Origin of the sequence: Vibrio sp. 10N.247.310.24 (assembly GCF_041467175.1) — a bacterium.
GTDB lineage: Bacteria > Pseudomonadota > Gammaproteobacteria > Enterobacterales > Vibrionaceae > Vibrio > Vibrio tasmaniensis_A.
On record NZ_JBFSUD010000008.1, the window covers coordinates 1 to 107017 of the forward strand.

Genomic DNA, 107017 nt, shown 5'->3' on the forward strand with positions numbered 1-107017 from the left:
TGGTCTATCAGGTAAGTGAGAGGAAAGCCCTCCGCGAAGCGGCTTAGTTCAACAGTTCTTAGACAGAAAAATTCTGCATTTAAATATAGAATTTTTCTATCTAGTTTCTTATGCCATCAATTGTACTAAATTTAGTTCATCCATAACAGTGACTTATGATGTGTACATTGAAATTCAACAAGCAAATATAGAAACTTTCTATCTAGCATGATTCACATTAAAATCATCAGGTTATGTACATAGAAACAGTATCTAACACCATGCAAATCTAGCGTTCTTCCAGAGCAAATTAGCCCCTATAAATCCAATGCTTGACCCTATACGGTAAGGTGTTTATATTGTCGCCCGCCCAACGGGGCACATCCTAAAATGCACACCGGCCATCCTGCCATCATTCGTGTATTTATATTGATGTTGTGAACTTCCATGCTAACGAAACTTCGTCCTTTTACTCGTGAATCGGGTGCGCTTATGCATCTTTCGGTTCCTATCATTTTGACTCAAATAGCGACCCAAGCGATGGGATTTGTCGATACGACAATGGCTGGCCAAGTAAGCCCTGCCGATCTCGCCGCTATTGCACTGGGTACTAGCCTTTGGATTCCTGTGTTGCTGCTACTTCGTGGCGTGATTATGGCGCTAACGCCTGTAGTCGCTTACCACCGCGGCGCACGTGACTTTCAAAGTATCTCTGTTGAGTTCTTCCAAATGGTTTGGTTGGCATTAATTGCTAGCGTCTTGCTCATCGCTTACTTAGTGAGTGCGAAACCGATCTTAGAGTGGATTGGGGTTGCCTCTGAGATCATTCCAATTGGTAGCGACTATGCGTTTGCCCTAGCCTTCGGTGTGCCGGGTATTGCCCTGTTTTACACCTTGAATGGCTTTTGTGAGGGTATGAACAACACCAAAGTACCGATGATCATTTCGGTGGTTGGTTTGTTGGTGAATATTCCGGTCAACTACGTGCTTATCTACGGCAAGTTTGGCTTCCCTGAAATGGGCGCTGTAGGCTGTGGCTGGGCGACTAGCTTAGTGTATTGGCTAATGTCGGGAATGCTGTATTCCTACATTAAAGGTCATCACCACTACAAGACCATCATCAACTTTTCAGATGCGAAGCCAAAAGCAAAAGAGATGCTTCACCTTCTAAGATTAGGTTTACCTATCGGCATGAACATCGCGGTGTGCGGCAGTATCTTTGCGGTTATCGCGTTGATGATTGGTCGTATTGGTGCAGAGAACGTGGCAGCCGCGCAAATTGCACTTAACATTTCGAGCCTGACTTACGTGATTCCGATGAGTATCTCGTTTGGTATTACGATTCGTGTTGGTCACGCTTTGGGTGAGAAAGACGAACTAGGCGCAATTGAGCGCAGTAAAGTCGGTATCTTAGTTGCAGCGTTCATATCGTTGCTTTCGGTTGCGGTGTTCCTGTTATTCCCTGAGTGGATCATTAGGCTCTACACTAACGACCCTGCAATAAGTGCGACAGCAGCGGTATTGTTGACCTTTACTGCTATGTATCAATTCAGTGATGCTCTGCAAACCTCTGCTAACGGCGCACTGCGTGGCTATAAAGATACTAAGATCCCGATGATGTTAGCCATCGCTTCATACTGGGGCTTGGCACTGCCACTGGGCATGGTGCTCGGGCTAACAGACCACATTGTTCCAGCAATGGGTGAAGAAGGCTTTTGTATTGGTATTCTAACGGGCTTGAGCGTTTCAGCGACGCTGATGTTAATTCGCTTACGATACGTGATTAAGAAGCGCGATTTACTGCCTTCAATTAACGCAGTAATTCGATAATACTGGACTTGTAAGCCAATACCACACCGGAAAGTAAATACAAAAAAGCGCGTTACTGCCACTAGGCAATAACGCGCTTTTTCTTTTTAAATTGGACTGTATTTATCTGTTTATCGCCAAATATGAACCAGCCGCAATCATTATTCCACCAGCACTTTGATTTAGTCGTTTATGTGCGCGTGGCGTTTTAAGTAAACTCGCCATTCTGCCAGCCCCCATCGCAATCAGCATTAAACCGGACATCAGAGCAACCGCCGCTAAAACAGAAACCAAGACGATATCTTGTGAACGTAAAACCGTCAGGTCAATGAACGTCGGCAAGAATGAAATATAGAACAGAATCACTTTCGGGTTTGAGGCTGAAATCAAAAAGCCTTGCGCGAAACTAGCGAGTTCTGATTTCTGACTTTGTTTGGCAGCGAGCTCCGCTGAACCTTGCACTTCAGGTAGGCTCTTAAACATCTTGTAGCCCAAGTAAATCAGATAAGCAGCACCAAGGTAACGAATCACCTCAAAAGCAAACGACCAGTTCTCAGCAATCGTCGCTAGGCCAAAACAGGCAAGCGCAAGATAAATAAGGTCACTGCAAATCATACCTAACGATAGCGTGATGCACTTTCGCCAACCATTAACCATGCCTCGAGCTAAAATGGCAAATACGCCAGGCCCCGGAGTAATACCAAATATAAACATGGCAATAAAGAATGTAATCGCACCTTCTAGTGACATTAGACTGTCCTTATCTATAACCGAACATAATTGATCATGAACGTATCATGGAGTTTCGATTCGGGTAAAGAACATTTTTGACTAAGCGCGTTTAACACAACTCATGTTTTGAATAAGTGTGACACGTAATTTCCCCACCAGCCCCACCAGCCCCAAACATAAACTTAAACTTGAACTTGAACCAGTCACCAAAGTGTTTTTCGTTAAGACACAAAAAAGGCGAACCTAGAGGCTCGCCTTCGAAAACAATGATAGAAAATCAACGTGACAAGATTAGTTAGCGATTGGAGACAGTAACTCTGGGTTTACGACTATATTTCTTACACCGTGGGCGTGGTCTTCGTTAAAGTCATTACCTTCACACCAGCTACCCACTGTCGCGATATTTACTTTCGCGACTTGTGGTCTAACGCTCCATGTTACTTGGAAAGGTGAACCTTTCTCATTGTAACCAGGACCCGTTGTAGAACCTGCATATTGAATCGCTGAACCCGTATTTTGTGGAATGTTGGTTGCTTGGTGCAAACCATCCACTTTAGAGTGCTTAGTCAATGCTTCGAAATCGAGTGCTTTGTCATCATTTACTAATACATAAACTTGGGTTTCTACACGCAGTTGCGGGTTGGTAATTGCATCGTTAAAACAAGCGCCCAGTGTTTCACCCGGTTCAACTTGCGCCGTTGAATAAACATAGTGAACTTCAATGGTGTCGCCGGAATGCAAAGAGCCATGATCGCTCGGACAAACCTTGCCCTCAAATGGTTTCAGCTCAGCTGAACTCAACTTACCAGTGTACTTAAAGCCACTTTGGAAGCCCTTTCCATCACCATTACCAGCGTATTGGGTAAACTCACCACCTTTGTGCTCAGCGTTTTTATGGAAGTGAATATTACATAAATTCATGGCTGTTGAATCTGGTGCATCCGAAAACAGTCTGGTATTTGTTCCTTTCAATGAACCCAAATCTCGTGGGGCTTGCGGGCCAAAACCTTGCCCTTGGGTATTTTCAGAAAGCTTCGCTCTTTGTTTTGCGATAACACCATCTGAGACAGCTTCATGGATTACGTCAGATGCATTTGCTTGAGCAGATAACATCACCATCGCGACGCTTAAAAACACACTCTTGTTGTTCATATTTCTTCCCTAGAATATTGATAATAAAACCTAAACACCGGATGTAGCGGCAAATATATTACTATGCTCACAAGTGAGTATAAGAGTTGTCTTTGTAAGATTAGATTTCATTGCTTACTTTGGGATGAGTATTAGAACCCTCGATGTATAGAACAAGTCAAACACAGTAAATACGGCTACTCCCTTCCAGAACGAGTAATTTCCTACTTTGTTAACTGTCCCCTGACTCAGCGGCTTGATAAGCGATCAATGCATATAAAATGCAACAACGACAAGGTTTGTAAGATCAAAAAGGCGAACCACTTGGCTCGCCTTCACGTCTCATTCTATCTATTAGATTGGTGTTCTTGGTTAACGGTTTAACCATTACCGGTGGCAAATATCCCAAACGTCATGACGTTTAATGCATCTGTCACGCCCTCTAGTGATTTAATCACGGTCTTAGTCGGTTGGTTATGACGAATAAAATAGCTTCCGATGCCTTTTTCACCGCTACTGTTAGCATCGCTTTCAGTTGTTTCCGTCGCTGCTATTTGAGAGGGTTCCACAGATTCTGGCTCTGCATTGGCGCGAGTTATCATGTCTTTATTTGAATCAAGGTTTGAGTTTGATTCATGATCAGTTATTGGTTGATGATTAACGAACGATTCATGGGAAGGTTCAACGTTGGTCTCAGCACTTGTATCAATTGCGACATCGATATTACTCTCTTCTTCCAAGCTTTTCGACATTGCGTCTTCGTTGCTCAATGTATTGTCGTCTAGCTGATTATTACTCGTTGAAGAGCAAGCGGTTAAAAAAAACAGGCTAACGATGAATGTGAGTAAGTGTCTCACCATAATGATAAATATGACTTCAATAAAACATTGTTCGATTGTAGTTTATTTGAATTCCCATATCCAGTGCCAGAGATTAAGGATTAAGGATTAAGGCGATCGTAAGCGGAAGCAATTTAAGACTCAAATCTAGTAATTTGAAATCTCAATCAAGTTACCGTCAGGGTCTCGAATATAAATAGATTGAATCTTTCCCATCGCACCTGTTCTAGCTATTGGGCCTTCCTCTATTACAACGCCTTGGCTCTCAACGAGCTCAATAACTTCAACGAGAGGCGTGTTAGATATAAAACATAGATCCGCACCGCCGACTTGCACACATCTAGCCTTTGGTTCGAACTCATTACCGAATTGGTGAAGGTTTATCTTTTGATTGCCGAACGACAACGCCAAGCGGCCTTCACCGAATTGGATGGGTTTCATGCCTAACACGCGCTGATAAAAATCCACCGTCACGGTTAAGTCTTTAACGGTTAACACCAAGTGATCTAAATGACTGATTTCCAATTTAATCATCCTTGTTTCGTCGTTACTGAATATTGCATACTAAGTGCTAATTAACGCTAAGCCACATACTCTAATGTTGGACGTGCCAACACAAGATAAGCAAGCAGCCCTACTTCTCACTTTAGTGATTAAAGAGAGCACCGATTGCGCTCCCTTTTTAGATTAATCAGAAGGCTTACAAGATGTTCAGACCAAATAGCTCTTTAACATCAAACAATACGGTCTCTGTTCTTTCTCTCGATACCTGAGTTCCTTTGCGCAAAATATCAATGAGCTGTGCTTTATCATCTAACAATTCAGCTCTGCGCGATCTAATCGGTCGGATCATCTCTTGTAAGCACTCTTCCAACACTTTCTTAGTCTGACCGTCCCCTAACCCGCCTCTGCGGTAGTGATCTTTTAGTTCATTGACGTAGTGAGCGTCAGTGTGGAATGCATCGAGATAGGTGAAAACGATGTTCCCTTCTACTTTGCCAGGATCTTCAATTCTTAGATGGTTTGGGTCGGTATACATAGATTTGACTGCGGCTCTGATCTCTTTCTCTGTCGCACCTAAATTAATCGCATTTCCCATCGACTTTGACATTTTGTTTTTGCCATCCGTGCTTGGGAGACGAGAGGCATTGCTAAGCAGTGGTTTGCACTCATTCAGAATTGATTTGCCAGCTAGAGAGTTTATTTTTCTCACTATCTCATTGGTTTGTTCTAACATCGGCAGTTGGTCGTCACCGACAGGAATCAACGTTGCGTTGAAAGCGGTGATATCAGCCGCTTGTGAGATTGGATAAGTGAGAAAGCCTGCTGGAATTGAACGGCCAAACTCTTTGTTCTGAATCTCACTTTTAACGGTTGGGTTACGTTCCAAACGAGCGATAGACACAAGGTTGCTATAGAACATGGTGAGCTCAGCCAACACAGGTAACTGTGATTGTAGGCAAATCGTGGTCTTGGTCGGGTCAATACCCACCGCAAGATAATCAGCGACCACATTAAGAATGTTGGAAGAAACCTTCGAAGGATTATGGGCGTTGTCGGTAAGCCCTTGCATGTCAGCGACCAATATCGTTTGGTCGTGAATATGCTGCAAAGAGACTCTTTGTTTAAGTGAACCGACGTAATGACCCAAATGCAAAGGCCCAGTAGCTCTATCGCCAGTCAGAGTGATTTCAGGCTTGTTGGTATTGTTCTTACTGCCAATATTATTGTTGTCGGTATGGCTGTTTGAGTTGGTATTCATGGTGTATCTCCAAGTTAAAAAGGCTACTGGAGATAAAAAGAGGCGACATTTTTGATGACATTCTTAGCTACCGTCCAGCAGCTAAAGAATGTAAGTATTCCGTGCTGCTCTATTGAGAGCACCACCAAAAGAAAATTGAAGTTGAAGCAGAATTAAATTTCATGGTTAAAACCTATCAACAATACAGACGAGCGACAACTGTTATTTACGCGCACCAAGAAAATAGGTCTTAAGATTAACAGGTTATAGGCTTAATCTTTACTGGAACACAGTTCAGTGATTCGGTCACACATGGCTTGGTTAACTGTGAAGTGGGTGTTGAGGAACGCTAGTTGGGCAAGTGCCGATTCAGCCGTGCGCTCGTAACCTTGGGTAAAGGTTGGTAGCAATTGAGCAAACTTAGGAAAGCGTGCTTCTAGCCTTCTATCCGACATAAATTCATCAACGAATTCAGGCTCAGAATGCTCAGTTTGATCCACAAGATCGATCAAACGATCAAGTGCGTAAGATTGAACGAACCGACTGCCCGACAGCTTTTCGCCTCGATTATAACGAGACATGCCGACATAAAGATTGGTTAGAGCCTCACCAATGATCCACTCTTCGGAGTTAGTATCTGCCTCCCCTTTTACTGGTGGGATACAGCACTGAGTATCAAATTCAGGTTGCTGCCAAACAATGCGCCCTTCAGCAAATGGAATATGCGCTAACTCGTGGGATTCAAACACCGCAAATTCGCAAAAGATTCCGTCAGCGTACAGGACTTTATAGCCATCGACGGTATTTCTCACCGCGTAGTCGATTGGGTGAATGTCTGAGAGCCAATGCAAGCTGTCTAAGAAATACTGCTTATGCCCCGTTTGTACTATCGCGAAAAAATCGACATCTGAATACTGATCAAGTCGTTCTGTTTCAATACCTACCGAGCCCAATCCCAGTAAAGCATGAGCCTTACCCGATGCTTCCAAAGACTCCCCAATCGCATCTAAACGCTGTAGTAATTTTTCTGGTGTGTTTATATGTCTTGTCTGTATCACTTTGTCCGTCTGCATTGCTCAATCCCTATCAAGTTGAATGCCACTCAACCTAACTGATAGTTAGAACATCTAAGAAGCTTAATTTATAAAATGTGTGTTTTGGATAACGATCTGCGCAAATTATTGTTTGAATTACGGTGGGATTTAGAGGTGAGAAAGAGTGTGTTCAAGCTATAAACAACACTCTTCTATCATGACTTATCTTTTTAGCAGCTTATATTTGCAACAACTGATATTTACAAACAATTAAACGATAAAAGATTCAGGGTTAAGCCGATGACTTCGCTAAGTAGGCTGCCATTTCTTGTGGTGGCACCATGCCTCCGCCTGTCGCCCACACAAGGTGTGTTGCATTCGCTAGCGTCGACTCATCAATTTCTAGACGAGTAAGGTATTCACTATTTTGTTCAACATGAATCGCACCCGGCATACCTGCTAGTGCAGAAGGCTCCAATTGAATGCTCTCTGCTTGGTTCAGTTCGCCTAACAATTGGTACATGCGTTCATCGGTTAATGTGTAATAACCATCAAGTAAACGCTCCATCGCGCGCCCCACAAAACCTGAAGCCCGACCCACCGCCAAGCCGTCTGCTGCGGTTAGATTATCAATACCGAGATCTTGGACTGCGATTTCGTCATGCAAGCCGGTATGGACACCCAACAACATACAAGGCGAATGGGTCGGCTCAGCAAAAATACAGTGTACATGGTCACCAAAAGCCATCTTCAAGCCAAATGCCACACCACCGGTGCCGCCACCGACTCCACATGGCAAGTAAACGAACAGTGGGTGTTCTTTGTCGACGACAATCTGTTGCTGATCAAATTGCTGTTTGAGCCTTTGTCCTGCCACCGAGTAACCAAGAAATAGAGTTTGAGAGTTTTCATCATCAATGAAAAAGCATCGTGAATCTTGTTCTGCTTCTTTGCGCCCTTGCTCTACCGCAACACCATAATCTTGTTCATACTCAACGACGTTGACACCATGCTCACGCAGTTTGTTTTTCTTCCACGCTCTCGCATCAGCAGGCATGTGAACCGACACTGTAAAGCCTAACTTGGCACTCATGATGCCAATCGACATGCCTAAGTTACCCGTAGATCCTACCGCAATGCTGTATTGTTGGAAGAAGTTACGAAATTCAGGTTCGAGCAACTTACTGTAGTCATCGCTCTCACACAGTAACCCAGCTTTACTGGAAAGCTTCTCGGCATGCGTTAGTACTTCATAAATGCCACCACGGGCTTTGATTGAACCTGAAATCGGCAAGTGACTGTCTTTTTTCATCATCAAACGCCCTTTGATAGGCTGCTGATAATGCGCTTGCAATACTGATTTCATAGATGGAATGTCAACAAGCTCAGACTCGATGATGCCATTGGTCGCTTGTGTTTCAGGGAATGCCTTCGCCAGATAAGGGGCAAACCTTTGTAATCGGACGCTTGCATCTTGAATGTCCTCTTCACTTAATCCCACATAGGGCAAACCTTGCTCTAACGTCGTGATGTTTGGGTTAAACCAACTCACTTCTTCTAGCGCTATAAGTTGTCTTAACAACGGGAAATCGTTGGTGATCTTCTCTATATTTAATTCACTTTTTGGGTTCAAATCAGTCATGGGTGACCTTCTCTGGTATAGCGCCATCATCTCTGGTACTCAGCAATCTGCGCTCGTACAAACATTTGGTTTTGAACCTATTAAAACGGTATTTATACCATTATTCAATGACCTGTAATTAACTAGGCTTGCTTTGCTCGATACGCCTTGCGACTTAATTGCTCACCACTGTCTTGATGTATTCACTAGGCGATAAACCAAATTTTCCTTTAAAGCGCTGACTAAAACGTCCTTCCGATTGGTAACCGCAAGACTGAGCCAACATCGCCACATTCTGCTGTCCGTTTTGCATCAGATAAAGTGCGTGACTCAACCGAACTTCAGCCAACACCTCACGATATTGCATACCTTCCAGTTTGAGCTTTCGGATAAGCGTGGCGCGACTCATCGCAAAGCGCTCTGCTACCGACTCTAACGGATGTTTCTCGTCCGGTGAATGCGAAAGGTAGTGGCTAAGTTTCTGGCTAAACGAAACGTTTGAGCTAATAAACAATCGATGCAACACGCCCTTCTCGGCTAATTGCTGATACAAACCCTGCAACCAAAATTGTTGGGTTTGTTCACTCATGCTCTGACGATCAAACGAAAACAACGCATTGAGAGAATCTTGCAAACCTCGCTCTGCTTCCACGGTGGGTAAATCCAGTTCATTTGCTCGATCCTCACTGAGATCGAGCATTGCTTGCGTCGGTTGGAAATGAAAACTGAATACACGCGAAAGGAAACGTCCTTTGTGGGGCATGTTCTCAAAACTCAATGACGCTGATGCCTCACACAACAGCAGCTCAGAATGTGAGAGTTCTGCCGCTGAGTCTTTCCAAAACAGGCGCTTACTGCCTGTAATGATCTGAATAATACTAGGGGATAGTATCCTCACATTACGCAGTTTTTGTAACTGCTCTGCACGAAAGATCGTCACTTGATATTGATGATTCATCTCATCCCCTTATTTGCTTATTTGCTTATTTGCTTATTATGTAGGTGTATAAGCTTTTAACGTACATAAGCTATTAGCGTGTATAAGTTGCCGTCAGTTTCGCTTTGTCTAAAGCCATGCTGTTCAACGTGAATCCAACCACAGCCGATGGCGTGTTTTCGTCTAGGTTGAGCTTATCCGTTGGCAATGCCCAAACCGTGAATTGATAACGGTGCATACCATCTTTTTCTGGAGGACAAGCGCCACCGAAACCTACCGTTCCATAATCGATGCGGCCTTCTTTGCCACCCACTTTAGAGATATCGACACCGCGAGGTAGCTCGCTCACTGTTGCTGGAATATCAAACGCCACCCAGTGCCAGAAACCACTTTCAGTTGGTGCATCTGGATCATAAGCCGTGATTGCAAAGCTTTTGGTTCCTGCTGGAGCATCTTTCCACATCAACTGCGGTGACAAGTTCTCGCCATCACAGCCCCAACTTGAATATTCAAACGTCTTCGCCATTGGGTGACCTTCTTGAATATCATTACTCGTTAGTTCGAATGCCTGAGCCGAGCCAGCTGTTAAGATACTAAGTGCCAATACTGATTTAATGAGTGTTTTCATGGTGGTTCCTCTGATTAGGTATGAGCCCAGTATAGTCCCCTCCATCCGCCCAAAAATGACAATAAGTACACAATTATCTAGTTTAATTCATTCAAATGATACTTACTGTATTTTTAATTTATTATTTTAAAACATGACCCACTCGACAATTTGTTGTTAAAGGAACACTTGTTGACATTCAGGTTACAAATCACGTCCAAAACTCTTTAGACTCGCCCCACGACTTTTAACGAGAATGATTGGATGCGCAGGTTTACCTTAGCCCTTGGCTTGATCTTTTGGCTCCCAACTCTAGCCAATGCCCAAAGTTTGCAAGATAAGTGGCAAACCCTGTATCAACTGAGCTGGCAATCATCCCCAATCCTAGTATCTCAACAAGAGTTGGCTCAGTATCCGAAAGTTCTGCTTCATGAACGTAGCCGCTATCCTGATTTCAACCAATTCAGTTGGGACGACATCGCAGCGTTAGCGTCAATACAAGATCACTGCCGAGCGATTGAAAGCAATAACCCTTCATTAGATGACGCCATCGAGTTTGAGCTCGCTTTGTGTCAGCAACAAGCATTGGATTCCATTTGGTTTGCAGCACACTCCAAACGACACCCTGCAGGTGGCAGTTTTGCTGATCGTTATTTAGCCGCTTACCCAGATGTGACCGAGCAGATACGCCCATTTTTGAGTCTTACCAACCCTCAGCATCCTTTATATAGCAAGCTAGAAAACCTAAGTGCACAAGGCAGAGAAGCACTGCTCAGTGGATACCGAGCTTGGCAACAGGACGATGTGCTTTGGTTAAGTGGCGAGCAAGGCTGGAAAGCCATTCCCTTAGATGTTTGGCAACCTATTGCAGAGCGGCAAGAGGTATCTTTGACGGGTGAAACCTGTACTTTTCGTTACAGCAACGTGTGCTTAAGCGAGCCTAGCAATGACAATCTGATCATGAAAACCTTGATCTTTACATTGCTGTTAACGTTGCTTTCCGGACTCGGTAGAGTCTTATACCTAAGAACAAAACAACGAAAAGAGAGGCAGTTCGTTTTACAGCTTCTTACTCATGAACTGCGCACGCCCATTACTAGCCTAGGTCTAACCGTCGAAATGTTTAGAAATCGCTACGATGAGTTTTCTGATGAAACTCAAAGTGCGGTTTGGCGTTTAATCTCTGACTATCAAAGGCTCTCTCAACTCACCGAAAACAGCAAAGTGTATCTAAGTTCGGATCAGTCAGAGCCTTTGTTGAAGCAAAATGCATCATTAGAAGAGTGGCTCGATCATGTATGTGAAAAGCACAATATCGAGTATCAATGTGATTCAAGTGATGCTGAACTTAACCTACCGTATTACTGGCTAACCATCTGCTTAGATAACTTGATTAAGAACGCTAAACAGCACGGTATAGGTGAGGTTTTGGTCAAGGTAGAACTCGCTGATAAGCTCAGGATTGAGGTGCAAGACGAAGGTCACTTCCCTTCTTTTCTGCAACGGTTTGTATCTCGAGCAACACCGAATATCAATCACAGACAAGACAACATGGGCATTGGCCTGACTATTATCGAACACTTGATGAAACAAGCGAATGGCCGTCTCATTATTCTTCGTAACCCAACCCGATGTATTCTGGAAATTGCTTATGAACACCCTACTGCTGATTGAAGACGACCAACTGCTTGGACAAGGCCTCGTCAGCTTCTTTGAATCCAATGGTTACCAATGCCTTTGGGAGAAGGATTCAGAGAGTGCCAGTCAGCAATGGTTCCGCGCCGATCTAGTGATACTGGATCGACAACTCGAAGACGGTGACAGCTTGCGACACCTGCCGAACTGGCTACTCCTCAAAGCGCTTCCTGTGATTGTGTTAACCGCTAAAGTGGAAGTCCAGCAACGCGTAGAAGGCTTAATGGCGGGTGCGAAAGATTACGTGACTAAGCCATTTTCGAACGACGAATTGCTCGCTCGAGTCATTACCCAGCTTCGTCCGCTAGGTGTGAGCCTCTTAAATTACGCAAATATCCAGATCAACTTGTCGGAACGGATCGCTTATCTGGATGAAAATCCAATCACGTTGAAACCTAAAGAGTTTCAGCTATTGGTACTGTTTATTCAGAACCAAAGTCGTGTGTTTCACCGAGATGAGTTGCTCAACAAAATTTGGGGGTATCAAGCCTTCCCAAGCACAAGAACCGTTGATAACCACATACTGCGTTTACGTCAAAAACTACCAACGCTGAAACTAGAAACGCATCGTGGGGTTGGTTATCGTTTGGTTGGGGAATCACAATGAAAGTAAGCTCTCTAACAGCACTGTTCTGCACATTGCCCTTTGCGTGTAATGCGGCTTGGTTTACAGACACGCCATTGCAACACACCTATCAATCACTGCTCGATGATCAACCGCAAGTGGCATGGCAAGAGCTACAAATCGCACTCGATCAACAAACACTCGATAGTGAGCTTTGGTTGCCAGTTAAACAAGAGATACTGAGCCAAACTCAATGCGGAACTTCACTAAGACAAGACACTGAGACGAAACATCACATTCAAGTTAGCTTCATTCGACGCTACGGCCTTTCATCGCAAGGTTATCAAATCAAAGTCGCTGCAGAACAACTCAGTGAAGACATGAAAACCCAAACACAACCTATCTCTCTGGCCTCCCCTAAAGGTAAAGTCCTTCTCGATGGACAACTCGCTTCTAACAATGAGTATCAAGAGATTGAGACCGGTGAAATGTTTATCAAACCCGAATCTGGTGTTTATCAACTAAGGATAGGTTCGAACCACTATCCTATTGTTGTCGCTTTAGACAACAGCAAGCGATGGTTAACACTCGAAAGTAAACTCAGCGAACCACATATCGTGATCACGCCACCGAAGGTGATCGACAACTGCCCTAACGCCAATGTGAGTTGGCAATGGTTCGATGAGAACTACAACCTGTTAGGCTACAAAGTGCCAATCAAGACAGCGCAAGCACCCGTTCCCACAGAAAGCCCACTAGGGACTAATGCTAAACACTTGAGTGCTTCGGTTGAAATGTTTGAATACCAAGGTACGATTGAAGTCCAATATGTGCAGCGTGTCACGGTGCCTTTCTAATGGAATGCTTTCAGAAGAAGATTAGAAACTAGGTAATGCAGAAAATAGAGACATATAGGTGACAAAGCACTAGCGCTACTTGGGTGTAATAACCGTACTTACCCTTTACGGAATCTAGATATGCTCAGCGTACGTCACCCACTCAATCTTTCTACTTGTGCCATTGTAGCTTTAACAACAGCTTGTCTGTTTTCATCCAATGCACAAGCGAGCCAAATAACGCTCACCAGTAATAGCAGCGTTAGCGCTAACACCACTACCAGCAATACAGTCTCTATTTCATCGAATACTTTAGAGATAGATTGGAACGGCTTAAGCGTTAACAGCGGCGCTCTCACCGTTGATAACCAACCACAGAAAGTGACGAATCTAGTCATTGGTCTTTCCGATAAAACTAACTCAGCAAAGACCGCAACTTGGACCTTAGTACCTAGTGGGATAAACATTGAGGCAGAACTAAATCAAGATCAACTCACTTTTCAGTTCAGCTTCCCTTCAAATATACAGGTGAAACGTAACCAGCCCGTAGAGTTGGCGTGGTTTGATCTTGCAGAACAACAAACTCAGACCCTATTTCTTCCTTTTAGCGAAGGCATGCGTGTACCTACAAATAACAAGCTTTGGGGTAGTTATCTAGTCGACAACCATTCAGGAAGTAACACCACTCAAGACTTAAAAATGCCATTTTGGACGGTACAACAGAATGATCAATTCATCAGTTATCAGTTGATTAACCCGACAAACAACCAATTGTTCTTTTCTGATGTATCGTCGGATACGTCCTCTGATGAGAAAACCAAGATTGATATGAGCGCTTCACACCAATTTACAACGCTGAATCAATCACAGCCTTTTACGGTTCGGATAACACTTGGAGGTTCTTGGTTAGATGGCGCTAAACTATACCGTGATTGGCGTATTGAGAATGGTCTCTCTGAATCGCTTGTCGAAAAGCAAAAGCGTAACCCAGATGTGAATAAGCTAATCGGCGCAAGCCACGTCTACTTGTTTGGTAAAGACCCTTTGAGTATCCAAGATGTGAGCGACTGGTGGGGATTAAACGCTTGGTATCTAGAGGACTCACAATTAAACATTTCAAGTGAAGCGAAGCGTGAGTTATCCCCTCTGTCTAAAGGCAAAGATTGGTTTAGCCAGTATCACAAACAACTGTTGTTGGACTCTATTAACCAGTCATTACAAAGCTTGTATCCTGTTGCAACGCCAACACTGTCTGATAACACCATAAAAGCTCAACACACCGCTGCTCAGAGCAAGAAAAGCTGGTTGATTAAGCATGCCTCTTCTTATCTCAATGCACCGGATACTTGGGGACAAGCCTTGTCATCAGGCATGGTCAACAATCTAAACAAAGCGGGCTTGAATAAGCTTTGGTTAGGTTTTGATAACTGGATGCCAGCATTCTATCAACCGAATGCAGTAGAACTGGCTAAGCAATCTGGTTATCTGGTTGGAACCTATGACTCCTACAACACAGCCATCCCTGCGAAGCTCAATGACAACTGGCTAACCGCCCAATTACCAAAACCGATGCGTGAAAGTTGTGCGATTGAAATGGCGGATGGCAGCCTAAAAAAAGGGTTTCGAGGAAACGGTTTTTACTTGAACCCGAATTGCCATTTGGATTATGTAAAACAGCGCGCCGTAGACATCATGCGTTTTGGTCACTTCAATAGCCTGTTCCTAGATGTTGATGCGACTGCGATGGCGCGTGAGGACTACAGCGATAATAGCAGTGAGACGGATATGCTTTCTGCCTTCAATAACCGAATGCAGTGGTTAAGCGATCAACCCGATTTGGTGCTTGGTTCTGAAGATGGTAATAGCCTGACGACAAAAGGCATCGCTTTTGCACACGGCTTAGAAACGGTCGGCTTTGGTTGGTCAGACAAAGAGATGAAAGAAGACCTACAATCACCTTATTACTTGGGTCGTTGGTATCCAGACCATAAACCTGACTTTTTCTTCAAGTCAGCTAAGGTCAAAGAACCCTACAAGTCATTGCTGTTTTCGCCTCAATACCGAATTCCACTATACCAAACCGTATTTCACGACGAAGTGATTAACACACACCACTGGCATTCAGACAGCTTGAAATTCACCAATGTGAAAGCCCATCGTGATTTGACTGCCATGCTTTACAACACGCCAGCCATGGTTCACTTAACACGAGATGAAGCGTTATCGAGCTCAAGTCCAAGGCTTAAGGCTTTGAAGCACTATCAAGATGGATTTGAGCCAATACATGAGCAGCTATGGGATAAACAATTAGTCGATTTCATATGGTTAGACAAAAGCGGCGAAGTTCAACAAACCGAGTTCAGTGACGGGAGTAAGATCATTGCCAACTTCTCTAACAAGGCATTTCGTTACAACGGTATCGATATTGCTGCCCTATCGGTCAAAGCTATATTGGCGAATGGGCAAGTCGTCGACTGGCAGCCCAATCATAGTTAGCTTCGATACGGTTTAGACAAAAACGAATAATAGGAAGCTTAAGCACTTATTTAACCGCTAATGTTCAGCCCGTTACTTGTGCTTCCTATTTTGAAAAGCAGTCAGTAGATAGTCGATAAAGACCTTCTTACGTTTCGGCATCAACTGTCTGTCTGCATACACTAGGCTTACTGAAACTTCTGGCATCTCATATTCAGGTAACAAGCGAATCAGCTTACCTGTCTTGAAGTGTTCCCGACAAATGAATTCAGGAAGCACCGCCAAGCCGAGCCCATCCACACACGCTGTTAGGCATGCCGTGATGGTATTCACCCGCAACTGACACGGTAGATCGATCAAAATCGACTCACCGCCTTCTAATTGCAAATGCCACTTAGGTAGACGTGCCGCCTTGTTCACGACCTCAATCATCCTAAATGGAGGCTTAAGGTCATCGGGTGAAGAGATTTCACCGAACTGTTCTAAATACTCAGGGCTGGCTACCAATACACGCTTCGATGTTGTGAGGTAACGAGAAACCAAGCTCGAGTCCACTAGCTCACCAATTTGTGCGTAAAGATCGATCCCCTCCGCAATGATGTCGACTTCTCGATTCGATAGTTCTAAGTTCAAAGTCACGTTTGGGTGCTCTTTTAGGAAACTGTGGATGTATGTGGCTAATACTTGATGCCCCAATTCGACAGGCAACACAACATTCAACTGCCCTCGGATCAAATCCTGATTGGCAGAAACCTCTAACTCAGCTTGGTTCATGATCTCTTGCATCTGCATGCTCGACTGATAAAAGCGCTCACCCTCTGGCGTTAAAACTAAACTTCGTGTCGAACGAGTGATCAACCTCACACCTAGGTGCTGTTCCAGCTCGTCTAGCTTTCGGCTGACGGTCGACTTGGTCATGTTCAATGCTTCAGCTGCGTGCGTGAAACTCCCACAATCAACAACTTGTGTAAAAACAGTCACAGCATTTAAGTCCATCGTACTTCTCCCAAAGCCCTATTAGTAAGATTCACGCAACAGTGTTTCCCTTTTTTCCTATCTTATCAATCAATCGAATTCATTTACAATTCGTTACATCTAAATAAAAACAAAATGAGAAATAAAAAATGACAGAGAACAACAACGCTTCGCAATCAGTAAGCACAAAAAAACGTAAAAAAGCCCCGCTTATTGCTACTGCGATCATGCTGTCATTAGGCTTAGCTGGCGCTGGATATTGGTATGGCTATGGCCAGTACTTCGAGTCAACCGACAATGCCTACCTGCAAGGCGACATCACTAATATAAGCCCGAAGGTGTCGGGTTATATTGTTAAGTCTTACGTGAGTGATAACCAATCGGTTAAACAAGGTGACTTGTTGGTTCAAATTGATGATCGTGATTACCAATCTGCACTTGCTCAGGCGAATGCGCATTTAAGCGTCGTTCAATCAAGCGTACACAACCTTATCGCTCAACAAACGTTACAACGTAGCCAAATAAATCAAGCTGAGAGCCGTGTTGATTCCGCACAAGCTGAATACGAGCGTGCAATCCAACAAGTCGTGCGTTCTCGTAGCTTATTAAAGCGTAACTATGCTTCGCAAGATGAAGTCGACAGCATGGTCGCACAACAAAAAGTCACCCAAGCAGAACTTGAAGAAGCAAAAGCAAACCTTGTCGCAAGTAATGATCAACTAATCGTGATTGCGAGTGAAATCGAACAAGCAAACGCATCCGTGACTGAAGCTCAAGCACAAAGAGATCAAGCACAACTTAACCTTGATTACACCAAGGTCTACGCGCCAGCGGATGGCGTGATTGGTAAACGTAGCGTCCGTGAAGGCTTGCTGATTCAAGCAGGCGCGCCATTGATGAGTTTGGTACCAAACAACCAAGTGTGGATTGAAGCTAACTTCAAAGAAACTCAATTAAGCGGTATTCATAAAGGCCAAACCGTAGAAGTCGAACTGGATGCCTTTCCGGGTCAACCACTTGAAGGCGTGGTAGACAGCTTCTCCCCTGCGACTGGCGCTAAGTTTGCGCTCCTACCACCAGAAAACGCGACCGGTAACTTCACTAAAATCGTTCAGCGTGTACCGGTGAAAATTACGATTCCAGATCAGCAAGAGTTGAAAGGTCGACTGCTCCCTGGTTTGTCTGTGGTAGCGACCATCGATAAACGAGGCTAGACCATGAGTAACACTGGTGTTGTCACCCAAACAAATGATGATGACGAGGTTTCGAGACGCCATTGGATCGCCCTTTTTGGCGGCTTAATCGGCGCGTTTATGGCGATCTTGGATATTCAGATCACCAACTCGTCTCTCAAAGACATTCAAGGTGCGCTGTCTGCCACCTTGGATGAAAGCTCGTGGATCTCTACGTCTTACCTAGTCGCAGAGATGATCGCTATCCCACTCAGTGGTTGGCTTTCTAAAGCGCTCGGTAAACGCCGTTATATCACGTGGACGACGGCCATCTTCACCATTTCATCTTTGTTGTGTTCGTTTTCTTGGAACATGACCTCGATGATTGTATTCCGCGCGATGCAAGGCTTCAGTGGTGGTGCTTTAATCCCGCTTGCTTTCTCGTTAGTGATTCAGTTATTACCTGTTAACAAACGTGCTGTGGGTATGGCACTGTTTGGCGTAACCGCGACCTTTGCTCCATCGATCGGCCCAACATTTGGTGGTTGGCTGACGGAGAACTTCTCGTGGCACTATATTTTCTATATCAATATTCCGCCGGCTTTGCTTGTGATCACCATGATCCGATATGGCTTGGATGATGAAAAGCTCGACCTTGGCACACTGAAAAAAGCCGACTGGTTTGGTATCGCGACCATGGCGTTAGGGCTAGGTTGTTTAGAAGTGGTGCTAGAAGAAGGTAACCGTGAAGAGTGGTTCAGTTCGAGCTTCATCATAGGCTTGAGTATTGTGTCTGCAGTGACTTTGGTTTACTTCGTGATAAACGAACTCCAACACAAAAAGCCATTGGTGAATTTGCGGCTATTGCGGGATGGGCAGTTTGCTATGTCTTGTATCGCCTATTTGATTCTAGGGATGGCATTGCTCGGCTCTATCTATGTACTGCCAATGTACCTCACTCAAATTCAGCAATACAATGCGATGGAGATTGGTGAAGTCTTGATGTGGATGGGTTTCCCACAGTTGTTGATATTCCCAATCGTTCCTAAGCTGACGCAAATCATTAAGCCTAAGTACTTAGTGACCTTTGGTTTCGCGATGTTTGGCTTCAGTTGTTACGTGAATACACATATGACGATTGATTTTGGTGGCCAACAGTTGATCTTGTCCATGGTTCTGCGCGCTATCGGTAGCCCGTTTATTATGGTTCCGCTGTCTTTGGTTGCGATGAAAAACATCAGCAAAATGGACACGCCTGACGCTTCAACCTTAACCAACGTAATGCGCAACCTAGGGGGCGCATTTAGTATCGCGATTATTGCTACGTTGCTAGATAACAAGACGCGCGAGCATTTGGCTCATATCAAAGAGTCGCTGCCTTCAGTTAGCCAATTGGGTTGGCAAACGCTCAAAGATCAACAAGCGTTCTTTATTCAATCTGGCAGTGATGCCGCAACGGCGATGCAACAAGCGCAAGCTAGCCTACTTGGCACAATGCAACGTGACGCCGCTATCATGGCTTACAACGATGTGTTCTTAATGATGACGGCGTTCTTGGCTTTAGCTGCAGTATTGATTCTAAATATGCGTGATTAGCGCTAGAGTTTTGTTTAATAAAGCTTCAAGAAAAGAACAACATTTCGAATAAAAAATCGAACAATTAAACTGAGAGGTAAGCTTATCGGCTTGCCTCTTTTTTATTTCTAAAACACGTATAGCCCAACGAAAATCAGGTAAAAGTAACCTGCGTTTGAAGTCTTTCACAAATGCTATCGAATACTCCTTAATTACCAATAGTTTATTGAGTGTTTGTCTGTGATATTGGCACCTTGACAATGTGCAACTTGACGCCTAAATTAAAAATAACATTTGGTATTGAGGAAAATGGATTTGACCTTACCACCTGACCTACGAGTTTTAATTGTCGACGACTCCAAGAGTGCAACTATTCTTATAAAGCAGCAACTCTCGAGCTTGGGCATTGCGCATGATTGCATCTTTATTGCGACCGACTATCGACAAGCAATTAAAGCGGTCGAGACTCACTCTTTTCATGTACTCCTCATCGATTACCACTTAGAGCAATTCTTCACGGGCTTTGAACTATTAGGAATTCTGTATCGAAATAGGCTCATCGACCATACGGTTGCGACAATTTTACTCTCCGGAGATATGCGGCAAGAAACGGTATTAACTGCCCTTTCAGGTGAGGCACACCATTTCGTTTCTAAACCGATTCATACTCAGAGGTTAGGTAAAAAGATCCAAAGTGCTGTGTCCATCTCGAAGAAGCTGACACAACTGAACGAGTTATATCCAATCACCAGTCAGGATAAATTGGCTCAAGCATTAGCGCTCTCGCCTAATGGCACTAGCGTTCAATTCGAAGCGACACTGATTGAACATTTAATTTCTGGTAAGAAATGGCAATTACTCTCTAGCGTCATTAGCCACTCGAAAACCAACATGCACCCGACGAAACTGGTTGCTGAAGCTCTGATTCTCGACAGTTTAGGCAAACAGGAGCTAGCCATAGATAAGCTCCACAACTTTCTGATCGCGCAGCCACTCTCATTGAGCGTCATTGATTGCTTAAGCTGTATCTACGAAAAACATAAGATGCTGCTTCCTGCTCTGAAATTAGCGATTCGTGCATTTGAGATGACACCAAGTATCAGCCATCGTGCAATCAGGGCGATTGACTTAGCTGAGAACGCAGACAACACACGTATGATCATAAAGTTAGGTGAGATGTATGCGACCCATATTTCAGCTGCTGACATTGATGTCATTCACTCCATTTGTGCGCACTTTAATTCGTTAAAAGCGACTTATCAGCGCGAGACGCAACTAAAGTACAAACGTATTTTGCTTGAGCACGCCAACCAATTCACCGAGTTAGTAAACCTGAAACTTCCGGTAAAACAACAGCAGCAGGTTTTAGCCAGCCTTGCCCTGTTTCAGAGCAGTATCTTGCTCATCGAAAATAGCCCTCAGGTTGCCCACAAAAAAGTGATTAGAGCTTCAACGCTGTTAGCGAATAATTTCCACAGCCAACCAACTTACTTGCTCGATCAACTATTACCACTGCTCGTCCATTTTGGGGAGTACTCTCTTTATCACTTAGCAGTGGAATGCCTAAAATCTCGTGGAGAAGCAGTAAACCACAAACTTGAGTCCAAAAATGTCGACCCTTCAACTTGTATAAACATTGATAACTTTGGGTCAATACAGGAATTAAAAGACTATATTCACAGTTACCCATATTCAGTTGCCGCCAAACTTGACTATATATATGCCGTTCATAAAGCTCATATAGATGAAAAACTTAGCGACGACTATTTAAGAGAAATTTTACAGTTAGAACTTCCTCCAAAATGGAATCAATGGATTAGTGATTCATTAAGATCTGGTTTTTCGAGTAAGCCGCCTAGCCCATTTTCAACATACAGCCAACAGGAGTCTATATGCTAGATATCGATGCCTTAAATGCCTACTTAGATAATGACAGAGAAATAATCTTCGCTGTATTGTCTGTGTATCAAGAAGACCATGGCAATTCATTAGAAGAGATACAAGAACTGGTACAGCAACAAGATTGGGGCAAGCTTCATTTTATCGTACATACATTAAAAGGCATATTAGCCAGCTTCGGCGAAGAAACAGCTACAGCGGCCTTAGAAAGAGTCGAGCAAAACACATCCAATAAACTAGCACCTCAAACGGATGACCTTTCGGTTATCTACAGCGAAGTAAAAATCATCAATCAACAAATCGATGATGTGCTCAGCACTTATTAGTCGATAGAACTAAGAGTTACGTGGTGAAACTTAGTAGCCAAAGGAGTTGAGGTATTTGGAAACATTGAACCTCGACTCTTGTCATTTTCCTTATCATTTTCTCTCTCAATGATATAGCTAATCCACGCCTATAAATTCATGGTATTTATCTAGATAAGCTCAAACATAGCAACACTTTATAGACCTCCTACATACATGTCTTGAACAAAAAACCGTCACACTCGATGGGATGCAAAATAGTTAAATATTTGTAGATTTTTTTGTGACATAAACATACGAAATTGCATTTTATTTATTGGTAAAGAAGAAACTGTTACCTACACTTCAATGAAACCAAGTGTTATTCACCTGGTGACATAATAATAAAATAAATAAAACGTTCAGTCGGCTAGATAAGGACAAGGAAATGAACAATGACAATTTTGCTGCGTTTCAGGGGCTCACGAATGAAACTCCCATTAAAGAATCATTTTCAACTGCTACAGAACCTTATGCTCACTATCTAAAGGATATCGTGGGCATTGATCTGTTATCGCGTGAAGATGAATTGTATTACGCAAAGTTGAATCGTACGGGTGACAAACATGCACGTGACATCATGATCGAATCGAATCTACGCCTCGTTGTAAAAATCGCAAAAAGTTATCTAAAACGCAAAGGCAACAACTTCACACTGCTCGACCTTATCGAAGAAGGGAATATTGGCTTAATCAAGGCCATCGATAAGTACGATCCAGAACCCGGCTATCGTTTTTCCACTTATGCTGTGTGGTGGATTCGCGAAAATATTGAAGCGGCCTTAATGAATAAAGGTCGTACCGTTCGCTTACCTGCTCATGTGTGTAAAGAAATTAATAGCCTTGCATCAAAGAAGCTCGATGTAAGCAAAAAAATGCGCAAAGAAATCTCGATCTCAGAATTATCGAATAGCTCAGGCGTAAAAGCTGAACGTGTCGATCAACTGGTTGCGTTAAGCGGGTTTATTGACGTAACAACGACGGTTGGTATCAGCCACGCACCACTTGTACTTGAACAGTGCGAAAGTGAATACATCCCCGATCCTCAACAAGACTGTGAAGACCAATCATTTACACATGCGCTAGAGCAGATCATAAACACACTGCCACCTAAATTGCAGAAGGTTCTTATTCACCGTTTTGGTTTCTTCGACAACAAGGTGAAAACACTGTCTGAGGTTGGACAAATGTTGGATGTGAATGTCTCTAATGAGCGAGTTAGACAGATGCAGAAAGAAGCGGTCGAGAGGATTCAAAAACGACTGAAATTTGATGGTTGGGTCTAAATAGCTAAATAGACATTTAAAGAACAATCACAAGGGTGAGCCTCAAAAGCTTGCCCTTTTTGTTTGCCTGCTTCTTAGCAAACTTGAGTCATCATAGCTCTCAAAACAAGCAATCATGGTCAGCGAATCCAGGCTGCGTTTAATCACCTTAACGAAGTACCTCTTTCGCTGCGTAGAATGAGGTAATTAACATAGGTGGTTTCAAGGCAATCTTGCTCCCACAAAGATAGGATACGCTTAGTGGCAAAGTAATAGTCTTTGTTCCTCAATAACATGCCAACCGTGCGGCTAAGTTTTTCAAATCGCACTTGGTCGCTTGCCGAAATGTAATCGCCATCACTTTGAATAATCGGAGCCAAACCATCGGCAAACCAATTATTTAGAATTTCTCGCATCTCCAATTCAGACTCAGGAACATCCACACTCGACAACTCACGATGTTGAGGTGGTGGCACGATGTATTTCGACGCTTGTGGCGAACTGACATATCGATACATGTCGTCCCTCCTTTTAATTAACTCTTCTAATAATTAAGGACATTTTTATCTGTTCTCAAGTCTATTTAGCGAGACAAAAACAAATAAAAAAGCCACGCAAAGGCGACTCTGCATGGCTTTAACGAGGGCAACATCACGCTGCCCTGCCTACTTGTCGGTTTAGACTAAATGTCGGTTCAGACTAAAACCAAGCCCTCTCGATTAAATCGAGCTTTGGTCGAAGTCGTTGCCTTGATCGGTTCCAGTTTGAGAATCTGAATCGAAGCTTCCAGAGTCGTCCGTGAAGTCAACACCTTGATCTTGACCACCAGAACTTGTCCAATCGCTACCGCCGGATTCCATACCCGCCATGTCTGGTTGCTGCTCTTGAGTAGAACCTTGCATGGTGTATTGATCATCGACTTCAACGTCCACAGAGCCGCTTGCACCGTCTATTGAGCTACCCAATTCGTCATAACCTTGGAATTGGATCTCGCTAGTACCTTCGTAACCCTCAGGAAGTTCAACCGATACAGACTGCTCTAAGTTGCCGCTGATTGTGAAACTACCATCACCGTTATCCAATGCGTTACTCACAGTAGATCCCTCAGGTAAGCCCGACATTTCAGCATAATCAACCGATTCGTTACCACTCACCTCATCTGGAATCGAGATAGAGATAGTATCGCCCGGAGCCGCCGTTACATCAGCCACGCTGTCTTCGGTTTCAGCATCCTGAGCTTGGTCATCAGCTTGTAGTGCGACTTCCACTTGCTGCTCTTCCGTTGCTTGAGCGGCTTGTGCTTGTGGTTCATCACTCTGTGCTGAGTCATCGGCTACTTGGATACTTAAGCTATGGCTCGACACCTCACCACCATCGTTAACGTCGACATTCATCGCTAAGTTGCCGTCAAAGTCTTCGTTTGGCCAGTAAGTCCACTCACCTTCGCCAGATTCAGCAAAGAAGCCTGCATCGTTCGCGTCTGCAACATCAACAACTTGTGCAGAATCACTCACGCCTAACTCATCCACCAGCTGTGACTCGGTGATAGTTAGTGAACCATCATCCGCTAAGACATAACCTTCACTCGCCGCTGCTTCATCGCCACCTTGAATATCCACATTGAAGAAGCTTTCGATGCGATTTTCGCCATCAGTCGCAATAAACCCAACTTGAACATCGCCGGTGTAGTCTTCAGCAGGTGTGAATTGATAGTTACCTTGGTTATCGCTCTCAATTACGCCTTGACCTTCCATCAAGCTCACTGACTCAATGCTCAAGCTATCGCCCTCTGCATCGGTCAGGTTCGCTAACATGTCTTCATCAGTAAACGACAAGGTTGCATCGGCTGCGATTTCCGTCGTTGTGATGCTGTTAACTTCTGGTGCTGCATTCTCTTGTGAATCGCCCTCTTTCACGACCACGCCAGTTTGCTCATCGTGAAGCACGCCATCTTTATCAACCACGTAAGCAATGTCTGCTTCGCCAGTAAAGCCTGGTGCAGGTGTGAACGTCCAAGTGCCATCGCCATTATCGACAATCTCACCTTGGCTGCGGTCTGCTAGATGAACCAGTTTCACTTCATCGTCGCTGTCTGCATCGACATTCTCAGCCAATCCGATTAGATCATCAGCGGTTAGGATGATGGAATCACCCGCCACGGTCTCGAAGTCACCTGAATCGATGCCATCTTCAAACGCTTCTGGCTCATCTCCGTAATCAACCGTTGTTGCACTTACGGTTACGAAGAACTCACCATGGAAGTCTTCAGGCGGCGTCATTTGAATGTTTGAGATATCCCAGTCGAACAGGTCGATGTATTGACCCGGCTCAGTGATCATCACGGTATTCACACCATCGGTTACCTCGAATCCAACAGGGAAACCTGTCATCACTAGGTTACTTAGCGTTTCTGAATCATCGACTAGTCCAACATTCAGTCCTAAGTGACCGGTTTCATCTTCACCGAACACTAATGGACCGTCATGGTCAGTTGAAATAACTGCGCCATCTGCGACAGGACGGACGTACACCGGAACATCGAGAACCGTTTCAAACTCACCGTCACTCACGACCACTTGTAGGTCAGAAACACCCGCAAAGTCGCCCGTTGGTGTGAATGTCCAAGTTCCATCACCGTTGTCCGTTACTTCACCACCATCTTCACCATCTGCGGTAATAATGCGAGAAACAACAAGGTCCGCCGTATCAATGTCACCGAACAAGTTCATCAAGTCGCCAGCATCGAAGGTGAACGCGCCATCTTCGTCTGTGGTCATCATCGCGTTACCGACGTTAAACGGTGCGTCGTTAACAGGAATGATATCCACATTCAACGAGCCATCAACCACTTCTTCCCCGTCAGTTGCTTGATAACCGAGTTCTACTAAGCCATTAAAGTCTTGAGTAGTCACTAAGTGATACATGCCGTCTGGTTGCTGCGTTAAGGTCGCATTCGCTGGAGCTCGAACTGTGATGCTCTCGATGCTGATCTCGTCGCCATCAAGGTCTGTGACTTGATCCGCGATGTAAGCTGGGTCAATCACCATGACCACATCTTCTTCGCCTTGCATCTCAATCATTGGCGCTTCAGGTGCATCGTTCACTGGCGTGACATCGATGTTACCGTCGACTGAGATTGTCTCTTGGCCATCGCTAACGTTAAACGTCATTGGCACATCGCCATTGAAGTTTTCGTTTGGTGTAAATGACCAAGTACCATCTTCGTTGTCTAGCAACTCACCCAAGCTAGGGTCGATTTGTAGACCAGAAGCTGACAGCTCATCTACGGTGTTATCAATATCCGTCGCCTGAGCCAATAACATGTCTTGTGTGATAAGAATGGTGCTGTCTTCGGCTGTCGTAAGTTTCACATCCTCGGATTCAGGCTCATCGTTCACGGCTAGAACTTCGATGCCTGCCGTTGTTGTAGCAGTCGCACCGTCATCGTCGGTTACAACCACATCTAGGCTGATATCACCGTTAAAGTTCTCACTTGGCGTGAAGGTCACAGAACCATTATCGTTTTGAACCAAGGTGCCGTCAGAGCCTGAGTAAGTCACGCTTTCAAGCGACACTTCACCATCAACGTCCGAGCTATTAGCAATTAACTGCTCAGGGCTGATTGTAATGGTGCCATCTTCGTTCATTTGATAAGACGTAGAACCCGCTACTGGTGCATCGTTAACATCCGTTACCGTCACACCAATATTGGCATCGACTGTCTCAGTGCCATCAGTCACTGTGAAGCCTAGGTTGACATCGCCATTGAAGTTCTCGTTCGGAGCAAAACTATAAGTGCCATCACCGTTATCCGTGAACACACCTTCTGCACCCGTGTAAGACACGTCAACGATAGACAAGTCATCGCCGTCAATGTCTGCAGCACCTGCTAATAGGTCTGCATCCGTGAAGATTAGCGTTCCATCTTCCTCAACAGTAAAGTTTTGGTCTTCTGCTGTTGGTAGGTCATTGACTGGGTTAACCGTTAGGTCGACGCCAGCTTGAACAGTTTCAAGGCCATCTGACACATCGAAGCTCAAATCAATGTCACCGTTGAAATCAGCATCCGGAGTGATAGTAAATGAACCATCTTCGTTCGCTGTTACAGTCGCATTGTCACCTGCAGATAGGTTGCTTGCGGTTAGTGCATCACCATCAACATCAGATGCGTTAGCCAGCAGCTGCTCTTGAGATAGCGTAATTGAACCGTCTTCATCAACCGAGTAAGCGACGTTTCCGGCCACTGGTGCGTCGTTAACTGCAATAACTTCAATACCAGCGGTAGTCTGAGCCGTTGCACCGTCGTCATCAATAACCGTCACATCAAGGTTGATGTCGCCGTTAAAGTTTTCGTTTGGTGCGAACGTTACCGAACCATCTTCATTTTGAACCAAGATACCGTCTGCACCTGAGTAGCTCACGCTATCAAGCGACACTTCACCGTCCACATCGGAGCTATTAGCAATCAACTGCTCAGGGCTCAATGTGATGGTGCCATCTTCGTTCATTTGGTAAGACGTTGCGCCTGCCACTGGTGCATCGTTAACGTCTGTTACAGTTACGTCGATATTTGCATCAACCGTCTCTGTACCGTCAGATACTGAGAAGTCCAGACTTACGTCACCATTGAAGTTCTCGTTCGGTGCAAAGGTGTAAGTGCCATCGCCATTGTCGGTGAACACACCCTCTGCGCCAGTGTAAGACACATCGGCAACTGAAAGCTCATCACCATCAATATCAGAAGCACCCGCTAGCAGTTGCTCATCAGTAAAGGTAAGCGAACCGTCTTCTTCAATGGTGTAAGCGACATTTTCTACAACTGCGATGTCATTCACTGGATTCACAGTAAGGTCGGCCGTTGCAACAACCGTTTCAGTACCATCAGAAAGGTCGAAGCTTAGGTCAATATCGCCATTGAAGTCAGCATCTGGGGTAATGGTAAATGAACCATCATCGTTTGCCGTAACTGTAGCGTTATCACCCGCGGTTAGGTTGGCAGCGGTAAGATCATCACCGTCCACATCCGATGCTTGAGCAAGCAGTTGCTCTTGGCTTAGCGTGATTGAACCATCTTCATCCACTGAGTAAGCCAAGTCACCCGATACTGGTGCATCGTTGACCGCGATAACATCAATACCCGCAGTCGTTTGAGCGGTTGCACCGTCTTCATCTGCAACGGTGACATCTAGGCTGACATTGCCGTTGAAGTTTTCATTTGGTGCGAAGCTGTAAGTACCATCGCCATTGTCAGTGAAGATACCGTCTGCGCCTGAGTAGGAAACGTCGCTAACGGATACATCACCTTCAATGTCTGAGCTGTTCGCAAGAAGCTGTGCTTCAGAGACGGTAATCACGTTATCTTCGTCAACGCCGTAGGTCGTTGAACCTGCAACTGGCAAGTCATTAACAGCAATGACGTCGATACCAGCGGTTGTTTCAGCGGTTGCGCCATCTTCATCCATAACAGATACATCAAGACTGATGTCACCGTTAAAGTTTTCGTTTGGAGCAAAGGTGTAAGTACCATCACCATTATCAGTGAATACACCATCAGTGCCGCTGTAGCTTACATCGCTGACAAACACTTCCCCTTCAACATCCGAGCTGTTCGCCAGAAGTTGTGCATCGCTTAGGGTAATACTGCCGTCTTCTTCAACGCTGTAAGAGGTTGTGCCTGCAACTGGTACGTCATTGATTGGAACCACTTGAACATCAATGTTCGCCGATACAACATCTGTACCATCGCTCACATCGTAAGTGAGGTCGACATTACCATTGAAGTTCTCGTTTGGAGCGAAGGTGTAAGTGCCATCACCGTTATCCGTGAACACACCGTCGGTGCCTTCGTAATTAACCGACTCGACAGAAAGGTCATCGCCATCAATATCCGTTGCACCAGCCAATAGCTGTTCATCGGTAAAGATCAGCGAGCCATCTTCATTAATGGTGTAGTCGTGGTCGTAAATAACCGAAAGGTCATTAACTGCTGTTACGGTAACGTCAAGTTCCGCAGGCGTAACTCCACCGTTGCCATCGTCCACGTTGTAGCTAATGGAGAATTCACCGTTGAAGTTCTCTTCCGGTGTAATGGTGTAAGTGCCGTCACCATTGTCAGTGATAAGAGCGTTCTCAATTGAAACATCTCCAACACTTGGTTCGTTACCACCCGTTTCACCAGAATCATCACCTTCCTCGCCGGTTAGCAATTCAGAGATATCAATGCCGTTTTCATTCGCGAGCGCTTCTTCTGCCGTTGGCAAGTCGAATGCATTTTGAGTGCCTACATCTTGGCTTGGAACTATAACGCCGTTCACGATATCGAATACATGCCAGTGGTCGCCCGATGGGTTTTCCGATAGATCAGGGCTAAAGGTTTCAACCAATGTATCGCCAACAAATACCTGAACCTGTACATCTTCAACACCATCTACATCCCAACTTCTGCTTGTGTAGTTGTGTACTGAATAGTGCATGTCCGCATCTTGGTAGTTTGGAATGGTGATGGTTTCAGGGCCGCCACCATTTGTGTCATCTACATCTTGTTGAACAACGTTACCTTCACCAAGATCATGGCTCATGTCGCGATAGTAAATATGGTCTAGCTCATTGCCATTCTCTGTATCGTAGAGCCATAAGTGGTTGTCCATATCACGTGGACTGTCGCCCCATGTGACCACGATACGCATATCTGTTTCTTCAAGTACTTCGGATATAGCGGTTACGCCACCGTTGGTATCTTCGCCTGCTGGAACTAAGAAGCTGCTAGTAATAGAGCCTTCTTGTTCAATAGTGACGGTACCTTGGTCAACAACAGGACCGCTCACAGAGTAGTTACCGGATTGATCCGTCTCCGCCGTGTAAGAATGACCTGCGTTGTCGGTTAGCGTAACATCCGCACCTGCGATTGGATTACCAGTTTCAGCATCCAACACAGTACCGGTGACGGTCGTTTCATCGCCTTGCTCTCCGATAATTGCGGTCATGTCATCGTCTTCGATGTCAGTCGCGAATTGTAGGAGCTCTTCTTGAGTAATGGTGTATGAACCATCTTCTTCAATGGTTATCGCCACATCAGCAGAAACAATTGGCGCGTCGTTAACTGGGTCAACGGTCAAGCCTAAGTTAGCGGCAATTGGTGTGTCGCCATCGCTGATGCTGTAGGCAACATCGATGTAGCCATTGAAGTTTTCGCTTGGAGTGATTGAGAACGTGCCATCGCCGTTATCGACAATCGTTGCATCGTCACCCACTAAGGTTAAGTCGGAAGCGACAAGGTCATCACCTTCAATATCTGCGGCATTCGCAAGTAGCTGCTCCTGCGTGATAGTGATGGTGTTGTCTTCATCAACATTGGCATAAACATCGTCGTTAGTTGGCAGGTCATTAACAGGGTTAACCGTCAGATCGGCATTCGCCACAATCGACTCAGTACCGTCCGAAATATCAAAGCTTAGGTCGATATCGCCATTGAAGTTAGCATCTGGCGTTACCGTAAAGGTGCCATCGCCATTATCAACAACGGTTGCATTATCACCTGCGCTTAAGTTGCTTGCGGTCAGATCATCACCATCCACATCCGAGGCTTGAGATAGCAATTGCTCTTGAGTCAGAGTAATCGAACCATCTTCATCAATGCTGTATGACAAGTCACCCGATACTGGTGGATCGTTAATTGGAAGCACATCAATGCTTGCCGTTGTAGCTGTCGTTGCGCCATCCTCATCGGTCACCACGACATCGAGGCTAACATCTCCGTCGAAGTTTGCGTTCGGCGCGAAGCTGAATGTTCCATCGCCATTATCAGTAAAGATGCCGTCAGCGCCTGTGTAGTTAACGCTATCAATCGCCACTTCACCTTCAATATCAGAAGAGTTCGCCAACAGTTGCTCTGCACTGATGGTGATAACTTCATCTTCGTTCACTGAGTAGCTGGTAGAACCTGCGATTGGCGGATCGTTAACCTCAAGTACGGTGATTCCCGCGGTGGTCGCTTCTGTTGCCCCTTCTTCATCGGTAACAACAACCGCTAAACTCACATCACCATTGAAGTTCTCGTTTGGAGAGAAGGTGTAAGTGCCGTCACCGTTGTCTTCGAACACACCATCACTGCCAGTGTAAGTCACGCTATCAATCGCAACCTCACCTTCAACATCTGAAGAGTTGGCTAATAGCTGTTCGTTACTGATCGTGATTGAGTTGTCTTCATGCACAGTGTAAGACGTGCTGCCCGCCACTGGTGGATCGTTCTCAGGCGTCACGCTCACATCGATGTTCGCTTGAACCGTATCCGTGCCATCTGACACATCAAAGCTGAAGTTCACATCACCATTGAAGTTCTCGTTTGGCGCAAAGCTGTAGCTTCCGTCGCCATTATCAGTAAGAACGCCATCAGGACCCGTGTATGTCACACCTTCTACCGTTAAGTCATCACCTTCAACATCCGTTGCACCCGTTAACAGGTCAGCGTCAGAGAAGTTAAGAACCCCATCTTCACCAATAGTGAATGCTTGGTCTTGTGGCTCTGGCGCATCATTGACAGGTGTTACTGTCAAATCTAGGCCTGCAGCGACCATGTCTTCCCCATCGGTTACATCGTAACTAAATTCGATATTACCGTTGAAGTTTTCGCTCGGTGTAATGGTGAAACTGCCATCGTCGTTCATTTGAACGGTCGCATTTTCATCATTGGTGGTTAGATTGATTGCTGATAGGTCATCGCCATCAATGTCGACAGCGTGCTCTAGCAACTGTTCTTGAGTTAGCGTGATGCTGTTATCTTCGGCTGTAACGGCACTAATATCACCGTCAACTTCTGGAGCATCGTTCGCTGGCGAGATATGAATCGTCACATCTTGTGTTGCCGTTGCGGTAGTGCCCGTATCAACATCAGTCGATGTCGCATTCACGGTTAGAACCACATCACCATTGAAGTCACCTGAAGGAATAAACTCTAGCCCTTCTAGCTCGCCTGGTTGCAATGACCAAGTGCCATCACCGTTATCGATACCTGCAGAAAGCGAGCTGCCTTCTGGCACGTCTTCAATCAAGATAGCAAGGTTTTCTGAGCCATCGGTATCGGTTAGAGCGGCATCAATATCGAGTGGTACAGGTGTATCTTCGGTACCAATGATTTGGTATTCCGCGTCAGACACTGTGATTTCGATGTTGTCGATACCAAACGATTCGTCATTAACGCTTTGATTCAGGGTTGAACCGAAGCCAAGTTCAAGTTGGCCGTCTTCTACTGGTACCGTTAGGTTGATTTGGTGTGCTTGGTCATTCCAACCACTGAAGCCCTCACCTTGCGACACGCCGTGAACCACTTCGCCGACTTCATTACCCTCTGAGTCGTAAAGCGTTGTAGTGCCATCTTGAGTTTGGAACGCCGAGTTGTCTAACGAAGTAAGCTCTTCACCGCCGACAAAGATTTGGAATGACTCACCATCCCAAGAATCAATTTCGTAGAAACTGAACGAGATATTAACTTCGCTCACATCTCTTGGAATGTCGTAAGTTTTGCTGACAGCTTCATCGCCACCAGTGCCACCAATACGACCTAGCATGTCACCTGATTCGAAGCCTTGTGAGCTTTCAGTACCGGTATTCCAACCGTTTGAGCCAGACTCGAAGTTGTCTGAAGCAATGACCAAGTCAGACGCAATCGACAGCTCTGGCATATCAACCACAGATTGAACATCAATCGTCGCTTCTGCTGGTACTGTCGCTGTACCGTCATTCACGTCGAACGTCACATTCACATTGCCGTCGAAGTTTTCATTCGGTGCGAATGTATAAGTACCGTCGCCGTTATCAACCAAAGTACCGCTATCTGAAGCCACATTTTCAACCGATAGGTTATCGCCATCAATGTCGCCCGCATTTTGCAGCAGTTGCTCTTCTGTAAAGGTAAAGCTCGTGTCTTCTTGAGTCACAAACTGTGGCTCACCGACAGTTGGCAAGTCATTGACAGGGTTAACGGTAAGATCAGCCGTTGCTTGAAGCGTCGCATCACCATCGGTAATGTCGAAGTTCAAATCAATGTCGCCATTGAAGTTAGCATCTGGCGTGATAGTAAAGCTACCGTCATCGTTTGCAGTGACGGTCGCATCACCACCAACAGTTAGATTAGCCGCTGTTAAGTCATCGCCGTCAACATCGCTCGCTTGAGCAAGTAATTGCTCTTGGCTCAAGGTAATTGAACCATCTTCGTCCATGCTGTACGCCAAGTCGCCCGATACCGGAGCATCGTTAACAGGCAGAACATCAATGCTTGCAGTGGTAGTTGCGGTTGCGCCTTCTTCATCAGTAACGACAACATCAAGGCTTACATCGCCATCGAAGTTAGCGTTAGGTGCGAAGCTGAATGTTCCGTCACCATTGTCGCTAAAGATACCGTCTGAACCTGTGTAGTTAACGCTATCAATCGCCACTTCACCTTCGATATCAGAAGCGTTCGCCAACAGTTGCTCTGAACTGATGGTGATAACTTCGTCTTCGTTGACTGAGTAGCTCGTTGAACCTGCGATTGGTGGATCGTTCACCTCAAGTACAGTAATACCCGCGGTGGTCGCTTCAGTTGCACCCTCTTCATCGGTAACGACAACATCAAGGCTAACTTCGCCGTTGAAGTTTTCGTTTGGTGAGAAGGTGTAAGTACCGTCACCGTTGTCTTCAAAGACACCATCAGCGCCAGTGTAAGTCACGCTGTCAACGGCCACATCACCTTCAATGTCCGAAGAGTTAGCAAGTAACTGTTCGTCGCTGATGGTAATTGAGTTGTCTTCATGAACGGTGTAAGACGTGCTACCTGCAACCGGTGGATCATTCTCTGGTGTCACGCTGACATCAATGTTGGCTTGAACCGTATCCGTGCCATCTGAAACATCAAAACTGAAGTTCACATCACCATTGAAGTTCTCGTTTGGCGCAAAGCTGTAGCTTCCGTCGCCATTGTCAGTAAGAACACCGTCGGCACCTGTGTAAGTAACGCCTTCAACCGATAGGTCATCCCCATCGATATCGGTAGCACCTGTTAGCAAGTCTTCATCTGTGAAGTTCAAGATGCCGTCTTCGCCAATGCTGAACGTTTGATCTTGTGGTTGTGGAAGGTCATTAACTGGATTAACGGTGAGGTCAGCCGTCGCAACCAGCGTATCGGTACCGTCGCTAATGTCGAACGTTAGGTCAATGTCACCATTGAAGTTCGCATCTGGCGTAATGGTAAAGCTGCCGTCATCGTTAGCAACAACCGTCGCGTCTCCATCAACAATCAAGTTAGAAGCAGTAAGGTCGTCTCCGTCTACATCACTCGCTTGAGAAAGAAGCTGCTCTTGGCTCAAGGTAATCGAACCGTCTTCCTCAACACTGTATGCCAGGTCGCCTGATACTGGTACGTCGTTGATTGGTAATACATCAACCGTAATAAACGTATCAACTTGAGCGCCATCTTCATCTTGAATGGTTACATCCAATTGCACTTGGCCGTTGAAGTTTTCATTCGGAGCGAAGATACATGTACCGTCACCATTGATTGAGAAGATACCGTCTGGGCCATCGTAGTTGATCTCAACAAGCTCAACATCACCTTCAATATCAGAAGCGTTCAGCAGAACTTGAGACTCATTGAAAGTCAGTACTGAATCTTCATCGATGGTGTATGACGTTGGGCCAGCAACTGGCGGATCGTTCACCTCAAGGACAGTTATACCCGCCGTTGTTGCTTCAGTCGCTCCATCTTCATCCGTCACGACAACATCTAGGCTAACTTCGCCATTAAAGTTCTCGTTTGGCGAGAAGGTGTATGTACCGTCACCGTTGATTTCCAGAACACCGTCGCTACCACTGTAAGTCACGTTATCAATTGCGACTTCGCCTTCGATATCCGAAGAGTTCGCTAGCAATTGTTCGTTACTGATCGTAATAGAGTTGTCTTCATGAACCGTGTAAGACGTGCTACCCGCAACCGGTGGATCGTTCTCTGGCGTCACGTTCACATCAATGTTAGCGGTTACCGTATCGGTACCATCTGATACATTGAACGAGAAGTTCACATCGCCATTGAAGTTTTCGTTTGGCGCGAAGCTGTATGTGCCATCGCCATTATCGGTTAGGACACCGTCAGTGCCAGTGTAAGTTACACCTTCAACACTTAGGTCATCTCCTTCAATGTCCGTCGCACCTGTTAATAGGTCTTGGTCATTGAACGTTAACACGCCATCTTCGCCGACTGTGAATGTCTGGTCTTGTGCTTCTGGACCATCGTTCACAGGTGAAACCGTTAGCTCTAGGTTGGTAGAGACAACATCATCACCATCAGATACATCAAACGTAAAGCTAACATTGCCATTGAAATCAGCATCTGGCGTTAATGTGTACGTACCATCACCGTTATCGGTAATCGTAACGCTCTCATCATCGGTTGCTAAATTCAGAGCCGTCAGCTGGTCGCCATCGAGATCACGAGCATTGGCTAACAAGTCTTCTTGCGTAATGGTGATAGAACCATCTTCTTCTACTGTTGCAGAAACCGGAAGTGCTTCAGGTACGTGCTCAATGTGCGCGCCTGTCGCGTTAATGTAGATGGTTTGAGAGACCGTTTCAGAATCATCATTCGATAGCTCTGTTGCGGTTGCCGTTACATGAACTTCAAGCTGTTCGTTGAAGTCTTCTGGTAACTGGATTTGTAGTGAATTTTCGATAGCCGTTGTCGGTAAGTTCACCGTACCATCAGGGCCAACGGTCACTTCACCGCTGTAGATTTGGCTGTTCACTTCACCCACATCGATTGTGAAGTTGAAATCTGTGTAGTCAGCGTCACCGCCGCCATACAAATCTTCAAAACCATAAACCAGCTCGCCGTCTTCATTAACCGTAGTACGAGTATGTTCGATACCATCTTGGTTTAGCTGAGAGCTTGAACCACCATGGAAGATCGCGTCACCATTCTGGCTTTGAACCACGGTTTCGGTTCCATCAGCAGCCACAAACACAAGTTGAGGATCAACCGTATCCATGTTCGCAGGCGAACCGTCCTCAGCACGGAACTCATACTGACCGTCTTGCATCGCATCAAAGTCGTTGTGCTGATGTCCGTTTGGAATTAAGAATAGGTTAAAGCTCTCACCTTCCTCTACTTGGAAGCTGAACTGATCTTGCCCAGGGACAAGGTCACCGCCGCCACCCACTTGTGATGCATTCTCGTAGACAACTTCAACACCTGTGATGTTGCCGTCTTCATCGACTTTGTAGTAACCCGCTGCGTTTTGGTATCCCGCGGTTTCGCCTTCAAACGTTACTGTGATTTCAGTATCGTTGTAACTGGTGATACCGTTTTCTTGGTCATTCAGAACGCCTTCATTATCGTATTGAATAACCGAACCTTCAGGCACACCATCTACAGTTACGGTCAGTGTTTCAGATAGATCTTGGTCTACTAGCGCAGCCGCAATATTAAGCTCAACAATGCCGCCTGGCTCAACCAAAATAGCTTGGTCATCAACATTAACGCCGTCGCCATCGGTTATCACAAGATCCGGCGCATCCGCAACTGCTTCAATATGGACGTTGAGGTCTTGTTCAACCTCATCCGTACCGTCCGTCACAGTAAAGCTGAACTGCAGATCACCACTGAAATGCTCTTCAGGAACGAAGCTGAACGTGCCATCGCCGTTATCGGTGACTGTACCTTCATCGCCAGAATAATTGATGCTAGTAACACTGAGGTCACCGCCATCAATATCAATCGCGCCGCTCAATAGATCTTCTTGAGTGAACAGGATGCTGCCATCCTCTTCGATGTGGTACATGCCTGGGGCAACAATTGGAATGTCATTCACCGGATTCACGGTCAATGTCATGTCATTGGCGGTACTGAGTTCACCATCACTTACTTCATACGTGAATGCGATATCACCATTGAAGTTTTCCGAAGGTGTCACTGTGTAAGTACCATCGCCATTGTCTACAATGCTGGCGTTCGGATCGTTGGTTTCTAGCGCGCTCGCAAACAGTTCATCGCCATCTTGGTCACTCGCGTTCTCCAGCAACATCGCTTGTGTAACGAGAATTGAACCGTCTTCGTCGACATCCGCAACCATCGGCGTTGCTTCTGGCGCATCATTAACGAACTCAACTTTTAGGTCGATGTTTGCAGCCACCACGTCGGTGCCGTCACTCACATCAAACGTTAAGTCAACATTGCCGAAGAAGCCCTGCTCTGGCGTTAATGTGTATGTACCATCACCATTGTCTGTCACATCTACCGTATCACTCGCACTTGTCACGTTCAGTACGGAAAGCTCATCACCTTCAACATCTGTCGCTTGTGCTAATAGTTCAGCTTCTGTAATGGTGATCGCTTGACCATCTTCCGTTGTGAAAGACATGTCTGGAACGTCTGGTGCATCATTGATAGGGTTTACGGTTAGGTTAAGGTCAGCTGCAACAGTTTCGATCGCGTCAGTGACATCGTAAGTAAATTCAATCTCACCAAAGAAATCAGCACTTGGTGTAATCGTGAAGCTACCGTCTGGGTTTTCTACAACAACCGCATTTGGATCGTTGGTCGCAAAGTTAACCGCTTCAAGGTTATCGCCATCGACATCCGTTGCATTCGCTAACAGATCCTCTTGAGTGATAGTGATTGAACCATCTTCATCAACAGCGGCTTCAATTGGGCCGCTCACTTCAGGGCCTTCGTTGACAATTTCAACGTCTACTCTTGCAGTACTTGGTGCACTGGCTTGACCGTCACTGATATCGAAGGTCAGATTCACTTCACCGTAGAAGTCCTCTGCAGGTTCGAATGTGAAAGTATTGTCTCCATTGTCTGTTAATGTACCTTGTGATTGGTCAACAAGCAGTAGATTCTCAACATGCAGGATATCGCCATCAACATCGGTCGCGCCAGACAATAGGTCTTTCGCTTCGATGATCATAGAGCCGTTTTCAAGCATTTGGGTGTGCAATGGCTCGCCCGGAACCGGCACATCATTAACAGGTACAACGGTCAGATCTAGATGGGTTGCAACTTCATCGGTGCCATCGAATACCTTGTAATCAATGTCGATTTCACCATTGAAGTTTTCATTCGGCATGAAGGTAAATGTACCATCACCATTGTCGACTAAATCACCGTCATCACCACCGTAAGTGATGTCAGAAATAGACAGCGCATCACCTTCTACATCTGTGGTGTTCGCCAGTAAATCATCAGCACTGAACGCAATACCTTGGTCTTCGTCTGTCGATAGAACCATTGGACCAGAAACGATTGGCGCATCATTCACTGACTCAAAGTTGATGTTAATTATGTTGTCATCAGTCAGTTCACCATCAGAAACTTGGTAACCCAGCTCAATTTCACCGTAGAAGTTTTCATCTGGTGTCACCGTCCAAGTACCATCACCGTTGTCAATCAGTGTTGCATGCTCTGAGTTTTCACCCACTAGCTCGAGATTTTCAATATCAAGGTCGTCGCCATCAATATCAGATGCTTGCGCCAGTAGTTGCTCTTCGGTAATCACAACCGAAGCAAACTGGGCAGAACCATCGGTATCGACAGTAATATTCGGAAGATCAGCCGTTAGTTCGATTTCGTTGTCACCCGCATGGATATTCAACTCAACCGTTTCGGTAATCTCTGAGCCATCTACACCAATCGATGTAAACACAGCTTCATCATGACAAGTTTGTGATACGGTCATATTTTGAACAACATAAGTACCATTTCCTTGAACTGTACCGAGTTCAAAGTAAGACACTGGTTGGTCAACCGTTAACGTGTAGTCTGTCTCGAAAGTACCACGGTCTTCTTTGTGGTAAGTCATCGAGTCAATTAGGTCACCGTCCTCATTGAACGCTTTGATTTCTACTTCCGTAAAGTGACGAGACTCTTCCATGAACCAACCACCTAAACCATCTAGGTGGAAACTGATTTCATTGATGTCTTGACCTTCAACTGAAATAGTCAGTTTTTCATCACCACTCAACCCTTGGCGATCGGTATCACCAAGGCCGTGACCTATGTGGGTGTTACCATTCCATGCACCAAGAGGATCATCGTTACTTTGAACCGTAACCGTTAAGTCACCATCTGAGAACTCACGAGTGTAAGGGTCAACTTCTGTACCCCAATCGTCTACGCTCGCGTTATCGTCGAAAGTACCAATTTGTGTGGTATGCGTGCCTTCAGCTAAAGCGTCTTCACTTGGTACAAAGCGTACTTCTGTGTCGGCAGGAACTTCTTGCCCTACTTCCAGCACCACCCATTCATCATTAACATTCGCTTCAATGATGCCGTTTTCTGGCGCTTGGTCTAAACGTAGTGCAGGTTCTTCACGAAGCGTCACACCAACCGTTTGATCTTCTTGCGCTTGGATGAAGATCTCTTCGCCCGCTTCTGGCGCATCATTAACTGGATTAACCGTTAGATCGAGTGTGGTCAGGACTTCATTGTCACCATCACTGATGCTGTATGTGAAGTCTAACTCGCCATTGAAGTTTTCAGTGTGCGTGATGGTGAAAGAACCATCGTCATTAGCAACAATCGTCGCGTCAGGGTCGTTGGTTTGCAGGTTAGACGCCGTTAACTCATCACCCTCCACGTCGGTCGCATTCGCAAGCAGCTGTTCTTGAGTGATAGTGATTGAATTATCTTCGTCGACTTCGGCTTCAATACCGGACGTTTCAGGCCCGTCATTCACAGCAATGACATCAATGCCCGCTGTCGTTGTCGCCGTTGCGCCGTCTTCGTCAACGACGACAACATCTAGAGAGATGTCTCCGTCGAAGTTTTCATTTGGCGTGAAGGTGTAGGTGCCATTACCGTTATCAACGAACGAACCATCGTCACCAGCGTAAGTAACGCTCGATAGAGCAACATCACCCTCTACATCTGAAGAGTTCGCTAATAACTGTTCATCACTGATCGTGATTTGGCCATCTTCCTGAACTGTATAAGCTGTCGAGCCCGCTACAGGAGGATCGTTCTCCGGCGTTACACTTACATCAATATGGGCGGCTGTTGAACCCGTGCCATCAGAAACATCAAATGAGAATTGAACATCACCATTGAAGTTCTCGTTTGGTGCAAAGCTGTAAGTGCCGTCACCGTTATCACTAAGAACACCATCAGCGCCCGTGTAGAGCACGTTTTCAATCGACAGCTCATCACCATCAATATCTGACGCACCAGCAAGTAGGTCAGTATCGGTAAATAGTAACGTACCGTCTTCTTCAATCGTGAACTGTTGATCTTGCGCTTGTGGCAAGTCATTCAACGGGTTCACTGTGATATCAAGACCAACTTGAACCTCACCACCATCGTTATCGATGATATCGAAACTCAAGTCTAGGTCGCCGTTGTAATCAGCGTCTGGTGTAATGGTGTAGCTACCATCGTCGTTTTCTTGGATGGTTGCGTTTTCATCGGTCGAAAGGTTAATAGCTTCTAGGTTTTCGCTATCAATATCACCAGCTCGCGCCAATAACTGATCTTGGCTTAGTGTGATTGAGCTGTCTTCGTTGATGGTGTAAGCCAAATCGCCCGATACTGGTGGATCGTTAATTGGTAGTACATCGACATTAATCTGTGTCTCTACCGTCGCACCATCTTCATCTTGAATGGTCACACCCAGTTGAACCTGACCATTGAAGTTTTCGTTTGGTGCAAAGCTACATGTACCATCACCATTTACAGTGAAGATACCGTCTTCCCCATCGTAATTGATGCCGACTAGTTCTACATCACCTTCAACATCAGAGGCATTCACTAGAATCTGAGATTCGCTGAACGTCAGTACCGAATCTTCGTCAATGGTGTATGACGTTGGACCTGCGACCGGTGGATCATTCACTTCTAGAACGGTAATACCCGCGGTGGTCTCATCAATCGAACCGTCTTCATCAGCAACAATAACGTCAAGACTGATATCGCCACTGAAGTTTTCATTAGGAAGGAAGGTATAACTGCCGTCACCATTGTCTTGGAACACGCCATCGGTGCCACTGTAGGTCACGCTATCAACCGATACCGCGCTTTCAACGTCAGAAGAGTTTGCTAACAATTGCTCATCAGAAATTGTTATGGCGTTGTCTTCATTGACCATGTACGAGGTAGAGCCCGCAACGGGTGGATCGTTCTCTGGTGTCACGCTCACATCAATATTTGCACTAACCGTTTCTGTACCATCAGACACATCGAAACTGAAGTTGACATCACCATTGAAGTTTTCGTTTGGTGCAAAGGTATAAGTACCATCACCGTGGTCTGTTAATACACCGTCACCGCCTGTGTAGCTGATGCCTTCTACGGTGAGGTCATCGCCATCAATATCGGTGGCACCAGCAAGCAGGTCAGCGTCGGTAAATTGCAGCGTACCGTCTTCTGCAATACTGAATTGTTGATCTTGAGGAACCGGCAAGTCATTAACTGGATTAACCGTAAGATCGGCGGTTGCTTGCACCGTGTCAGTACCATCCGTGATGTTGAATTGAATATCAACGTCACCATTGAAGTTCGCATCTGGAACAATGGTAAAACTGCCATCATCATTAGCGGTTACCGTTTCGTTTCCATCAACCGTTAGGTCGCTCGCAGTTAGGTCTTCGCCTTCAACATCGGACGCTTGAGACAGCAACTGATCTTGGCTCAATGTGATTGAACCGTCTTCGTTTACGTTATAAGCCAAATCACCCGAGACTGGTGCATCGTTAATTGGCAGAACATCCACGTTGATGACGGTATCAACTTCTGCACCATCTTCATCACGAATGGTCACATCGAGTTGAACTTGGCCATTAAAGTTCTCATTCGGTGCAAAGCTGCAAGTGCCGTCACCATTTACCGAGAAGATACCGTCAGGGCCGTTGTAGTTAATACCAACAAGCTCAACATCCCCTTCTACATCAGAAGCATTCAGTAGCACTTGTGACTCACTGAAGGTCAGTACTGAGTCTTCATCAATGGTGTAAGACGTTGGACCTGCGACTGGCAGATCATTCACTTCAAGTACGCTGATACCCGCAGTTGTCGCATCGGTTGCACCTTCTTCATCGGCAACCACGACATCTAGAGCAATTTCACCATTGAAGTTCTCGTTTGGCGAGAAGGTGTAAGTACCGTTACCGTTGATTTCAAGGACACCATCACTACCCGAGTAAGTCACGCTGTCTATCGATACATCACCTTCAATATCTGAAGATGTTGCCAATAGTTGTGCATCAGAAATGGTAATCGAATTGTCTTCATTTACGGTGTAAGACGTTGATCCCGCAACTGGCGGATCGTTCTCAGGAGTCACGCTAACATCAATGTTTGCAGACACCGTATCGGTACCGTCTGACAAATCGAAGCTAAAGCTCACATCACCATTGAAGTTTTCGTTTGGCGCAAAGCTATATGAGCCCTCACCTAAGTCAGTCAGTACGCCATCAGTGCCTTCATAAGTGATACCTTCAACCGTTAAATCATCACCCTCAATATCGGTTGCGCCTGTAAGCAGGTCTGCATCAGTAAATTGAAGCGTGCCGTCTTCTTCAACACTGAATTGTTGATCTTGAGGCACTGGTAGGTCGTTTACTGGGTTAACGGTTAGGTCAGCTGAGGCTTGAACGGTATTAGTGCCATCTGAGATATCAAAGCTGATATCGATGTCACCATTGAAGTTCTCATCTGGCGTGATGGTGAAGCTGCCATCATCGTTTTGAGTAACGGTTGCATCACCGCCGACGGTTAAGTCGCTTGCTGTTAGATCATCGCCCTCCACATCAGAGGCTTGAGCAAGCAACTGCTCTTGGCTTAGGCGAATCGAACCGTCTTCATCGATTGAGTATGCTAAGTCACCCGATACTGGCGCATCATCAACCGCAGTCACACTCACATCGATGTTCGCTGACACCGTATCTGTACCGTCAGACACATCAAAACCGAAGTTTACGTCGCCATTGAAGTTTTCATTCGGAGCGAAGGTATACGTGCCGTTACCGTTGTCAGTAAGGATACCGTCGCCACCGTCGTAGGTCACACCTTCAACCGTAAGGTTGTCACCTTCAATGTCTGTCGCACCTGTTAATAGGTCAGCGTCAGTGAAGATAAGTGTGCCGTCTTCTTCAATTTCAAAGGTTTTATCTTCTGGTACAGGCGCGTCATTGATAGGACGAACTGTTAGATCAATGGCGCTGCTTATGGTTTCTTGGCCGTCACTGATATCAAAAGTAAGGTCTAGCTCGCCATTAAAGTCAGCGGAAGGTACAACTGTGAATGTACCGTCACCATTATCTTGAACCGTTGCATCTGCGCCGACTTGAACGTTTGAAGCAACAAGCTCATCACCATCAACATCACTTGCGTATTCGAGTAATTGTTCTTGAGTAAATGTTATGGATCCATCTTCATCCATGATGTAAGCCAGATCTTGTTCTGCTTCTGGCGCATCATTTTCACTTTCTACTTGGATTTTGAACGTTTCGCTTACTGTCTCAGAATCAAAGTCATCCTCTACTTCACTGATGGTCTCTTCATCTGAAGCTTGAACATCAACGGCAAATGTCTCTTCGACTGTCTGTGAATCGAGATCATCATCGACTTGTTGGCCATCCGATTCAGAAGATGTAGCACTCGGCGCTGCAGATGTACGTGCTGCTTGGCCTTGTTCTTCATTACCCTCAGCGTCGGCTCCACCTGTCGCAGCCTCTGCGTTATCGCCACCTACGGCTTGAGCGCCAGCACCTGCTCCGCCACCACTGCCAGCAGCATTATCCGAGTCAGCTTCCGAAGCCGCACCACCGACTACATTAGATTGAGCTGCATCTGAATCTCCATCGCTTTCTGGCGTCTCTTCTTGAACAGCAGCACCAGAAGCCGCTGCTTCTTCTGAATTACCAGCACCACTTGGATTGTCTTCCAACGCTTGGTTCACTTCGTCTGCCGCGTCGGTATTTTCAGCACCCGTCGCTACCGTAGACGCAATCGTGTTCTGTTGATTTTGTTGATTCTGCTGTTGGGAGGGTGTACCCGCGTCGTTCGTGTCCGTCTGTTCTACCGCGTCATTGAGATCTTCATTTTGGTTGTTTTGGTTATTTTCACCTGCCATTACAGCCTCCGTTGCTACTAGCTTACTGATCGTATTTAGAGGCATTAAAGGACACCATTTTGAAAAACCAAGTTTTTATACAACTTTTTTCATATTTTCTTTTTATGCATAAAGAAGTAAAAAAAATTTGAAAACTACCTTTAAAGATCCTTAGTTATTGTGATTAAAGCAATTAAGGCAATTAAGGCAGTGGAATGATGATAGACATGACGAATTTATTGCGTTCAATCGACAACAACCACAAAGGGCTGCAATTGCTGCTAGGCGACTTTTATAAGGACTTTTCGGACGCACCGATGAACATAGAGATGCTTCATAAAGGTAATCGTTTTGATGAACTCAACAACTACTCTAAAAAATTGAAAACCATCTTAACTTTGTTATGCGACCAAGACCTGCCGCCCAAAATGGCCAAGTTGGAACATTTGAGTAAACACGAATTCCCTGCGCCGGAAGCGCTTTTAGAGGATGTAAAAACTGAACTACAAAACGTCAATAGACAAATCCATCACTTGTTGGATATTAAGGAAGTTGTAGATGACGAGTCATCGAGGTAGGTCATGAGCAATAACCAAATAGAGCATCACCTAAGAAAAGCGCTTGTTTCTAACAACGAGGCTTCCAAGGTCACAGCAGATGACACCATCGTGCTTGCAAGTGCGATGACTAGCGTTCACAAGACGTTACTCATCATTTTTCTACTTGCTTTGGTGGCTATCGCCGTAGCGTCACAAGCACGCATCGACATTGTCGTTTCTGTGCGTGGCGAGCTGTTACTAGAGTCTGATGTTGAGAAAGTTCAACATCTAGAAGGCGGTATTTTAGAAGAGCTGTTAGTGAGAAAAGGGGAAGTTGTGTATGAAGGCCAACCTATTGCTCGAATCCGCTCACTCGACCGTAACACCCAACTCGATACAGTGAACACCGAAATCATTCAGCTGGAACTCGATAAAATCCGTTATGAAAGCTTGCGTGACATGGTCGAACCAAACTTTGCTTCTTACATCGAAAAGTACCCAGAACAAGTTCAAGTCAACATGAATACGTGGCAGCAAGAGTTCTCGAAGAACCGCTCTAACGAAGAGCTGATCACTCACGATATTAAACACAAAAACTCTCTAATTGGATCAATGCTAAAGCGTCGCAAAAGCTCAGAGAACCAACTCTCACTCATTCGCAAACAACTCAACATCAAAAACACGCTTTATAAAGAAGAGATGGCGTCATATGTCGACGTTCTAAATATGAAAGTACAAGAATCCAATATGGTTCGTGAGATTGAAAACCTTGATGAGTCCGTCATGAATGAACGTTTCCAGCTCGACAAACTCGAGAAACAACATCGAGACTTGGTTGAGAACCGAAACTCTGAGTACCAAGCACAAATCATCCAGGCCAATAAAGACCTCAAACTAAAACGGATCTTACAACCACAGCACTCCGATAAGGTAGACCGACTCATAGTCTACTCACCAGTGGATGGTGTGGTCGACAAATTACACTTCAACTTCCGTTCTGCGGTAATACCACCCGGCGAGAGTATCGCTGATATTGCTCCAATCAATAACTCCCTACACGGTGAAGCGAAAATTCCGCGTAAAGACATGGGGTTTGTTGAAATTGGCCAGGCGGTAAAAGTAAAAATGGATACTTATAACTTCGCAAAATATGGATTTGTTGAGGGAACCATCGCCTCAATTAGCCGTTCATCATACGAAGAAGAAGATGCCGAATTCTATTTGGCAGAGATTGAGATTGATCGAAACTTTCTTGAACGAGGAGGCACTCAATACAAATTATCACCTTATATGGAATTTACCGCCGACGTAAAAACAGGCTCGCGTCGCGTGATCGAATACGCTGCAAAACCTGTGATGTCAGCCATCGAAGATGCATTCGATGAGAGGTAATCAATGAGCGGAAAACCTTCTTATAACATTTCCGTACCAGCTCTACGTCTGAGCATATTGTTCAGCGTAGTACTAGCGGCGCTCGCTTTCTATTTATACTTTTCTTGGTCAAAAGTAGATTCGGTTGCTCAAGTGCAAAGTGCCCCACTGCTCATACAAGCTCAGAAGCTTAATCAGACCATCGAACAAGATATTCAAACTCTACAGCAGTGCTTAAGTACCGACACTTGTGGTACTAACGAATTCAATCTAGTTAACTTGAAGCGTGAAATAGATGAATTTAGATCGCTAGCCTCTTTGAACAAAACTGAGTTCAGCTTGGTTGGCGCGACTGAATACACCCAACTTGAATTAGCTATCAATCGCTTTTCCGACAGCACTAAAACACGCAACGACGTACTCGACTTATACCTGTCACTGACCAACAACTACCTACAGATGGACGACAACTACCGCACCATGTTCAACAACCATGCGAGCGACTTGATGTCAGAGAAAAATGAGTTCTTTATCTGGTTGTTTATGGTGGTCGTGATACTGGCAGTAATCACGGTCCTATCGAACTCAGTTGCTATGTTGAAGCTGAAGAAATCCAGCTCTAATGAACGAGAAATCGACTATGAGTTCGATGCTCTCTATCAAGAGCTGAAACAACTCGACTTACAAAGACTCGAAGAGCTTCTGAATGAAGTGAGCATCAATCCGAAACAACGCCAGATCTACTCTCACCTCAAACTGATTTTCAGTAAATTGGAAGACCAAAAGCGCAATAACGATCTCTACAAACAGCTGTATGCGCTAATCGGCTATGAGATTCGCGGAATCACCAACACCATCAACGGTGGTGTCCAATATCTGGTTCAAGAAACCGATGAAAACGGCGTATTGATGGCGAAGGATATTACCTCAGCATGTAGTACGTTATCTGAGTTAGCAGAAAACTATAACCGTTTGATTTCACAGGGTACGGAAAGTAAGTCGAAGGAATTCTCTTTACTGAGCGTGTTGTCTGAATTGATGATTCATATCAGCGCCAAAGTTCAGAGGAACGAAGGTCAACTCGACTGCTTTATCTCTGATAATTTGCCGAACCGTGTGGAAGGCCAATCCACCAGCTTGTTCTGGATCTTGTTCCTGCAGCTTTCTAACGCCATCCAACTTAAATCAAACAAGAAGTTGTTCGTGACAATAGAGTCTGGCGCAGCTTCGGATATGGAAAATACACGTGTCACCATCAATCTGAATTTCCTTTCAACACTGGATGTCTCTGTCGCCAAGCTCAATAAGCTCCATTGGAGCGATCATAAACACCATACTGCTAACACAGACGACTTAGCGAAAAGCGTATTAAAAGATTACGGGTATTACGAAAGTCACTGGTTCCAATCGGGTACACAGGAACGTTTTCAGATCGAGCTTGATCTCAAGGCGAAGAATTTCCATACAGAGAAAACTCGCTTCGACGGCAAGCGTTTACTGCTTTGCGCCAATACACAAGTTCGTATAGATGTAATGAAGAAAATGCTCAGTAACTTGGGGCTTGATATCACTGAAATCCGCACTGCAAATGAGTTGTTTTCAGCGGCGAAGACCTTTGGTGAGTACGATGCCATCATGCTGACCGATACCTTTGAACCTAACAAGCTGCCATCACTGAGCAAAACGGTGAAATCTCAACTTAAGAATCATCCAAATACCAAGCTGTTGCTGTCAGTAACCAATACTCAGCATGCACAAGAGTGTCACAGCTTCGTCGATAAGATCATCAACTCCCCTGCGATTCCTTATGAGTTTATTCCGAACTTACTCACCATTATGGAAGCAGAAGCATCAGAAGAGCAGATGGAAAACAGTTCATTCCTTATCGTAGAGGATGACCGAGTTCAACAGATCTTACTTAAACGAATTTTAACCAAACAAGAGTATGAACCAGACACGGTTGGCGATGGTGCCGACGCAGTAGAGCACTTCATGAATAAACGTTCTGACATCATTTTCATGGACTGCATCATGCCAGGTATGGGCGGCATTGAAGCGACCAAACGCATTCGCCAGTTTGAACAAGAGAACGAGAAAAACCCTTGTACCATCATAGGGGCAACCGCATTGACCAGCAGTAACGAACACCAGGCTTGTATTGAAGCCGGAATGGATTACGTGATCAGCAAACCTTACAAAAGCGACCAAATCATCAAGGTGATCAACAAGTATGTGGCGGTACAGAAACTTAACTAGCAGCATTATGGCTGCGCTTGCATTCAGCACAACACCTTCAGTATCGGCGACGACCCTGCTTGAGGCGGTAGAACTCGGCCTGCAAAACAGCCTATCCCTTCGCGCCAGTGATAAAGGTGTGGAAGAGAACGAATACAACATTGGGATCAGCCGCTCTAAGTTTCTTCCTTCACTCAATGGTGCAGCTGATACTACATGGAATGAGAATGAAACCTTGTTATCGAGCGTGCCCGATGAAACCTCCAGCTATAACTCAAACAGCTACAGCCTTTCCCTTACCCAATCGATATTCAATCTTGGTGATATTTTTAAATATGGAACGGCAAAACTCGACTTCAATATTGAAGAAATTAAACACGAGAACAAAATCCAGAGCACTATCTCTGAAATCGGCTCTCAATACTTCGAGTATTTGAAAAACAATGCGCAAATAAAAGCGACCAAGGTAGAGCTTAAGTCGTCTGAGACTCGTGAACATCAGATGCGACGCAACGTAGAGTTGGGGAACACAGCCGCCAGCGAGCTGTACGAAGTTATCGCTCAGAAAGAAGGTGTGTCGAATCGATTAAGAACCTTGCAGAAAGATCGCCGTGTCATTCTCAACGGGCTATCCATTCAGATTCAGTACCCTATCACTCCATCACAGGATATATACGAAAGTGTGCCATTAAAAGAGATAAACGAAAGCGAACAACACTCAATCATGGATCAAGCGTTAAAGCTCAACAACGACTTACTAGTAGCCAAGAAAAACGTCGAGAGAAGCCGTAGAAGCTTAAAAGAGAGCGGTACAAACTTCTTACCTACCGTGTCACTCTCAGCCAGCTATCGTCACGATGACGCCAATAACTACGATAAAACCGACATCACAGCGACAGGCGAAAGCAACTCAACTAGCGTTGGCTTGAACCTAGCCTTGCCTATTTTGTCTGGTGGTTCTGATTACTATGGATATCAAAAATCATCGACGGCAATTGAACGTACTGAACTGCTTTATCAAGACTCGCTTTACACCACGCGCAACAGCGTGAACACCTCTGTACTCAACATCAACGATTTTTCGCAATCTATAAGCAGTTACGAGAACATCATTCGCGCCAACTATGCCTCTTATAAAGGGATCCAAAGAGCCTACCAATTAGGCACGCGTACCATCACCGACTTGCTGGCGGCGGAAAGTAAACTGTTCAGCGCTTTGAGAGACTATGAAAGCGCACGATACGACTACATCATCGAGACCATCAAGCTTGAGCAAATTAAAGGCATACTCTCAATTCAATCGATAGAGAGCATCATGCAATTGATGAGCGATATTGAGGGACGAGACAATCAAGATTTGGTGCCGAAACACCTTCTCTCAACGGAGTCATTGAGAAAAGGAGGTCGTAATGCAAACTGAGCAATTTTCGCAAAAGATCAATATGGCAGATAAGTGTTATCTGACTTTCTCAACGATAATATCGACCCTGTTTGGCTTGGTACTGCCCTTCTCTATTCTGATCATTTTTGACCGAGTGTTACCCAACCAAGCACAAGATACTCTGTTCTTACTGTTTACGATTATCTTGATTTCCATCTTCCTTGACTACCACCTGAAAAATCAGGAAGAGAAGATTTCCTCTGTCATCATGAGGCAGTTTGAGACCAACTTAACCAATAAGGTATTTCAATCCATCTGTTTGGCTGAGATCTCTAAATTCCGCCGTTTAGAGCCCGGTGAATATTTGGAGCGTATTTCGACCATTCCAGAACTGAAAACCTTTTTTGGTGGAGAATCGGTTCGAGCACTGATCAACCTTGCTGTCAGTTTGATTACCATCCTTATCATAGGACTCATCAACATATGGGCTGGTATTACACTTCTGATTGCCTCTGTCATCTTGGCTATTTTCGCGTGGAGCCTTTCCAAACAAAAGATTGGTAGTTTGCAGAATAAGTCAGACATCGAAGGGTTAACCACCTCCAAAATCATCGAGATCATCTCTAGCCCGCTTGATATCAAAGCTCGAAATATGGAATACCGCGTTGAAAGCCTGATGACACAAATGGTCGAGGAACGTGAAGTTGAAAACATCAAATACGAACAGATTGAATCGAATTTTGGCTTAATCTTAGCGCTCATCCAACAACTCTCGATTGCTTGTGTTGTTGTGGTATTGGCAACAGCCGTGATCAATATGGAGTCAAGCCAAGGCATTATGGCCGCGATAATCATGCTTACCAATCGTTACTTCGCGCCCTACCAACAAGTGATGCGTACCGCGAGCCGCTGGGAACTAAACAAGCTCCATATACAACGTATCGCCGAACTTCTTGAACTGGCCGCGTCGGTTGAACATCAACATGAGACGACCGAAGTAGAACGTATTTCTGTTAAATATTCTGAAAAGCAGCGTATCGAATTCGAACTCGGACAAACTTATTTGCTTACCGGGAAAAGTGGCTCCGGCAAGACCCACCTTGCTAACTGTATTACACGTCAGAACAATGATAACAAACTGGACATCATGATTAATGACACGCCTCTGAGTGACGTAAACTACAACGTTTGGCGTAACAGCGTGCTGATGGTCGATAAAACAAGTTCATTCGTGGAAGGGACCATTATTGATAACCTAACCTGTTTCCGTCCAAGCCTGAACAATACGGCTTTCGCCTTATGTGAAACCATGAACATCAAGGCTCAAATTGATGGGCTGCCTGCAGGTTTCTATACCGAGCTCAAAGGTCACATGCGTAACCCATTCTCACGCCAAGTTGGCTATGCTCTGTTATTAGTCCGTGCCCTGCTCGCCAGTAAGCGTGTGTTGATATTCGACGATATAGACTGCGTCTTTGATGAAGAATTTGCGCGCGTCGTGCTGACCAGTACCGCCTATCGTGCCAATGACAAAATCTTAATCATCGCCAGCAATAAGATGGATAAACTTAACCACCGCCTCAAACGCGTAAAACTTATCGGAGGTGACCAATGAGTATCCTAGTAGACTTCAATAATGTGCCGCAACGTGTTTTGGATTTTGAATCTAGTGGATACGACGAACGTTACAGTCAATCGCCACTTATTCGTGGTTTGGCCTACACCTTGATAGCGCTCGAATGGGAAGGCACGCCCGCTATACTCAGCGATGCTTTTATTCCAAAACCCAAAGACGGCGATAGCTTTACAGCAACCATAGAGCGCCTTGGATACCGCTGTGATGTGACCAAACTAAAGACACTCGAGAATATCGATAAATATCCTCACCCGTGCTTTATTGAGATAGAAAACCTCAGTGCCATCTTCTTAGGGACAAAAGATGGGAAGTTGCTGCTGTTTGATTACACGAACAACAACATCATTGAATACCCAATGTGTAAAAAGCCCTGCTTGCTGATTTCTATTAGCGAGTACTCTCGTCTGTTCCGCGAACCACCTCCGGAATCGCAAGACAGAAGCAATTGGATAAAATACGCTTTCTATCGTTACAACAATGAACTTAAAAGCCTGATCATTCTGAGCTTCGTCATCAGTATTCTCGGTGCGTTACAGCCATTCTTCATCATGAGTGTCTATAACTTCGCACTGACTTCGAGTTCTCAAGCCACGCTCTATTGGTTGACCCTATTTGCCGTGATCGTCGGCTTCTCGGAATACTTCTTCAAAAAGATGCGAGTCAACATCATTGCGACCTCCGGTAAAGATCTCGCGGTTCACATATCCCAAGCCGTAATATCGAAACTGCTTTGGCTGCCCTACGCAATGACTTCAACCGCAGGGGTTTCGTCTCAGTTGGCTCGTTTGAAAGATATCGATACCTTCCGCCGCTTAGTGACCGCAGAATCGACCCTTAGTTACTTTGATATGCCGTTTGTGATTGTATTCATCATTGCGATTGCTCTGATGTCTGGCACCGCTGCACTTGTGGTGATGGGCGGCTTAATATTGATGTTGGTGTTCTGTGTTTACTCTCGTTACATCTACTCACAAGCCACATCTAAAAGCTCTCGCGCCAATGCGATGGTCTCTTATCAATGGAATGAAATCCTTCGTGGTATCAAGACCATTCAGGGTTTGCCTTTGTTGCGCGTGGTTCAATCTCGTTTTAGTGCCTCCCATATGCAAAGCACCAATGATGCGGAGAATGTCGCTGTAACCAACAGTAAAATTCAGGCTGCAGGTGGTAGTTTGATTCAGGTGATTGGTACTGCAAGTATCGTGACCGCAGTAATCGGAGTCATGGAAGGCACTTCTGATGCGGGCGCGATGCTCGCAACCGTTATTCTCGTTTGGAAAGCACTAGGCCCGATAATGGGCATCTATAACTCAATTTCTAAGTTTCAATCCATCAAGGCTTCGTCGGCACAGATCAACAACTTGATGTCGATGAATGACGACAAGTTAACGCTAGAAAAAAGCCCGCCTATTCGGCTGTTCCAAGGAAATATTGTGGGCAGTGGTGTCAGCCACCGTTACACAGGGGCAGCAACAGGGTTAACCAACTTGGGGTTCAAAATACCACCCAGTGCAAAAGTGGTCATTTGTGGCCCTACGGGCTGCGGAAAAACCACCTTAATTTCAATCATTGCTGGGCTAGAAGACCGCTATCAAGGCGCAGTTTCTGTCGATGGTTACAACATTAAACAGTTCAATAGCTACCGTTATCGCACCTCAATTAACTACATCCCTTTTAACCTGCATATTTTTGAAGGCTCACTAGAAACCAACTTCATTCTGCATAACGGACTCATTCCGACAGAGAAAATGCAGGAGATGGTGAGCTTCTTCGAGCTAGACGAATGGCTGCCAGAAGGCTTAGCGACTCAATTGAGTGTCGATAAGTGCAAAGGTCTTCCCAATGGCATTCAACAAAAGCTGCGTTTGGCACTTGGTTTAGGTAACTGTGAGCAATCTCTGATAATCATTGATGAACCGTTCAACGGGGCTGAAAATGAAAACGCCCAGTATTTTAACCGCCTGTTCAGCGATAAGTTGCTGAATAAAACCGTCATTTTTTCGACCAATGATCCCGGTTTGATCGCTACTTCCAATATGAGTTTGGTTCTAGAACCTGATGGCAACTTGAAATATTTTGGCTTAACAGACAAATACTTAAACAGCTTGAGTTAAACACGACGATGCTTATTCACAAATTACTCGTTAGATAAATAGATGTAATTGACAAAAACATAAGTGAGAGAGATGATTCGCTCTAAAATCACCGATACAAAGGAAGCAAATGTACACATTCGTTGCAGACAAGCTTGATGTAGCTTACTTATCCGCAATTCCTGAAAACCATCAACTTCAGGGCTGCGATGTGCCTGAAGAGGAAATCGAACTTCGAGAGATCATAGAAGTTTGGTATGAGTGTGCCTTTCTACCCGTTTTCAATCTTCAGAAAATCGATATCGAGAACAAAGCTGAGTTAACCGTCGTACAATCAAATGTTCTGAGCAACGATACGCGTACGCTCGCTTTCCTACTCAAAAACAGAGTGTACCGCGCTGCACTGAACAGAATACTCGGTGTTTGGGCGCTAGAACCTTCTGCAAAAACGGGGTTAGAGCAACTTCTATTTGAACTAAGTCTCGATAAAAATCACCCTAATTAACTCGCTTTTTAAGATACTCATCAATAAGCATCAAAATCAAACCGACCGCCAAACGCTATAAATTGCTAGCAAGACAAGCTATTTCAAAATAAGCTGTGGAATCACAAGAACTTATACCCCTCCCACACTTCCATTAAATTTACAGTTTCAAAGTTTCCATATCGGCATTTTTATTCTACTGTTTTTATATAAAACCAGTTGGATGGATCCTTAATATGTCGACACTTACGGTCTGGAATAACCTTTCAGTTAAACATAAACTCTTTGGCTTAGTTCTACTACCGATCTCATTGCTCCTTTTCTTAGCCGGTAGACAAGCTTACTTTCTGACTACGCAGTTAAACGATTTTGAGCGAACCAATCAGTTAGCAATTTACCTTGAAGATATCTCTGTCTTGTATCGAAGTACTTTGGCCCCAAACACTGAAGAGTTCGTTAATCGAAGTGCTAAGGTAAATGCCGAGCTCAAAGCACTTTCACCCAGCATATTTCTAAACAGTTCCGAAGAAGTGAACCAACTGCTGGCCGACTTCAGTGAGGCAACCTTGTCGACTATGAAAACGACCGACAGTTTCGATAAGCTGGATGCGATTGAGTGGCAAAGTGACTTGTACCAACAATTGTTGTTGGCCATTGAGAAAGTCCCTTTTGATATCACCAAGCGTGAGATTCAACAGCACCTCACCGCCTTGCATCAACTAGAGTGGTTGATGTTTTGGTCAAATGAAGAATTTAAGCTCAGCGCTTCGCTCTTCGATATTTACCAAAATCATCAAGAGTATGATTCTGAACTAGCCGAGTTGGTTGAAAGCCTCAATGCTAGGCAAGTTTTGTTCTTAGAAAGATTTGTATCCTTGAATGCCAATACACATCAAGTTTCACTCATGATTGAAGTGTTTAAAGATGAGGCTTTTATGAAAAGCCAAGAGATACGTCACGCACTTCATAGTTCATCCACAATAAGCGCATTGACTCCACAAGAGATCACTACCGGACTCAATGCGATGAGTGCTCGCCTAAGCCTGTTGCAGAATTTAGGTGACGTGATCAAACAAGAGTTCCAAGCCGAAGTAGCTCAAGCGATCTCAGATGCTCAAACAGAAAGAACGCTATTTATTTCCATCGTCACGTTGCTTGCAGCAACTGTTATGGGATTAACCCTCAGTTTAGCGAAACAAGTCACCAACAATCTTGGGCTAGTTCTTAGGTTCTTAAAAAGTGAAAACGATGATACCCGCCCTTCTTTGGCCAAACTGATTCAAGGCAAAGACGAACTCAGCCTATTTGCTCAGCAAGTAGAGCGACTCACCATCGAACGAGAACATGCAAAAGAGAAGTTAACGATAGCTAAAGAAGACGCAGAGCGAGCTAAAGAAGACGCCGAAGAAGCCAAAGACCACGCGATACAAGCTAGCAAAGCGAAAAGTAGCTTCTTGGCCAATATGTCTCATGAAATTCGAACCCCACTGAATGGCGTTATCGGAATTTCGGAGATCCTGTCAGACACACCACTTACACCAACACAACGTGATTATGTAGATACGATCGAGACCTCATCCCAACTACTGCTAAGCCTGATCAACGACATCTTAGACTTCTCTAAGATTGAATCTGGCATGCTATTAATCAGCCCGCATTCGGCATCGATTAGAGAATCCATTTACGACATCGCATCTATTGTCGCGCCAAAAGCTAAAGAGCAAAAAATATCAGTGAACGTTGATATCAGCCCAGACACACCTGCACGCGTGATGATCGATGATCACCGATTAAGACAGATCTTGATGAACTTTATGTCGAACGCGGTGAAGTTCACAGCAGAAGGTGGCGTTACCCTGTCAATCCAAACGCTAAACAAAGCAGAAAACAATGTCACCCTAAGGTTTTCTGTGCGAGACACGGGGATTGGTATCGATAAACAGCAACAGAAACAGATATTCGAACCGTTCGCTCAAGAAGATGATTCAACGACCAGACAATTCGGTGGTACTGGTCTTGGCCTTGCGATCAGTACTCAGCTTGTTGAACTTATGGGTGGTCAGATCCAACTCGACTCCGTCAAAGGTAAAGGCAGTTGTTTCTACTTCGATCTAGAATTACCCATTGATTTAATGTTGCCAAAACCAAGCACAGCAACCGCCGACATTTATGTTCTAGGTAACGCGAACATGCTCTCTAAACGAATAGAATGGGACCTTAACCTCTATGGTTTAGAAATAACCCAACAAACGAGAGATACAGCTGAGCTTACACAACAACTCACGATTCAAAAGCACGCTAACCCAATCACAGTTGTCTTTGCTGAAGATGACACATTCCAAGCCAGTGACTATACCAGTGACTTAGATAAGCTCCACCAAAACGGCATCACTATCTGCTTGATTCGATCATTTTTGAGCGAGCCGGCTGACATCGGCAATTATGTTACGGCTCAAGTATCACAACCCCTACTCGGTTTACGTTTGATTAAAGCGGTTGAGCTCTGTGATACACAGGGTCGGGTTGAGCTTTCAGAGGCGAGCCAACCTTCTCTAGAGATACAACACAAAATTCTGATCGTCGAAGACAACAAGGTCAACCAAAAAATTGCCGGGCTTCATGTTGGTAAAAGTGGTTTTGAATTCGAGTTTGCGAATAATGGCCAGGAAGCCGTGGACATGTTCAGATCGAACCCTCACTACGCAGCAATACTCATGGACTGCATGATGCCGGTTATGGATGGCTTTGAAGCGACAAGTAATATTCGCCGCGTTGAAAAAGAGACCAATGCCACGCGTCGTATCCCTATCATTGCCCTGACCGCCAGTGTTATTGATGACGATATTCAAAGGTGTTTCGACGTGGGCATGGATGACTATGTGCCAAAGCCATTCAAATTTGAAATGTTAAAAGAAAAAGTACTTGCCGCCGTTGAAGCAATGCCACTTCCTGTTGCCTACAAAACTAAATCTACGAAAAAACCCGCGACCGTAACGCCGATTCTTAATGCTGCAGCTAAACGGACTGTGCCAGAGGAAAGAGAACAAAACCCGGTTCCGATCAAATCTGAAAGAATACTACTCGTCGAAGACAATCGAGTTAACCAAAAAGTCGCTTCGGTCATGCTAACAAGGGCTGGTTACGCTTTTGAAATTGCAGAGAATGGTCAAATTGCCGTTGATATGTACCAAAACGACAGTAGTTTCGACATTATACTAATGGATTGCATGATGCCCGTTATGGACGGTTTCACAGCAACTAAGGAGATTCGGGAGCATGAGAAAAACCTAGGCTTAAGCAAAACCCCTATCATCGCGCTAACCGCCAGTGTTATCGATGATGACATTCAAAAGTGCTTTGATTCAGGCATGGATGGATACGTAGCGAAGCCCGTAAGAAAAGAAAAGCTATTCCATCAAATAGAAAGTGCGACTTGTTAGGAGAAACCCATGGATTGGATTAAAACAATAAAAACACTTCCACGCAGAGTCATATTGCCAGTCGCGGTAGGGCTATTAGGAAACTTGCTTCTTCTCAGCCCAGCTCATGCCGCAGAAGATTACGCCATATTCTCTTTAGATTCAGGATTTGAAGAAATATCGATAAACAAAGCAAGGAAGCTGTATAGAGGAAAAACAAAACGACTCGATGGTAAACGTGTAGAACTTTCTGATTGGCCTGAAAACAGCAGCGAACGTGAAGTTTTTTACCAACAACTGCTTGGAAAAAACGCAGCTCAAATGAATGCCCATTGGGCGAGCTTATCCTTCTCAGGTAAAGCTCGTTATCCAAGAGAGATTAAATCGGCGTCCACCGAAACCTTGGTTGACTGGCTTGATGACAAGCCCAATCGAATTGGGTACGCCCCGCTCTCGACGCTCCCTGAAAATGCCAATGTTCTATACGTTATAAGCTCGGAGAAATAATATGAAAAAAATAATTACGTCAGTGCTATGTGCTTCAATTGCCTCTCCGGCTTTCGCTATTATTGAACTTACCGATAATTTTTCGTTAAGCGGATTTGGTTCTACTTCTTGGGCAACATCAGATAACGATTCCCCTTTAATCATCAACCGTGGTTTTACCGATGAAAATTGTTATGACTGTGATACCACCTTGGGGGTCCAGCTTGACTACTTCTACAACTCATTTAAAGCTTCCGTGCAAGTTGTCAAACCACCCCAATATGATTGGAGTGACCCACAACTCGAGTGGGCTTATCTTGGCTATGAGTTTAATAACTTTGATGTGAGTATTGGTCGTCTAAGGCTTCCTCTGTTTTTAGCTTCTGAATACTATTATGTTGGTCAAGCCTATATGACGGCAAGACCACCGACAGAGGTGTATAACAGCGTTCTTGGTATTACCGCTTTCAACGGTGTCAAAGTGAGTTGGACTCATGATGTAACCGATGAAGCTACCCTACAACTCTCTCCATTTGTCGGAATCAAAGATAAGAATGAAGTAGAGTTCAATTCGACAACCGAGCTGGAATTCGAAACAAATCGAATGTTTGGTGCAAACCTTCAATTAAGTGGTGATAACTATCGTTGGAACTTATCTTTCCTTGATTCAAATTTCGATCAAACGACAAAAATTAAAAACGTTGGCACGCTTCCAACAGCAGACAACCAACACATCCAACTTTGGTCGCTAGGCGCTGAATATGAATTTGGCCAAGCGGTATTGGCGAGCGAAGGTCAAATCAGTGACGTTTCTTCATCCATGTACGCCAGCCTAGGTTACCATTTAGGAGCATTTACACCTTACGTAGTATACGGCGCGCAATTTAACGCCAATGAGCACTTAGAAGGGAATAGCTACTTAGTTGGTGTAGATTACGACTTGATGTCAAATATATCTATCAATGGTGAAATGCAATTCTTCGAAGCTCGTAGGTCAAACGGTGCCTTTATTGACGCCCCTAAAACCGATAAAGATGCATTGCTCTACACCATCATGTTGAGTTTTGTTTTTTAGCTCGAATTCAAATCGATGGTCACTTGCAGCAATTAAGATCCAAAAAAGCCAGTCGAATATTCGACTGGCTTTCTCAATAACGGTTTATCAGCTTACCATTAACCCATCTAAAGATTATGAGCTTGGCGCGACTCGTTTCTCTTTCAACTGTTCAATAACATAATCAGGAGCCACTTTACCTAGCTCACCCAAGCAATCATCTGTTTTTTCATTGCCATAGCGTACATAAATATCGCATACCGCGTATAACTGTTCTGGAGAGCCAGAGATCAAATACGCTTTCTCGAACGATTTAGTCGATTTGTCGATATCCAGCTCTTCTTGTAGTACCCCATTCAAGTACCAGTAATAGCTGTTATCTTTTGCAAGTTCTGCTGCTACTTCAATCTCGTGGGCTGCTGCTGTTTTGTCTTCAAGGCGAACCAAAGTTAATGATTTAGAATAGTGCATCGCTGCATTGTCCGGTACATTCTTCAAACCACGATCCAATAGCTCGACCGCTTGTTGATCTTTATTCTGAACTCGGAAGTTGTCCGCGTAGCTCAACCAAACTTGTGGGTCTCTGGGATGAGTGTTGATGAGCTCCAGATAAACCGTTTCCGCCTTATCCCACTCGTTGTGCCAGCGAAGAACATCAGCAAACAACAGTTGAAATTTTTCAGATTCTTGCGTTTCCAAGAAGCTAATCAACTCTTGTACCGGTGGTTCAATTTGCGCTTTTTGTTGGTCATCTAACGTATTAAAGTCACGAATCAGATTTGACGCTGCCGTGTGACGAACCATGGTATCGATGTCTTTTAGCAGCGGGGAAATTAACGCCCAACGATGCTCAAGTTGGTAAGGTTCAGAACCGATAACTGCCGCTTCACGAACTTCAGGGTTTTGATCTTTCAAACCTCTTGCCACCGCCACCAGCGCATTTTGGCTTGGGTATGAAGCAAGCGCTTGCAGTGCACCAGTACGATTTTCAACAGATTGATTCTGGTCTTGTGCCATGTAAGACAACTGTTGAATGCGGGTTTGAGTGTCCGTCATTTCAAGCACTTGATTGATATTTTGTGCTGGCGCGTCAACCGTTTTTTGAACGCTATTCGCAGCCATCGCAGACGTTGAAATCAATGTGGACGTTGAAACCAATAAAGCAACAGCCGTCGCTAAACTCTTCTTCATCATAGTATTACCTTAAACTGGAGAACTTAGCCTGTCCTTAGACTCGTATCTGATTAAATTTATCTTGGACCTGTTGATCCAAAGAACGAGTTAAAACTTGGTCTCGAACATAGCTTGTTGCGCCTGTTTTGCTCGATGCGCCATCAATGCTGAGTCGCTGAATTTGCCGTGAGCAACCGGATGCCCCATCGCACGAGCGATGTAGGCCATCGACTTATCGACATGAGAAAAGAACTTATGCCAACCTGCACATAAGTAGTTCAAACCCGGTTCGCCTGCACGAGTTTTGATAAAGCGGTTCTTAGGACACTCACCATGACAAGCGAACTTGTAATCACATTGCTGACATTGACTGGTCAGTGTGCGTGATTTAGCAAAACCAAACTTTTGCTGTGGTGCGCTGTACGCCAAATCATCAAGTTTCTCGTGATGAATATTGCCAATTTTGTACTCAGGGTAAACATAGTGGTCGCATGAGAAAACATCGCCATTTGGCTCCATTGCCAAGCCCTTTCCGCATATCTCATTCAAGGTACACAGTGGGTTCGGACGCCCAATCCATGTTTCTACGCTCGCTTCAAAATACTGAACAAAGACCTTGCCGATATCGTTCTTAGCCCACTCATCAAACACAGAAATAAGGAAGTTACCCCAAGCCAAGTCCGACACACACCACGATTCCATGATCGAATCTTTATGGCCGGGGATCAGGCGTTTGTCGCCTTGTTTTAGCTGCTCACTCACTTGGGATGTTTGTGGCGCAACCGTTCTAAAGGTTTTCTGTTCAACGATAGGAATAAACTGCATTTGTGGAGACTTCACCACATCACGTAGGAAGCGATACACCTCAAGTGCATTTTGACTGGTGAGGTTATTCACACAAGTCAACGTTGCAAATTTAACTTGATGTTTGTGCAGCAACTCAACCGCCGCCATCACTTGTTTGAATGTGCCACGGCCTGCTCTATTAACACGATACGCATTGTGCAGCATTTCAGGGCCATCAATACTCAAGCCAATCAGGAAGTTATTCTTTGCTAAGAATCGGCCCCAATCGTCATTCAGCAGTGTGCCATTGGTTTGTAGATCATTTGAAATCAACACACCTTCAGGCTGGTACTTTTTTTGTAGCTCAACCACTCTTTCAAAGTACGCTAAACCCAGCATAGTTGGCTCGCCGCCCTGCCATGAGAAGATAATTTCAGGCGTGTTTTGACCTTCGATATATTGTCGGATGTAGGTTTCTAGCGTCTCATCATCCATTCTTGGAGAACTGCCTTTCTTGTACTCCAACAAATCTTGCTTACTTAGGTAATAACAATATTTACAGTCGATGTTGCACGCTGCGCCAATTGGCTTAGCCATAACATGCAAGCGTTTAGACGCTTTACCATTGTATTGTGGACCTTGAGTAATGTGCATGATTTATCTACCTATCTTAGTGTCTGTAGCCATCATAATGCCTATTTCAATCAGTGGCATGTTATACCCTTTATAACCAATAGGAATGACCTTAAACGTTAAAATTGCCCTCTATTTCGAACATTCGAGGCACGTGATGAAATTTTTCAATTACAAACAATTAGCGGCGATCAGCAGCGTCACCATGACTATTTTCCTAAGCGGCTGTGCGAGCGTGCCTACACACCCTATCGCCCAACAAATCGACCAAGAGATGGTGCTAGTTGAAGGTGGTACATTCACCATGGGTTCGAACGATCCTGAAGCGACCAAAGCAGAACGACCAGCGCGAGATATAACTGTAGATAGTTTCTACATTGCGAAGTTTGAGGTGACTCAAGAATTGTTCGAATCGGTGATGGGCTCATCTCTCAGTTATTTCCAAAACCCACAAGTTCCGGTCAATAACTTAAGTTGGCAACAGGCGAACTACTTCGTTGAACAATTGAACGAACTTACAGGTGAAGAATACCGTCTGCCGACTGAAGCTGAATGGGAATTTGCAGCGAAAGGTGGCAACAAGAGCAAAGGCTATACTTACAGTGGTTCCAATAACTTAGATGATGTTGCGTGGTACTCAGCAAATTCTAAAAATAGCGCACATCCAGTCGGGCTAAAGAAGCCAAATGAACTAGGCTTATATGACATGACCGGAAACGTGGGTGAGTTTGTGATTGATGCCTTCGATGACACCTTCTACCGATTCGGTCCAACAGACAATCCTAACAACGCAAAACACAGCGACGTTGGTTTATCACATAAATCGGTTCGCGGTGGCAGCTTTGCTTATGACGAAAACGAATCTGAAAGTTACCGTCGCGACTTCGCAAGCCAATCGATCACTATGTCAGATATGGGGCTGCGTTTAGTTAAAGACACGAACTAGATAAAGCTGTGAGCTAGTTGAAGAATGAACTAACTAAAGATGCCAATGGTTATGAATCAACAACCTTCACAAGCAATACTAAAATACGACTTGCACTATACACACATTAGAAATTTGACACACGTTAGAAATCTGACCAAACGTTAGAACTCTGCGGCAACGCTGAATAAGGAACTTCTATGCAATACACCAAGCTTTCAGGACTTACACTCGCGTTACTCTGTGCCTTCCCTGTCTCAGCAGCAGAGAAGCCAAATCTAGTCCTTCAAATCACGGTAGATGGCCTGCGCGCAGATCTTATCGAACGATATAAGCACAACTTCGGTGAAGGTGGTTTCCGGTACTTAATGGATGACGGTACTTACTACACCAACGCGAACTATCAACATGGCAACACGGAAACGATCGTGGGCCATGTGTCGCTTGCAACCGGCGCTCCACCGAGCGTACACGGCATGGTAGGTAACGTTTGGTATGACCGTAGCGAAGAACGTTTGGTGTATAACGTAGAAGACGGTAACTACAAAATGTTGACCTCTGGTGCGGGTGTCGATAAAGCAACTGAGATCGACCCAACTCAGAAGACAGCACAAGGTGATGGGCGATCTCCAGAGCCTATACTTGCCACCACGTTTGGTGACGAGCTGACAATTTCCAATAGTGGCAAATCAAAAGTATTCGGTGTATCCGTGAAAGACCGCGGCGCAATCTCATTGGCGGGACACAGTGGTAAAGCCTTCTGGTTCTCCAAAGCGCAATCTGAGTTTGTCACCAGCAACTATTACTACGACGAATATCCAGATTGGGTATCACGTTGGAACGAGAAAGCGATTGCTGCAGAGTACTCGAAACAGAAGTGGGATCTCTCATTACCACGTGAGAAGTACACGCTGCAAGAGCACGATACCGAACACAAAGTGAAACTCGGTGATTTCCAACGCACCTTCCCTCACCCATACGGCCCCGCGAGTTACAAGTACTACAGCACAACGCTAACCGTCAGCCCAGCTGGCGATGAGATTACAGAGAACTTTGCAAGTACACTGTTGATGCAAGAGAAGCTAGGCCAAGGTGACGTGACCGATTACCTGTCTGTAAGTTTCTCATCAAACGACTACGTGGTGCACTTATACGGCCCTGAAAGCCTAGAGACAGAAGACAACCTTATCAGACTTGATAAGACGATCGCCAAGCTTCTTAAAACCGTTGATCACCAAGTCGGACTAAAGAATACACTAATTGTGTTGTCTGCCGACCACGGTGTACCTGAATCTTCACCTGCGGCAAATGCGCTTGGCTTCAATCAAGCTCAATACTTCAATAAAGACACACTGCTCTCGAGTGGCGTAGAGCAAAGGTTGAAGGATGAGTTTGGTTTATCCAAAGACGCAATACGCTTGTACGCACAGCCTTATATTTATCTGAATCACGATTTAATCGCAGAGAAGAAACTTGACCTAGCTAAAGTACAGGAAGCGATCGCCGATGAAATAGCGAAAGTGAAGGGAGTGGCGTTTGCCGTATCAAGCAGTGATATCGCGGCAAACCGAGTACCTGATACTCATGTAATGCAGCTCATTAAGAACAACTACCACCCAGCTCGTTCTGGCGATGTGTATGTGGTATTTGCTCCACGTAGCTACATTAACGACATGGAAGGCCTTCAAATCGCCTCGACTCATGGCTCGCCATGGAAGTACGATACACATGTCCCTGTCATCTTCGCAGGCTACGACGTTGAAGCTCAGAAAATCTCGCGTGCAATCACGCCATACGACATTGCACCAACGCTTTCGAATAAACTGGGTATCACTCAACCAAGTGGTTCAATTGGAGAAGTTCTCCAAGAAATTACCGAATAAAAGATGTCATTGAGGTTTCTTAGTTTTAATGTCGAAACCCACACCAAGTAAAAGAGCCACTTATCAATTCAGACTGATTCAGTCAAAACAGATAAGCGGCTCTTTTTGATTGCCTGTTGTTAGGTCGAAATCCAATCAACGTATGTCAGTGCTAGGAATAACGGCTATTCACACAAACATTTTCCATTAAACTCCCTTTAAAGGTTAACTTGATATGTCTTTTGCTGCCGCTTTGATCTTAGCCCGCAACCACTTGTGGCTAGGTTCATTAGTGCGACTCGGGTGCCAAATCATACACATATCGAGGTCTTCCAATTCGAATGGCAGTGGTAGTGTTTTAACCGCGTACTTTTCAGAAAAACAACGCACCGATGACATAGGTAACACTCCGATGTAATCAGAGCCCTCAATAACTGGAAGCATCTCAACAACACCCGCAGCACGATAGACTATTCTTCGTTTTTCAAGGTCACTGTAGTGTTCAGAACTCAATAAGCTTTTACGTGCATGCCAACGAGATACAACCACATGCTCAACTGATAAGAACTGCTCCATATCAATCGTATCACCAATCGTAGGATGGTCTTTGCGGCAAACGACCACCAGCTCCTCTTTAGAAATCACCTCATGCTTGAGCATGGTTCTTCCTTTAGGTGTCATATCGATAATAACATCATGTCTTTGAAGCCTTAAATCAGACTCGTAATCTTCCGTAAATAGAGGGTGAATTTCTAACGCGATACCAGGTGCAACTTGGCTGATTAACTGCATCACTCTTGGCATCATTTCGTAGCTCGCCGCCGAGACGCAGGCAATTGAATACACGCGCCCTGAAGTTTTGGGGTCGAAATCTCTTGATGCGGATAAGGTAGACGTAAAGTTTTTTAGCGCAGCGGCCATTGCCGGGTAGATATCAATAGCGAATGTGGTTGGCTCTACGCCTGATGTGGTTCGGTGAAACAGTGGCTCGTCATAGATATCTCGCAACCGTGCAAGCGCTTTGCTCACAGCAGGTTGGCTTATATCCATGCGATTAGCAGCCCTAGATAAGTTCTGCTCTTCATAGATAGCAACAAATATAGGAATTAAATTGAGTTCGGTGCTTTTCATACAGTTCCATATTAAAGAAGCAGGTCCCCTATAGTAGAGAGCCTGCCGATTTTGTTCGATGCGAATGACTAAAGTTTGCTACTTAGTTCTATCTTTTAAGTCTGGCAAGGCTTTAGGGATTTTCAAGCGGTCGAAAATTGAACGAGAATTGCTTGAGTTTGATGTGTCATTGGGTAAGTTACGTAACCCTCTCCACAAACGAGTAAATACGTTTTTGTCTTCTCGCCCTTGTTGGAGGGATTCACTGTCTTCTATCCAACGCTTTTGTTCGTTCGCTTTACCCAGTTGCTCTTTACTTAGCTGCGCTTTATCCAGCTCTAGCTGAGAGGTTTCGTTTCGTAATTGACGATAGATAAAGGTTCTCAATGCGGGCCAATTATTTTGCTTAAGCAAACGACGCAATACCAACCAACTTGGTGTTGGTCGATTTTTGTAATAGCGCTTCGCCGCAACGAATAACATGCCACATAAGACCACTGCCAAACCAATGTTTATAAAGACCGACATGTAAGCTTTGATGAAGGATTGGAATGTGTGTTTTGCTTCAAACACTTCGCCTTTTATTACCACGCTCTCAAGACGCTGTTTTTTGCTGTCCCACCACTGGAATGTGAACTCCGGTAAGGTAAACTCACCACCTTGCTGAATCACATAAACCGTCTCTTCAATTCTACTGGAACGGTAGTCACCACGTTCTTGTGTGTCATCTAAACGATTAGGTTGCGGGTAAGCTTGATATTGCTGTGTCGATTCATTGGTCAACACATTGGGAAGTAACACCGACAAACTGTCTTTCGCTTTGATGGTCACGGTTCGAGTAACCGCATCACCCACTTTTAAGTCTTCGCTCGAACGTTGCCATTGCTGCTCAACATCCACGTCTGTCGCTGAAAACCAAGGCGATTCATCGCTTAACAAACCAGACGGTAATGAGGCTTCAAACTTAATCGGCTGCGTATAAAGCGTGCCACCAACGTTTGACCCATCAGGAGCTGACACTTGAATACGAACCGGTACGGTTGGAATCACAAACTCGCCAGAAGTCATCGGATAAAGCGTCACTTCCCAACGTTGACGCGACCATGTAGTGCCATTGACCCGTTCCGTGTAATTAGTCGCGAGTTGGTTACGTTGCTTAGCGATCACGTTAGGGATTTCGATACTGCCGATTCGAGTCCCTCCCGTTAACCAACGCGGCGTCGCCACCTCAATATTCAGAATTACCTGCTCATTAACGCTCACTTTAGTCGGCGTTATCTTATCGCCTGACTTCGGTTTGTCTCCAACCCAAGCGATCAGTTCAACATCACCACTCTTCTGCAGATCATAGATATCCGTCGCAGAAGCAAGTGTAGGGAAAACAGTGCTAATCAATAGAACCATCGACACAAGCAAGGTCTTGGTTAGTTTAAAGGATTCTGAGCGCCCTACCTTTACTTGAATCAATTCAAGAGCTAAATCATGTCGACTCATTGGGTTTGCTCCTGTTTTGGCGTCTGTTCTTGTTTTCGCATCTGCTCGATCGAAGGCGCAGGATCTCTTAACTGAATTTGGAATTTGGATTTCAAGAAGAACTTAGGATCGGCTTCTACTCGCTTCAACCACTTGTCGGCAAGCTCTTGGCTACCCAAAATCTCATTCGCGTTAAGTGTTTCCTTAAGCATCAATTCCGCTACCGTTTCCTCGTCTGCACCATCACCCGTGCGCGGCTGGTCGTCATCTAATTCTAAAGATTCTTCAGGGCCATCAGTTGTGCCTGATTGGCTTTCACTGGTGCGATTAACCTCTTCGACAATGCCACTAAGCACAGCAAGATTGTTCTCCACATCCGTTCTTAGTTCTGGTGACAGACCCTCTTTCTCGCTTAATGACTTCAAAAGGTCTCGCGCGGCAAGGTATTCTCGCTGTCGAGCTAAAGCACTCGCGGCGTTATACAAACCAAGATCTGTTTTGGTTTGTAAAAAGGCACTGTGAGCTAACTTAAAATCACGAGCATAGTAGTAAGCCGCGCCCTTTCGCATTGGGTCAGTAAAATGTTTTGCCGCTTCAAGGTATTCCTTCTGGTTCAACAGGCGTTGACCTTGCTGGTCGGGCGTTAACCATAAATCCCACCACCATTGGGCTGTTTTATCCCAAACCGTAACCGACTCCACCACAACGGGTTTCTCAGCAGTTAAGTTGACTGTTTTCGCAAAAGTGCTTGGTGAATAAATGCTGCCCGAAATCACTAGACCAACGACACACCACTGCACCAGCCATCCTTTTCTGAACCACAACAACATGATAATCGCCATTGGGATAAGCAAGCCATAGCCCATGTCTTTCCAAGGCATTGAAGATTCGCCGTTGAGCTGCATGTTTCTTTCAACCGCTCTGTTCAGTTGTTGGATATCCGAATCATCAACGGTCACCTCAACCACTCGTCCACCCGTCTTACTCGCTAAGTTACGCAGTGAATCTAGGTCGACTGGGTTATCGCTCACCACATTACTGTTTCCTGCGGCTAGAATGAGCAACTGATACGGATTGTCGTTAAAGAAACTCTCGTACGCCCTAATGGTGCTTGGGTTGACACCATCTGATACCAGCAGTACAGAAGAGCCTAACTCACCAGACAGTTGTTGATTAATCAATGGCAGTGCTTCTTCTGCTGACTTACCTGATACCGGCATGATATCGGGTGTGATAGCCGCTAGAAACGGTTCGAATACCTTGCTGTCTTGAGTAACGGGCATCGCGACGTGTGCGCTGCCTGCGTAAACAACTAAGCCCGTATTACCGCCTTTCCGAGCTGCTAATAAGTCTCTAATCTTCTGCTTAGATCGTTCCAAGCGACTCGGTGGTAAGTCTTTAGCGAGCATAGATTCACTGTTATCAAGCACAACCAACATCGACGCTTTGTCTTCACCAAAAGGCGAAGCCTCACGTTGCCATGTTGGGCCAGAACAGATAATGATGGCGATAGTTACAATCACCACCAATAGCTTCAATGGCAGCTGCCTACGCCAGCCTGTTTCACCAATGGTCAATGCATCACGTAAGTGTGCAGGTAGAATGTCTTTCCACGTTGGTTTGGTCTCTTCTCTCCAACGAACCCATAACAGGAAGAACATCGGAATAAAGGCCAACAACCACAAAGGTCGGATAAAATGAAACTGGGTAAAGAACTGTTGCAGAGTGAGAGAATCAGGCATCATCCTCTCCTTTCAATTTTTTAGTTTTAGAAGCCAAAAGCGACCTTCTACGTAAAGTCGCCAGACTAAAGGCAGTCAGATACATCACAACAACAATCGCCATTAAGTAATGGTGCAGCCCCTGTTTAGGGCGATAAGTGGTACTTTCATATAATTGTGGTTCTAGCTCACCAATCTGAGCGTAGGCTTTGGTAAGTTCGTCGCGGTTAAGTGCCTCAAAGGCTTCACCACCGGATTCTTGCGCTACTCGTTTGATGGTTTCCATATCCAACGCCACTTCTCCCACGGTTTGAGGATCACCCATGGCGATAACGTGAATACGAACGCCTTTCGCCTTGGCGACTTTGGCGGCATCAATCGGTTCAACAAAGCTTCCGGTGTCATTACCGTCGGTTAATACGATCACGACTTTCTCTTTCACGTTGGCATCAACACTTGAATCTTGAACGGCAGCACTTTGCTTCTCACTTTGCTCAAACACCTTAATCGCAAGACCAATCGCATCACCTAAGTGCGTGCTTTGCCCTGCCATCGCGACATCGGTTTGATTAAGCAGTTCAAGCCATACATCTTGGTCGGCGGTAAATGGCGTTTGTACAAACGCTGCATCACCAAACAAGATCAAACCGAGTCGGTCCCCTTTTCTGGTTTTCGCGAAATCGGCTAACACCTCTTTGGTCGCATCTAAGCGAGAGATTTTATCCCCTTGTTTAGACGTAAAATCTTGTTCAGCCATTGAGCCAGACAAATCGACAACCACCATCACGTCGCGACCTAATTGTTCACGAACTTGTGGCTCACCAAGAATGGTAGGTTTCGCTAATGCGCAGATCACTAATACCCAGGTAATGATCAGCGTAGTGCGTTGCCACCAGCTTGGTGTTAATTGGCTTGCACCTTCTGATGGAGCCTCGCCAATCGCTTCAACCAACTCACTGAAAAATGGCACCTTGATGGCCATTTGTTTAGTGCGATAAGCAGGTACGGCGAAGTAAACGAGTAAAGGCAAAGGTAGTGCGATAAACCACAGTGGGTGCGCAAATTCAAAGCTGGCAGATAAAACATCAAACATTGTCTTGCCCCTCAGCCATTACCTGTACATTCGGCTTGTGAAGTTTTAGCCACATCATCGCGGTTTGAATTACCTCTAATCGCTGTTCAAAGCTCAGACGCACATTAGGGTCAATTAGGCTTTGCATCCATAATTCCGAAACTTCATCGGCAAAGAACGCATTGCTCTTTTCACTCGCGTTAGCGTTAACAGGCAGATAGGCATTCAAACGGTTTACATAAGCTTGGCCAAACAACTTAGCATTGCTGCTGTCTAGGTAGCGAAGCACCACTTTAAGGACTTTAAAGGTTCGTTCGGTTGAGTTCTTGTCTCGTGCATCCAATACCATGAGCTCTTGAAGCGCTTCTTTACGATAACGGTTATTCCACCACCTTAACGCCAAGCGATAAGCCAGATAGATGGCGACCAATAACAGAATAACGCCGAGGATCTTCCAACCAATGGTTTGCGGCATCCAGCTCACGCTCTCGGGAATGGCGACATCGTGCAGATCGCGAAGGATATAAGTACTTGGAGGCGTATGTTCAACGGCCATCTAGCGCCCTCCCACTAGCTTTTGCAGCTGTGAAATGTGATTGCCTGACGTGTCTAATTCGATATAAGGAAGGTTTTTCATCGCCATCAATTTAGCAAGCGACTGTTTCTGGAGTGCCGCTTTTTGGGCAAGGCTTTCACTTGCGAGGTTAACCTTAGATTGGCTATCCAGATTAAGTTGAAAGCGACCATCACCCACCACCCAATTTGCGCTTGCAAGATCTTGAGGCAATGATTGTTCTAATGGATCGGTCACCATAATGGCTAAGATATCGTTGTGTTGTTGCAGTTGCTTTAGTCGGTCAAGATGTTGCTCTTGGCAATCTCGCCAATCACTAATAAAGATTAAGGTCGACTGCTTTAATCTCATGCGTTTGATCAGTTCAATCCACTGGCTAAACCCAACACCTTCGCTGTCGCTCACACTGACACCTAAGCTTTGATTGGCTTTGGTGAGGTGTTTTAGTTGAGCCAATAAGTCCGATTGAGAACGCTGCGCTTTGGTATGAAAGAGCTTTTGGTGTGAAGCTAAAACGAAGCCGACACGGTCACCATCTTTCAGCACTCGCCATCCACACAATGCTGCGACTTCGGCGGCCACAACAGATTTCATAGTGTTTTGAGAAGCAAAGAACATCGAGCTGCGCTGATCAACACAGATCATCACATTACGGTCTTTCTCTTCGGTATAACTACGAACATGAGGTTTGCCTGTTCGCATCGTGACTTTCCAATCGAGATTACGAATGTCATCACCAAGTTGGTAGTGACGTAGCTCCTCGAAGTTCAAACCTCGACCTCGGAACAATGAGTTGTGTCTACCCGACAGCACGCTGCCCGCCTTTAGATGAGGCAGTAGCGAAAACGACTCAGCTTGAGCCTGAATTCGCACTAACCTTGAGTAATCACAATACAGTCGTGGATCAAGGCCTTGCGGTTTGGGAGCTTGTGTTGGCTTCGCCATGACGCTCCCTTGTTATCCGATCTCAACATTATCAAGCAGCTCTTCAACCACTCTTTGATGGTCAACACCATCGGCCAATGCGTCATAAGACAACGAGAATCGATGTCCTAGTACGGTGGGTAGCATTGCACGCACATCATCTAACGTGACGTGGTCACGCCCCTGTAGCCACGCATAAGCGCGGGCACATTTATCTAACGAGATTGACGCTCGTGGGCTTGAACCAATCTCTATCCATTTAGACAAATTTGATTCTGGGTAACGCTCTGGCTTACGAGTCGCCATAACCAAAGCCACAATGTAGTTTTCGACTAAATCAGAAACCGTAATATCAGGAAGCTGGCGACGTGCTTCAAGCACTAATTCAGGATCGATGTGTTGCGGTGTGACTAGCTCTGAGCTCGTTTCGCTGCCTAACTCTTCACTACGCACCAATCTAATAATGTCGCGTTCCGCTTCGTCTTCTGGGTAGTCGACCGTCACTTTCATGATGAAACGGTCCATCTGCGCCTCAGGTAGCGGATATGTACCTTCTTGTTCAACCGGGTTTTGAGTCGCCAAGACCATGAACAAGTCAGGAAGGATGTGAGTTTGACCACCCACCGTAATCGTCCCTTCTGCCATCGCTTCAAGCAGAGCAGCCTGTACTTTTGCGGGCGCACGGTTCACTTCATCGGCCAGAACGATGCTATTAAAAATAGGACCCGGTTGGAAATGCAGCTGAGGCTTGCCATCAAGCTCTTGATACACTTCTGTACCGGTTACATCTGATGGCAGCAGGTCAGGCGTAAACTGAATTCGACCAAAACTGGTGTTCAGTAGGTTCGCCAGCGATTTCACTGAACGAGTTTTCGCTGTACCGGGAAGTCCCTCTAAAAGCACATGCCCATTAGTCAATAACCCTATCACCAGAGCCCGAACGACGTGGCTCTGACCGATAACACTTTTCTCTGTTTGTTCAATCAGTTGGTTTATTGCTTGTTGTGCATGGTTCATAGGTCTTCCCTTAATTCAATCTGGCTGCGTACATCCTACTCACAAGCCCCATAACTATTAGTTATACACGTGATAATTGTTCATCAGCGCGATAAATTATAAACGTGATAATTGCTCATAAGCGCGATAATTGGTTACAAGCGGAATAAGCAGCAAGCACAATAGCCAAACTCACCTCATCGCTTTATTCAAACTTAGCTTTCAATTGGTTAATGGCCTCCGGCGGTGCCACTTTGCTCAGTGATGAAATACATTGCTCAAACGCCTTTGGTACGCCCGGTATATGGCTGTTTCGCGCCAACACTTCACACTGGGCATACAGGTGCTGTGGGTTACGGCTAAATTGGTAAGCCTTGTGCAATGATTTACTTGCCGCAAGCACATCAGACTTCTCCAAAGCCAATCCGTACACATACCAATATTGTGGGTCAGTTTGCGCAGTTTCAGCGGCTTGTTTAAGGTAGTCGGTTGCTTGGTCGTAATCTTTCACACGAAGCAGAGATAATCCTGCGCTGTATGGCAATACACTCGATTTCGGCTGAGCTTTAATACCTTGCTTCAATGTCGACAACGCTTTTGCTTCGTTACCTTGCGCTCGATACAAATCAGCCAAGTTGGCATAGCTGTTCTCGAAGTAAGGCTCAATGTCGATAGCGCCTAGATAAAACTCAATCGCTTTGTCGTGTTGACCTAAATCTCGGTAAACGTTACCTAGGTTCGTACGACCAAACCCTCTGTCGGCATTAAATTGCTGTATCTCAATGTATTCTTGCAATGCAGGTTTGATTTGATCTTTCTGCAGAGGATTCATTTCTCCCCAGTTACGCACCAACGCACCTGCGGTTTCTGAGCGAATCGACAATACAGGATCTTTCAATAGTGGCTCTAGAATCTGCCAACGATCAGTAAATGGAAAACCTGAGGAACCTTGCACGACGCCTAAACGGATCATCTCATCATCGTGTTTCACTGCTCTTGCCAATGAAATAAGCGTGTTCTTACCCGTGTTGCCACCCAAGCGTTCTAAGCTTGATGCTCGAATGATGTTGCTTAAGCTGGAATCTTGAGCCGAATACGCCAGTGCATCTTCTGCTCCTCTGTGCCCTATTGAATCCGCGTAAAAGGCGACAGCAAAATGTTGTTGGTTGCGATACTTAGAATCTGGGAACCATTTACCGATTTGTTTATCAGCCCACTGGTCGGTTTGATCTTCATGACAGCTAGTACACACGTTCGGCGTTTTAATGTGTTGGCTAATATCAGGACGCGGGATATGCCAACTGTGGTCGCGTCTTGGGTCGACCTCCATGTAAGTCGTCTCTGGCATGTGACAAGTCGTACATTGTGAAGCTTCGGTATTCGCCTCGTGGAAGGTGTGTTTTTCAGGCGTGTACTCTGATGCAATGTGACATTGGCTACACACCGCTTCTTCGGCAATTTTCAGTTCTGCAGTATGTGGATCGTGACAGTTAGTACATGTGACGCCTTTTTCAGCCATCACTGATTGCAAGAAAGATCCGTAAACGTAATCTTCATCGTAGATTTGACCGTCGTTGTGGTAAAGCTCAGGGGTAATCAAGCTCAAGCGATACTTATCGAAGAAAGACCCGTTCACGTGGTCACCCGTTTCATTTAACTGAGTACGCCGGCTGTGGCATTGAGCACAGGTTTGAACTTGGTTGGTATGGATGATGTCTTTTGGTTGCAGGGTTGAGTTGCCCTCTTGGTAGACCCATTCTTTAACCGACTTCGACAAGTCGCGATCAAAGCCATAATGCGCGGAGGCTTGAACATCCTTTTCGCCATTCGCTTTGGCTAACTGGGCCTGCTCAACGTGCTCGCTTGCAGGGCCATGACAGGCTTCACAACCGACATTAATCTCAGACCAAGTAGTGTTATAGGTATTACTCGCGCTGTCGTAGTTTTTCTCTAGGTTCGTTGAGTGGCAATCGGCACACATGAAGTTCCAGTTTTGACCGCTATTGGTCCAGTAGAATTCATCAGTGTTGGTGGTATCCGGGTAGAGGTTAAACCAGCGTTGACCGCCTTCGCCCTCAGTGCGAGAGTCCCAAGCGAAAGGAATCAACTGTACGCGTCCGTCTTCAAACTCAACCATGTACTGTTGTAGAGGTTCAAAGGCGAAGGTATAGCTGATTTTGTAATCTTTGAATTGGCCATCCGGCCCTTCGATGTTGACCCAAAACTCTTCTCCCTTGCGAAAAAAACGGTTGGGCTTTCCTTTATGAGTCACGGTTTGATCGTTGAAATCGCCCAAAACGGACTCATCAGTCGCGTGTTTCATCGCCATATCATGATGAGAGCCTTGCCACGCTTCCACTTCTTCGCTGTGACAGTCAACGCATGCTTCAGAACCAACATACGTAGCCTTGGTAGAGCTGGCATCTAAGGTTTCTGAATCAATAAGCGAAGCTTCAGTCGTCGTCGGAGCTTGTTCATTCGCATACACATTGACACTGAGTGTCGACAACATAGGTAAAGACAACATTGCGGATAATACTGCAACTCGCTGGTGTTTCAATCCGTTCACTAGTGAGCACAACCATGCAGACATAACATTCCTTGTTTTTATACATCCTTATGCTTAATAAGGTAGACGTAAAAACAACGAAATTACAATTATTTAGCGGCAGTGGGCTCGATAGTTGTGATTCATATTCACGACTGATATCTACTCATCGATATGCTCATAAAAAAAGAGCTCCGAAGAGCTCTTTCGTGTTACCAGTTTCATCAAACATCAGTTTCAATAAACCAAAGCTTACTTATTATGGTTCTCTTGAAGTTTTTCCATAACCTGATCCAAGCTAAAGCTTGCTGCTTTTTGACGTGGTGGATATTCAGCAAAGGTTTCTAAGAACTTGCCAACATACGCTTGCGCAGGAACGAACATATAGGCATGGTCTAACAACCAGTCATAGTACGTATTCGATGTGATATCTGCGTTTTCGTATGGGTCCATTCGGAGGTTAAACAGCTTAGGAAGACGTAACGTTACAAACGGTTCTGCCCAAATTTGCATGGTACCCGTCGCACGCTGCTCCATGAACACCGCTTTCCATTGGTTGTAACGAAGTGCCGCAAGGTCACCGTCATCGGTAAAGTAGAAGATCTCCGAACGACGACCTTTCTCTTCTTCACCGGTTAGGTAAGGAAGGAAGTTGTAGCCATCTAGATGAACTTTAAACGTTTTATCACCCGCAGTATGACCTTTCAGTAGTTTCTCTTTGATCTGATCATCACCAGCAGCTGCAACGAAGGTTGGCATCCAGTCCATGTGGTGCATGATTTCATTTGAAACACTGCCCGGTTCAATCTTTCCTGGCCAACGAACCATTGCTGGTACACGGTATGCGCCTTCCCAGTTGGTGTTTTTCTCACCACGGAACGGCGTTGTACCGGCATCAGGCCAAGAGTTCATGTGTGGACCGTTATCCGTTGAGTAGAAAACGATGGTGTTGTCTTTGATGCCCAACTCATCCACTTGCTTCAATAGTTGTCCAACGTGTCGATCGTGCTCAACCATACCATCAGCGTAATTACTGATGCCGGTTACACCTTTGCTATCTGGCTGCACGTGCGTTCTAAAGTGCATTCTTGTTGCGTTCCACCAAACGAAGAATGGTTTGTCCGCTTTCACTGCGCGATCCATGAAATCAAGTGCCGCGTCTAGTGTTTCTTCATCGACCGTTTCCATACGCTTACGCGTTAGTGGGCCTGTATCTTCAATCTTGCCATCTGCGAATGATTTGATCACACCACGAGGGCCAAATTTCTTACGGAACTCTGGGTCAGTTGGGTAATCTTCATTCTCCGGTTCTTCTTCAGCATTCAGGTGGTAAAGGTTGCCAAAAAATTCGTCAAACCCGTGTGCTGTTGGAAGGAATTCATCTTTATCGCCAAGGTGGTTTTTACCAAATTGACCTGTCATGTACCCCATAGGTTTAAGCATTTCTGCAATCGTTGCATCCTCCGCTTGCAAACCAATGTCTGCTCCTGGAAGGCCAACTTTACTTAAACCCGTTCTAAGAACACTTTGACCCGTGATGAACGTTGAGCGACCTGCGGTACAAGACTGCTCCGCATAATAATCGGTAAACATCATCCCTTCTTTGGCGATGCTATCAATATTTGGAGTGCGGTAACCCATTAAGCCAAATGTGTACGCACTCACATTGGATTGACCAATGTCGTCCCCCCAAATGACCAATATATTTGGCTTTTCTGCTGCAAAAGTGGCGCTAGACGCGGCCATCATTGCTGTACCCAAAATCGCTAATCGACGTTTAGCGCCATACTTCGCTGTCATAGAAACCTCTTCGTAAGTTATTTGCATCCTGCCCTACAACGTATAGTTCATTTTTTGCGCATACGCGAGATTACCTAAGCTATTAATATTTTTGTCATTTTTATCGAGATATGGATACAGAAGTCATCGATATGGTTTACGGCAACAAACATGATAAGGATCACACATACAAACTAAGGGGCTGTTCTGGCAACACACTGGAACTGATATGAATCAATAAGTTAACTAGACATCATAACGATTGGTTATAAGCACTATAAAAGGACGGAACGGAATTTTGAGAATAACATTTGCTCATCGATGTGTTGTTCTAACGCATTAATCTTAAAAGTGAATCGGAGTCCTTATGGGTACTAAAATTAATAAACTAGCATTAGGTGTTGGCTTATTAGCAGCTTCTTCAGCGGCAATAGCAGCAGAAAAACCAAACATTCTTGCTATCTGGGGTGATGACATTGGTGTATTCAACATCAGTGCATACAACAACGGTATGATGGGTTACGAAACACCTAACATCGACCGTATTGCTAACGAAGGCGCACTATTTACTGACCACTACGGTCAACAATCGTGTACTGCTGGCCGTGCTGCATTCCTAACCGGCCAAGAACCTTTCCGTACAGGTCTACTGACTATCGGTATGCCGGGCTCTGACCATGGTATCCCTGATTGGGCTCCAACTATCGCAGACCTTCTTAAAGAACAGGGCTACATGACAGCTCAGTTCGGTAAAAACCACATGGGTGACCAAGATAAGCATCTTCCAACGAACCACGGTTTCGACCAGTTCTTTGGTAACCTTTATCACCTAAATGCGGAAGAAGAGCCAGAGACATACTACTACCCTAAAGATCCTGAGTTCCGTAAGAACTTTGGCCCTCGTGGTGTAATCAAGTCGACTTCTGACGGTAAGATTGAAGATACAGGCCCTATGACGCGTAAGCGTATGGAGCATGCGGATGAAGAGTTCCTAGAAGAATCTTTAGCATTCATGGAAAAAGCGGTGAAAGCTGACAAACCATTCTTCATCTGGCACAACACGACTCGCATGCACGTTTGGACTCGTCTACAAGAGAAGTATCAAGGTAAATCTGGTATCAGCATCTACGCTGATGGCATGTTAGAGCACGATGACCAAGTCGGTATCCTTCTAGACAAGCTTGATGAGCTTAAGATCGCAGACAACACCATCGTAATCTACTCTACCGATAACGGTGCAGAGACAGTATCTTGGCCTGATGGTGGTGCAACTTACTTCCACGGTGAGAAAGGTACAACTTACGAAGGTGGTATGCGTGTTCCTCAGCTAGTTCGCTGGCCTGGTACTATCAAGCCGGGAACTAAGATCAACGACATCATGGGTCACCAAGACTGGATCCCGACTCTACTAGCAGCCGCTGGTGATGATAAAGTGGTTGAGAAACTAGCGTCTGATAAAGGTGCGACTTACAACGGTAAAAACTGGCGTGTACACCTAGATGGTTACAACTTCCTACCTTACTTCCAAGGTAAAGAAGAGCAAGGCCCTCGTGATAGCATGCTTTACTTCTCTGCTAACGCTGAACTAAATGCGGTACGTTGGAATGACTTCAAAATTTCTTTCGCAGTAATGGACGGGAACATTGTTGATGCAGTTCGCTTCCAACCAAACTGGCCTCAAGTCGTTCATCTACGTGCTGACCCATTCGAAAAAGCACCACACGAATCGGGCATGTACCTACGCTGGATGGCAGATAACATGTGGCTATTCGTACCAGTAGGCGGCAAAGTACAAGAGTTCATGAACACGCTACCTGACTACCCAATGCAGCAAAGCCAAGTGTTGAACCCTGGTAACTTCAACCAAAATGCTTACATGCTTCAAGGTAAACTTAAGCAATTAGAAGCGGCAGCAGCGCAAGCTAAATAATTAGCTAAAAGCTTAACCAACCCTAGGAAAGCGAAACAAAGCCGTGATAGCTCAAGTGCTACCACGGCTTTTCAGTATATCAACAATGAAAACTGTCCCACATAAGCCTTTAACAGACGAGTGACGAACAAGGTTATCCGCATACATTTACTCGCATAGCCTTGTAGCTCGCCTCGTTTATGACCGTTACGTTAAGATTACGCAAATTTTTTCAAATCCCACGGACATCACTTGAAATACAGAGATATGCGTGCGATTGTATTTTAACTCACCCTAACAACTGTATGATTATGAAGACAATCCAAAGCATTGCCCTACTCTCAGCTATCGTTGCTGCACCTTCAGTATTAGCTGACGTTGAAATCCAAGTTCCATCCAGTGTTGATATTCTAGCGGTTAACGAAGCTAAGCCTGACTTAGACGGCGGCTTATTCTCTTCTCATAAAACACTGACGGTACCAGATGGCCAAAACCAAATCGTATTCCAATATCAACTTGCATTTGATAAAGGTAACGATCGTGAATTCGTAGACAGCGATGCTGTTATCGCAACATTCGATGCGACTGATACCACACTGACTTTCGATCTGCCAAAATACCGCAACACAGCAGAAGCAAAATCTGGGTTTAAAAACTTAGAGTGGAGCCTTGTTGACGAGAACCAGAATGAAATCAGCGTTAAGCAAGACAAGCTAGTTAAAGACGGTATGCAAATTGGACGTAAATACCCTCAAGAAGCAAAAGAATACAACCAGCAAGGCGGCATTGCTGCACTAGCTATAGGTACAACAGCAGGCGCAACAGCGGCGGTTGTTCAACCTGTAACACTTCCAGCAAAAATTGATGGAAATGCGGCTAACACAGCTGAAGAAATGTTGTATTTTTGGTACGAAAAAGCCGATGCTGAAACGAAGCAGAAATTCAAAGATTACGTGAACAAGTAGATTCGATTACGAACAAGTCTATAAAATATCTCGTTCAAACCAAAGAAGCTGGCACACTGCCAGCTTCTTTGATTTCATCTAAATAGGACGTTATAGGTCTAACAATCAACGATAATCAGGTCTAATCCTCGACATCAACAACATATCAATGTATTTCCCGCCTTTGAATGTACTCAGCCTTTTAGTGCCTTCTAACTGAAAACCTACTCGTTCATACAAAGCAATGGCAGCGTTGTTATCGGCATGAACCTCTAGCTCCAGACGGACCAGATTAAGCCAATTATCAGCCTGATTAATCGCTTCTTTCATTAATGCCTTCCCAACCCCTTTGCCGTGTGCATCAGGGTGAATCGCAATCCCTAAGCCAGCACTATGTCGGTCTCTCACCTTAGTCGTCATGAATAAGGTAATGTGCCCAACGACTTTACCTGACACTTCTGCGACTAAAGTGAAATGGTCTGAATGACCAAACAATCGCTCCACTTGATCAGAGCTAAGGAAAGGTTTTTGTGAGGTATTTTCTGATACTGATGAATGACGATAAATATCAAAAATGTCTTGGTTGTCTGTGGTTTCAAGATGTCTAATTTGTATTTCCAAAGTGATTCCTTACTGTCTATTTCTATCCTTAAGCTAATTTTCATATTACGGATAGCAACGAGTAGCTACAACCGTAAGTGACAGAAATAATTGAATAATCGTCATAGCCCATAAATAACAAACTCAAATACTAAAAATGCACCATTGAAGGCCCTCACTCGCCTGTTCATAGAGTAAAGTTCGCTCTCGAAGCAAATAGCTCAAAGGTATAATAATACCAATCGTAGTAAATAACTGTTCACCCTAGCTTGTTAAAAATATCGATAACGTCGTTAGGTTTTTTGATTGTAGAATAACTATTTATTGAAAAGAGCAGCCTTGTTCTCAAGCTTTTTTCCTGCGCTATTTTTGATCACTTACTTACTGTGATTGGTATAAATTGATCCATCGCTTTGAGCCTTTCGTAATACCTGACGAAAATAACGGACAAACTCAAAGGATTCCAACATGATTAATAAAATTAGCAAGTCTCTATCTCTTCTTGTCGCTGCACTTTTTTTTAGTGCATTCGCTAACGCCAATCATCATGAGATGAAAAAAGATATCGTCGATGTCGCAGTAGGAAATGGCTCTTTCAATACACTTGTAGCTGCTGTTAAAGCGGGTGGACTTGTAGATACTTTGAAAGGAGAAGGACCTTTTACCGTTTTCGCTCCGACCGATGAAGCATTTGCCAAGCTGCCAGATGGTACTGTCGATATGCTTTTGAAACCGGAAAACAAAGACAAATTAGTCGCAGTGCTAACTTATCATGTAGTCGCAGGGAAAGTGATGGCGGCAGACGTTATGAAAATAGACAAAGCGACAACAATCCAAGGTCAAAACGTGATGATAAGCGTAAGCGATGGCACGGTTATGGTTAACAATGCAAAAGTGATTGCGGCTGATGTGGAAGCAAGCAATGGTGTAATCCACGTAATCGATACGGTCTTGCTCCCGAAATAATCAAATAGAAAGAAAGTCTCAGGCAAACCAAACTCTTTGAGGGTGTGACAATTCACACCCTTTTTAACCTACTGGGCTAAGCGTTGAGCATATCCAATTTTACCTACACTAGACATAACGTTAATGGCTACTTAGTGGTTTTCTCCATCACGTAATTAGTCAGCTTAACGCCACGTATTTCGACTTCCTGTTCATTCACTAACTTAAAGCCAAGGTGCTCATAGAAAGGCATAGCGGTAATACTCACCTCAGAGAAGTATCTCGATACACCACGAAATCGACCAATCTCGAATACATGCTCCATCAAAGCTCGCCCTACACCTTTACCTTGATATTCATGATGACAAAAGAAGTGGTCAATCAACCCATTTGGTTGCAGGTCAGTATAGCCAACAATGTGGCCATCCAACTCCGCAACAAAAGGTTGGATACGATGCAGACACTTTTCCCACACCTCGGAGTCAAAGTCACTTGGAGCCCAAGCCTCAACTTGTTCTTGAGAATAGTCTCGAACGTTAATATTTCGAACAGTATGGAAATAGATCTCCCATAATGCTTTGGCATCACTAACTTGGTAATTTCGAATTCTAACCACGACACAGTCCTTTCATGTATTGCTGATTGCCTATTCACTACTTGATAGCAATACTAACGATAAAACACAGCTAGCCAAATAGTCACAACGTCTCTATCCGTACCTACAACCTTGTGCTTCTCTCTCGCGGCAATATTGATGTAATCCCCTTTAGACAAGGTAACGACACGTCCGTCTTCGAACTCAATAACACCTTGCCCCTCTAGCACCATAACCCATTCGTTTTCATTTTGGTCATACCAACCTTGTTCTGGAGAACGGTGCCCATGAGATATTATTCTTTCAATCCGCACATTCTCAGTAGTAATGATGTCGTTGAAGATTTCGTCGGGTATTGACGAAGGCACATCCGAGTAGATATTTGACATCGCTCTCTCCTAATCCTTGTTAGATGAATATGGTGCAGTGCTTTATCGTTTTATCTAAAGCTTAGCTTCCTGAGCGCCTGAGCTATAAGCTATAAGCTATAAGCTATAAGCTATAAGCTATAAGCTATAAGCTATAAGCCACAGCACTTTTTCTGAAATAGAAACGATAATAGCCAACCAAGTTACTGCAGATAAATAGCGCTTCCATCAGTACAGCAGTTGGAGAACCAACTAAGTAATTATGAACCAACCAAAAGCTAGTTCCGATGATCATCAACTCTCTTAATCGACGGTCATCTTTATTGAAGGCTGCAAAGGTTTGAAATACGGAAGCAAAGCAACTCAATATGCTAGTGAGCCCCGAGTAAGTCACAACCGTTGCGACTACTGACATGGAACTGAACAAATATTTAAATTTGGGTGACGTAGAAAACACGCTCGTCAAATATCGAATGGTCGCGATGATCATCAAACTTGCCGCCGTCCATTGTTCGAGCAAAATGAAATGACTAGAAATAAGAACGCCTGCAAAAAACAAGCATGTGACGATTTTCTTCCTCTCTTTAAATTGAAAAGACAGAAGATCGAAACAAATAGCAATTGCGACTAATACCTGAGAAAGATAAAAAGCTGACACGATTATTCCTTAAGTAGTGACCTAGCAGATTTAAATTATGACGTTGCTGTTTTATGAATGATATTGAAGTTTAGACTTTTAAAGTACCACTGATTACGGTGGTTGCAGACCCCATCAGTTTTATACGACCATTCGGTAATAGCTCTGTCGATACATACCCACCGCGGCGCGACGCTTGGTAAGCATTGAAATGCGCTTTGTTTAGTTTCTCGGACCAGTATTGTGTGAGAGCGCAATGCGCTGAACCCGTAACGGGATCTTCGTTAACACCCACCCACGGCGCAAAATAGCGCGAAACAAAATCAAGCTCAGAGTTCGACAACAATGCTGTCACAACAACGCCTCGACCTTTAATACGCTTTAGAGCATCAAAGTTTGGTGATAAATCTAATAAAACTTGTTCGCTGACAACCTCAATAAACTGCTTGGTATCGAACTCACTGTATGACACGACTTGGGCTTCACACAGCCCTAAATATTCAAGCAAATCTTTATTAGTATCCAATCCAAGATCAAGCACAGTACTTGGGAAGTCAAGCTCGATTGTGGAGTCACAAACTGTGGCAGATAGCTCTCCTGAAAGCGTATCAAACGTCACAACCTCACCCACATTGACTAACCCTCTTTCCTTCATCACATGCGCTGTTGCCAACGTACCGTGACCGCATAATTTGACTTCAACTTCTGGTGTGAACCATTTCAACGTCATCGTATTGAGGGCTAAGAATGCCGTTTCTGATACTGCCATCTCTTCAGCAATCGAATACATCAACGACTCTTCTAAAGGTTCTTGTGAAATACAAACCCCTGCAGGGTTTCCTTTAAAAGCTTGAGTTGTGAACGAATCCACTTGATATATCTCTAAATTCACAATGGCTCCTAGCGCTGATATTGAATAGACATTGCAGCCTACAATAAGCACAAACACCCCGTGCTACAAGTGTTCAACAGCAACATTATTAATACTTATTTAAGAACTAAGGAATGATAAACAAGCAGTTATGAAAAGAATTGGTGGATTAACCTGAGGGTTTAACATCGGGCAGATAAGAGATAAAACGTATCAGCCCTGGTAGGAAACAAGCACACATTCGCGGCACATAGGCATTGTATCGTGCCACAAACGTGAGGTTACTCAGCAATGGTAACTTTATTGAATCTACTGACGTACCAGAGCAGATTTCACAATGGTCAAGCCAAGCAGACCCAACATAACTCCTGTCACTTTATCAATATAGTAAGCAACACGTGTAAACTCTCGTCGAACTTTAGGTGCAGATAAAAGGAAGATAATCGCGGCATCCCACACAAACACAACCACTGTCATCCAAATGCCTAACCCTAATTTAAACATGAAACCCACCTCATTATTCAGTACAACCGTGAATAAGCTCAAATAGAACAAAAGGTTTTTAGGATTAAGGATTCCCGATAGAAAACCCGTAACAAATTCTTTAAGAAAAGTGGTTTGAATGGAGACACCTTCTTCGACAACATCGATATTACTGTAATTACATTTTTTCGCTCTTATCGCTTGAACTGCAAGGTACACCAGAAACAAACCGCCAATAATTTTTAAAGCGATCATCACTGAAACCGAAGCTGCCAAAATAGAACCGACCCCAATAAGACACAAACCAATATAGACTGCATTGGCACTGGCAATACCGAATGCAACGCCGAGTGCTTTTCTACCCTTATTTTTAACAGCACTCTTTACCACAATCACAAAATCTGGTCCGGGGCTCAATAGCGCCAAAAAGTGAGCAATCGCCACGGTAACAAAAATCCCAACTAAACCTGCATCCATAAACCAACCTCCTGTCGTTCAATTAATGCCCTACTATTGCATAACTAACGAAAAAAATGCTCAAGTAGATGAATATATATTTACTAATGACCTAATAATCAAACAAATCCCGTGTTTTCGTCGTGCCAAATCGGAAGTAGATGAGTCATTCGTGCACTTCTTCAGGCGTTCGTCGGTCAAAGGTTGATATCCCCTTGATTTAACATAATGATTTTGTGCTCAAAGCTTACTTTTAGTTCCAATTAGGTCATAGGATTTTCACACCTAGATGCATTGCGTTAGGTTGAACTGAAATTAGAGACCTAAATTTGAGCTATGTCGCAAAATTTGGGCTACGATTTAGTTAAGCAAAGTAGGAAAGGAATCCGTCAGTGAAAGCATTTTATGTTTCAGTTCTTGCGTCATCATCCTTTTTAACTGGCACAGCGTTTAGCCAACAAAATGATATTTATCTCTACAATTGGGATGAATTTCTATCCAATAGTGTCGTGACCCAACTAAGTGACACGTACGGCATTTCTTTGAAACAGCAGTTTTTTTCTGATGAGTCGATCAGAGATGAAGTGCTATTAAGCGAACGTCGTGGCGCATTTGAGCTAGTCATTATAGAAAGTGTAAAGCTCAATGCGTTAGCCAAGCAGAACCTGTTTCATAATCTCAGTGAGTTACAACAATCCATTGCTGGTAACATAGATTCACGGTGGGTTGAAGGATGTGGCGAGTATGGCATTCCCTACGCTTGGGGGACTGCGGGAATCTTATATCGCAGTGACAAACTAAACGCTCCCACCTCTTGGAACGCTATTCTCGAACCAGACACGAACAGCAGTGGCCGCATAAGTATGTATTACGAACCTACGGATTTGGTGAGTACTGCACTGTTAGCAAATCAATTTGATCCATTCACCAATAATGAGCAGGAACTTCGCGTTGCCTATAAAACCCTGCAAGCTCAAAAGCCACACCTAGAAAGCAACGAATACGTCATCGACTATATTCGCCAACCCGAACGTCTTGCTAACATCGACCTTGCCTACGGTTATTCTGGTGACAGTTATGTACTCAATGATTTGGAGCCTGATGCCTCTTGGGTTTACATCGTACCTCAAGAAGGCACAACGTTATGGTTAGAGTGCATTGCTGCGATTAATAACGGAGAGTTGTCTGCACAAGCAACAACGATTCTATCATTCTTGTCGCAACCCGAGATCGCCGCTCAAAACGCAATGGATTCATGGTTTGCAACTCCAAGCTCAAAAGCAAAAGCCTTAACAACGCAAGAATACCAAAATGATCCGGAGCTTTTCCCTAGCAAAGAGGTTTTAGAACGCAGCTATCTGTATCAGCAACTCGAACCCAATAGCATTCAAATTCGTAACCGCATTGTCGACAGTTTGAGATAATTAATGCCAGTATTAAAGAAGCTCTACTTTGTGCTCATTCCTACTTTATTGTTCGTATTTGCAATAGGCGGAATGGTTACTTACCACTTAGCCTCTAACCACGCGAAACACATGTACTTAGACGAAGTACAATCTGATGTGAACACCGCGCTCGTGGCGGCTGAATACGAGCAACTTGGTCTATCTTTGCTTGTAAAAGATATAGGTTCATCGCTACAGTTCTTGCGATATATTCAAAACCCTAGTGACTACACAACCTTGTCCCTGCTGGAAAAAAGAGTGCTTCGTGTCTTAAACCAAAGTCACGTTAATCAATTTGGTCAACGTAACATCTATATCGTTGATCCTAAGTTTCAGTTAACGCTATCTACGTTACGAGCAGACCCTTTCGAAGGGTTAAAGATCCCCGATAACATCTATGAAAAAATCTTCGATATCTATACCTCGTTAATCAATAAAAACGAGCTGTCTCATAAAGGCTTCTCATATATCTCTGTGAGTGGTGAACTTAGATACGCTTACGTTATTGCAATCGACCCTTACTTGCTCCCACAAGACAAACGTGCAAACGACAGCCTAAATCGATACATACTAATTGCAGATGGTCCATTAAAACAACTATCCAACTTACTAATAAAATACAACGATGATGACAATATGCAGCTTCTGATTGAGCCATCATCGAATACTGCACACATAGAGAATACGCAGTTTGTTATCAAATCGTTTGAACAAACCAAAGACAGAATCAAAGTTGAGATGAACAGCCGTCACTTCCTCGCTCAAGTTAATATTCGCGAAAAAAAATTCAATCAGGAAAAATCTATCATTGCTAAGCAGACCTTACTTGGCAGTTTGACGACACTATTCATTATTATGCTCATCGTACACATGGTGGTGCGCTACCAATTAGTACGTCCACTCAGAGAGCTACTACACGAGATATCGATTGGCGGACTTAAACTGAGGTATTTCAAGCGTTCATCCGGGCACAGTGAAATTGATGGTTTGAAGAACGCTTACATTGATTCACTCACGGAATTAAAGTTCGAAGCTGAATTTGATCAATTAACTAAATTAGCCAACCGACGCTCGTTCATCCGACACCTCGATGTGCGTCTAAAAAGCTCGATAAGCCCTCATTGCTATCTGGTTTGCTGGGACATTATCGATTTCCGTAAAATCAATGACTTATATGGTGCAAAAGTAGGTGACAATGTACTCGTTAGTCTGGCCAAAACACTAAGAGAAACCCTGCAGAATCAACAATCCTCTTTCGGCTTCAGTTGCAGCGACTATTCAGTTGCAAGGCTAGGAGGAAACCAATTCATTGCCATATTGGAAATGGGTGAGCACCAATCAATAAACGAAGAAATTGAGAACATTAACAACACCCTAACAGGCACGACTTTCCTTGATTACTATGGTTTCAGGCTTTCAATTGCAACAGGTGTACTACCCGTCGATACCCCTAAGTTCGAGGAGATATGGCACCGATGCATCGATGAGATGCTGATTAATGCCAAAGCGCACAGTGATGGAGAAAGCCGAATCGTTTACGGCGAAGAACTACTTCATTCACTAGAAAGACATGACGTTATCGAAAAAAGGCTATTGGAGTGTTGTGAAAGCGACAACTTTGAACTTCGCTTTATGCCTATTTTCAATGCTAAGACACTTCAGATTGACGGAGCAGAATGTCTGATTCGCTGCCCTGCTCTATTTGATATAAAGGCTGGCCCGGATGAGTTTATTCCGGTCGCCGAAAGAAGTAACTTGATATCCAAACTCGACATGTGGGTCATTAGTACCGCAATAAAAAGCTATAAAGAGCTCTCTGAAATTCACAAGTACACAGGTAGCTTATCAATAAATATATCAGCAATGGAACTTTACAATCGTAACTTTGCAGACAATATTCGAAAGGTAATCGAGCGTTATCAAGTACCACCAGCCAACATCATTATAGAAATTACCGAAACCAGTTACGTTAAAAGCAGTAAACTTACAGTGCAGACTATCGAAAGTATCAGGAGCTTAGGTTTAAAAGTGTCTCTTGACGATTTCGGTACTGGCTATACAGCTTTTAACCAACTTCTTCACTACCCTGTCGATGAGCTTAAAATTGATAAAAGCTTTATCGATAATATCGTCGACGACAAAGCTGACCGAAAGATGGTCGAATCCATGGTTAACTTAGGACACTCTTGTGACACCTTCGTTGTTGGCGAAGGTGTCGAGTCTCTCGAACAATATCATCACCTTAAAAAAGCCGACTGCGACTTAATACAGGGTTATTTTTTCAGCCAACCACTCACTTACATTGAGTTCATTGAATTTGTTCGTGACCACAATCCGCAAACTATTCTGGATCAGCAAGCCCTTTTAGAACCAAGCTCTAACGAAAGGATTGTGGCACTTAATCAGAAACAGTAGTCGTATCTTGAAAGCATGACTAGTTAATAACCACGACCAAACCTTTTAGATGCTTAGCCTTGCATCGAGGTCAACAGCTCCATCATGTCTTTAGAGCTTATGTTCTTCTTGTGCCTCACTACGGCGTCAATCATCAATTCTAAGTTACCTGCAGAGATGTAATCACTAAGGACGTCGTTAAACTTGTCCTGAATTTCATCACTCGCGTACAAATGATCAGGAATGAAGAATAAGAACTGGCTTCCACTGCTACGGAATGAAATGGTGCTTTCAGGGATCTTGGTGGTCAAAGACTTAGCAGCCGAGCTCACCACAAGGTCCCCATATTCAAGGCCATATTTTTGATTAATCTCGGTAAGATTTCTGATTCGGACAAAATAGAGATCAAAGTTTTTGTCCTTCGAGTAGCTATTCTTAACAAATTTCATCAACGAAATTCGATTGCGAAACCCTGTAATAAAATCCGTAGAGTAGAGCTTTCTTTTAATAGAAAAATCCATATAAAAAATAATCCCAGTCAATAACAAGATGCCAACAAGAAAAACGCTACTGATCCGATGAACGGTAACCAAGTTATCAACCATTGAGGTGTTTTCTTCAATCACAGGGCTTTGTAATCGAAACTTGTCATTAATAAAATCGACGAGTGTGTGGTAGCAAATATCGACTTTTTTCTGCAGAGATTCCTTGGGCAACAACCCTTGACTGACCAGTTTAATTGAGGATTCCAAGCTCTTAAATTTGTCAAATTCCGCACTAAAATAAGGTTTAAAGTTTGCTGACTTGATGAAATTGGAAGACTCAGTGCTGTTAATCAATATGTCAAAACGGCTCCACGTAATATCGTACGCTAACCATAACTCATCATAATCAATGGTTTCAGAACGGCTTACCATCAAGAAATTAGCGTATTCTTTCACCAATTGAAAGACGAACCACGTTGCCTCATTTTGTCGTGTAGAAAAACTCTTATTAATATCGTTAATGCGGGTAACACTGTAGATATTAACGGTGAGCACCACTGCCGCTAAAGATAACACGACGACTTTAATGGCAGTCAATGACAACAGCTTTTTCATACGAAGTCCTTACAAATGAATATCGCGTATCTGCCAGATCATCTTGGCATGGAAGTCTGTATTATCTATATCTGGAGTCGAAGAAAGTGGATATATCAACCAGTACGGCCCTTTTTCTCTGACTGACATAAATTGGCCATTTTGTTTAATTGCAATGATCGACTGGTAATCGTCAAAGTCTTCTTTGGGCACCGCTATTTTATAGTCGTTTAGTGCAACAAAGGTCACTTGCGAAGCCATGGGTAAGTCCTTTGTTTCAAGCACCGTTTGTAAGGCCACACCGCTATAAACCACTTCCCCATCCAGCCAAGGTAATGAGGTGGTAATTTCTTTTTGAGGGAGCAATAGCAGTTGTTCTCGACTGAATTGATGCTTTTGCCCTAGGTGATCGAATATTGTGAGTTCGGATGCTGCAAAAATAGAAAATGAACAAAGTGAAAGTATAAACAGAAGTGCAGCTCTCATTTTAAACTCCATTCTAAAAAGGTCACTAAATTGAGTCTAGTTCATATTGGTCATTTGACTTGCTTAGACATTGCCTATTTTCTCAATAATGCAGTTCGACTCTTTCTGAGATAACGTTTCATTCCTGTAACCCGATGCGAACAACACCTTCCCTCCTCTAAATAAGACTTTAATTAGCGTTCATACCAGTAATCCCGGCTTTTTAAAGGCAATGAGTAATCCAATCCAGCCACTGAATACGTACTGACCATCAAAATTAACAATAAATATGAGTCAGTAAGTAGCAAGAATGCTTGTTGCTGCATAACCTTTAATCGAACGTAAGCAGCTTTGAGAGCCTAGTTTTCTGATATCTGTCACTTCTATTCCACCAGCAGGTATCGTGTGTCGCTCTTAAAAAGCTTACTCATTTCATAATCAAGGGAATCGAGAATGAGTTTGAATATAAAAAAATTTAACCCCATGACGACACTTTCAACCCTAGTAATGACGTTGGTCATGTTTCCTGTTTCTGCTGACGTTAATCAAGAACAATTCGAGTTAGGTAAGCAGAAAGCAAAGGTGTGCATGACCTGCCATGGCGTTGATGGCATCTCAACGCAAGACCCCTACCCGAACCTTCGCGGTCAAAAGGTGGGATATCTCATTTCCTCGTTAAAAGACTATCAGACAAGGGAAAGAACCAGTGGTTTGGCAATTCTCATGCAGCAACAAGCCGACACACTTTCAGACCAAGACATCCGCGATATTTCCTATTTCTATTCAATGCTCGGCAACGATTCAAACTCACTCAACGAATCAAATTCAGTCAGCGAATAAAAGCTTTAGGCAAGGAGCCTTGTTATGGAACAAGTGACACCGCAATACAACATTAAGGTCGTTAAGTACTTCATCATCGCGTCTTTAGTGTGGGCAATCGTAGGTATGATCATCGGGGTGATTCTCGCCGCGCAATTGTATTGGCCAGTCTTAAACTTCGATTCTCAATATTTCCAGTTTGGTCGACTGCGCCCGCTACATACATCTGGGGTGATTTACGGGTTCGTCGTGAACATCTTGATGGGGACATCTTTGTACATTGCCCAGCGAACAGGCCATTGTGAGTTGTTCAATAAAAGCCTTTCATGGATGGTATTTTGGGGATGGCAATTTATTCTATTGCTTGCGGTCATTTCCTTACCCGCAGGCCACACCAGCTCAAAAGAGTATGCGGAGCTTGAGTGGCCAATCGACTTGATGATTGTGTTGGTTTGGGTGCTGTATGCGGTGTTGTTCTTTGGCACCCTTGCTAAACGAAAGGTCAGCCATATCTTCGTGGCTAACTGGTTCTTTGCTGCTTTCATCATCGTCGTTGCAATGATTTTCATCGTGAACAACCTCGCGATGCCTGTGTTGGCGATGAAGTCCTACTCTGTGTTTGCAGGCGCTCAAGATGCGATTGTTCAATGGTGGTGGGGACATAATGCCGTCGGCTTCTTGCTGACCGCTGGTGTGATTGGTATGAACTACTATTTCATACCTAAAGCGGCGGATCGACCTATCTACTCGTACCGTTTGTCTGTGATCCATTTTTGGGGCTTGGTCGGCTTTTACACGTGGGCCGGAACGCACCATTTGGTTTACTCTTCCGTTCCTATCTGGATTCAGAACATCGGCATCGTAATGTCTTTGATCCTGTGGCTCCCTTCTTGGGCTGGTGCGTTCAATAGCGCAATGACCCTTCTACAAAACAAAGAAAAGCTGAAGTCCGACTACATTCTTTTATTCTTTTTCTCAGCAATTCTTTACTACTGCTTGGCGACATTCGAAGGTCCCCTACTCGCTATTCGCTGGTTCAACATGGTGGCACACAACACCGAATGGATCATCGGTCACGTACATTCCGCAGCTCTTGGATGGGTTGGAATGTCAGGGATAGCGGTTTTTTACTATTTCATTCCACGCTTATGGGGCCAAACCGATCTTTGGTCACGACGACTGATTAAGTGGCACTTTTGGCTCGCTCATGCTGGCGTCGCCATCTATGCGATAGCACTTTGGATCGCAGGCATCGGTGAGGGTTATATGTGGCTCGCTCAAAATGAAAATGGCGAACTGATTTACAGTTTTGTTGAGGCTATGGACTTTAAAGCACCTTGGCTATTCATGCGTTTCTTTGGTGGCGCGCTGTTTGTACTTGGACTGTTTTTAATGGCATTCAACTTGTACAAAACGGTTCGTATGCCAGTAGTACACGACGCTAAACATACCGTTAATGAGGGGGCTTAAATGATGAGTAAAGACTTTACACATTCAATCGTCATTTTAATTTTGACCACCGTTGTCGTTGCCTCCTTCTCTTTGTTGGTTTGGGTAGTGCCAAGCATTGTCCGCGGAGACGATATTGCCAAAGGCAGTTTAGCAATGCCACTCACACCGATTGAGTTGGCAGGGCGAGACATCTACATCAGTGAAGGTTGCCATGTGTGTCACACCCAAATGGTTCGCCCTCTAGAGCCAGAAGTGAAACGTAATGGTCGCCCGAATAAAGAAGCCGACGATATTTACGAATTTCCTAACTTGTGGGGTTCTAAACGTACCGGCCCTGACCTCACTAACTTAGGTAGAAAGTATTCTGACCAGTGGCATGTTATTCACCTAACTGATCCTAGAAAAGTCGTTCCTACATCGATCATGCCCTCTTACCCGTGGCTGTTTGAGCAGACGCTTACTGGCGATGATATCAGCGCCAAAATGGAGGTTTTACGTACCTTAGGTGTGCCTTATACCGATCAAGAAATTGGTGATGCCAGATTGCAAGTAAGAGGCAAAACCAAAGGTGAAGCGCTGATTCGCTATTTACAAAGCCTGGGTAAAGATACGTCACAGGAGGTATCACAATGAGCACATTCTGGAATCTATGGGCGGTACTCTTAACCTTAATATTCTTTATTCTGATGGTGTCTGTTGTCGTTAAATACTGGCGTAGCAATCACAAGGCCGATCACGACCACACCATTGGCACCTTTGATGGTATTGAAGAGAAAGATGCGCCTCCACCTAAGCTGTTGTTTGTAAGCTATGCGGTCGCATTTCTTTTGTCTGCTGGTTATTTGGTGCTCTACCCCGGGCTTGGCGAATGGGAAGGGTTAGTCGATTGGAAGCAAAGTGACGACAAACTCAGCTCACCCAGCACAACGTTAAACGAGCAATTCTCTCAAACAACGGAAACCACCCTCGAAGGATTGTCTGGCATACCCGAAATAGTAAACAGCGGACAAATCTTGTTCCAAACTCACTGCGCGGCTTGTCACCGCGACAACGCTCAAGGTCAGAAACACTTCCCTAACCTTATTGACCAAGAATGGCTATATGGTGGTAGTGATGAAGCGATCATTCATTCGATCGCCAAAGGGCGAAATGGCGCGATGCCGGGTTGGAGCGAGATAATGCGCCCCGATGAAGTGGCTAAGGTTTCTTACTACTTAGCTTCGCTCAATCAACGCCATACCGATGTTCCAGAAGTAAAAGTTAAAGTCGGCAAAGAGCTGTTTGCAAAATATTGTTCATCTTGTCACGCCGATGGTTCTATCGCGAATCCGGCGATCGGCGTCCCTGATCTTTCCGACGATATTTGGCTGCATGGCGGCAGTATTGAAGAAATTCAGCACACTATCAACAAAGGCTTGAACAACCTGATGCCTGCATTTGATAAACAGCTTACGGAAAACGAGATACTCGCACTGGGTGCTTACATTCGACATGCGGGCTCAGAGCAGCAGCAAAGACTCGCGAACATAGAAGCTCAGTCTGTTGAACGTGGTGAATACCTCGCTTATGCCGGTGACTGTGTCGCGTGTCATAGTGCCGAAGGTGGCGAACCTTTTGCTGGCGGCCTGCCGTTTGTGACCCCTTTCGGCACCGTATATTCAACCAATATTACACCCCATACAACGGAAGGTATTGGTACTTACGATTTTGATAATTTCCGAGCCGCGTTAGTTGCAGGCAAAGGTAAGAATGGTTACCTGTACCCTGCAATGCCTTACACCTCTTATCAATACCTCACCGACCAAGACATGCTCGACTTGTGGGAATACATGCAGTCAATCACCGCGGTGCCTCGCCGCAATGACGACAACAGCATGATGTTTCCCTCGAATATACGTCTAGGTCTGCTCGGGTGGAACATTGTGTTCATGGATACCGACCCGATTGACTATCAAGTGCCTGAAGAACTTAAATCGGAAGTCGAAAACGTTGAGAAATGGCAACAAGGGAAATATTGGGTGGCTGGTCTTGGACACTGCTCTGAGTGCCATACCCCTCGAAACATTGCTCAAGCTCTGATACCCGAACGTATTTTCCAAGGTAACTTGATTGACGGTTGGAATGCGCCCGATATCACGGCCAACGAGCTGTATGTCGATGGTTGGGATGAAGCGACACTGACCGATTTCTTACACACGGGTCACTCAGACAAAGGGACTGCTTTTGCGGGCATGGCAGACGTAGTAAAAAACAGCCTAAGCTTGATGACGCGTGAAGATATCGAGTCGATGTCCTATTACCTACTCAGTGGTGACATCAACAACACCATCAGCAGTGACGCCGTTCCGTTGCAGCCCAAAGGGTTTGATGAAGACTCTTACGCGACTGACATTTACACCACGTATCGCCAGACATGTGGAGCCTGTCATGGTGACGATGGTAAGGGACGTGACCCTATCGCCCCTACTCTGTTGAATAACGGCATAATCATGCACAGCGATCCATTCAACACCATCGCGGTAACCGTCCGTGGACTACAACCCACCTATCTCGACAAAGACAGAAACTTCATGCCAATGGCAAGCTTTGAAGATGTGCTGTCGGATCAAAGGTTAGCTGAGTTGATCACCTTCGTGCGATTGCACCTTGGAGATAGAGAGGAACCAGTAACGGCAGAACACGTTCGAGAGGTAAGAGAAACTCTTGAAGCTGCAGGTTACGCTGGAGGGTTACACACCACACCTGAAATGTACGAAAGTCGAGATAAGAACATTAACATTCGCTAGGTTCTGTACGTATTCAATTTACTCGGTAAGCAGCCACAATACGTTACTTCTATCACGGCTTAATCAATTAAAAGGAGACCAGCGTGTCTCCTTTTAATTGTTATCAAACTGACACTCTCAACGATTGAGACCACAACACAATTATAACTAACTGATTACACAATTAAGCAGAGCTGCACATAATGCGATCAATCTCGCAGAACAAAGATGACACCAAGTGCATAATATGCAAAATTTTCTAAAGATGTACTAAGGACAGTTATGGATACAACTACACTCATCTACGATACATTGGAAGGTCTGTCGAGCGCAAAGCCACAGCAACACGCTCAAATCCGCCAAAATCTATATAACCAATTAGATTTATCATTTGAGAAGCAGTTGGCTTTGTATTCATCAGTTCTTGGTCCAGCAAGTGCTGGTAGATTGACCGATTTGGATAGCGCAGTGATGTCTGCACGCAAGATTGTTGGCTTAGAAAACAGCTAAGTAATCTTCAACCGCTCTCAACTTTAACGCTGCCACTGTGCAGCGTTTTTTATGGATGCCATTTACGATAAGTACCGTTGGTTACGATGAATGCAGTTAGGTACGATAAATACTGTTAGTTAAGATCAGTTCAATAAGGTCTGTTTTTCAAGTTACACGCATTCTCATTTGGTTAATCTTATGTTCCATTTTTAACAGGTGTGCAACCTCAACAATGGCGCTAATGTTAGTAGCACGTTAACCACACATCGGATTGAAGAATCATGAGAGTACTTATTGAATATACACAAACAGGCAAATACCGTGATCATGCGTGGGAAGCACTAACTATTCGTTCCAAGGGCGAAGTTCAAGCTGTGACTCCCTCTTATGCGGCTCAACTTATCGAACAGAACCGCGCCAGCTTATCGACTACTGAAAATCAAGATATCGTCATCCAACCATAATGAGTTTAGGAACTATCCCTCCCGGTTCTTAAACTCTCTGTTTTACTCGCTTTAGTAATCAATACGATACTGAGTAAAACAGAGTTTGATGACATAAAAAAACGCTGCACGGATGCAGCGTTTTCTTGTTTCTAGCGTATCTTGTCTCTAACGTAGAGAGCTTCTAACATCGATAGCTTCTAACGTAGATAACCTACGCAGAGAGTTTGACTATTTTGGCAGGTTCTCTAACGCATCAACCATCGTCATTAACTTATCGACAATTCGTTCACCATCCATTCTCAAACCATTGTGCTCATACTCGTTGGTAATCCACGCTTTTGAGTTTGGAATGTTCGCCAGTGTTTCGCGGCTGTAATCCAGCTCTACGTACATATCGTCAGCGTAAACTGCGCATGCCATTGGAACCGTATTCTTACTCAGCTGCTCTGCGTTGTACAAAGCGCCCCAGTCCGACTTCTCGGCCAACATATTTGCCGCTTCACGTAATGGCTTAAGCGTTTCTAGTTGGTCGAACATCCATGGGTACACCATTTCTCCGGTAAACCAGAACTCGCTACCCGATTGATAGTTAAAGTGTGGGTACTGCTCGCGTACTCGGTGTGCAGACCAGTTAGACGCTGCACCTTGGCAGTAAATCGATTCATGCAAAATAGCGTAGATTGGGTTCGTTAGGTAGCCCTGCTCTTGCTGCATTTGATTTAAGAAGCTGTAGCTCAACTGCTTGCTTCCGTTCACTTCAACAAACGCACTCTCCAGTGTGAAATACATTGGAAGGTTTGCTTCGCCGCCACCAAGATTAATACCTATTAGCTGGAACTGTTCAACTGTAAACACCTGACCGTTTGGCAGTCTCACATCATTGTTAAGCAGGTAATCAGAGATCTCGCGACACATCGCTTGTGCTTGTGGGAATTGAGCAAAGAAGGCTCTGTTTTTGTCTTCTACACGCTTGTAAGTCGCACGATAAACATCGTCAGCTTCGCGTTCAATAGAAGGAATGCCGCCAGTCACATAACAACGCTGCAAGCTCTGTGGGAACAGCGACAAATAGCTCAGTGTACAGAAGCCACCAAAGCTTTGACCAATCGTCGACCATTGCTTAATACCAAACTGTTCACGAATCGCTTCAGCGTCACGAACGATGTTATCCGCTCTGAAATGCGTTAAGTACTCAACTTGTTGTTCTGGAGACAGATGGGCCAACGTTTCATGGCTGATCACCGTGCTGTTGCCTGTACCACGTTGGTCAAGAAGCAGAACACGATAGTTTTGTAATGCACGCTTTAGCCAACCTGATTGACCGCTCACTCGTGGAGATGGAAAGCCTGGGCCGCCCTGAAAGTAGATCAACCACGGCAGCTCTTGCGCATCTTTAGCGAGATCAACCAGCTCACGTGCGAAGACTTGGATCTGTTGTCCATCTTTTGCTTGGTAATCGAGTGGCAACTCAAATGAGTGCTGACGATACAGGGTGGTTCCATCAATAAAGTTAGCTTGCACGCTTCATTCCTTTTTTATCTGATTCTAAAGTCATCGGTACGAATAAAAACGGCGCCCTTTGGCACCTTCCTTAGCAAGATACGCATACTAGCTTGTAAATGAAACCGTTTGTTTAACATGATTGTGAAGGTGCTTCATTAAATCGCCCAATTAGCTTTATACGCGTAACAACTTGTTTCAAAACAGGAGGCTTAAGGGGCGGTCTATTGAGAGAAATGATGAAAACGGGAGGCAAATAAAAAGAGCTTAACGAGGTGAGGATACGTTAAGCTCTTTGGTTTTATCTGTGTTGATAAACTAACTGGCTTACTCGCTGTTAATCTATCGAACCTATTAGTTCTAATGAACCTATTACATCTAGCAACTACGAAGCCGTCAGTTCACCGGCACCTTGAGTCGAGCGTTCGCTGCTCTGAACTAGGATTGCGGTAGCGGTCTCTTTCAGTGCCGCCCACTCCCCATCATCAACCTCAATGCCATCGTTCCACGCTTTCTCTTGAGTTTTAAAAAGCGCTTCTGATTCAATGTGTGTTTGGTAGCCATCTGACAAACGTTCGATATCGAAATCCTGGACGGAAAGTTCGATGGTCATATTGTGGATATGTTCGTACGATGCCAGTGGCAAATCTGATAAAAACAGTTCTGGAGCAACGCAACCACGATTAAGAACATACAAAGTACTCTTCGGGTTAGAACCGTTATCCCAACGTGCCATGCACGCAATACCTTTCGCAGCTAACTTTACAAGCTCGCTGTACGCCAACCAACGGTTGTGGCAGTTATTTAGCTCAATTTTCAGTGTCTTCTTGCCAACCATTTTTTCAATCGAGTAATCCATAATCACAGGAAGATGACACGCCAAACTCGCCTTGTGCAGGTCGACTTCAACCGTATTATCGCTGCGCACTTGAATATCGACAGGGCGGTCGTCTTCTAGCCCGATGAAGTTGCTCGCACTGTTAAAATGACGAACACCATCCAAGCCCACCATTTGTAAATCTGCCACCATGTTCGCTATCACATCAGCTTCACCACATGTACGACGCATACCTAAAAAGGCTTTATTGACGGCCGCTACCAGTTCATTGTGAGAAACGATCATAACGATTTACCTCCATGTTGAGCGTTGATATATGTAGTAGCTTTTTGTGAGTCAGCGAGCTCTGCTTCACTTGGTGCTTCACTTGGTAAGACTGGGAACACCCATTCATCCTGATGAATCTCATCAAGCAGCGGTGCGCCTTGGAAAAACGTGACTCGAACCCAACGGTCTGAGCGAGGATCAAACTTAGTCGCACCAAACATCGCTAGCTTACAACGCAGCAAGTGCATTGGTGGCGAATCTTGATGCAGCACATTCATTTGAATGTCGCCCATCGCTTTGTTACCCAGCGTCCACACACGGCGCGCAATTGCACGGTGTTGCGGCTGTTTAACAAGGAACTCAGCCAATGAAAGCTCAGGCGCGAATTGCAATAAAGCATGGTACAAACGGTAAGCTTGACGGCCAATATCCAACGGCAGTTCACGCTCTTCACCTAGCTCTTCACCTCGAACACCGAGTCTTGGCTCTTCTTTGTCTTGAGAGCGATACCAGAACCAGTAGTTGTTTTCTGCTTTAGTAAAGTCGGTCGTGATCGCCCAGCGATACTTCTCTTCTAGTACAACCAGAAGGTCTTGAATCTTTTTGCCGCTAGGAAGCGACAGTGTTTCGCTGCAATTCATTTGCTCTTGATGGGCGTCCACTAATTCTGGGTACAATTCCATCAAGCATGAGATAAGGATTTCTTGGGCTTCCATACTCATGTGCTTAGATTGTTCGACTAACTGTGCCCATGTATCGCACAGGCTGACAGAAGCTTCTAATGATTGTTCTGTGTGCTTCAAGTCATCAACAGCAGCTTTGTTGAGCTCTTGCTGTGTTTCATTGATGGTAACGACTTGTTCTAAATGACAAATCGCTTTTTTAACTAAGGTACGCAGTGGCTCGATCAACGCCGTATCAGTCTGACTGGACAACACGTCCGCCAATGCATGTTCACGGGTTGTCATCCACTGATCGACAATACTAGGGTGGTTAATCAGGTATGGCGCCATACCTAAACCAGTCGCATTACCAACACCAAGGTAACGTTGTAATCCTCGATGCAAGGTAATCGCTTGTTCACCGCCCTGTTGTTCGGCTAGGTAATGAACCCAATCTAGGCTGAACTCACGCAGCATATAAACTGCACACATTTGCGCACTGAATGACTGATTAAAATCTTCATTTTTCTCTAAGATTTTAAAATCTGCAATGCCAAATTTGCCATTACCATAAACGGCAGTGGTTCGTAGGATGTAGCCTACTTCAGCGAGTTCTTTTGGCGTTGGTTGAACACCTTTCGCCAAGTGACTCACGATGTGTTCAAACACACGTACACTTTTGTTTGCACGCGCTAAAACAAGTACGTTATTTGGATTACGGCCGGCTTCTTGAAGCGGTACATTCGCACGAAGTCTTTCAAGTAGGGTGACATCAACATCACCAAGAACAAGCGCAAACGTTACGTCCCACTTTTCAGCAATTACACGGTCATTTCGTTCGTCATCTGCAATTTCATCGCAAAAAACAACCAAATGATAAACATGGTTTGGCGTCGCTAGCTTATAGATAACATGACCAAAACCTTGAGCGTCTAATTGCCACTCATGTTTCGTCACTTTCCACTCTTGCTGCGCCATTTTACGAATCAGAGTTCTCACAAAGCTGATGCGTGTTTGGTGCATCGCACCTAGCCTTTCCGGTGCCATGACAACCGTTGCGTCACGTAATGCTGATTCAGTGTAGGTAGAACGATGTGCATCCATTTTGCTCACCACCTTATAGTTATAGGATTTTGCTAGCCATTCAGAACCGATCGTTGCCGTCATTTGAAGCATTCGTTATTACAGTATGCTGGTTAGCTTTCACGTTATGTGGGGCAAGCGAGCTCGCCCCTTATTATTTGTCCTGACTAGATCGATTGACCTAAATACTTTGCCGTCCGGTGTATCTTCACCAGTACGGTTTTGCTGTTCCTTTCGGAATTTTTTCATCAGCCTTCTTTCGAAGGCTGATTTGTTCTTATTCAATCAGTTTCTTTTTTACAGAGCTCTTGTCTTACAGAGCCCTTTTCTTTAAAAAATCTGCTCTTTAAAAAACCTGTTCTTTAAAAACCTTGCTCTTTTGCCATCTTGATTGCGATTTGAGGCGCATTCCAAAGCGATGGCAGTAAGATTATGGACACCGGTACCGCTGTGATTACAATGAACGATTGCAGCGCAGAGATTCCGCCTGAACCTAGGGAAATCAGAATCAATGCTGTTACCCCCATCATCACACCCCAGAAAGTACGAATAATTGCGTTAGGCTCTGTCTCACCACTGACTACCACACTGATGGTGTAAGTCATTGAGTCACCTGTCGTTACGATGAAGATCGTCGTCAAGATCAAGAACAGAATAGAGATAAGCATTGGCATTGGTAGTTGCTGAGTTACTGCCAGTAGCGCGCCAGGTAAATTGAAGCCTTCGAACGCTTTACTTACGCTGCCTGGGTCTGCAATTTCAAACGCAAGGCCAGAACCGCCAACAATGGTGAACCAGAAACATGTTACGAACGGTGCAATAAGACTGATGGTTGATACCAACTGGCGAATACTACGGCCGCGTGAAATACGTGCGATGAAGATTGCCATCATTGGGCCGTAACCTAAGAACCAACCCCAGAAGAATACTGTCCACCAGCTCAACCAACCTTCGTCACCACGGTATGTTGCCATTGGGATGAAGTTATCTATCATGCTGCCTACACCTTGGATGTAGCCATTGAAAATGAAGTTTGTTGGGCCGAAGATCAGAATGTAGACCATCAATGCCATTGCTAAAATTACGTTGTAACGGCTTAGCATTTGCATCCCGCGGTTAAGACCACTTAATGCAGACAATGTGTAAAGAACGATAGCGAACAAGATGATGATCAGCTGTGTCGTGAAGCCATCTGGAATACCAAACAGTTCGTTCAGGGCGTAGCTCACTTGTAAGCCTAAGAAGCCAATCGGACCGATGGTGCCCGCTGCTACTGCAACAATACAACATGCATCAATCAATGCGCCTGTATGGCCTTTCAGCGCTCTTTCACCTAATACAGGGTAAAGAAGAATACGAGGTTTAAGCGGTAAGCCTTTGTCGTAGTGAAGGTGCATAACCACGATAGACGTTAAGCTACCAACGATTGCCCATGCAAGAAAACCCCAGTGCATGAAGGATTGTGATAGAGCATTCACCGCGCCTTGTTGTGCATTTTCTTGTGCGCCATACAACGGAGGTGGGCTCACATAGTGCGCGATAGGCTCTGCTGCCGCCCAAAATACGCCGCCACCCGCAAGTAGTGTACAGAAGATGATTGCCATCCAGCGAAAGCCATCCATCTCAGGCTTATCGATGCCACCTAGGATAACCTTGCCTGTTCGCCCTGCCGCTAGGCCAAGACCAATAAGAAAAGTCAGAAGAAGAAGCATTTGCCAATAAGGGCCGAACACTTTTACAGACCAAGCAAAACCCGTGTTTACTAGGCTTGATAACAGCTCGCCATCAAACAAAGCAAGGGCTACGAACAGAGCAATAAAGCCGCCGCTGTACCATAGTGCTGGGTTGGTTAGTCCTAATTTGTCTGAAGTAGATTCAGACTGTGTATTATTGTTTGCTGTGTTTGTTTGACCCGCATTTACGTTTGAAGATTTCACGCTATTGGTTAAATCAGACATACTCTGACTCCAGAGGTTTCTTTGCAGCTGTCACTTTAATGATGACTACAAGAGGTGTATTTAACACCTGCCCTATTGTTTTTTGTGTTGGGCAGGCTAATCCATGTTTGGGTTACCGCGTTGCGAAATAGACCGTTGTTCCTTTTGAATAGTGAAATTGGTTAAAACAGCACGTCTAAATGAACGTTTATTAGAAGGCTGCTAATTCGATGATTGCTAGTGAAAAAACACTTAACCCTTGCTTTGAGGCTCTAGGCCATCTTTCAAGAAGTTAAACCAGTTTTCTCCCAAGACTTCCCCAGCTTCAGACTCGCTGAAACCATGGCGCATCAATCCGTTATAGATGTTTTCCATACCCGCACTACCACAGAACCAAGGCAGCGCATCTGGCCAACCTGAGTTGTTTGCAGAGCCTTCGCCATAGTCCATTGCTTTAGACCAACGACCATTTCTCATCCATTCAAGAACGGCTTGAGGTTGGTTTAAGCATAGGTCACTACCAATACCTAGGTGTTCTACGCCAACCATGTCAGCAGTCGTTGCAACCATTTGGCAGAAATCTTCCAACGTACATTGGCTGCCGTTTGGTAGGTGGAATGGGTATAAGCTGAATCCGATTAAGCCACCGCGTGCGGTTAGGGCTTTAATCACATCGTTTGATTTGTTTCGTAATGCATCATGAGCAAACGTAGGGTTCGCGTGGCTGATACAAATAGGACGAGAAGACAGGTCAATCGCTTCAAGTGTTGAGCGTTCAGCGCTGTGTGACATATCGATGATCATGCCCACTCGGTTCATCTCTTCGATAGCCTGTTTACCAAAGCGCGTGATGCCTGTGTCGTTCTGCTCATAACAACCTGTCGCCAGTAAGCTTTGGTTGTTGTAAGTAAGCTGCATGATCAAAAGACCCTGCTGACGCATCACTTCGATAAGACCAATCTCATCATCGATTGGCGAACAGTTTTGAGCACCTAGAAAAATGCCGACTTTGCCTGTCGCTTTTGCAGTTTCAACATCAGCCATTGAATGAATCGGCATGATAATGTCTGCATTTTGCTCGAATCTTAGGTTCCACTCAGCAAAGCGAGATAAGGTTTCACGAGCTGTCTCGTGGTAAACCGCGGTAGCGTGAACTGCTGTAATGCCGCTCGCCTTTAGTGTTTGGAAATATTCTCTGTTCCAATTGCAGTATTGCAATCCATCTATAACAATCCGTTGCTGGTACATAACCACTCCTATTGAAAGCTCAGTGTTCTAGCTCGGTTTTGAAAACACGCTCAAATAACATGTTTTCAAAAATGGGTTAAATCACTTACTGGGTGCTCAGTCTTTGAAATCTACATTGATTGAGCGTAATTGGGTTTGGATGTTGGCCTGACTCTGTGAATCAGGCCAATTCGATAGCTGGATAGCTAGAGACTTAATATCTTCAGCTATCCAATTCTTATATAGAAAGCTGCTTAGTAAGGACGCTGGTAAGCTGTCTTCACCACGGTGTAGAACTCTTTCGCGTATTGACCTTGCTCACGAGGACCGAAGCTCGACTCTTTACGACCACCAAACGGTACGTGGTAATCGGTGCCTGCTGTTGGTAGGTTCACCATCACACAACCTGTTTGCGCTTGTTGCTTGAACATTGCGCTAGTACGTAGGCTTTGAGTAATGATGCCGCCCGTTAGACCAAAGCGAGTATCGTTTGTTGTCGCAATCGCTTCTTCTAGGTCAGCGACACGAATCACGCTTGCCATTGGTGCAAACACTTCTTCTTGGTTCACTTCCCAATCGTTCTTAGTGTTCAAGAACAGCGTTGGAGACATGTAGAAACCTTCGTGTTTCATGCTTAGGCGTTCGCCACCGAATGCTAGCTCACCGCCGCTTTGACGTGCTTTTTCAACCCAACCTAGGTTTGCTTCAAGTTGGTTTCCGTCAACAACAGGGCCCATGAACACGCCGTCTTCTAGTGCGTGACCCACTTTCAGCTCGCTCATACGTTTGATTAGTGCTTCAACGTATTGGTCGTGAATGCCATCCATAACCACTAGACGAGAAGATGCTGTACATTTTTGACCTGCGCCAGAGAATGAACCTGCAATCGTTGCATCAACGGCTGTTTGGATATCAGCATCATCTGCAACCACAAGTGCGTTCTTGCTGCCCATTTCTAGTTGGCAACGAACGAAGTTTGGTGCTGTAGCCGCCGCAACCTTACGACCTGTATCAACAGAACCAGTAAAGCTCACACCGTTCACTTCTTTAGAGTTGATCAGTGCATCACCTACTTTTGAACCACTACCTAGAACAAGGTTGAACGTGCCTGCTGGCATGCCTTGACGGTGGATGATTTCAGTTAGTGCAACCGCACTTGCTGGTGTTAGGTTTGCTGGTTTCCAGATAACGCTGTTACCGAAAGCAAGCGCTGGAGCGATTTTCCAAGCTGCTGTTGCCGTTGGGAAGTTCCAAGGAGAGATGATGCCGATAACGCCCACCGCTTCACGAGTCACTTCAACCGAAACGCCAGGGCGTACTGATTCTGCGTTGTCGCCAATTTGACGAAGTACTTCTGCCGCAAAGTACTGGAAGAACTGACCTGCACGGTAAATTTCGCCACGACCTTCAGCAAAAGGCTTACCTTCTTCACGAGAAAGCAACGTACCTAGCTCATCACAACGTGCAATCAGCTCATCACCGATTGCTTGAAGTACTGCTTGCTTACGTTCAATCGGCGTTTTTTCCCACTCTGGTTGAGCGTGCTTTGCCGCTGAAATCGCCTGTTGAACTTGGTCAGCACTTGCTTGTGCGAAGTTACCGATGTTTTCTGAAATATCTGATGGGTTAATGTTCGCAACGGTGCTTACACCCGCTTGCCATTCGCCGCCAATATAAAGTGCGTTTTCTGCTTGAACATTCTGTAATTGAGTCATCATTCTGTCCTTGTAACGGTTAGGTTGCGTTTGAGCCTGGCAACCATCTGATTAATGAATAAAACGTTAATTTATATAAGAAATAACGTTTAAATCTTGTATCTAAAACTGAACCAAGACGCTTGTATCAATAAAGATCTTTACAGACTAATTTCTTTACAAACAAATAACTTTAATCCGCAAATTGCCTCAGTTCACAGTATCTTTATTCAGGTTGAGAGGCTGATGCGTAAACCACGAACTCAACCAACATTTCTTCTCTTGCTAACCCTGCAACGACGACCGCAGCACGGTTTGGATAAGGTGCATTGAAGTATTCTCCGTATACGCTGTTGACCGTTTTTAGATATTCACGGTCTGTCACGTAAATCAGAACTTGCAGCACTGAATCCATAGATTCGCCTGCACACTCCAACGTATGAACAAGGTTGTTAAAAGTCTGACGCGTTTGCGCTTCGATACCGCCTTCTACTACTGCGCCAGTTTCATCAATTGGAATCTGCGCTGTGTATAGAGTGCCGTTATTAACGATTGCCCACTCTAGTGGTGCTTTTGAAGCGAAAAGCTCGGTTTTTACTGGGTGTTTTTTAGTTTGTGCGTTCACGATTCCATCCAACTTTGTAACAACTATGTTTCAAGATGGTTAAATACTGCACCTTGACGGCTGATAAATCTAACGGTAAATTTTGTGCATTTGATAAATAAAATCTATCACCTTTAAAAAAGTAAGGTATAGCAAGGCCTAGAGAAGGATTCCTGTCATGAGTATTAAGCTACAACAGTTAAAACATTTTGTTTTAGTGGTCGAAGAAGGCGGATTTAGAGCGGCATCTCACCGAGCAAATCGCTCGCAAGCGGCACTTTCAACATCGATAAAAGAGCTAGAAAAAATTCTCGGCCAACCACTGTTTGAAACGGGCAACAAATCGACGCTGACACCTTTTGGCGAAATATGTTTACCGAAAATCATTCAATTCTTAAATGTTTACAAGGCATTAGATAACGACCTCCGTGCTGCAGCAGCTGGCCAACAAGGGCGAGTTCGAATAGCGAGCGTGCCTTCAGTGGCCGCAAAACTAATCCCTAGTGTTTTAGGGGCTTTTTGCGAAAAGTACCCCAATGTTGAGGTCAGCTTAATTGACGATAATGCGGCAGGTGTGGAAGCGAGATTACTCTCTGGAGAGGTGGATGTTGCCCTCGGAAATAGCTCCCATTTAGAAGAAGAGAGCATCGATTTCACGCCTTTGCTCTCTGACCCTATTGGTGTGGTCTGCCTCAAAGACAACCCCATCGCCTCTCAACGAGAGGGAATAGAATGGCAAACTTTGTTAAAACAACCCTTCATTCGCAACGGTACTTGTACTCTACTCGACCCAACTCCGGCACGAATGCTCAGCGAACAAGCTTTGTATTCAGTCGAGAACATTACTTCGTTGTTTTCGGTGTTAGAGCTTGGGATAGGCGTGACCACGCTGCCTAAACTGGCTTTTCCAACCAATGAAACCCGCTTGGTGTGGATTCCGTTGATTGACCCACCTTTACAGCGTCAAATCGGTATTTTCAGATTGTCTGATCGTACGATCTCGCCACAAGCGCAGGCTTTTCATGACTTATGTATTCAATATTTAAGTTATGAGGACTAATAGAGGGGCATGATTGAGTTTGTTTGCTTAAAAAGCGGTTGATAGAGCAACACATCAAGAAATTCCAGCTCGAATCTCCAGACTTTGGCCTTTCTATCTTGGGCTTAGTGCCCTAACCTTCAGATTTTTGCCCTATCTTCAGCTCCTTACATCCATGTGAGGAGCTGAATTTCTTCCGTCATATTCATCTTAAACGCCTATTTTCCGTTTCGAATCGCCAGAAAGACGTTAAGAATGAAGTCGTGACAAACTATTTTGAAAAATAATCACTTCCAGATAGAGAACGCCGTATAGATAAATCACTCAATGCACGAAGGCTTTCATCGCTGATTAAAACTAGCTTTATCCACTGGCTTTGTTGCGTAATTAAATTTAAAGATAGAACAACCCCGTTTCGCGTATTTC

The 107017-nt window shown here is 44.8% G+C and carries 72 protein-coding genes; 34 read left to right on the top strand and 38 right to left on the bottom strand.

All coding sequences use genetic code 11. The features are described from left to right. Positions 1–426: 426 nt before the first annotated feature. Positions 427–1809, top strand: coding sequence for an MATE family efflux transporter (locus AB6E08_RS03995; RefSeq protein ID WP_017100837.1), 1383 nt, complete (start codon positions 427–429; stop codon positions 1807–1809). Positions 1810–1911: 102 nt separating this feature from the next. Here AB6E08_RS03995 and AB6E08_RS04000 read toward each other — a convergent pair whose 3' ends face one another. The 9 genes from AB6E08_RS04000 to AB6E08_RS04040 all read right to left on the bottom strand — a co-directional run bounded on the left by AB6E08_RS04000 (position 1912) and on the right by AB6E08_RS04040 (position 10451). Beyond that, on the bottom strand, positions 1912–2538 hold the full coding sequence (locus AB6E08_RS04000; RefSeq protein ID WP_017099433.1) for a LysE family translocator: 627 nt from the start codon (positions 2536–2538) through the stop codon (positions 1912–1914). 273 nt (positions 2539–2811) lie between these two features. Next, positions 2812–3672 (bottom strand): delta-class carbonic anhydrase, encoded by an 861-nt coding sequence (locus tag AB6E08_RS04005; protein ID WP_017097908.1) that lies wholly within the window; start codon positions 3670–3672, stop codon positions 2812–2814. A 359-nt stretch (positions 3673–4031) separates the two neighbouring features. Further along, complete coding sequence (locus AB6E08_RS04010; RefSeq protein WP_065678429.1) at positions 4032–4511, bottom strand: hypothetical protein; 480 nt, start codon at positions 4509–4511, stop codon at positions 4032–4034. Between the two features lie 126 nt (positions 4512–4637). Then, positions 4638–5024 carry a VOC family protein gene (locus AB6E08_RS04015; RefSeq protein ID WP_017097906.1) on the bottom strand — a complete coding sequence of 129 codons (387 nt, stop codon included), beginning with the start codon at positions 5022–5024 and terminating at the stop codon, positions 4638–4640. Positions 5025–5190: 166 nt separating this feature from the next. After that, a complete protein-coding gene (gene trpS / locus AB6E08_RS04020; protein WP_017097905.1) occupies positions 5191–6252 on the bottom strand; it encodes a tryptophan--tRNA ligase in 1062 nt (353 codons plus the stop codon). Positions 6253–6503: 251 nt separating this feature from the next. Next, complete coding sequence (locus tag AB6E08_RS04025; RefSeq protein WP_017097904.1) at positions 6504–7304, bottom strand: hypothetical protein; 801 nt, start codon at positions 7302–7304, stop codon at positions 6504–6506. 253 nt (positions 7305–7557) lie between these two features. Further along, positions 7558–8907: a D-serine ammonia-lyase gene (locus tag AB6E08_RS04030; protein WP_372065881.1), complete on the bottom strand. Its 1350-nt coding sequence runs from the start codon at positions 8905–8907 to the stop codon at positions 7558–7560. 154 nt (positions 8908–9061) lie between these two features. Continuing rightward, the gene (locus AB6E08_RS04035; protein WP_017097902.1) at positions 9062–9844 is read right to left on the bottom strand and encodes a helix-turn-helix transcriptional regulator; all 783 of its coding nucleotides are present in this window, start codon (positions 9842–9844) and stop codon (positions 9062–9064) included. A gap of 73 nt (positions 9845–9917) precedes the next feature. Further along, the gene (locus AB6E08_RS04040; protein WP_029223939.1) at positions 9918–10451 is read right to left on the bottom strand and encodes a YbhB/YbcL family Raf kinase inhibitor-like protein; all 534 of its coding nucleotides are present in this window, start codon (positions 10449–10451) and stop codon (positions 9918–9920) included. Positions 10452–10694: 243 nt separating this feature from the next. On the opposite strand from AB6E08_RS04040, the gene AB6E08_RS04045 reads away from it, so the two are divergent. The 4 genes from AB6E08_RS04045 (at position 10695) to AB6E08_RS04060 (ending at position 16022) form a co-directional block, all read left to right on the top strand. After that, positions 10695–12104 carry a DUF3404 domain-containing protein gene (locus tag AB6E08_RS04045; RefSeq protein WP_371706995.1) on the top strand — a complete coding sequence of 470 codons (1410 nt, stop codon included), beginning with the start codon at positions 10695–10697 and terminating at the stop codon, positions 12102–12104. After that, entirely contained in the window at positions 12082–12732 is a 651-nt protein-coding gene (locus AB6E08_RS04050; RefSeq protein ID WP_371706994.1) for a response regulator transcription factor, read from the top strand. The genes AB6E08_RS04045 and AB6E08_RS04050 overlap by 23 nt, the downstream gene beginning before the upstream one ends. Then, the gene (locus tag AB6E08_RS04055; protein ID WP_371706993.1) at positions 12729–13547 is read left to right on the top strand and encodes a DUF2861 family protein; all 819 of its coding nucleotides are present in this window, start codon (positions 12729–12731) and stop codon (positions 13545–13547) included. Before AB6E08_RS04050 ends, AB6E08_RS04055 begins: the two co-directional genes overlap by 4 nt. A gap of 120 nt (positions 13548–13667) precedes the next feature. Continuing rightward, on the top strand, positions 13668–16022 hold the full coding sequence (locus AB6E08_RS04060; protein WP_017097898.1) for a glycoside hydrolase: 2355 nt from the start codon (positions 13668–13670) through the stop codon (positions 16020–16022). Positions 16023–16094: 72 nt separating this feature from the next. Here the strand turns inward: AB6E08_RS04060 and AB6E08_RS04065 are convergent, their stop codons facing one another. After that, positions 16095–16997 (bottom strand): LysR family transcriptional regulator, encoded by a 903-nt coding sequence (locus AB6E08_RS04065; RefSeq protein ID WP_017097897.1) that lies wholly within the window; start codon positions 16995–16997, stop codon positions 16095–16097. Between the two features lie 128 nt (positions 16998–17125). On the opposite strand from AB6E08_RS04065, the gene AB6E08_RS04070 reads away from it, so the two are divergent. From AB6E08_RS04070 to AB6E08_RS04090, 5 genes are all read left to right on the top strand, one after another. Beyond that, positions 17126–18190: an HlyD family secretion protein gene (locus tag AB6E08_RS04070; protein ID WP_009844998.1), complete on the top strand. Its 1065-nt coding sequence runs from the start codon at positions 17126–17128 to the stop codon at positions 18188–18190. 3 nt (positions 18191–18193) lie between these two features. Then, on the top strand, positions 18194–19744 hold the full coding sequence (locus tag AB6E08_RS04075; RefSeq protein WP_017099447.1) for a DHA2 family efflux MFS transporter permease subunit: 1551 nt from the start codon (positions 18194–18196) through the stop codon (positions 19742–19744). 288 nt (positions 19745–20032) lie between these two features. Then, on the top strand, positions 20033–21622 hold the full coding sequence (locus tag AB6E08_RS04080; RefSeq protein WP_017099448.1) for a response regulator: 1590 nt from the start codon (positions 20033–20035) through the stop codon (positions 21620–21622). Beyond that, complete coding sequence (locus AB6E08_RS04085; RefSeq protein WP_009844988.1) at positions 21616–21948, top strand: Hpt domain-containing protein; 333 nt, start codon at positions 21616–21618, stop codon at positions 21946–21948. The genes AB6E08_RS04080 and AB6E08_RS04085 overlap by 7 nt, the downstream gene beginning before the upstream one ends. A gap of 406 nt (positions 21949–22354) precedes the next feature. Then, positions 22355–23251 carry an RNA polymerase sigma factor RpoD/SigA gene (locus tag AB6E08_RS04090; RefSeq protein WP_371706992.1) on the top strand — a complete coding sequence of 299 codons (897 nt, stop codon included), beginning with the start codon at positions 22355–22357 and terminating at the stop codon, positions 23249–23251. A gap of 143 nt (positions 23252–23394) precedes the next feature. Here the strand turns inward: AB6E08_RS04090 and AB6E08_RS04095 are convergent, their stop codons facing one another. Then, positions 23395–23748 (bottom strand): hypothetical protein, encoded by a 354-nt coding sequence (locus AB6E08_RS04095; RefSeq protein WP_017099450.1) that lies wholly within the window; start codon positions 23746–23748, stop codon positions 23395–23397. Positions 23749–23949: 201 nt separating this feature from the next. Further along, positions 23950–44322 carry a tandem-95 repeat protein gene (locus tag AB6E08_RS04100; RefSeq protein WP_372065955.1) on the bottom strand — a complete coding sequence of 6791 codons (20373 nt, stop codon included), beginning with the start codon at positions 44320–44322 and terminating at the stop codon, positions 23950–23952. A gap of 194 nt (positions 44323–44516) precedes the next feature. Between AB6E08_RS04100 and AB6E08_RS04105 the strand changes: the two genes are divergently transcribed. From AB6E08_RS04105 to AB6E08_RS04150, 10 genes are all read left to right on the top strand, one after another. After that, complete coding sequence (locus AB6E08_RS04105; RefSeq protein WP_017102613.1) at positions 44517–44879, top strand: hypothetical protein; 363 nt, start codon at positions 44517–44519, stop codon at positions 44877–44879. Positions 44880–44882: 3 nt separating this feature from the next. Next, positions 44883–46232 (top strand): HlyD family type I secretion periplasmic adaptor subunit, encoded by a 1350-nt coding sequence (locus tag AB6E08_RS04110; protein WP_009844977.1) that lies wholly within the window; start codon positions 44883–44885, stop codon positions 46230–46232. Between the two features lie 3 nt (positions 46233–46235). Continuing rightward, positions 46236–48467: a response regulator gene (locus AB6E08_RS04115; RefSeq protein WP_017102612.1), complete on the top strand. Its 2232-nt coding sequence runs from the start codon at positions 46236–46238 to the stop codon at positions 48465–48467. Further along, positions 48442–49866 carry a TolC family protein gene (locus AB6E08_RS04120; RefSeq protein ID WP_017102611.1) on the top strand — a complete coding sequence of 475 codons (1425 nt, stop codon included), beginning with the start codon at positions 48442–48444 and terminating at the stop codon, positions 49864–49866. The genes AB6E08_RS04115 and AB6E08_RS04120 overlap by 26 nt, the downstream gene beginning before the upstream one ends. Further along, positions 49856–51442: an ABC transporter transmembrane domain-containing protein gene (locus AB6E08_RS04125; RefSeq protein ID WP_017102610.1), complete on the top strand. Its 1587-nt coding sequence runs from the start codon at positions 49856–49858 to the stop codon at positions 51440–51442. The genes AB6E08_RS04120 and AB6E08_RS04125 overlap by 11 nt, the downstream gene beginning before the upstream one ends. Beyond that, the gene (locus AB6E08_RS04130; RefSeq protein WP_372065893.1) at positions 51439–53577 is read left to right on the top strand and encodes an ATP-binding cassette domain-containing protein; all 2139 of its coding nucleotides are present in this window, start codon (positions 51439–51441) and stop codon (positions 53575–53577) included. The genes AB6E08_RS04125 and AB6E08_RS04130 overlap by 4 nt, the downstream gene beginning before the upstream one ends. Before the next feature lie 109 nt (positions 53578–53686). Beyond that, positions 53687–54061, top strand: coding sequence for a hypothetical protein (locus tag AB6E08_RS04135; RefSeq protein WP_102249232.1), 375 nt, complete (start codon positions 53687–53689; stop codon positions 54059–54061). Positions 54062–54276: 215 nt separating this feature from the next. Then, positions 54277–57480, top strand: coding sequence for a response regulator (locus tag AB6E08_RS04140; protein ID WP_102249231.1), 3204 nt, complete (start codon positions 54277–54279; stop codon positions 57478–57480). Between the two features lie 9 nt (positions 57481–57489). Next, complete coding sequence (locus AB6E08_RS04145) at positions 57490–57966, top strand: hypothetical protein (RefSeq protein ID WP_009844970.1); 477 nt, start codon at positions 57490–57492, stop codon at positions 57964–57966. A gap of 1 nt (position 57967) precedes the next feature. Then, positions 57968–59020, top strand: coding sequence for a sulfate ABC transporter permease (locus tag AB6E08_RS04150; RefSeq protein ID WP_372065897.1), 1053 nt, complete (start codon positions 57968–57970; stop codon positions 59018–59020). A 114-nt stretch (positions 59021–59134) separates the two neighbouring features. Here the strand turns inward: AB6E08_RS04150 and AB6E08_RS04155 are convergent, their stop codons facing one another. Together AB6E08_RS04155 and AB6E08_RS04160 are read right to left on the bottom strand one after the other, a co-directional pair. Then, the gene (locus tag AB6E08_RS04155; protein ID WP_017099376.1) at positions 59135–60193 is read right to left on the bottom strand and encodes a tetratricopeptide repeat protein; all 1059 of its coding nucleotides are present in this window, start codon (positions 60191–60193) and stop codon (positions 59135–59137) included. A gap of 87 nt (positions 60194–60280) precedes the next feature. Further along, positions 60281–61612: an anaerobic sulfatase maturase gene (locus AB6E08_RS04160; protein ID WP_372065900.1), complete on the bottom strand. Its 1332-nt coding sequence runs from the start codon at positions 61610–61612 to the stop codon at positions 60281–60283. A gap of 136 nt (positions 61613–61748) precedes the next feature. Here AB6E08_RS04160 and AB6E08_RS04165 point away from each other — a divergent pair, with 136 nt between their 5' ends. Both AB6E08_RS04165 and AB6E08_RS04170 read left to right on the top strand, forming a co-directional pair. Further along, positions 61749–62537, top strand: a complete 789-nt coding sequence (locus AB6E08_RS04165) for an SUMF1/EgtB/PvdO family nonheme iron enzyme (protein WP_017088127.1) — start codon at positions 61749–61751, stop codon at positions 62535–62537. Between the two features lie 179 nt (positions 62538–62716). Next, positions 62717–64399, top strand: a complete 1683-nt coding sequence (locus AB6E08_RS04170) for an alkaline phosphatase family protein (RefSeq protein WP_372065903.1) — start codon at positions 62717–62719, stop codon at positions 64397–64399. A gap of 204 nt (positions 64400–64603) precedes the next feature. Here AB6E08_RS04170 and AB6E08_RS04175 read toward each other — a convergent pair whose 3' ends face one another. The 9 genes from AB6E08_RS04175 to AB6E08_RS04215 form a co-directional block, all read right to left on the bottom strand. Continuing rightward, the gene (locus AB6E08_RS04175; protein ID WP_102249225.1) at positions 64604–65509 is read right to left on the bottom strand and encodes a LysR family transcriptional regulator; all 906 of its coding nucleotides are present in this window, start codon (positions 65507–65509) and stop codon (positions 64604–64606) included. A gap of 78 nt (positions 65510–65587) precedes the next feature. Then, the gene (locus tag AB6E08_RS04180; RefSeq protein WP_102249224.1) at positions 65588–66982 is read right to left on the bottom strand and encodes a BatD family protein; all 1395 of its coding nucleotides are present in this window, start codon (positions 66980–66982) and stop codon (positions 65588–65590) included. Further along, positions 66979–68703 carry a VWA domain-containing protein gene (locus AB6E08_RS04185; RefSeq protein WP_372065906.1) on the bottom strand — a complete coding sequence of 575 codons (1725 nt, stop codon included), beginning with the start codon at positions 68701–68703 and terminating at the stop codon, positions 66979–66981. The genes AB6E08_RS04180 and AB6E08_RS04185 overlap by 4 nt, the downstream gene beginning before the upstream one ends. Next, the gene (locus tag AB6E08_RS04190) at positions 68696–69775 is read right to left on the bottom strand and encodes a VWA domain-containing protein (protein ID WP_102249222.1); all 1080 of its coding nucleotides are present in this window, start codon (positions 69773–69775) and stop codon (positions 68696–68698) included. Before AB6E08_RS04190 ends, AB6E08_RS04185 begins: the two co-directional genes overlap by 8 nt. Further along, a complete protein-coding gene (locus AB6E08_RS04195; protein ID WP_372065909.1) occupies positions 69768–70310 on the bottom strand; it encodes a DUF4381 domain-containing protein in 543 nt (180 codons plus the stop codon). Before AB6E08_RS04195 ends, AB6E08_RS04190 begins: the two co-directional genes overlap by 8 nt. Continuing rightward, positions 70311–71273 carry a DUF58 domain-containing protein gene (locus AB6E08_RS04200; protein WP_050649400.1) on the bottom strand — a complete coding sequence of 321 codons (963 nt, stop codon included), beginning with the start codon at positions 71271–71273 and terminating at the stop codon, positions 70311–70313. Between the two features lie 12 nt (positions 71274–71285). Next, positions 71286–72269, bottom strand: a complete 984-nt coding sequence (locus AB6E08_RS04205) for an AAA family ATPase (RefSeq protein WP_372065912.1) — start codon at positions 72267–72269, stop codon at positions 71286–71288. A 184-nt stretch (positions 72270–72453) separates the two neighbouring features. Further along, positions 72454–74841: a tetratricopeptide repeat protein gene (locus AB6E08_RS04210; protein WP_372065915.1), complete on the bottom strand. Its 2388-nt coding sequence runs from the start codon at positions 74839–74841 to the stop codon at positions 72454–72456. A 207-nt stretch (positions 74842–75048) separates the two neighbouring features. Further along, entirely contained in the window at positions 75049–76596 is a 1548-nt protein-coding gene (locus AB6E08_RS04215) for an arylsulfatase (RefSeq protein WP_029222847.1), read from the bottom strand. Between the two features lie 346 nt (positions 76597–76942). On the opposite strand from AB6E08_RS04215, the gene AB6E08_RS04220 reads away from it, so the two are divergent. After that, on the top strand, positions 76943–78505 hold the full coding sequence (locus AB6E08_RS04220) for an arylsulfatase (protein WP_372065919.1): 1563 nt from the start codon (positions 76943–76945) through the stop codon (positions 78503–78505). A gap of 290 nt (positions 78506–78795) precedes the next feature. Further along, the gene (locus AB6E08_RS04225) at positions 78796–79449 is read left to right on the top strand and encodes a DUF2057 family protein (protein WP_135384274.1); all 654 of its coding nucleotides are present in this window, start codon (positions 78796–78798) and stop codon (positions 79447–79449) included. Between the two features lie 105 nt (positions 79450–79554). Here the strand turns inward: AB6E08_RS04225 and AB6E08_RS04230 are convergent, their stop codons facing one another. Further along, on the bottom strand, positions 79555–80049 hold the full coding sequence (locus AB6E08_RS04230) for a GNAT family N-acetyltransferase (RefSeq protein WP_009844954.1): 495 nt from the start codon (positions 80047–80049) through the stop codon (positions 79555–79557). A gap of 447 nt (positions 80050–80496) precedes the next feature. Between AB6E08_RS04230 and AB6E08_RS04235 the strand changes: the two genes are divergently transcribed. Next, complete coding sequence (locus tag AB6E08_RS04235) at positions 80497–80994, top strand: fasciclin domain-containing protein (protein ID WP_009844953.1); 498 nt, start codon at positions 80497–80499, stop codon at positions 80992–80994. A 127-nt stretch (positions 80995–81121) separates the two neighbouring features. On the opposite strand, the gene AB6E08_RS04240 is transcribed toward AB6E08_RS04235, so the two are convergent. The 5 genes from AB6E08_RS04240 to AB6E08_RS04260 form a co-directional block, all read right to left on the bottom strand. Next, positions 81122–81589, bottom strand: coding sequence for a GNAT family N-acetyltransferase (locus AB6E08_RS04240; RefSeq protein WP_371694496.1), 468 nt, complete (start codon positions 81587–81589; stop codon positions 81122–81124). A 53-nt stretch (positions 81590–81642) separates the two neighbouring features. Beyond that, positions 81643–81957 carry a cupin domain-containing protein gene (locus AB6E08_RS04245; RefSeq protein WP_371694497.1) on the bottom strand — a complete coding sequence of 105 codons (315 nt, stop codon included), beginning with the start codon at positions 81955–81957 and terminating at the stop codon, positions 81643–81645. A gap of 124 nt (positions 81958–82081) precedes the next feature. Continuing rightward, positions 82082–82594, bottom strand: a complete 513-nt coding sequence (locus AB6E08_RS04250; RefSeq protein ID WP_372065924.1) for a YgjV family protein — start codon at positions 82592–82594, stop codon at positions 82082–82084. Positions 82595–82664: 70 nt separating this feature from the next. Continuing rightward, positions 82665–83465 carry a PhzF family phenazine biosynthesis protein gene (locus AB6E08_RS04255; protein WP_372065927.1) on the bottom strand — a complete coding sequence of 267 codons (801 nt, stop codon included), beginning with the start codon at positions 83463–83465 and terminating at the stop codon, positions 82665–82667. Between the two features lie 288 nt (positions 83466–83753). Then, the gene (locus AB6E08_RS04260) at positions 83754–84404 is read right to left on the bottom strand and encodes a LysE family transporter (RefSeq protein WP_009844948.1); all 651 of its coding nucleotides are present in this window, start codon (positions 84402–84404) and stop codon (positions 83754–83756) included. 371 nt (positions 84405–84775) lie between these two features. Here AB6E08_RS04260 and AB6E08_RS04265 point away from each other — a divergent pair, with 371 nt between their 5' ends. Together AB6E08_RS04265 and AB6E08_RS04270 are read left to right on the top strand one after the other, a co-directional pair. Further along, positions 84776–85807, top strand: a complete 1032-nt coding sequence (locus AB6E08_RS04265) for a PotD/PotF family extracellular solute-binding protein (protein WP_135381852.1) — start codon at positions 84776–84778, stop codon at positions 85805–85807. Between the two features lie 3 nt (positions 85808–85810). After that, positions 85811–88243 (top strand): putative bifunctional diguanylate cyclase/phosphodiesterase, encoded by a 2433-nt coding sequence (locus AB6E08_RS04270; RefSeq protein ID WP_372065931.1) that lies wholly within the window; start codon positions 85811–85813, stop codon positions 88241–88243. Positions 88244–88296: 53 nt separating this feature from the next. Here AB6E08_RS04270 and AB6E08_RS04275 read toward each other — a convergent pair whose 3' ends face one another. Together AB6E08_RS04275 and AB6E08_RS04280 are read right to left on the bottom strand one after the other, a co-directional pair. Then, positions 88297–89322, bottom strand: a complete 1026-nt coding sequence (locus AB6E08_RS04275) for a diguanylate cyclase domain-containing protein (protein ID WP_372065934.1) — start codon at positions 89320–89322, stop codon at positions 88297–88299. Positions 89323–89331: 9 nt separating this feature from the next. Then, positions 89332–89799, bottom strand: coding sequence for a hypothetical protein (locus AB6E08_RS04280; protein WP_372065937.1), 468 nt, complete (start codon positions 89797–89799; stop codon positions 89332–89334). A 420-nt stretch (positions 89800–90219) separates the two neighbouring features. Between AB6E08_RS04280 and AB6E08_RS04285 the strand changes: the two genes are divergently transcribed. The 6 genes from AB6E08_RS04285 (at position 90220) to AB6E08_RS04310 (ending at position 95758) form a co-directional block, all read left to right on the top strand. Next, entirely contained in the window at positions 90220–90606 is a 387-nt protein-coding gene (locus AB6E08_RS04285) for a cytochrome c (RefSeq protein WP_004730436.1), read from the top strand. Between the two features lie 24 nt (positions 90607–90630). Beyond that, positions 90631–92055, top strand: a complete 1425-nt coding sequence (gene ccoN, locus AB6E08_RS04290; protein WP_017089926.1) for a cytochrome-c oxidase, cbb3-type subunit I — start codon at positions 90631–90633, stop codon at positions 92053–92055. Beyond that, positions 92056–92670: a cbb3-type cytochrome c oxidase subunit II gene (locus AB6E08_RS04295; RefSeq protein ID WP_004730430.1), complete on the top strand. Its 615-nt coding sequence runs from the start codon at positions 92056–92058 to the stop codon at positions 92668–92670. Then, the gene (locus AB6E08_RS04300; protein ID WP_372065942.1) at positions 92667–94823 is read left to right on the top strand and encodes a c-type cytochrome; all 2157 of its coding nucleotides are present in this window, start codon (positions 92667–92669) and stop codon (positions 94821–94823) included. Before AB6E08_RS04295 ends, AB6E08_RS04300 begins: the two co-directional genes overlap by 4 nt. Positions 94824–95084: 261 nt before the next feature. Next, on the top strand, positions 95085–95312 hold the full coding sequence (locus AB6E08_RS04305) for a PAS factor family protein (RefSeq protein ID WP_004730426.1): 228 nt from the start codon (positions 95085–95087) through the stop codon (positions 95310–95312). 263 nt (positions 95313–95575) lie between these two features. Further along, positions 95576–95758, top strand: coding sequence for a hypothetical protein (locus AB6E08_RS04310; RefSeq protein WP_017102586.1), 183 nt, complete (start codon positions 95576–95578; stop codon positions 95756–95758). 210 nt (positions 95759–95968) lie between these two features. On the opposite strand, the gene AB6E08_RS04315 is transcribed toward AB6E08_RS04310, so the two are convergent. The 7 genes from AB6E08_RS04315 to AB6E08_RS04345 form a co-directional block, all read right to left on the bottom strand. Further along, entirely contained in the window at positions 95969–97261 is a 1293-nt protein-coding gene (locus AB6E08_RS04315) for an alpha/beta fold hydrolase (protein ID WP_372065945.1), read from the bottom strand. Positions 97262–97625: 364 nt separating this feature from the next. Beyond that, complete coding sequence (locus tag AB6E08_RS04320) at positions 97626–98363, bottom strand: DUF3726 domain-containing protein (protein WP_009844939.1); 738 nt, start codon at positions 98361–98363, stop codon at positions 97626–97628. Then, positions 98360–100174, bottom strand: a complete 1815-nt coding sequence (locus AB6E08_RS04325) for a hypothetical protein (protein ID WP_372065948.1) — start codon at positions 100172–100174, stop codon at positions 98360–98362. The genes AB6E08_RS04320 and AB6E08_RS04325 overlap by 4 nt, the downstream gene beginning before the upstream one ends. 278 nt (positions 100175–100452) lie before the next feature. Next, complete coding sequence (locus AB6E08_RS04330; RefSeq protein WP_004730416.1) at positions 100453–102048, bottom strand: BCCT family transporter; 1596 nt, start codon at positions 102046–102048, stop codon at positions 100453–100455. Between the two features lie 231 nt (positions 102049–102279). After that, on the bottom strand, positions 102280–103275 hold the full coding sequence (locus AB6E08_RS04335; RefSeq protein ID WP_372065951.1) for a membrane dipeptidase: 996 nt from the start codon (positions 103273–103275) through the stop codon (positions 102280–102282). Between the two features lie 233 nt (positions 103276–103508). Continuing rightward, positions 103509–104969, bottom strand: a complete 1461-nt coding sequence (locus AB6E08_RS04340) for an aldehyde dehydrogenase family protein (protein WP_004730413.1) — start codon at positions 104967–104969, stop codon at positions 103509–103511. 205 nt (positions 104970–105174) lie between these two features. Next, on the bottom strand, positions 105175–105573 hold the full coding sequence (locus AB6E08_RS04345; RefSeq protein ID WP_004730412.1) for a RidA family protein: 399 nt from the start codon (positions 105571–105573) through the stop codon (positions 105175–105177). A 157-nt stretch (positions 105574–105730) separates the two neighbouring features. Between AB6E08_RS04345 and AB6E08_RS04350 the strand changes: the two genes are divergently transcribed. Further along, complete coding sequence (locus AB6E08_RS04350; protein WP_009844936.1) at positions 105731–106612, top strand: LysR family transcriptional regulator; 882 nt, start codon at positions 105731–105733, stop codon at positions 106610–106612. Positions 106613–107017 lie beyond the last annotated feature (405 nt).

Excerpts from the sequence above, each read along its gene's own strand:
- AB6E08_RS04115 (WP_017102612.1), top strand. The coding sequence starts at position 46,236 with ATGAGCGGAAAACCTTCTTATAACATTTCCGTACCAGCTCTACGTCTG.
- AB6E08_RS04050 (WP_371706994.1), top strand. The coding sequence starts at position 12,082 with ATGAACACCCTACTGCTGATTGAAGACGACCAACTGCTTGGACAAGGC.
- AB6E08_RS04045 (WP_371706995.1), top strand. The coding sequence starts at position 10,695 with ATGCGCAGGTTTACCTTAGCCCTTGGCTTGATCTTTTGGCTCCCAACT.
- AB6E08_RS04120 (WP_017102611.1), top strand. The coding sequence starts at position 48,442 with ATGTGGCGGTACAGAAACTTAACTAGCAGCATTATGGCTGCGCTTGCA.
- AB6E08_RS04090 (WP_371706992.1), top strand. The coding sequence starts at position 22,355 with ATGAACAATGACAATTTTGCTGCGTTTCAGGGGCTCACGAATGAAACT.
- AB6E08_RS04210 (WP_372065915.1), bottom strand. The coding sequence starts at position 74,841 with ATGTCTGCATGGTTGTGCTCACTAGTGAACGGATTGAAACACCAGCGA.
- AB6E08_RS04305 (WP_004730426.1), top strand. The coding sequence starts at position 95,085 with ATGGATACAACTACACTCATCTACGATACATTGGAAGGTCTGTCGAGC.
- AB6E08_RS04335 (WP_372065951.1), bottom strand. The coding sequence starts at position 103,275 with ATGTACCAGCAACGGATTGTTATAGATGGATTGCAATACTGCAATTGG.
- AB6E08_RS04130 (WP_372065893.1), top strand. The coding sequence starts at position 51,439 with ATGAGTATCCTAGTAGACTTCAATAATGTGCCGCAACGTGTTTTGGAT.
- AB6E08_RS04310 (WP_017102586.1), top strand. The coding sequence starts at position 95,576 with ATGAGAGTACTTATTGAATATACACAAACAGGCAAATACCGTGATCAT.
- AB6E08_RS04000 (WP_017099433.1), bottom strand. The coding sequence starts at position 2,538 with ATGTCACTAGAAGGTGCGATTACATTCTTTATTGCCATGTTTATATTT.
- AB6E08_RS04220 (WP_372065919.1), top strand. The coding sequence starts at position 76,943 with ATGGGTACTAAAATTAATAAACTAGCATTAGGTGTTGGCTTATTAGCA.
- AB6E08_RS04070 (WP_009844998.1), top strand. The coding sequence starts at position 17,126 with ATGACAGAGAACAACAACGCTTCGCAATCAGTAAGCACAAAAAAACGT.
- AB6E08_RS04260 (WP_009844948.1), bottom strand. The coding sequence starts at position 84,404 with ATGGATGCAGGTTTAGTTGGGATTTTTGTTACCGTGGCGATTGCTCAC.
- AB6E08_RS04035 (WP_017097902.1), bottom strand. The coding sequence starts at position 9,844 with ATGAATCATCAATATCAAGTGACGATCTTTCGTGCAGAGCAGTTACAA.
- AB6E08_RS04245 (WP_371694497.1), bottom strand. The coding sequence starts at position 81,957 with ATGTCAAATATCTACTCGGATGTGCCTTCGTCAATACCCGACGAAATC.
- AB6E08_RS04085 (WP_009844988.1), top strand. The coding sequence starts at position 21,616 with ATGCTAGATATCGATGCCTTAAATGCCTACTTAGATAATGACAGAGAA.
- AB6E08_RS04110 (WP_009844977.1), top strand. The coding sequence starts at position 44,883 with ATGAGCAATAACCAAATAGAGCATCACCTAAGAAAAGCGCTTGTTTCT.
- AB6E08_RS04215 (WP_029222847.1), bottom strand. The coding sequence starts at position 76,596 with ATGACAGCGAAGTATGGCGCTAAACGTCGATTAGCGATTTTGGGTACA.
- AB6E08_RS04025 (WP_017097904.1), bottom strand. The coding sequence starts at position 7,304 with ATGCAGACGGACAAAGTGATACAGACAAGACATATAAACACACCAGAA.
- AB6E08_RS04320 (WP_009844939.1), bottom strand. The coding sequence starts at position 98,363 with ATGATCGTTTCTCACAATGAACTGGTAGCGGCCGTCAATAAAGCCTTT.
- AB6E08_RS04010 (WP_065678429.1), bottom strand. The coding sequence starts at position 4,511 with ATGGTGAGACACTTACTCACATTCATCGTTAGCCTGTTTTTTTTAACC.
- AB6E08_RS04280 (WP_372065937.1), bottom strand. The coding sequence starts at position 89,799 with ATGGAGTTTAAAATGAGAGCTGCACTTCTGTTTATACTTTCACTTTGT.
- AB6E08_RS04165 (WP_017088127.1), top strand. The coding sequence starts at position 61,749 with ATGAAATTTTTCAATTACAAACAATTAGCGGCGATCAGCAGCGTCACC.
- AB6E08_RS04155 (WP_017099376.1), bottom strand. The coding sequence starts at position 60,193 with ATGATGAAGAAGAGTTTAGCGACGGCTGTTGCTTTATTGGTTTCAACG.
- AB6E08_RS04200 (WP_050649400.1), bottom strand. The coding sequence starts at position 71,273 with ATGGCGAAGCCAACACAAGCTCCCAAACCGCAAGGCCTTGATCCACGA.
- AB6E08_RS04235 (WP_009844953.1), top strand. The coding sequence starts at position 80,497 with ATGATTAATAAAATTAGCAAGTCTCTATCTCTTCTTGTCGCTGCACTT.
- AB6E08_RS04270 (WP_372065931.1), top strand. The coding sequence starts at position 85,811 with ATGCCAGTATTAAAGAAGCTCTACTTTGTGCTCATTCCTACTTTATTG.
- AB6E08_RS03995 (WP_017100837.1), top strand. The coding sequence starts at position 427 with ATGCTAACGAAACTTCGTCCTTTTACTCGTGAATCGGGTGCGCTTATG.
- AB6E08_RS04005 (WP_017097908.1), bottom strand. The coding sequence starts at position 3,672 with ATGAACAACAAGAGTGTGTTTTTAAGCGTCGCGATGGTGATGTTATCT.
- AB6E08_RS04160 (WP_372065900.1), bottom strand. The coding sequence starts at position 61,612 with ATGCACATTACTCAAGGTCCACAATACAATGGTAAAGCGTCTAAACGC.
- AB6E08_RS04295 (WP_004730430.1), top strand. The coding sequence starts at position 92,056 with ATGATGAGTAAAGACTTTACACATTCAATCGTCATTTTAATTTTGACC.
- AB6E08_RS04180 (WP_102249224.1), bottom strand. The coding sequence starts at position 66,982 with ATGAGTCGACATGATTTAGCTCTTGAATTGATTCAAGTAAAGGTAGGG.
- AB6E08_RS04190 (WP_102249222.1), bottom strand. The coding sequence starts at position 69,775 with ATGTTTGATGTTTTATCTGCCAGCTTTGAATTTGCGCACCCACTGTGG.
- AB6E08_RS04185 (WP_372065906.1), bottom strand. The coding sequence starts at position 68,703 with ATGCCTGATTCTCTCACTCTGCAACAGTTCTTTACCCAGTTTCATTTT.
- AB6E08_RS04170 (WP_372065903.1), top strand. The coding sequence starts at position 62,717 with ATGCAATACACCAAGCTTTCAGGACTTACACTCGCGTTACTCTGTGCC.
- AB6E08_RS04080 (WP_017099448.1), top strand. The coding sequence starts at position 20,033 with ATGGATTTGACCTTACCACCTGACCTACGAGTTTTAATTGTCGACGAC.
- AB6E08_RS04300 (WP_372065942.1), top strand. The coding sequence starts at position 92,667 with ATGAGCACATTCTGGAATCTATGGGCGGTACTCTTAACCTTAATATTC.
- AB6E08_RS04350 (WP_009844936.1), top strand. The coding sequence starts at position 105,731 with ATGAGTATTAAGCTACAACAGTTAAAACATTTTGTTTTAGTGGTCGAA.
- AB6E08_RS04125 (WP_017102610.1), top strand. The coding sequence starts at position 49,856 with ATGCAAACTGAGCAATTTTCGCAAAAGATCAATATGGCAGATAAGTGT.
- AB6E08_RS04150 (WP_372065897.1), top strand. The coding sequence starts at position 57,968 with ATGAAAAAAATAATTACGTCAGTGCTATGTGCTTCAATTGCCTCTCCG.
- AB6E08_RS04040 (WP_029223939.1), bottom strand. The coding sequence starts at position 10,451 with ATGAAAACACTCATTAAATCAGTATTGGCACTTAGTATCTTAACAGCT.
- AB6E08_RS04060 (WP_017097898.1), top strand. The coding sequence starts at position 13,668 with ATGCTCAGCGTACGTCACCCACTCAATCTTTCTACTTGTGCCATTGTA.
- AB6E08_RS04055 (WP_371706993.1), top strand. The coding sequence starts at position 12,729 with ATGAAAGTAAGCTCTCTAACAGCACTGTTCTGCACATTGCCCTTTGCG.
- AB6E08_RS04140 (WP_102249231.1), top strand. The coding sequence starts at position 54,277 with ATGTCGACACTTACGGTCTGGAATAACCTTTCAGTTAAACATAAACTC.
- AB6E08_RS04105 (WP_017102613.1), top strand. The coding sequence starts at position 44,517 with ATGATGATAGACATGACGAATTTATTGCGTTCAATCGACAACAACCAC.
- ccoN (WP_017089926.1), top strand. The coding sequence starts at position 90,631 with ATGGAACAAGTGACACCGCAATACAACATTAAGGTCGTTAAGTACTTC.
- AB6E08_RS04175 (WP_102249225.1), bottom strand. The coding sequence starts at position 65,509 with ATGAAAAGCACCGAACTCAATTTAATTCCTATATTTGTTGCTATCTAT.
- AB6E08_RS04285 (WP_004730436.1), top strand. The coding sequence starts at position 90,220 with ATGAGTTTGAATATAAAAAAATTTAACCCCATGACGACACTTTCAACC.
- AB6E08_RS04205 (WP_372065912.1), bottom strand. The coding sequence starts at position 72,269 with ATGAACCATGCACAACAAGCAATAAACCAACTGATTGAACAAACAGAG.
- AB6E08_RS04100 (WP_372065955.1), bottom strand. The coding sequence starts at position 44,322 with ATGGCAGGTGAAAATAACCAAAACAACCAAAATGAAGATCTCAATGAC.
- AB6E08_RS04225 (WP_135384274.1), top strand. The coding sequence starts at position 78,796 with ATGAAGACAATCCAAAGCATTGCCCTACTCTCAGCTATCGTTGCTGCA.
- AB6E08_RS04275 (WP_372065934.1), bottom strand. The coding sequence starts at position 89,322 with ATGAAAAAGCTGTTGTCATTGACTGCCATTAAAGTCGTCGTGTTATCT.
- AB6E08_RS04325 (WP_372065948.1), bottom strand. The coding sequence starts at position 100,174 with ATGACGGCAACGATCGGTTCTGAATGGCTAGCAAAATCCTATAACTAT.
- AB6E08_RS04340 (WP_004730413.1), bottom strand. The coding sequence starts at position 104,969 with ATGACTCAATTACAGAATGTTCAAGCAGAAAACGCACTTTATATTGGC.
- AB6E08_RS04030 (WP_372065881.1), bottom strand. The coding sequence starts at position 8,907 with ATGACTGATTTGAACCCAAAAAGTGAATTAAATATAGAGAAGATCACC.
- AB6E08_RS04095 (WP_017099450.1), bottom strand. The coding sequence starts at position 23,748 with ATGTATCGATATGTCAGTTCGCCACAAGCGTCGAAATACATCGTGCCA.
- AB6E08_RS04065 (WP_017097897.1), bottom strand. The coding sequence starts at position 16,997 with ATGGACTTAAATGCTGTGACTGTTTTTACACAAGTTGTTGATTGTGGG.
- AB6E08_RS04145 (WP_009844970.1), top strand. The coding sequence starts at position 57,490 with ATGGATTGGATTAAAACAATAAAAACACTTCCACGCAGAGTCATATTG.
- AB6E08_RS04330 (WP_004730416.1), bottom strand. The coding sequence starts at position 102,048 with ATGTCTGATTTAACCAATAGCGTGAAATCTTCAAACGTAAATGCGGGT.
- AB6E08_RS04195 (WP_372065909.1), bottom strand. The coding sequence starts at position 70,310 with ATGGCCGTTGAACATACGCCTCCAAGTACTTATATCCTTCGCGATCTG.
- AB6E08_RS04015 (WP_017097906.1), bottom strand. The coding sequence starts at position 5,024 with ATGATTAAATTGGAAATCAGTCATTTAGATCACTTGGTGTTAACCGTT.
- AB6E08_RS04135 (WP_102249232.1), top strand. The coding sequence starts at position 53,687 with ATGTACACATTCGTTGCAGACAAGCTTGATGTAGCTTACTTATCCGCA.
- AB6E08_RS04075 (WP_017099447.1), top strand. The coding sequence starts at position 18,194 with ATGAGTAACACTGGTGTTGTCACCCAAACAAATGATGATGACGAGGTT.
- trpS (WP_017097905.1), bottom strand. The coding sequence starts at position 6,252 with ATGAATACCAACTCAAACAGCCATACCGACAACAATAATATTGGCAGT.